General features: G+C 70.2%; 95 protein-coding genes, 2 tRNA genes and 1 pseudogene. 48 read left to right on the top strand and 50 right to left on the bottom strand.

Annotation, left to right across the window (positions count from 1 at the left end; genetic code table 11):
- On the bottom strand, nt 1–738 hold a 738-nt coding region (locus tag ABD140_RS29215), incomplete at its 3' end, for an OB-fold nucleic acid binding domain-containing protein (protein WP_344244244.1).
- Nucleotides 739–974: 236 nt separating this feature from the next.
- Here ABD140_RS29215 and ABD140_RS29210 point away from each other — a divergent pair.
- Nucleotides 975–1,247, top strand: a complete 273-nt coding sequence (locus ABD140_RS29210; RefSeq protein WP_344244243.1) for a hypothetical protein — start codon at nt 975–977, stop codon at nt 1,245–1,247.
- Between the two features lie 105 nt (nt 1,248–1,352).
- Here the strand turns inward: ABD140_RS29210 and ABD140_RS29205 are convergent, their stop codons facing one another.
- Nucleotides 1,353–2,927: a DAK2 domain-containing protein gene (locus ABD140_RS29205; RefSeq protein ID WP_344244242.1), complete on the bottom strand. Its 1,575-nt coding sequence runs from the start codon at nt 2,925–2,927 to the stop codon at nt 1,353–1,355.
- Nucleotides 2,928–3,153: 226 nt separating this feature from the next.
- Here ABD140_RS29205 and rpmB point away from each other — a divergent pair, with 226 nt between their 5' ends.
- On the top strand, nt 3,154–3,351 hold the full coding sequence (gene rpmB / locus ABD140_RS29200) for a 50S ribosomal protein L28 (RefSeq protein ID WP_344244241.1): 198 nt from the start codon (nt 3,154–3,156) through the stop codon (nt 3,349–3,351).
- Between the two features lie 108 nt (nt 3,352–3,459).
- Here the strand turns inward: rpmB and ABD140_RS29195 are convergent, their stop codons facing one another.
- The 4 genes from ABD140_RS29195 to ABD140_RS29180 all read right to left on the bottom strand — a co-directional run bounded on the left by ABD140_RS29195 (nt 3,460) and on the right by ABD140_RS29180 (nt 6,548).
- Nucleotides 3,460–3,876 (bottom strand): hypothetical protein, encoded by a 417-nt coding sequence (locus ABD140_RS29195; protein WP_344244240.1) that lies wholly within the window; start codon nt 3,874–3,876, stop codon nt 3,460–3,462.
- A 161-nt stretch (nt 3,877–4,037) separates the two neighbouring features.
- Nucleotides 4,038–4,835 (bottom strand): bifunctional hydroxymethylpyrimidine kinase/phosphomethylpyrimidine kinase, encoded by a 798-nt coding sequence (gene thiD, locus ABD140_RS29190; RefSeq protein WP_344244239.1) that lies wholly within the window; start codon nt 4,833–4,835, stop codon nt 4,038–4,040.
- A 31-nt stretch (nt 4,836–4,866) separates the two neighbouring features.
- Nucleotides 4,867–5,532: a hypothetical protein gene (locus ABD140_RS29185; RefSeq protein ID WP_344244238.1), complete on the bottom strand. Its 666-nt coding sequence runs from the start codon at nt 5,530–5,532 to the stop codon at nt 4,867–4,869.
- Nucleotides 5,533–5,639: 107 nt separating this feature from the next.
- Nucleotides 5,640–6,548, bottom strand: a complete 909-nt coding sequence (locus tag ABD140_RS29180; protein WP_344244246.1) for a thiamine-phosphate kinase — start codon at nt 6,546–6,548, stop codon at nt 5,640–5,642.
- Nucleotides 6,549–6,634: 86 nt separating this feature from the next.
- Here ABD140_RS29180 and ABD140_RS29175 point away from each other — a divergent pair, with 86 nt between their 5' ends.
- The 3 genes from ABD140_RS29175 (at nt 6,635) to ABD140_RS29165 (ending at nt 9,261) form a co-directional block, all read left to right on the top strand.
- Nucleotides 6,635–6,868 carry an Lrp/AsnC family transcriptional regulator gene (locus tag ABD140_RS29175; protein ID WP_344244237.1) on the top strand — a complete coding sequence of 78 codons (234 nt, stop codon included), beginning with the start codon at nt 6,635–6,637 and terminating at the stop codon, nt 6,866–6,868.
- The gene (locus ABD140_RS29170) at nt 6,865–7,350 is read left to right on the top strand and encodes a DUF3515 domain-containing protein (protein ID WP_344244236.1); all 486 of its coding nucleotides are present in this window, start codon (nt 6,865–6,867) and stop codon (nt 7,348–7,350) included. The genes ABD140_RS29175 and ABD140_RS29170 overlap by 4 nt, the downstream gene beginning before the upstream one ends.
- A gap of 102 nt (nt 7,351–7,452) precedes the next feature.
- The gene (locus ABD140_RS29165; RefSeq protein WP_344244235.1) at nt 7,453–9,261 is read left to right on the top strand and encodes a beta-propeller domain-containing protein; all 1,809 of its coding nucleotides are present in this window, start codon (nt 7,453–7,455) and stop codon (nt 9,259–9,261) included.
- A gap of 50 nt (nt 9,262–9,311) precedes the next feature.
- On the opposite strand, the gene ABD140_RS29160 is transcribed toward ABD140_RS29165, so the two are convergent.
- Genes ABD140_RS29160 through ABD140_RS29150 form a run of 3 tightly spaced genes read right to left on the bottom strand, consistent with a single transcriptional unit; the run spans nt 9,312 to nt 12,164 of the window.
- On the bottom strand, nt 9,312–10,364 hold the full coding sequence (locus ABD140_RS29160) for a D-alanine--D-alanine ligase family protein (RefSeq protein WP_344244234.1): 1,053 nt from the start codon (nt 10,362–10,364) through the stop codon (nt 9,312–9,314).
- Nucleotides 10,365–10,414: 50 nt separating this feature from the next.
- Nucleotides 10,415–11,422: an NAD(P)H-dependent glycerol-3-phosphate dehydrogenase gene (locus ABD140_RS29155; protein ID WP_344244233.1), complete on the bottom strand. Its 1,008-nt coding sequence runs from the start codon at nt 11,420–11,422 to the stop codon at nt 10,415–10,417.
- 22 nt (nt 11,423–11,444) lie between these two features.
- Complete coding sequence (locus ABD140_RS29150; protein WP_344244232.1) at nt 11,445–12,164, bottom strand: lysophospholipid acyltransferase family protein; 720 nt, start codon at nt 12,162–12,164, stop codon at nt 11,445–11,447.
- Between the two features lie 70 nt (nt 12,165–12,234).
- On the opposite strand from ABD140_RS29150, the gene cofC reads away from it, so the two are divergent.
- Complete coding sequence (cofC, locus tag ABD140_RS29145; protein WP_344244231.1) at nt 12,235–12,876, top strand: 2-phospho-L-lactate guanylyltransferase; 642 nt, start codon at nt 12,235–12,237, stop codon at nt 12,874–12,876.
- A 95-nt stretch (nt 12,877–12,971) separates the two neighbouring features.
- Nucleotides 12,972–13,181 carry a cold-shock protein gene (locus ABD140_RS29140; RefSeq protein WP_344244230.1) on the top strand — a complete coding sequence of 70 codons (210 nt, stop codon included), beginning with the start codon at nt 12,972–12,974 and terminating at the stop codon, nt 13,179–13,181.
- An 88-nt stretch (nt 13,182–13,269) separates the two neighbouring features.
- On the opposite strand, the gene ABD140_RS29135 is transcribed toward ABD140_RS29140, so the two are convergent.
- The 4 genes from ABD140_RS29135 to leuC form a co-directional block, all read right to left on the bottom strand.
- Nucleotides 13,270–13,548, bottom strand: coding sequence for an HU family DNA-binding protein (locus ABD140_RS29135; protein WP_344244229.1), 279 nt, complete (start codon nt 13,546–13,548; stop codon nt 13,270–13,272).
- 170 nt (nt 13,549–13,718) lie between these two features.
- Nucleotides 13,719–13,958: an SCO5555 family protein gene (locus tag ABD140_RS29130; protein WP_344244228.1), complete on the bottom strand. Its 240-nt coding sequence runs from the start codon at nt 13,956–13,958 to the stop codon at nt 13,719–13,721.
- A gap of 175 nt (nt 13,959–14,133) precedes the next feature.
- A complete protein-coding gene (gene leuD, locus ABD140_RS29125) occupies nt 14,134–14,721 on the bottom strand; it encodes a 3-isopropylmalate dehydratase small subunit (protein WP_344244227.1) in 588 nt (195 codons plus the stop codon).
- A 12-nt stretch (nt 14,722–14,733) separates the two neighbouring features.
- Entirely contained in the window at nt 14,734–16,131 is a 1,398-nt protein-coding gene (gene leuC / locus ABD140_RS29120) for a 3-isopropylmalate dehydratase large subunit (protein WP_344244226.1), read from the bottom strand.
- 99 nt (nt 16,132–16,230) lie between these two features.
- On the opposite strand from leuC, the gene ABD140_RS29115 reads away from it, so the two are divergent.
- The 4 genes from ABD140_RS29115 (at nt 16,231) to ABD140_RS29100 (ending at nt 20,564) form a co-directional block, all read left to right on the top strand.
- Complete coding sequence (locus ABD140_RS29115; protein WP_344244225.1) at nt 16,231–16,953, top strand: IclR family transcriptional regulator; 723 nt, start codon at nt 16,231–16,233, stop codon at nt 16,951–16,953.
- Nucleotides 16,954–17,089: 136 nt separating this feature from the next.
- On the top strand, nt 17,090–18,457 hold the full coding sequence (locus ABD140_RS29110; protein WP_344244224.1) for a cytochrome ubiquinol oxidase subunit I: 1,368 nt from the start codon (nt 17,090–17,092) through the stop codon (nt 18,455–18,457).
- A gap of 2 nt (nt 18,458–18,459) precedes the next feature.
- On the top strand, nt 18,460–19,491 hold the full coding sequence (locus ABD140_RS29105; RefSeq protein ID WP_344244223.1) for a cytochrome d ubiquinol oxidase subunit II: 1,032 nt from the start codon (nt 18,460–18,462) through the stop codon (nt 19,489–19,491).
- A gap of 113 nt (nt 19,492–19,604) precedes the next feature.
- A complete protein-coding gene (locus tag ABD140_RS29100; RefSeq protein ID WP_344244222.1) occupies nt 19,605–20,564 on the top strand; it encodes an alpha/beta hydrolase in 960 nt (319 codons plus the stop codon).
- Here ABD140_RS29100 and ABD140_RS29095 read toward each other — a convergent pair.
- The 5 genes from ABD140_RS29095 to pdxR all read right to left on the bottom strand — a co-directional run bounded on the left by ABD140_RS29095 (nt 20,561) and on the right by pdxR (nt 27,111).
- The gene (locus ABD140_RS29095) at nt 20,561–21,328 is read right to left on the bottom strand and encodes a class I SAM-dependent methyltransferase (RefSeq protein ID WP_344244221.1); all 768 of its coding nucleotides are present in this window, start codon (nt 21,326–21,328) and stop codon (nt 20,561–20,563) included. The genes ABD140_RS29100 and ABD140_RS29095 overlap by 4 nt on opposite strands.
- A 47-nt stretch (nt 21,329–21,375) precedes the next feature.
- Nucleotides 21,376–23,109 carry an AMP-dependent synthetase/ligase gene (locus tag ABD140_RS29090; protein ID WP_344244220.1) on the bottom strand — a complete coding sequence of 578 codons (1,734 nt, stop codon included), beginning with the start codon at nt 23,107–23,109 and terminating at the stop codon, nt 21,376–21,378.
- A gap of 29 nt (nt 23,110–23,138) precedes the next feature.
- Nucleotides 23,139–24,749 (bottom strand): AMP-binding protein, encoded by a 1,611-nt coding sequence (locus tag ABD140_RS29085; protein WP_344244219.1) that lies wholly within the window; start codon nt 24,747–24,749, stop codon nt 23,139–23,141.
- Between the two features lie 69 nt (nt 24,750–24,818).
- The gene (locus ABD140_RS29080; RefSeq protein ID WP_344244218.1) at nt 24,819–25,679 is read right to left on the bottom strand and encodes an EamA family transporter; all 861 of its coding nucleotides are present in this window, start codon (nt 25,677–25,679) and stop codon (nt 24,819–24,821) included.
- 40 nt (nt 25,680–25,719) lie between these two features.
- The gene (pdxR, locus tag ABD140_RS29075) at nt 25,720–27,111 is read right to left on the bottom strand and encodes a MocR-like pyridoxine biosynthesis transcription factor PdxR (RefSeq protein WP_425544164.1); all 1,392 of its coding nucleotides are present in this window, start codon (nt 27,109–27,111) and stop codon (nt 25,720–25,722) included.
- Nucleotides 27,112–27,179: 68 nt separating this feature from the next.
- On the opposite strand from pdxR, the gene ABD140_RS29070 reads away from it, so the two are divergent.
- Nucleotides 27,180–27,830 (top strand): pyridoxamine 5'-phosphate oxidase family protein, encoded by a 651-nt coding sequence (locus ABD140_RS29070; protein WP_344244216.1) that lies wholly within the window; start codon nt 27,180–27,182, stop codon nt 27,828–27,830.
- Between the two features lie 5 nt (nt 27,831–27,835).
- Nucleotides 27,836–30,760, top strand: a complete 2,925-nt coding sequence (locus ABD140_RS29065) for an AsmA family protein (RefSeq protein WP_344244215.1) — start codon at nt 27,836–27,838, stop codon at nt 30,758–30,760.
- A 13-nt stretch (nt 30,761–30,773) separates the two neighbouring features.
- On the opposite strand, the gene ABD140_RS29060 is transcribed toward ABD140_RS29065, so the two are convergent.
- The 3 genes from ABD140_RS29060 to ABD140_RS29050 form a co-directional block, all read right to left on the bottom strand.
- Nucleotides 30,774–33,035 carry a HelD family protein gene (locus ABD140_RS29060; protein ID WP_344244214.1) on the bottom strand — a complete coding sequence of 754 codons (2,262 nt, stop codon included), beginning with the start codon at nt 33,033–33,035 and terminating at the stop codon, nt 30,774–30,776.
- 124 nt (nt 33,036–33,159) lie between these two features.
- Nucleotides 33,160–34,254, bottom strand: a complete 1,095-nt coding sequence (locus tag ABD140_RS29055) for an enolase C-terminal domain-like protein (protein ID WP_344244213.1) — start codon at nt 34,252–34,254, stop codon at nt 33,160–33,162.
- Nucleotides 34,251–37,373: an FAD-binding and (Fe-S)-binding domain-containing protein gene (locus ABD140_RS29050; RefSeq protein WP_344244212.1), complete on the bottom strand. Its 3,123-nt coding sequence runs from the start codon at nt 37,371–37,373 to the stop codon at nt 34,251–34,253. The genes ABD140_RS29055 and ABD140_RS29050 overlap by 4 nt, the downstream gene beginning before the upstream one ends.
- 165 nt (nt 37,374–37,538) lie before the next feature.
- On the opposite strand from ABD140_RS29050, the gene ABD140_RS29045 reads away from it, so the two are divergent.
- Both ABD140_RS29045 and ABD140_RS29040 read left to right on the top strand, forming a co-directional pair.
- On the top strand, nt 37,539–39,281 hold the full coding sequence (locus ABD140_RS29045; RefSeq protein ID WP_344244211.1) for a thiamine pyrophosphate-dependent enzyme: 1,743 nt from the start codon (nt 37,539–37,541) through the stop codon (nt 39,279–39,281).
- Nucleotides 39,282–39,507: 226 nt separating this feature from the next.
- Nucleotides 39,508–40,158 (top strand): hypothetical protein, encoded by a 651-nt coding sequence (locus ABD140_RS29040; RefSeq protein ID WP_344244210.1) that lies wholly within the window; start codon nt 39,508–39,510, stop codon nt 40,156–40,158.
- A gap of 101 nt (nt 40,159–40,259) precedes the next feature.
- On the opposite strand, the gene ABD140_RS29035 is transcribed toward ABD140_RS29040, so the two are convergent.
- Both ABD140_RS29035 and ABD140_RS29030 read right to left on the bottom strand, forming a co-directional pair.
- Nucleotides 40,260–41,318 carry a DUF6042 family protein gene (locus ABD140_RS29035; protein ID WP_344244209.1) on the bottom strand — a complete coding sequence of 353 codons (1,059 nt, stop codon included), beginning with the start codon at nt 41,316–41,318 and terminating at the stop codon, nt 40,260–40,262.
- 65 nt (nt 41,319–41,383) lie between these two features.
- Nucleotides 41,384–41,755, bottom strand: a complete 372-nt coding sequence (locus ABD140_RS29030; RefSeq protein WP_344244208.1) for a hypothetical protein — start codon at nt 41,753–41,755, stop codon at nt 41,384–41,386.
- 330 nt (nt 41,756–42,085) lie between these two features.
- On the opposite strand from ABD140_RS29030, the gene ABD140_RS29025 reads away from it, so the two are divergent.
- Nucleotides 42,086–42,736, top strand: a complete 651-nt coding sequence (locus tag ABD140_RS29025) for a hypothetical protein (protein ID WP_344244207.1) — start codon at nt 42,086–42,088, stop codon at nt 42,734–42,736.
- A 63-nt stretch (nt 42,737–42,799) separates the two neighbouring features.
- On the opposite strand, the gene ABD140_RS29020 is transcribed toward ABD140_RS29025, so the two are convergent.
- Nucleotides 42,800–43,939 (bottom strand): hypothetical protein, encoded by a 1,140-nt coding sequence (locus ABD140_RS29020; RefSeq protein ID WP_344244206.1) that lies wholly within the window; start codon nt 43,937–43,939, stop codon nt 42,800–42,802.
- Between the two features lie 199 nt (nt 43,940–44,138).
- On the opposite strand from ABD140_RS29020, the gene ABD140_RS29015 reads away from it, so the two are divergent.
- The 7 genes from ABD140_RS29015 (at nt 44,139) to ABD140_RS28985 (ending at nt 55,604) form a co-directional block, all read left to right on the top strand.
- Complete coding sequence (locus ABD140_RS29015) at nt 44,139–44,561, top strand: hypothetical protein (RefSeq protein ID WP_344244205.1); 423 nt, start codon at nt 44,139–44,141, stop codon at nt 44,559–44,561.
- Nucleotides 44,558–44,881: a winged helix-turn-helix domain-containing protein gene (locus tag ABD140_RS29010; protein WP_344244204.1), complete on the top strand. Its 324-nt coding sequence runs from the start codon at nt 44,558–44,560 to the stop codon at nt 44,879–44,881. Before ABD140_RS29015 ends, ABD140_RS29010 begins: the two co-directional genes overlap by 4 nt.
- A gap of 151 nt (nt 44,882–45,032) precedes the next feature.
- On the top strand, nt 45,033–45,851 hold the full coding sequence (locus ABD140_RS29005; protein WP_344244203.1) for an SAM-dependent methyltransferase: 819 nt from the start codon (nt 45,033–45,035) through the stop codon (nt 45,849–45,851).
- A gap of 227 nt (nt 45,852–46,078) precedes the next feature.
- Nucleotides 46,079–47,095 carry a serine/threonine-protein kinase gene (locus ABD140_RS29000; RefSeq protein ID WP_344244202.1) on the top strand — a complete coding sequence of 339 codons (1,017 nt, stop codon included), beginning with the start codon at nt 46,079–46,081 and terminating at the stop codon, nt 47,093–47,095.
- A gap of 38 nt (nt 47,096–47,133) precedes the next feature.
- On the top strand, nt 47,134–49,890 hold the full coding sequence (locus ABD140_RS28995) for a DEAD/DEAH box helicase (protein WP_344244201.1): 2,757 nt from the start codon (nt 47,134–47,136) through the stop codon (nt 49,888–49,890).
- Entirely contained in the window at nt 49,887–54,872 is a 4,986-nt protein-coding gene (locus ABD140_RS28990) for a class I SAM-dependent DNA methyltransferase (RefSeq protein WP_344244200.1), read from the top strand. The genes ABD140_RS28995 and ABD140_RS28990 overlap by 4 nt, the downstream gene beginning before the upstream one ends.
- A gap of 135 nt (nt 54,873–55,007) precedes the next feature.
- Entirely contained in the window at nt 55,008–55,604 is a 597-nt protein-coding gene (locus tag ABD140_RS28985; protein WP_344244199.1) for an SMI1/KNR4 family protein, read from the top strand.
- Nucleotides 55,605–55,643: 39 nt separating this feature from the next.
- Here ABD140_RS28985 and ABD140_RS28980 read toward each other — a convergent pair whose 3' ends face one another.
- Complete coding sequence (locus ABD140_RS28980) at nt 55,644–55,895, bottom strand: DUF397 domain-containing protein (protein ID WP_344244198.1); 252 nt, start codon at nt 55,893–55,895, stop codon at nt 55,644–55,646.
- Between the two features lie 26 nt (nt 55,896–55,921).
- Nucleotides 55,922–56,740, bottom strand: a complete 819-nt coding sequence (locus ABD140_RS28975) for a helix-turn-helix domain-containing protein (protein ID WP_344244197.1) — start codon at nt 56,738–56,740, stop codon at nt 55,922–55,924.
- Between the two features lie 206 nt (nt 56,741–56,946).
- Between ABD140_RS28975 and ABD140_RS28970 the strand changes: the two genes are divergently transcribed.
- From ABD140_RS28970 to fxlM, 3 genes and pseudogenes are all read left to right on the top strand, one after another.
- Nucleotides 56,947–57,663, top strand: a complete 717-nt coding sequence (locus tag ABD140_RS28970; RefSeq protein ID WP_344244196.1) for an ATP-binding protein — start codon at nt 56,947–56,949, stop codon at nt 57,661–57,663.
- 121 nt (nt 57,664–57,784) lie between these two features.
- A complete protein-coding gene (locus ABD140_RS28965; RefSeq protein WP_344244195.1) occupies nt 57,785–58,354 on the top strand; it encodes a hypothetical protein in 570 nt (189 codons plus the stop codon).
- Nucleotides 58,355–58,496: 142 nt separating this feature from the next.
- A pseudogene (gene fxlM / locus ABD140_RS28960) lies at nt 58,497–59,702 on the top strand (methyltransferase, FxLD system); the annotation flags it as partial.
- A gap of 342 nt (nt 59,703–60,044) precedes the next feature.
- Here fxlM and ABD140_RS28955 read toward each other — a convergent pair.
- The 7 genes from ABD140_RS28955 to ABD140_RS28925 all read right to left on the bottom strand — a co-directional run bounded on the left by ABD140_RS28955 (nt 60,045) and on the right by ABD140_RS28925 (nt 66,187).
- A complete protein-coding gene (locus tag ABD140_RS28955) occupies nt 60,045–61,223 on the bottom strand; it encodes a hypothetical protein (protein WP_344244194.1) in 1,179 nt (392 codons plus the stop codon).
- Between the two features lie 14 nt (nt 61,224–61,237).
- Nucleotides 61,238–62,182 (bottom strand): hypothetical protein, encoded by a 945-nt coding sequence (locus tag ABD140_RS28950; protein ID WP_344244193.1) that lies wholly within the window; start codon nt 62,180–62,182, stop codon nt 61,238–61,240.
- 271 nt (nt 62,183–62,453) lie between these two features.
- A complete protein-coding gene (locus ABD140_RS28945) occupies nt 62,454–64,094 on the bottom strand; it encodes a B12-binding domain-containing radical SAM protein (protein ID WP_344244192.1) in 1,641 nt (546 codons plus the stop codon).
- Complete coding sequence (locus ABD140_RS28940) at nt 64,091–64,561, bottom strand: transposase (protein WP_425544163.1); 471 nt, start codon at nt 64,559–64,561, stop codon at nt 64,091–64,093. Before ABD140_RS28940 ends, ABD140_RS28945 begins: the two co-directional genes overlap by 4 nt.
- Nucleotides 64,558–64,809, bottom strand: a complete 252-nt coding sequence (locus ABD140_RS28935) for a hypothetical protein (RefSeq protein ID WP_344244191.1) — start codon at nt 64,807–64,809, stop codon at nt 64,558–64,560. The genes ABD140_RS28940 and ABD140_RS28935 overlap by 4 nt, the downstream gene beginning before the upstream one ends.
- A gap of 269 nt (nt 64,810–65,078) precedes the next feature.
- Nucleotides 65,079–65,519, bottom strand: coding sequence for a PIN-like domain-containing protein (locus tag ABD140_RS28930; protein ID WP_344244190.1), 441 nt, complete (start codon nt 65,517–65,519; stop codon nt 65,079–65,081).
- On the bottom strand, nt 65,516–66,187 hold the full coding sequence (locus ABD140_RS28925) for a DUF433 domain-containing protein (protein WP_344244189.1): 672 nt from the start codon (nt 66,185–66,187) through the stop codon (nt 65,516–65,518). The genes ABD140_RS28930 and ABD140_RS28925 overlap by 4 nt, the downstream gene beginning before the upstream one ends.
- A gap of 380 nt (nt 66,188–66,567) precedes the next feature.
- Here ABD140_RS28925 and ABD140_RS28920 point away from each other — a divergent pair, with 380 nt between their 5' ends.
- The 8 genes from ABD140_RS28920 to ABD140_RS28885 all read left to right on the top strand — a co-directional run bounded on the left by ABD140_RS28920 (nt 66,568) and on the right by ABD140_RS28885 (nt 74,837).
- Entirely contained in the window at nt 66,568–67,221 is a 654-nt protein-coding gene (locus ABD140_RS28920; protein WP_344244188.1) for an ATP-binding protein, read from the top strand.
- 250 nt (nt 67,222–67,471) lie between these two features.
- The gene (locus ABD140_RS28915) at nt 67,472–68,683 is read left to right on the top strand and encodes an AAA family ATPase (RefSeq protein WP_344244187.1); all 1,212 of its coding nucleotides are present in this window, start codon (nt 67,472–67,474) and stop codon (nt 68,681–68,683) included.
- Nucleotides 68,680–69,363 carry a hypothetical protein gene (locus tag ABD140_RS28910; protein WP_344244186.1) on the top strand — a complete coding sequence of 228 codons (684 nt, stop codon included), beginning with the start codon at nt 68,680–68,682 and terminating at the stop codon, nt 69,361–69,363. The genes ABD140_RS28915 and ABD140_RS28910 overlap by 4 nt, the downstream gene beginning before the upstream one ends.
- A 269-nt stretch (nt 69,364–69,632) precedes the next feature.
- Nucleotides 69,633–71,312, top strand: a complete 1,680-nt coding sequence (locus ABD140_RS28905; protein WP_344244185.1) for a serine/threonine protein kinase — start codon at nt 69,633–69,635, stop codon at nt 71,310–71,312.
- A gap of 33 nt (nt 71,313–71,345) precedes the next feature.
- Nucleotides 71,346–72,515: an FHA domain-containing protein gene (locus ABD140_RS28900; protein ID WP_344244184.1), complete on the top strand. Its 1,170-nt coding sequence runs from the start codon at nt 71,346–71,348 to the stop codon at nt 72,513–72,515.
- Between the two features lie 57 nt (nt 72,516–72,572).
- A complete protein-coding gene (locus tag ABD140_RS28895; protein WP_344244183.1) occupies nt 72,573–72,860 on the top strand; it encodes a hypothetical protein in 288 nt (95 codons plus the stop codon).
- A 193-nt stretch (nt 72,861–73,053) separates the two neighbouring features.
- Nucleotides 73,054–74,313, top strand: a complete 1,260-nt coding sequence (locus ABD140_RS28890; RefSeq protein ID WP_344244182.1) for a hypothetical protein — start codon at nt 73,054–73,056, stop codon at nt 74,311–74,313.
- Nucleotides 74,314–74,531: 218 nt separating this feature from the next.
- A complete protein-coding gene (locus tag ABD140_RS28885) occupies nt 74,532–74,837 on the top strand; it encodes a hypothetical protein (RefSeq protein ID WP_344244181.1) in 306 nt (101 codons plus the stop codon).
- Nucleotides 74,838–74,898: 61 nt separating this feature from the next.
- On the opposite strand, the gene ABD140_RS28880 is transcribed toward ABD140_RS28885, so the two are convergent.
- On the bottom strand, nt 74,899–75,234 hold the full coding sequence (locus ABD140_RS28880) for a hypothetical protein (RefSeq protein ID WP_344244180.1): 336 nt from the start codon (nt 75,232–75,234) through the stop codon (nt 74,899–74,901).
- 392 nt (nt 75,235–75,626) lie between these two features.
- Complete coding sequence (locus tag ABD140_RS28875) at nt 75,627–75,761, bottom strand: hypothetical protein (RefSeq protein ID WP_344244179.1); 135 nt, start codon at nt 75,759–75,761, stop codon at nt 75,627–75,629.
- Nucleotides 75,762–75,970: 209 nt separating this feature from the next.
- Here ABD140_RS28875 and ABD140_RS28870 point away from each other — a divergent pair, with 209 nt between their 5' ends.
- The 5 genes from ABD140_RS28870 to ABD140_RS28850 all read left to right on the top strand — a co-directional run bounded on the left by ABD140_RS28870 (nt 75,971) and on the right by ABD140_RS28850 (nt 87,535).
- A complete protein-coding gene (locus tag ABD140_RS28870) occupies nt 75,971–76,456 on the top strand; it encodes a hypothetical protein (protein ID WP_344244178.1) in 486 nt (161 codons plus the stop codon).
- Between the two features lie 94 nt (nt 76,457–76,550).
- On the top strand, nt 76,551–77,921 hold the full coding sequence (locus ABD140_RS28865) for a serine/threonine-protein kinase (RefSeq protein ID WP_344244245.1): 1,371 nt from the start codon (nt 76,551–76,553) through the stop codon (nt 77,919–77,921).
- A gap of 112 nt (nt 77,922–78,033) precedes the next feature.
- On the top strand, nt 78,034–84,486 hold the full coding sequence (locus tag ABD140_RS28860; protein ID WP_344244177.1) for a DEAD/DEAH box helicase: 6,453 nt from the start codon (nt 78,034–78,036) through the stop codon (nt 84,484–84,486).
- Nucleotides 84,483–86,684 carry a UvrD-helicase domain-containing protein gene (locus ABD140_RS28855; protein WP_344244176.1) on the top strand — a complete coding sequence of 734 codons (2,202 nt, stop codon included), beginning with the start codon at nt 84,483–84,485 and terminating at the stop codon, nt 86,682–86,684. The genes ABD140_RS28860 and ABD140_RS28855 overlap by 4 nt, the downstream gene beginning before the upstream one ends.
- A gap of 11 nt (nt 86,685–86,695) precedes the next feature.
- Nucleotides 86,696–87,535, top strand: a complete 840-nt coding sequence (locus ABD140_RS28850) for a serine/threonine-protein kinase (protein WP_344244175.1) — start codon at nt 86,696–86,698, stop codon at nt 87,533–87,535.
- Nucleotides 87,536–87,573: 38 nt separating this feature from the next.
- On the opposite strand, the gene ABD140_RS28845 is transcribed toward ABD140_RS28850, so the two are convergent.
- The 3 genes from ABD140_RS28845 to ABD140_RS28835 form a co-directional block, all read right to left on the bottom strand.
- Nucleotides 87,574–88,566 (bottom strand): NADPH:quinone reductase, encoded by a 993-nt coding sequence (locus ABD140_RS28845; protein WP_344244174.1) that lies wholly within the window; start codon nt 88,564–88,566, stop codon nt 87,574–87,576.
- A gap of 121 nt (nt 88,567–88,687) precedes the next feature.
- Nucleotides 88,688–88,858 (bottom strand): hypothetical protein, encoded by a 171-nt coding sequence (locus ABD140_RS28840; protein WP_344244173.1) that lies wholly within the window; start codon nt 88,856–88,858, stop codon nt 88,688–88,690.
- Nucleotides 88,859–88,924: 66 nt separating this feature from the next.
- A complete protein-coding gene (locus ABD140_RS28835; RefSeq protein WP_344244172.1) occupies nt 88,925–90,076 on the bottom strand; it encodes an RNA-guided endonuclease InsQ/TnpB family protein in 1,152 nt (383 codons plus the stop codon).
- A gap of 182 nt (nt 90,077–90,258) precedes the next feature.
- Here ABD140_RS28835 and ABD140_RS28830 point away from each other — a divergent pair, with 182 nt between their 5' ends.
- The gene (locus ABD140_RS28830; protein WP_344244171.1) at nt 90,259–90,438 is read left to right on the top strand and encodes a transposase; all 180 of its coding nucleotides are present in this window, start codon (nt 90,259–90,261) and stop codon (nt 90,436–90,438) included.
- Nucleotides 90,439–90,543: 105 nt separating this feature from the next.
- Nucleotides 90,544–91,641 (top strand): IS630 family transposase, encoded by a 1,098-nt coding sequence (locus tag ABD140_RS28825; protein ID WP_344244170.1) that lies wholly within the window; start codon nt 90,544–90,546, stop codon nt 91,639–91,641.
- Between the two features lie 219 nt (nt 91,642–91,860).
- Here the strand turns inward: ABD140_RS28825 and ABD140_RS28820 are convergent, their stop codons facing one another.
- From ABD140_RS28820 to ABD140_RS28810, 3 genes are all read right to left on the bottom strand, one after another.
- The gene (locus tag ABD140_RS28820) at nt 91,861–92,010 is read right to left on the bottom strand and encodes a hypothetical protein (protein WP_344244169.1); all 150 of its coding nucleotides are present in this window, start codon (nt 92,008–92,010) and stop codon (nt 91,861–91,863) included.
- A gap of 140 nt (nt 92,011–92,150) precedes the next feature.
- Nucleotides 92,151–92,801, bottom strand: a complete 651-nt coding sequence (locus ABD140_RS28815) for a hypothetical protein (protein ID WP_344244168.1) — start codon at nt 92,799–92,801, stop codon at nt 92,151–92,153.
- Nucleotides 92,802–92,828: 27 nt separating this feature from the next.
- Nucleotides 92,829–93,506, bottom strand: a complete 678-nt coding sequence (locus tag ABD140_RS28810) for a hypothetical protein (RefSeq protein ID WP_344244167.1) — start codon at nt 93,504–93,506, stop codon at nt 92,829–92,831.
- A 203-nt stretch (nt 93,507–93,709) separates the two neighbouring features.
- Here ABD140_RS28810 and ABD140_RS28805 point away from each other — a divergent pair, with 203 nt between their 5' ends.
- Both ABD140_RS28805 and ABD140_RS28800 read left to right on the top strand, forming a co-directional pair.
- Nucleotides 93,710–94,480: an SDR family NAD(P)-dependent oxidoreductase gene (locus tag ABD140_RS28805; RefSeq protein ID WP_344244166.1), complete on the top strand. Its 771-nt coding sequence runs from the start codon at nt 93,710–93,712 to the stop codon at nt 94,478–94,480.
- 32 nt (nt 94,481–94,512) lie between these two features.
- The gene (locus ABD140_RS28800) at nt 94,513–95,385 is read left to right on the top strand and encodes an enoyl-CoA hydratase/isomerase family protein (protein WP_344244165.1); all 873 of its coding nucleotides are present in this window, start codon (nt 94,513–94,515) and stop codon (nt 95,383–95,385) included.
- Here the strand turns inward: ABD140_RS28800 and ABD140_RS28795 are convergent.
- A complete protein-coding gene (locus ABD140_RS28795) occupies nt 95,370–95,816 on the bottom strand; it encodes a MerR family transcriptional regulator (protein ID WP_344244164.1) in 447 nt (148 codons plus the stop codon). The two genes, ABD140_RS28800 and ABD140_RS28795, sit on opposite strands and share 16 nt — an antisense overlap.
- Before the next feature lie 84 nt (nt 95,817–95,900).
- Here ABD140_RS28795 and ABD140_RS28790 point away from each other — a divergent pair, with 84 nt between their 5' ends.
- Genes ABD140_RS28790 through ABD140_RS28780 form a run of 3 tightly spaced genes read left to right on the top strand, consistent with a single transcriptional unit; the run spans nt 95,901 to nt 99,418 of the window.
- Entirely contained in the window at nt 95,901–96,950 is a 1,050-nt protein-coding gene (locus tag ABD140_RS28790; RefSeq protein WP_344244163.1) for an aldo/keto reductase, read from the top strand.
- A gap of 44 nt (nt 96,951–96,994) precedes the next feature.
- Nucleotides 96,995–98,773, top strand: a complete 1,779-nt coding sequence (locus tag ABD140_RS28785; protein ID WP_344244162.1) for an N-acyl-D-amino-acid deacylase family protein — start codon at nt 96,995–96,997, stop codon at nt 98,771–98,773.
- Nucleotides 98,774–99,418: a TetR/AcrR family transcriptional regulator gene (locus ABD140_RS28780; RefSeq protein WP_344244161.1), complete on the top strand. Its 645-nt coding sequence runs from the start codon at nt 98,774–98,776 to the stop codon at nt 99,416–99,418.
- 14 nt (nt 99,419–99,432) lie between these two features.
- Here the strand turns inward: ABD140_RS28780 and ABD140_RS28775 are convergent, their stop codons facing one another.
- Complete coding sequence (locus tag ABD140_RS28775) at nt 99,433–99,618, bottom strand: hypothetical protein (RefSeq protein ID WP_344244160.1); 186 nt, start codon at nt 99,616–99,618, stop codon at nt 99,433–99,435.
- A gap of 18 nt (nt 99,619–99,636) precedes the next feature.
- Here ABD140_RS28775 and ABD140_RS28770 point away from each other — a divergent pair, with 18 nt between their 5' ends.
- On the top strand, nt 99,637–100,335 hold the full coding sequence (locus tag ABD140_RS28770; protein ID WP_344244159.1) for a hypothetical protein: 699 nt from the start codon (nt 99,637–99,639) through the stop codon (nt 100,333–100,335).
- A 16-nt stretch (nt 100,336–100,351) separates the two neighbouring features.
- Here the strand turns inward: ABD140_RS28770 and ABD140_RS28765 are convergent, their stop codons facing one another.
- Both ABD140_RS28765 and ABD140_RS28760 read right to left on the bottom strand, forming a co-directional pair.
- Nucleotides 100,352–101,383, bottom strand: coding sequence for a CNNM domain-containing protein (locus tag ABD140_RS28765; RefSeq protein WP_344244158.1), 1,032 nt, complete (start codon nt 101,381–101,383; stop codon nt 100,352–100,354).
- Nucleotides 101,383–102,765: a hemolysin family protein gene (locus ABD140_RS28760; protein ID WP_344244157.1), complete on the bottom strand. Its 1,383-nt coding sequence runs from the start codon at nt 102,763–102,765 to the stop codon at nt 101,383–101,385. The genes ABD140_RS28765 and ABD140_RS28760 overlap by 1 nt, the downstream gene beginning before the upstream one ends.
- Nucleotides 102,766–102,971: 206 nt before the next feature.
- Between ABD140_RS28760 and nhaA the strand changes: the two genes are divergently transcribed.
- Nucleotides 102,972–104,825, top strand: coding sequence for a Na+/H+ antiporter NhaA (gene nhaA / locus ABD140_RS28755; RefSeq protein WP_344244156.1), 1,854 nt, complete (start codon nt 102,972–102,974; stop codon nt 104,823–104,825).
- Between the two features lie 58 nt (nt 104,826–104,883).
- Here nhaA and ABD140_RS28750 read toward each other — a convergent pair whose 3' ends face one another.
- The 5 genes from ABD140_RS28750 to ABD140_RS28730 all read right to left on the bottom strand — a co-directional run bounded on the left by ABD140_RS28750 (nt 104,884) and on the right by ABD140_RS28730 (nt 107,009).
- Nucleotides 104,884–105,690, bottom strand: a complete 807-nt coding sequence (locus ABD140_RS28750; protein ID WP_344244155.1) for a mycofactocin-coupled SDR family oxidoreductase — start codon at nt 105,688–105,690, stop codon at nt 104,884–104,886.
- 131 nt (nt 105,691–105,821) lie between these two features.
- Nucleotides 105,822–105,894, bottom strand: a tRNA-Glu gene (locus ABD140_RS28745).
- A 24-nt stretch (nt 105,895–105,918) separates the two neighbouring features.
- A tRNA-Glu gene (locus ABD140_RS28740) sits at nt 105,919–105,991 on the bottom strand.
- A 184-nt stretch (nt 105,992–106,175) separates the two neighbouring features.
- Nucleotides 106,176–106,739, bottom strand: a complete 564-nt coding sequence (locus tag ABD140_RS28735) for a hypothetical protein (protein ID WP_344244154.1) — start codon at nt 106,737–106,739, stop codon at nt 106,176–106,178.
- A gap of 3 nt (nt 106,740–106,742) precedes the next feature.
- Complete coding sequence (locus ABD140_RS28730; protein WP_344244153.1) at nt 106,743–107,009, bottom strand: hypothetical protein; 267 nt, start codon at nt 107,007–107,009, stop codon at nt 106,743–106,745.
- Between the last annotated feature and the right edge of the window lie 212 nt (nt 107,010–107,221).

Raw genomic sequence — 107,221 nt, 5'->3', positions numbered from 1 at the left:
GGGCGCCGCCCCCCCCCCCCCCCCCCGCCGCGCCAGCGCGAGCTGGACGTAGAAGGCCTCGTCCCACTTCAGGCGGCGCCGGGCCGCGGCGAGCTCCTCCTCGTCGCGGGGGCGGTGGATGCGCTCCAGCGCCTCGGCCAGCGGGATCAGGTGGTGCCGAGCCAGCACCTCGGGCGGCATGGGGTCGGGCACCTGCAGGTCGGGGAGGTCCAGGACGTAGTCCACCGTCCGTTTGATCTTCCAGGAGGCGATCTCCTTGGCCGCCGGGTAGATCGGGATCGGCCTGGTGGCGTACTCCTCAACCGCCTCGGCGGACGCCCGTTCGGGGATGACCTCGAAGTCGGGGTGGTTGAGCTGGACCTTGCCGCGGAAGCTCCCGACCCTGCCCGCGATCATCGCCAGGGTGCCCTGCTGCAGCTCCTTGTCGGCGCGGTGGACGCCGGTGCCGAAGAAGCTCAGCTGGAGGGTGTTGCCGGTGGCGTCCTGGACGGTCACCTCGAACAGCTGGTAGGGCCTGCGCTGGAGCTTGCGCAGCTCCCGCCGGATGACCCGGCCGACGATCGTGACGTCCTCGCCCTCGGCCAGCGAGGCGAGGTCGGTCAGCTCGCCGTGCCTGACGTAGCGGCGCGGATAGTGGCGCAGCAGGTCGCCCACGGTGCGCATGCCCCACTTGGACTCCAGGACCTTGGCGGGGTTCTTGGTCACCGTCGTCACGAGACCGCTGTTGAGACTCACCACGAGCCCATTACAGCCGATCCCGCCGACATCCGGCCCGCGCGCGGGCGGACGCGGCACGGCGGGGGTGAGGCGTCCCACGTGCGCGGGCGCCAACTTCCGGTCCGAACCGCCCATCAGAACACCATGTGGCCCGGCAGAATGGTAAAGATCACTCGGGTCACTTGCTTATTTCGGTAAAACCGGGCAATCCTTAAGTAAGTGCCCGGAAACCCCCCACAATGAAGTGGAGATCTTCCATGGTCACCCTGACCTCTACCGACTGCCTGCGCGAGCTCGCCGACCGGCTGACCGACCGCGGTCTGCGCGTCCGGATCGACCAGCCCATCGGCCGGCCGCGGGCACTGCACGTCAGCAACCCCGGCGTCTCCGGCTCCGCCGAGACCGTCTTCCTCGAGGACCGGGCCCTGTGGTGGTCCTGGGGCGACCTGCTGGCCGCGGAGAGCAACCTCGACGCCGCCGCCGCGGGCATCTGCCGGCTCCTGGGCGCGCCCGCGCCCTCCTGGAACTAGAACCCTCCCGGCCGGCCTCCGTCCGGCCGCCCCGAGGCCCCGGCCGCGGTGAACCTTCCTCATCCCCCTGAGGCTCACCGCGCCCGGGGCCTCCCCCTTCTCCGCCTACTCCACGCCGAACAGCACCGGGTAGAGCACCTGGCCCCCGTCGTAGACCGTCAGCTCCACGTCGGGACGCCGGGCCCGCAGCTCCTCGGCCACCTCGGCGACGAGGCCGGAGGGCACGCCCGTCCCGGTGATCAGCGTCACCAGCTCCCCGCCGCCCGACAGCATGCGGCCCAGCAGCTCCCGGGCGACCACGCCCGGCTCCGCGCCGATCAGCACCACATCGCCCTCCAGCAGCCCCAGCACATCGCCGGGCTGGCAGATGCCCACGCTGGTCATCGCCTCCTCCACGGCGATCTGGAGGCTCCCGAAGCGGGTGGCGCGGGCGGTGCCCGCCATCGCGATGACGTCCTCGTCGAAGGGCCGCCGCGGATCGTGCACGGCCAGCGCGGCGAGCCCCTGCACCGACGCCCGCGTCGGGATCACCGCGATCTTGACGCCGCTGTCGCGGGCCCGCGTCGCCGCCGCCTCGGCCAGTCCCAGCACCTCCGGCTCGTTGGGCAGCACCGCCACCTCGTCGCCGGCCAGCAGGATCGCCTCCACCAGGACGGCCAGCTGCGGCAGCCCGCCCGACGGGCGCCGCACCACCGCCGCCCCCGCCTCCTCGAACAGGGCGGCCAGGCCGTCAGCCGCGGTCACGGCCACCACGCCGCGGCCGGTGTGCGGGGCGCGCGGGGCCGGCGCGGTGCCCAGGTGGGTCACCCGGATGCGGTAGGCGCGGCCCGCCTCCAGGCCCGCTTCGATCGCCGCGCCCGCGTCGTCCACGTGGACGTGCACGTTCCACAGCCCGTCGCCGCCGACCACCACCAGCGAGTCGCCGAGCCCGTCCAGGGCGGCGCGCAGCTCCGGGATCCGCTCGTCCTCGGTCTCCAGCAGGTAGATGACCTCGTAGCCGTGGTCCTTCTCCTCGGGGCGCACGATGACGGCGCTCCGGCTCTCGTCCCGGGCGGGCACCTCGTAGCGTTCGGGGAACTCCTCGGTCGCCACCGCGGCGAGGGCGTCCAGCAGCACGCACAGGCCGGCTCCGCCCGCGTCCACCACGCCGCGCTCGGCCAGCACGTCCAGCTGGCCCGTCGTCTCCCGCAGCGCCCTGCGCGCCCCTCGCGCCGCCGACTCGGCCACCTCCGCCACCGACCGGCCGCCCGCCGCCTCCGAGGCCGCCCGCAGGACGGTGAGCATGGTGCCCTCCACCGGGTGCGCCACCGCGGCCCTGGCCAGCTCCGTCGCGTACGCCAGCGCCTCCTCCAGCAGGAGGCCGTCGGTGCGGCTCCCGGCCCCCAGGATCTCCGCGAGGCTGCGCAGGATCTGGCTGAGGATCACCCCGGAGTTGCCCCGCGCGCCCATCAGCGCGCCCCTGCTCAGCGCCCGCCACACCTGCGGCAGCGGCGCCTCCGGCGGCAGCCCGGCCGCGCCCTCGGCCGCCGCCAGGACGGTCAGGTGCAGATTGGTGCCGGTGTCGCCGTCGGGCACGGGGAAGACGTTCAGCGCGTCGATCTCCCGCCTGGTCCGGCCCAGGGCCTCGGCGGACAGCTCCACCCAGCGCCGGACCGCCGACGCGTCCAGAATGTCGAGCACCAGCACCTCCTAGGCTTCAGAGCGTATTCCGCAGTGGGGCGTCTTGTTCGTCACCTGGTGCGCGGATCCTCCGGAGACCTCCGCCTCCGATTCGCCTCCCGGGCCCCGGTGGGCTAACCTTGTGAGGCGTCCCCCGCGTGGGGACCTTTTCATGTCTTTCCGTGTGACCGCCCCGGCGCCGCCGTGTGCCCCGGGCCGTCCGTTTTCTCGACTGTTTGGAGTTACCGTGGCTGCCAACTGCGAAGTGTGCGGCAAGGGCCCCGGCTTCGGTATGAGCGTGTCCCACTCGCACCGTCGCACCCCGCGCCGTTGGAACCCCAACATCCAGCGCGTCCGCGCGGTCGTCAGCGGCACCACCAAGCGCGTGAACGTCTGCACGTCCTGCCTCAAGGCCGGCAAGATCCAGCGCCCCCTGGCCCGCTAGGACGCAACGCCCCTCGCAAGACCCGGTCGCCGCACGGCGCACCGGGTCTTCGCCGTCCGCCCGGCCCTCACCCGGCCGTCGCTCAGCCGGCCCTCACCCGGCCGTCGCTCAGCCGGCCCTCTCCGGCCCGCCGTCCTCTTCCGGCCCGTCCGCCTCCTCCGGCTCCGCGCCGCACCCGTGCGCCAGCAGCCACGCCAGGAAGCTCCGCCGGCCCTCGGCGGTGCCCTCGGCGAGCTCGACGCTCCCGGTGCCCGCCCGCACCCGCGCCGTCCGCCCCTCGCCCGCCGCCAGCCAGCGGCACAGCCCCTCGGCCAGGACCGCGGCGGTGGACCCGGAGAACAGCGAGACGGCCAGCGCGCCGCTGGCCATGGCCTTCCCGGGACCGTCCGGCGGAGGCAGCAGTGTCACGAAGTCCACCGCGAGCCCGTGCTCCCACAGCTCCCGGCGCAGCCTCCGGGCCAGCTCGTCGCCGCGGAACGGATCCGTGTCCGGCTCGGACACCTCGATCAGGGCCACCTGCGCCATCGCCCACCCCCTCTCACCCGAGTTCTTACTGCACGTCAATGAGAAGGACGCCGAGAATCGGGGGAATGGGTGCCGTTCTGAGATCTCAGTTTGAGATATTCAGCCGAACTTCCACCAGGGGTTTCGACATTACCGAGAAAAACGCCACAAGAGCGAAATGATCAAAGGGTCCGCATGCGCCAGCCGTGGTCGACCGGGCCGATCCCGGCGCCCAGCGGGAACCCGGCGGCCAGCGCCCCGGTGACGTACTCCTTGGCCGCCGCCACCGCCTCGGGAACGGTGTCGCCCAGCGCCAGCCGCGAGGCGATCGCCGAGGCCAGCGTGCAGCCCGTGCCGTGGGTGTGCCGGTTGTCGTGGCGCGGCGCGGTGAAGGTGTGCATCTCCTCGCCGTCGTAGAGCAGGTCCACCGGGGCGTCCGGAAGGTGCCCGCCCTTGACCAGCACCCAGCGGGGCCCGAAGGCCTTGACCGCCTCGGCGGCGCGCCGCTGGTCGCGCTCGGACTCCACCTTCACCCCGGTGAGGAGCTCGACCTCCCACAGGTTGGGCGTGACGACCTCGGCCACCGGCAGCAGGACCTGGCGCACCGCGTCGACGGCCTCCTCGGCCAGCAGCCGGTCGCCGTGCTTGCTGACGCCCACCGGGTCGACCACCACCGGCGCCCCGTGGCGCGCGAGCCGGGCGGCGACCACCTCCACCAGCGCGGTGGAGGCGAGCATGCCCGTCTTGACGGCCTGCGCCCCGATGTCGGACAGCACCGAGTCCAGCTGCGCCTCGACCGCCTCGGGCGGCAGCTCCCAGTACCCCTGGACGCCCAGCGAGTTCTGCGCGGTCACCGCGCACAGGACGCTCATGCCGTGCACGCCCAGGGCGAGCATGGTCTTGAGGTCCGCCTGGATGCCGGCGCCGCCGCCGGAGTCGGAACCGGCGACGGTCAGCACGCGGGGAGGGGCGATGGCCATGGTCAGACCCTATCGAACCGGGAGAGAAGCCTCAGGCGCAGTCGTATCCGTTGACCTTGCAGAGCGCCGGCTTGGACCAGGCGCCCTCGGCGGAGAAGGTCACCTTCGCCTTCTGGCGGCCTTCGAGCACGCTGAACCCGGTGAACCAGGTGGTGCCGCCGTTCTTCGCGGTCGTGTGCAGCGCGGCGCCTTCGGCCGAGACGATGACGGCGTTGGGGATGCGGAAGGACACCTTCCAGCCCTTGGCCGTCCGCGAGTCGTTGTGGACGACGGCCACCGCGGTGAAGCCGCCGGGGGTCGTCTCGTCGAGCTTGATCTCCACCCGCAGCGGCCGCTGCGAGACCGTGCGGGTGGACTGCTGGGGCAGCGACGCCTGCGACGGGCTCGCCGGAGCCGGGGAGCCGGTGTCCCCCGGCGGCTGCGCGCTCTTCTCCTCGCCCATGTCGGCGACCCCCTCGCAGCCCGCGCACGCCGCGGAGTCCTGCCCCGAAGGGGCGCCCGCGGGGAAGTTCAGCGAGATCTGCCGGGTGCTGAAGGCGGCCGCGATGACGCCGACCGCGGCGACCCCCGCCAGGAGGGGCATCAGCGGGGTGCGGCCCAGCCAGGCCATGCGCGCGGGTGCGGCGACCGGGGGCGCTCCGTCCGGAGGGGCCTCTTGTCCACTTGCCCTGTCCCAGAACTTGGTGTGTCGTCCCATCCCATCCTCTTCGTTCCTGGGATGTATACCAAAGCCCGACCAAGTCCGCCTACCGGATGAGCAACTCAAGCCCATTAAAAGACTCTTATTAACAAAGAAGCTGTCATTTAGCGACCAAAGTGGTCCCAGCCACCGCGCTCCACCCGACCGCCGTCCACGGTCACCCCCGCGCCCTCGACCACCTCGCCGACCACCCGCCACTCCGGCGGCAGCGGCCGGTCCGCGGGGAAAGTCCCGGCGAACGCGTGGTCCTCCCCGCCGGTCAGCGCGTCCCGCAGCGCCACCCCCTCGTCGAGCGGCACCAGCGCCGACGCCAGGGCGATCCCCACCCCGCCGCCCCGCGCCAGGTGCCCCAGGTCCTGCACGAGCCCGTCCGAGACGTCCAGAAGCGCCGTGGCGCCGAGGGCGCGCGCCTCCTCCCCCGCCGCGTAGGGCGGCTCAGGACGCCGGTGGGCGGCGACGAAGCGCTCGGGCACCTCCACCGCACCGCTCAGCCCCGCCAGGCCCGTGGCGGCCCAACCGAGCCTGCCGCGCACCGCCACCACGTCGCCGGGCCGGGCGCCCGTCCGGGTCAGCGGCGGCCGCCCGCCGAGGTCGCCCAGCGCGGTGACGGCCACCGTGATGGCCTCCGCGCCCACCGTGTCCCCGCCGACGATCGAGGCGCCCACCAGCGCGCACTCGTCCCGCAGCCCGTCGCCGAGCGCCTCGGCCCAGGCCACCTCCAGGGACGGCGGGGCGCCGAAGCCCACCAGCAGCGCCGTCGGCCGCGCGCCCATCGCCACGACGTCGGCGAGGTTCTGCGCCGCGGCCTTGCGTCCCACGTCGTAGGCGCTCGACCAGTCGGTGCGGAAGTGGCGGCCCTCCACCAGGAGGTCCATGGTGGCCGCGTAGCGCCCGTCCGGGGCCCGCACCACCGCCGCGTCGTCGCCCGGCCCCAGCTCCACCAGCGGCCCCTGCGGAAAGCGCCCGGTGAGCCGGGCGATCAACCCGAACTCGCCGGCCTCTGCGATCTCGATGGCGTCCCTCCCCTGAACTTCTCCGCCGGGTCAGGGTACGGTGACGATCAGTCGGCTTTTCTCCCACCCCTACCGGGAAGACCGCGATGGTGCAGGCCTATATCTTGATCCAGACCGAGGTCGGCAGGGCCGCCGAGGTGGCCGTGGCACTCGGCGCCCTCTCCGGGGTCGTCCAGTCCGACGACGTCACCGGACCCTACGACGTGATCGTGAAGGCGGCGGCCCCCAACATGGACGACCTGGGCAGACTCGTCGCCGCCGAGATCCAGACGGTGCCCGGCATCACCCGTACCCTGACCTGCCCTATCGTGCACCTGTGACACGATCGCCGCACCGAGGCGCCCTGCTCGGCCCCGTCCTCGCCGCGATCCTGGCGGTCTCCGCCTGCTCCGGCGGCCCCGTCCAGGTGACGGCCCCCTCGCCCGATCCCGCCGCCGCGCAGGCCTGCCGGGACCTGGAGCTCCCCGCGGAGGTCGACGGGCTGGAGCGCCGCGAGACCGACCCCGACACGCCCTACGTCGCGGTCTGGGGCAGCCCCCCGCTCGCGCTGCGCTGCGGGGTGCCCCGCCCGGTCGACCCGGACTCCGGCCTCATCGAACGCGTCGTGGCCATAGACGGCCTCGAATGGCTCCCCGAGGAGGCCGAGCGGCCGCGCGTGTGGACGTTGGTGGGCCGCGCCGCCTACGTCGAGGTGACGATCCCCGCCGAGTACGCCCCGGCGGGCTCTCCCCCCGGCGAGATCCTCACCGAGTTCACCCCCGCCCTGAAGAGGCTGCCCGAGAAGCCCGAGGGCGAGTACTGAGCCGGCCTCTTTTCCGCACATACCGGTCGACTCACGGTCCGAGACCGTCTTTTCCCGTGCAACGCCACGTGGCGCCGGTCACGTCCTGGGATCATGCGACCCATGCGACGTGCCCTCACCGCCGTGCTCGGCGCCTCGGTGCTCCTGGCCGGCTGCCAGAGCGCCCCGGACCGCTCCTCCCAGTCCGGGGAGGCGCCGCCGATGCGGCTGGTGTCCTACTCCGGCTGCGATGAGCTGCTGGAGTCGCTGCGCGCCTCCGCCGCCGCCCGGGTCGGCCCCTACGGTTTCGACTCGGGGATCCCCTACCTCCTCAACGACCTGCCCGCGGCGGCCGCCGGCCCGGTGCAGAAGAGCGCCACCGCCGCGAACGCGGCACCGCACTCGGGTACGAACGTGCACGAGGCCGGTGTGGACGAGCCCGACCTGGTGAAGACGGACGGCTCACGCGTCTACACCGTCGCCGAAGGCCGCCTCCAGATCATCGACGCGGCCTCCCGCAAGGTCGTGCACCGGCTGAAGCTGCCCGAGGAGTTCCAGGGCTCCGCCGACCTCCTCGTCAGCGGCGACCGCGCCCTGGTGATGCAGACCGGCTTCCCCTACACCGCGAAGCCCGCGGGCATCCTGCCCGCCCGCGGGTCGTCGATGTTGAACGTCCTGTACGTGGACCTGGCACGGCCGAGGATCCTCGGCCGGCTCAAGGCCGAGGGCACGCTGGTGGACGCGCGGCAGGTCGGCTCGGTGGCGCGGCTCGTCCTGCGCACCTCGCCCGACATCGACTTCCCCGACCTGGACTGGGGCCGTCCCGGCAGGCCGGAGCGCAAGGAGAAGCGGGCCGAGGAGCGCAACCGGGCGATCGTGCGCAAGGCGCCGCTGGAGGCCTTCCAGCCGCGCTACGACATCACGGTGGACGGGCGCAGGACGACGCACCGCGTGCCCTGCGAGCGGATCAGCCGCCCGCGGGACAGCGCCGACTCCCGAGAGATCAACATGCTCACCGTCCTCACCGTGGACCTCGCCCGGGGGTTCGGCGACGGAGCCCCCGTCTCCGCGGTCGCCGACGGGGACACCGTCTACGGCACCGGGCGGAGCCTTTACGTGACGGGTTCGTCCTGGGGCAGGCCGGTCACCCGGATCCACCGGTTCGCGATCGGCGACGGGGCGCCGCGCTACGCCGCCTCGGGCCAGGTGCGCGGCAGGCTGCTCAACCAGTACTCGATGTCCGAGCACGAGGGCCACCTGCGCGTCGCCGTCACCGACGACGACGCGCAGGTGGCGACCGTCCACGTGCTCAAGGCCGACGGCGGCCCGGCGCTGCGCGAGGTCGGCTCCCTGACGGGCCTGGGCCGGGGCGAGCAGATCTACGCGGTGCGGTTCGCCGGGACGCGCGGCTACGTGGTGACCTTCCGCCAGGTGGACCCGCTCTACGTCCTGGACCTCGCCCATCCCCGGCGCCCCCGATCCCTGGGCGAGCTGAAGATCACCGGTTACTCCGCCTACCTGCACCCCACCGCCGAGGGCCGCCTGCTGGGCGTGGGCCGCGAGGCCGACGCCAAGGGCCGCCCCCTGGGCGCGCAGATCTCCCTGTTCGACGTGACGGGCTCCCCGCGGCGGCTCTCCCGCCTCCACCTGCCCAAGGTCTACGACACCCAGGTCTCCTACGACCAGCACGCCTTCCTCCACTGGCCGCGGACCGGTCTGACCGTCCTGCCCGACACCGGCGGCAAGGCCCTCGTCCTGTCCGTCACCGACACCGCCATCACCCGCAAGGGCTCGGTGGGCCACCCGCGCGACGGCCAGATCCAGCGCTCCCTCGTCATCGGCGACGCCCTGTGGACGATCTCCCCCGAGGGCGCGAAGGTCAACGATGCCGCCACCCTCGCCCAGCGCTCCTGGATCCGCTGGAGCCGCTGACGCCCTGGAGCGCGGGGACCGGCCGGCGGACCTCCCCCTGGGGAGGTCCGTCAGCGCAGGCCGAGGGGGCGGTTCAGAGCGGTCTGGATCAGCCGGTCGACCAGGGCCGGGTAGTCCACTCCGGTGGCCGCCCACATCTGCGGGAAGGCCGAGGTCGGGGTGAAGCCCGGCATGGTGTTGATCTCGTTGAGCACCAGCTCGTGCTCGGGGGTGACGAAGAAGTCCACCCGGGCCAGGCCCTCGCAGTCCAGGGCGTCGAACGCGCGGACGGCGGTCTCCCGCAGCCGCTCGACCACCTCGGGCGGCAGGCCCGCCGGGATCTCCAGGCGGGAGGTGCCGTCGAGGTACTTGGTCTCGAAGTCGTAGAAGTCGTGCTGCCCGAGCATGACGATCTCGGCGGGCAGGCTCGCCTCGTTCGGGCCGTCCGCCACGCCCTGCAGCACGCCGCACTCCACCTCGACGCCCTCGACGCCGGCCTCGATGATCAGCTTGGGGTCGTGCTCGCGGGCCGCCTCGATCGCCGGGACGAGGTCCTCCTCGCGGGTGACCCGGGAGATGCCCATGCTGGACCCGGCGCGGGCGGGCTTGACGAACACCGGCCGGCCGAGCTGCTTGATCTCGTCCAGCTTGCGCTCGCGCTCCAGCCGCCACTCGCGGTCGGTGACGATCACGTACGGGCCCACCGGCAGCCCCCGCGCCTGCCAGATCAGCTTCATGAACGCCTTGTCCATGCCGGCGGCGCTGGCCAGGACCCCCGCGCCGACGTAGCGCACCCCGGCCAGCTCCAGCAGCCCCTGGATGGTGCCGTCCTCGCCGTACGGGCCGTGCAGCAGCGGCAGCACCACGTCCACCCCGTCGAGGGCGCGCTGCAGGTCGAGCTCCTCGGCGTCGCCGGGCACCTCGGGGAGCGTGCTCCCGGCGATGGCCAGGCTCCGCTCCGCGGGAACGCGCACCCACCGCCCGTCACGGGTGATGCCCACCGGCAGTACCTCGTAGCGGTCGCGGTCGATCGCGGCCATCACGCCGCCCGCGGTGACGCAGGAGATGGCGTGCTCTGAACTACGGCCGCCGAACACCACGGCCACTCTGATCTTCTCGGGCATGTTGCCTGACCCTACCGCCGGTCGGTGCGGGTCCTCTCCCTCCAGCAGGCCTATACCCCGTACCGCTCGGGTTTGGGCGAGCGCGACATGAGTTTGAGGGTGGCCTCCTCGATGGGCACACCGTCGTGCATGACCGCCGCCACCACCTCGGTGATGGGCATCTCCACGAAGTGCTTCTGGGCCAGCGTCAGCACCGGGCGCGAGGACTTCACGCCCTCGGCGGTCTGCTTGGTCACGGCGATGACCTCCTCCAGCGTCATGCCGCGGCCGAGGTTCTCGCCGAACGTGCGGTTGCGCGAGTAGGGCGAGCTGCAGGTGGCCACCAGGTCGCCCAGGCCGGCCAGGCCGGCGAAGGTCGGCTCCAGCGCGCCCAGCGCCACGCCCAGCCGGGTGATCTCGGCCAGGCCGCGGGTCATCAGCAGCGCCTTGGTGCTGTCGCCGAAGCCCAGGCCCGTGGCGATGCCCACGCACAGGGCGATGACGTTCTTGACCGCGCCCGCCAGTTCGCAGCCGACCACGTCGGTGCTGGTGTAGACCCGGAAGTAGGGGGTCATGCAGGCGGCCTGGAGCCGCTGGGCGGTCTCCTCGTCGCTGCACGCGGCCACGGCCGCGCCCGGCTCGCCGCGGGCGATCTCCATCGCGAGGTTGGGCCCGCAGACCACGCCGATGCGCTCGGGGCCGGCGCCCAGCACCTCGGCGATCACCTCGGACATGCGCAGGGTGGTGCCGGACTCGATGCCCTTCATCAGGCTGACCAGCACCGCGTCGGAGGGGATGTGCGGCGCCCAGGCCGCGAGGTTCTCCCGCAGGGTCTGGGCCGGCACGGCCAGGCAGACGAACTCCGCGCCCTCCAGCGCCTCGGCCAGATCGGTGGTCGCCCGCAGCCCCTCGGGCAGCGCCACCTCCGGCAGGTACTCGCCGTTGGCGTGCCGCTCGTTGACGTCGCGCACCACCTCGGCCCTGCGGCCCCACAGCACGACCTCGCAGCCGGCGTCCACCAGGACCTTCGCGAAGACCGTCCCCCAGGACCCCGCGCCCATCACCGCAACCCGTGTCACGTCTGTCTACGCTCCCTCGCACCTACGGTTCCGGACGGACTTGCCTGGGGTGGACATGCAGCTCCGGGGGTGGTCTCTGCCCGCGCAACTCACCCAGCAGCTCCGCGATCGCCCGCATGATGTCGTCCGACGCCGCTCTGAGCGTATCGGCGTCCAGGGGGCGCGCCGCATGGCCGGTCAGGTCCAGCGGCTCCCCGGCGAGCACCCGCATCGTCTTGCGGGGGAGCAGGCGCAGCCGGGAGCTGCCGTATCGCAGCAGGTCCTGCGCCCCCCAGTGGGCGACGGGGACGACCGGCGCCCCGCTGCTCAGGGCCAGCCGCGCCGCTCCGGTCCTGGCTGCCATCGGCCACAGGTCCGGGTCGCGGGTGCAGGTGCCCTCCGGATAGAAGACCAGGCACTCCCCCGCCGCCAGCGCCTCGCGCGCCTCCTCGTAGGCGAGCGAGGCCTCGCCGGTGGCGCGGGCGACGGGGATCTGCCCGATCAGCCTCAGCAGCCGCCCGGCGAGCGGGATCCGGAACAGCACGTCCTTGGCGAGGAAGACGGGGAAGCGCCCCGCCTCGTAGACGTAGTGGCCCAGGGCCAGGGGGTCGGCCTCCGACAGGTGGTTGGCCACCAGGATCACGCCGCCGGACGCCGGGATGCGGTGCCGGCCGCGCCAGTCGCGGCGCAGCAGCAGGAACAGCGGCGGTCTCAGGAGGGCGATGGTGAACAGGCGCCACCCTCGGGAGGATCGGTAGGTCATTGAGGGAGGACACCCCCTTACGGCGGTCTGGCGGACGAACGGGGACCGCAACACAATAATCTCGCCTCTGATGTCAAAGAACCTCTGGTCGATGATCGTTCCGGTGAAGCGGCTGTCCCTGGGCAAGTCCCGGCTGGCGTCCGCCGCCGGGGCGTACCGGGGCGAGCTCGCCCTGGCCATCGCGACGGACACCGTCGGCGCCGCGCTGCGCTGCGCCGCGGTGGGCGACGTGGTGGTCGTGACCGAGGACCCGCTGGCCGCGGAGCGGCTCGGCGGGCTGGGCGCGCTGGTCGTCCCGGAAGGGCCGGTGCCCGGGTTGAACGAGGCGCTGCGGCAGGGCGCCCGGTACGCCGCGCCGCGGGGCCTGGGGCTCGCCGCGCTGCAGGCCGACCTCCCCGCGCTGCGGCCCGGAGAGCTGGAGGCCGTGCTGGCCGGGGCCGAGCTCCTGCCCCGCGCCTTCCTCCCCGACCGCGCCGGGACCGGCACGGTGCTCTACAGCGCCCGCCCCGGCGAGGTGTTCGCCCCCGCCTTCGGAGGCGCCTCGCGGGACCGCCACCTGGCGCTGGGCGTGCCGGAGATCTCCGCCGGGCCGGTGCCCAGCGTCCGCACGGACGTCGACACCCTGGCCGACCTGAAGGCCGCGCTGGAGCTGGGCGTCGGGCCGCACACCGCGGCGGTGGCCGAGAAGATCCTGGCGGCGCATACCCGCTGAGCCCGCCGGGTAGCCTGCCGGGCGTGCGGGGCACCGTGAAAGGGTGACCCCTCGTAGTCGGTTGTCGTAGTCGGTTGCGACCCCTCGTAGGAGCGATGAGGACCATGCAGGGCACCGTGAAGGACTTCGACCCCGTCGAGCGCTCGGGCAGCGTGCTGCTCGACGACGGCAGCGAGCTGCCGTTCGACGCCGCCGCCTTCGACGCCGGCGGGCTGCGGCTGCTGCGGTTCGGCCAGCGGGTCAACCTCGCCTGGGACGGCGGGCGCGTCACCGCGCTCACCCTCTCGACGCTCCCCCTGCCCTAGGACCGCCCGCCCGGGGCCTCCCGGCCGCCTCCCGGCAAAGAGAGCGCCCGCACGCGGAACGTGCGGGCGCTCTTCCGGCGGGCGGGTGCTACTTGCCCGCCACCAGGTTCTTGAAGTCGGCCCCGGCCTTGAACTTGGGCACCGAGGTCGCAGGGACGTCGATGGTCTTGCCGGTCGCGGGATTGCGCGCGGTACGCGCGGGGCGATCCGCCTTCTCGAACGAACCGAATCCCGTGATGGCCACCTTCTCGCCCTTGGCCACCGTCGCCTGGATCGTGTCGAGGACCGCGTCCACGGCTTCGGCGGCCTCCTTCTTGCTGCCGCTCAGCCGTTCGGCGATCGCGTCGACCAGCTCACGCTTGTTCATAGGGTTTGCTCCTCCGGTTACCCCGTTGCGCCCCCGAAACTAAGGGCATCCCGGCAGCCGCACAATCACCCCGTGGCGAGTTTTCCCATGTCATGGCCGAAACCATCGTAAGAAAAGGGTGGTTCTATTGGGATTCGTTGGGATTCGCCCGGCGGGCACGCGGGTCGCGCTCACTCCGGCACGATGCCCCGGTCCATCTCGTCGAGGAAGACCGCCAGCCGCCGCGCCGCCAGTTCCTGGTCCCGCTTGGCCAGGTCGGTGATCGCCAGCAGGTGGCGGTGCAGCCGCATCCGCGACGGGCGCGGCAGCAGCGCGATCCGCTCGTGCGCCGCCCGCAGCCGGGCGGCGAGCAGCGTCAGCTCGGGGTCCTCCCATGCCGGCCCCGACGGCCGGACCTCGCTCGCGCCCATGCCGCCATTGTCGCAGTGGGGCGATCACCGGCCGTGCGCCGCCCCCTGCGCAACGGCCCGGAGAACACGGCGCGCACCCCGCGGAAAGGTGCTTCCGCGGGGTGCGCGCTCGTGGGGTCGGCCCGGCCCGGCTCGTGGCCCGGAGGACCGTTCTCGGCCCTGGTGCGGGCCGGGTCTACTGGGTGACCGGCAGCCAGGACGCCCGGCGGCCCTCGAAGGCCTCGATGTCCTCGGCGTGCCGCAGGGTCAGGCCGATGTCGTCCAGACCCTCCATCAGCCGCCAGCGGGTGTAGTCGTCCAGGTCGAAGGAGGCGGTGAGGCCGCCGGAGCGCACCTCGCGCTTCTCCAGGTCGACGGTGATCTCGGTGGCCGGGTCCTTCTCCACCGCGTCCTGCAGCGCGCCGACGGTCTCCTCGTCCAAGATGACCGGCAGCAGGCCCATCTTCGTGGAGTTGTTGCGGAAGATGTCGCCGAACCGGGAGGCGATGACCACCCGGAAGCCGTACTGCTGCAGCGCCCAGACGGCGTGCTCGCGGGAGGAGCCGGTGCCGAAGTCGGGGCCGGAGACCAGGATCGTGGCGCCCTCGTACACCGGGTTGTTCAGCACGAACTCCGGGTCCTCGCGCCAGGCGGAGAACAGGCCCTTCTCGAAGCCGGTCCGGGAGACCTGCTTCAGCCACACCGCGGGGATGATCTGGTCGGTGTCGACGTTGCTGCGCCGCAGCGGCACCGCGCGACCCGTGTGAACCGTGAACTTTTCCATCAGAAGTCCTCCTTACAGGTCGGCGGGGGCGGCCAGACGGCCCTTGACGGCGGTGGCGGCGGCGACGGCGGGCGACACCAGGTGGGTGCGGCCGCCGGGCCCCTGCCGGCCCTCGAAGTTGCGGTTGGAGGTCGACGCGCTGCGCTCGCCCGGGGTCAGCTTGTCGGGGTTCATCGCCAGGCACATCGAGCAGCCGGCCTCGCGCCACTCCGCGCCCGCCTCGGTGAAGACCTTGTCCAGGCCCTCGGCCTCGGCGTCCTTCTTCACCTGGACCGAGCCGGGGACGATCAGCGCGCGCACGCCGTCGGCGACCTTGCGGCCCTTGAGCACCTCGGCGACGGCCCGCAGGTCCTCCAGGCGGCCGTTGGTGCAGGAGCCGACGAAGACCGTGTCGACCTTGACCTCGCGCAGCGGGGTGCCGGCCTCCAGGCCCATGTACTCCAGGGCGCGCTCGGCGGCCTGCTTCTGGATCGGGTCGGCGAAGTCGTCGGGCGAGGGGACGTCCGAGCCCAGCGGGAGGCCCTGGCCGGGGTTGGTGCCCCAGGTGACGAACGGGGTCAGGGCGGAGGCGTCGATGACGACCTCCTTGTCGAAGACCGCGTCGTCGTCGGTGCGCAGGGTCTTCCAGTACTCGACGGCCGTGTCCCAGTCCGCGCCCTGGGGCGCGTTCGGGCGGCCCTCGAGGTAGGCGAAGGTGGTCTCGTCGGGGGCGATCATGCCGGCGCGGGCGCCCGCCTCGATGGACATGTTGCAGACCGTCATGCGGCCCTCCATCGACAGGGCGCGGATCGCCTCGCCGCGGTACTCGATGATGTAGCCCTGGCCGCCGCCGGTGCCGATCTCGGCGATGATCGCCAGGACCAGGTCCTTGGCGGTGACGCCCGGCGGCAGCGCGCCCTCGACGGTGACGGCCATCATCTTCGGCTTGACCTGCGGCAGCGTCTGGGTGGCCAGCACGTGCTCGACCTCGGAGGTGCCGATGCCGTGGGCGAGCGCGCCGAACGCGCCGTGGGTGGAAGTGTGGGAGTCGCCGCACACCACGGTCATGCCGGGCTGGGTCAGGCCCAGCTGCGGGCCGATGACGTGCACGATGCCCTGGCCGGCGTCGCCCATGGGGTGCAGGCGCAGGCCGAACTCGGCGGCGTTCTTGCGCAGCGTCTCCACCTGGGTGCGCGAGACCTGGTCGGCGATCGGCAGGTGGATGTCCTGGGTGGGGACGTTGTGGTCCTCGGTGGCGATGGTGAGGTCCGGGCGGCGGACCTCGCGGCCGCTCATGCGCAGGCCGTCGAACGCCTGGGGCGAGGTGACCTCGTGGACCAGGTGCAGGTCGATGTAGAGAAGGTCCGGCTCGCCCTCCACGCGACGCACGACGTGTGCGTCGTAAACCTTCTCGGCCAGTGTACGGCCCATCGTTCTCCCACCTCTCCATCGAGTTCCGGCTGAGTCTCCAGCCACCCTTCCAGGTCACCCCGAGTTGCGTCTCAAGTATCGAGACGGCAATATCGAGGTATGGACAACTCTAGCGGAGTCGGCGTACTGGATAAAGCAGTTCTGGTCCTCAACGCCCTGGAGGCCGGCCCCGCGTCGCTCGCCCAGCTCGTCAGCGCCACCGGCCTGGCCCGCCCCACCGCCCACCGGCTGGCCGTCGCGCTGGAGCACCACCGCATCGTCCACCGCGACACCCAGGGCCGGTTCATCCTCGGCCCGCGCCTGGCGGAGCTGGCCGTGGCGGCGGGCGAGGACCGGCTGCTGGCCATCGCCCAGCCCGTCCTCACCCAGCTGCGCGACCTCACCGGCGAGTCGGCCCAGCTCTACCGCAGGCAGGGCGACGTGCGGGTGTGCGTCGCCGCCGCGGAACGCTCCAGCGGCCTGCGCGACACCGTGCCCGTGGGGGCGGCGCTGCCCATGACCGCCGGTTCGGCCGCGCAGATCCTGCTCGCCTGGGAGGAGCCCGACCGCCTGCACCGGGGGCTGCGCGGCGCCAAGTTCACCGCCGCCTCCCTGGCCTCGGTGCGCCGCCGCAACTGGGCGCAGTCGGTGGGCGAGCGGGAGCCGGGGGTCGGCTCGGTCTCGGCCCCGGTGCGCGGCAGCGGCGGGCGGGTCATCGCCGCCATCTCCGTCTCCGGCCCCCTGGAGCGGCTCAGCCGCTCCCCCGGCCGGGTGCACGCCGCCCCGGTCGTCGCCGCCGCCGAGCGGATCAGCGAGGCGATGCGCCGCGGCGCCCAGGCCTGAGGACCGCGGCGCCCGGTCCGGGGCGCGGCCGCACGGCGGGTAGGCGCGGCCGCACGGCGAGACGGGCAAGGTAAGGGAAGGATCGAGGATTCCCCCCGGCGCGTGTCAGCACGCGCCCAGCGGCAATGCAGCCCCTGTGCTCCTTCTCCACGGCCTGCCGGCCGTCACCGCCGCCGACCTCGGTGCGGCCCGCATGCAGATGGCCCTCTCCCTGGGCTGGCACATCGTCGTCGCCTGCCTCGGCGTGGGCATGCCCGCCATCACCCTGCTCGCCGAGTGGCGCGGCCACCGCACCGGGGACGTGCACCACCGGCTGCTCGCCCGCCGCTGGGGCAGGGCGATGGGCGTGCTCTTCGCCGTCGGCGCGGTCTCGGGGACCATCCTCTCGTTCGAGATGGGACTGCTGTGGCCCGGGCTGATGGGCGTCTACGGGCAGGTCATCGGGCTGCCGTTCGCCCTGGAGGGCATCGCGTTCTTCATCGAGGCCATCTTCCTGGGCGTCTACCTGTACGCCTGGGACCGGCTCTCCCCGGGCAAGCACCTGCTCACGGGCATCCCCATCGTGGTGGCCGGGGTCGCCAGCGCCTTCTTCGTCGTCACCGCCAACGCCTGGATGCAGCACCCCACCGGGTTCGAGCTGCGGGACGGGCGCGTCACGGCGGTCAGCCCGTGGGCGGCGATGTTCAACCCCGCCACTCCCCCGCAGACCGTCCACATGATCCTCGCCGCGTTCATGGTCGCCGGGTTCGGCATCGCCGGGGTCTACGCGGTGGCGATGCTGCGCGGGCGGCGCGACCGCTACCACCGGCTGGGCTTCCTCATCCCCTTCACCGTCGCCGCGGTCGTCACCCCCGTGCAGATCGGCGTGGGCGACTGGGCCGCCCACCTCGTCGCCGAGAGCCAGCCGGCCAAGCTCGCCGCCATGGAGGGCGTCTTCGAGACCGCCAGGGGCGTCCCGCTGCACCTGGGCGGGGTCGCCGTCGACGACGAGCTGCGCTACTCGCTGGAGATCCCGTACGGACTGTCGCTGCTGGCGCACTGGGACCCCGACGCCGAGATCACCGGGCTGAACGCGTTCCCTCCCGCCGACCGGCCCCCGGTCAACGTGGTGCACTGGGCCTTCCAGATCATGGTGGGGCTCGGTTTCGCGCTGCTGCTCCTGTCGGCCTGGCTCGCCCTGTCCTGGTGGCGCCGCCGCGACCTGCCCGCCACGCCGTGGTTCCTGCGCGCCGCCGCGCTGTCCGGCGTCGCCGCCGTCCTGGCGCTGGAGGCGGGCTGGGTCGTCACCGAGGTCGGCCGGCAGCCCTGGATCGTCTACGGGATCATGCGCACCTCCGAGGCCGTCAACCCCGCGCCCGGACTGCTCTGGGGGTTCGTCCTCGTCACCGCCGTCTACGCCGTGCTGACCGCGGCGACCGTGTACGTGCTGCGGCGCATGGCCCGCGACAGGCCCGTGCCCCTGGCCCCGCAGGAGCGCGACGTCGCAGAGTTCAAGGTGATCTGACCATGCCGCTGGCCGAGATCCTGCTGGTCGTGCTGTGGGTGGGGCTGACCGCCTACGTGCTGTTCGGGGGCGCCGACTTCGGCGGCGGCGTGTGGGACCTGGTGGCCGGGACCGCCGAGCGGGGCCGGCCGCAGCGCGACGCGATCGAGCACTCCATCGGCCCCGTCTGGGAGACCAACCACGTCTGGCTGATCTTCGTCATCGTCATGGCCTGGACGGGCGTGCCCCCGGTGTTCGCCGCGATCGCCTCGACCCTCTACATCCCGCTGACCCTGGCGGCGCTGGGCATCATCGCCCGCGGCGCCGCGTTCGCCTTCCGCAAGGCCAGCACCCTGCCCTGGCAGCAGCGCCTGTTCGGCGCCACGTTCGCGTTCTCCTCGGTGTTCACCCCGTTCTTCCTGGGCACGGTCGCCGGGGCCATCGCCTCCGGACGGGTGCCGCCCGGCATCGCCGCGGGCCACCTGGTCACCAGCTGGTTCAACCCCACCTCGCTCATCAGCGGCGCCCTGGCCGTGGGGACCGCCGCCTACCTGGCCGCCGTCTACCTGACCCGCGACGCGCAGCGGGACGGAGACGAGGAGCTGGCCGAGCTCTTCCGCCGCCGCGCCCTGCTCGCCGGCGCCGCCACCGGGCTGCTGTCGGCCGCGGGCCTGCTCGTGCTGCGCGCCGACGCGCCCGGACTGTTCACCGAGCTGACCTCCGGCAGGGCCCTGCCCCTGCTGATCCTGTCGGTCGCGGCCGGTGTGGCCTCGCTCCCGCTGCTGTGGTGGCGCGCCTACCGCGCCGTGCGCGTCACCGCCGCGCTCGCCGTCACCGGCCTGCTGTGGGGCTGGGCGCTGGGCCAGTACCCGCGGCTGCTGCCGGGCGTCACCCTGCGGGACGCCGCCGCGACCGACGCCGTCCTGGCCGCCGCCCTCGGCTCCCTGGCCGTGGGCGCCCTGCTCCTCCTGCCCTCCCTGTGGTGGCTGTACGCCACCTTCCAGAAAGCGCCTCCGGCACCCGCTGACCGGGGACCCGTCGGGGAGGGGCCGTGAGCCGGGTGCGGTGGGGGATGCCGGTGTGACGGCCGGAACATTGACTCTCCGTCCAACAGGTGGGACGCTCCAGCACGGTGAAAGGCGGCGAGCGCCTGCTGAGCGGAGGGTCCATGACACCCGTCATCGAGATGCGCGAGGGGATCAGCCGGCGGGCGCGGTTGTTCGTGCTCTTCCTGCGGATGACGCTCCGGCCGCTGATGCACCGCATGCCCTTCACGCCCCGGGTCCTGCGCTACCTGTACCTCGTCGACGTGCTGGCGTTCTTCTTCATCTCGCCGCGCGGGACCAGGAAGCAGAAGGTGGACTTCGACGGGTTCAAGGCCGAGCTGGTCTGCGGGCCCGGCGTCGGGCGCTCCGAGCGGATCATCCTGTACTTCCACGGCGGCGGGTTCGTGGTCGCCGGGCTCAACACCCACCGGCGGATGGTCTCCCGCATCTCCGCGGCGGCCGGGGCGCCCGCGCTGTCGGTGGCCTACCGCCAGCTTCCCGAGGCCAACCTCGCCGGCAGCGTCGCCGACTGCGTCACCGCCTACCGCCACCTCCTGGACCGGGGCTACCGGCCGGAGCAGATCATCGTCGCCGGCGACTCCGCCGGGGGGTTCCTCTCCCTGGCCGCCCCGCTGAAGGCGATCCAGGAGGGACTGCCCGCCCCCGGCGGCATCGTCGCGATCTCCCCGCTGACGGACCTGGACGACGCCGCCAAGCTCGCGCACGAGAACCTGCGGCGGGACGCCTTCATCCCCGGGGACCGGCTGGGCCTGCTGCGCGAGCTGGTCCTGCGCGACATGGTGCCCGACCCGCTGCACTCCCCCGTCAACGGCGCCCTGGCCGACCTCCCGCCCGTCCTCATCCACGTGGGCACGACCGAGGTCCTGCGGGCGGACGCCGAGCTGATGGCCGAGCGCCTGAGCGCCGCGGGCGTCCCGGCGACGCTGACGCTCTGGGACCGCCAGCCCCACGTCTTCCAGATCTTCGCCGACCTGTGCCCCGAGGGGCTGGAGTCCATCGCCGAGATCGGCGCCTTCATCCGGGCCCTGCCCCTGGCCCGCCGCAGTACCGAAGTGGCCTAGAGGGTGATGCGGATCTTGCTCTGCTTGTGCGGGTTCTTCTCCCAGTCGTACATGAACCTGGCCTGCAGGCCGTGCTTGGCCGCCAGGTCGACCAGGGTCTCGGTGCGGTAGTAGAAGTCCTCGCGCAGCACCTGGTGCTCGGCCAGCTCGGTGCGGTCGAAGGTGAAGTCGAAGTAGCCCTCGGGGCGCAGGATGCGGCCGACGTGCGCGAAGCACTCCTCGACGATCTCCAGCGGGGTGTGGGAGAAGACGCTGTGCGCGTGGACGACGTCGAAGTGCGCGTCGGGCAGCCAGCCGAAGGTGAGGTCCTTGACCAGGCGGAGGCTGGGCAGCTTGTCCTGGAGCTCGTAGCGGATGACGGTGTCGTTGGCGGCGAGCAGGATGTCGGGCGAGATGTCGAGGCCGTAGTAGTTGCCGGCGTCCAGGTGCTCGATGATGCGCCAGCCGGCGCGCAGGTTGCCGCAGCCGACCTCCAGCACCCGGTGGTGCGGCGCCAGGCCGTGCGAGACGAGGTACTCGAACTGCAGGAGGCCGTTGCGCAGCCAGCTCTCCTCGGTCGGGCTGCCGACCGCTTTGTACGGGCTCTTCTCGGTGACGTCCGACCGCATGACCTCGCGGTAGTAGGCCACATGGTCCGGTGCGCCCGCGCGCAGCATGAGGTCGCGGGCGTACCGGCTCACGTAGGGGCGGATCCGGTCGGGATTCCGGATCGCGTACTGGATCTGGTACAGCAGGCTGGAACGCTGCCGACGCGTATAGGTCATGCAGGAATTCGTACACCCTGCGTGACGTCAGCGCCACTCAGCGTCCACTATGCGTAGAGGGCCTCGATCTCCGCGGCGTACTTCTCGGCGATCGGCCGGCGGCGCAGCTTCATGGTCGGGGTCAGCTCGTGGCCGCCCGGCTCCCAGTAGGACGGCAGGATCGCGAACTTCTTGATCTGCTCGACCCGGGAGAGCTTGGCGTTGGCGGCGTCCACGCCCGCCTGGACCTCCGCCGCCACCCGCTCGTCGGCGGCCAGGACGGCCGGGTCTGCCTCCAGCCCGTGCCTGAGGGCGAGCCCGGCGGCGGCGTCGGGGTCCAGCGAGAACAGCGCGACGTTGTAGGGCCTGGCCTCGCCGATGACGACGATGCCGCCCAGCAGCGGGGAGTGCGCCCGGACGGTGTTCTCGATGTTGCTCGGCGACATGTTCTTGCCCGCCGCGTTGATCATGATCTCTTTCTTGCGGTCGACGATGGTGACGTACCCGTCCCCGTCGATCGTGGCGATGTCGCCGGTGTGCAGCCAGCCGTCGGCGTCGATGGTCTCGGCGGTCTTCTGCGGGTCGTTGCGGTAGCCCTTCATCACCCACGGGCCGCGCACGAGCAGCTCGCCGTCCTCGCCGAGCCTCACCTCCATGCCGGGCAGCGGCGGGCCGACCGTGCCGACCTTGGCCCTGCCGACGGGGTTGCAGGTGGCCACGGAGGTCACCTCGGTCATGCCCCAGCCCTCGACGATGTTCAGGCCCATCGCGAGGAAGAACTCCAGCGTCTCCTTCGGGATGGCCGCCGCGCCGGAGAAGGCGTAGCGCATCCGGTCCAGGCCGAGCAGGGCGCGGATGTTGGCGAAGACGACCTCGTCGACGAACTCGTACTCCTTCAGGAGCTGCTCGGGCACCTCCTCGCCCGCCTGCTCCAGCGCCACCTTGCGCAGCCCCACCTCGAAGGCGCCCTCGACGGCCTTGCGCTTGTCCTCGTCCGCGCCGGCCAGCATCGCCTGGATGCCGTTCTTCATCTTCTCCCACACGCGCGGGACCGCGACCCAGACGTCGGGGTGCACCTCGGTGAGCGCGCCGAGGATCCCGGTCATGTCCGCGACGCAGGTCACGACCGTGCCCTGCCACATGTGCATCCAGTGGCTGCCCATGCGGTCCACGGCGTGCGCGGCCGGCAGGTAGGAGGTGACGTTGTCGCCCCGGCGGACGGGGTAGCCCTTCTGGAAGGCCTCGATGTTGGCCAGCACCGTGCGGTGGGTGACCTCGACGCCCTTGGGCGGGCCGGTGGTGCCGGAGGTGTAGATGAGGGTGACGACGTTCTCGGGGTCGACCGACCTCCAGGCGGCCTCGAAGTCGAACGCGTCGTCGGTCTCCAGTGCGCCGAGGTCGGCCACGTCGATCAGGTGGTCGACCGAGGCCGCGCCGCCCTCGGTGATCCTGCCGATGAACTGCTTCTCGGCCACCACGACCTTCGGCCCGGCGTGGCCGATGATGTAGGCGATCTGCTCGGGCGAGCTGGTGTTGTAGATGGAGAACGGGATCGCGCCCAGGTGCAGGGCGGCGCTGTCCACGAAGTGGAACTCCGGCCGGTTGGTCAGCATCATCGCGACCCGGTCGCCGGCCCGCACTCCCAGTCTGCGCAGGGCGCGAGCGATCCGTTCGACCTCGGCGGCGTACTGGGTCCACGTATGGACGGCGGCGTCGCCGGGGGTGCGCAGCGCCACCGCGTCCGGCAGCGCCTCCGCGGTCAGGTGGAACGCCTCGACCAGGGTCCTGGGGGTAGGGGACATGCTCGCTCCTGCGGTTGGAGTGTTCTCTGCTACTGGATGAGAGAGCGCGCGGCGGCGTAGTCGGCCTTGCCGTTGGGAAGGCGCAGGCCGTCCTCGGTCCGGATGAAGCCCTTGGGCACCTTGTAGCGCGCCAGGCGGGCGGCGCAGGCGTCTTTGAGCTGCTCGTCGCTCAGCTCCTCCGCGAGCCGGACGACGGCGACGATCTCGGTGCCCCAGCGCTCGCTGGGGCGGCCCAGCACCAGCGCCTCGGCCACGCCGGGGATGGCGCGCACGACCGCCTCGACCTCCTCGGCGAAGACCTTCTCGCCGCCGGTGTTGATGGTCATGGAGTCGCGGCCGTGCATCTCGACGAACCCGTCGGCGCGCAGCCGCGCCCGGTCGCCGGGGACGACGCAGCGGTAGTCGCCGATGCGCACGAACGTCGCGGCGGTCTTCTTCGGGTCGCCCAGGTAGCCCAGCGGGATGGATCCGCCCTTGGCCAGCCAGCCCAGCTCGTCCTCGCCCGGCTCCAGCTTCCGGGTGCGGTCCTCGCTGAGCACGGCGGCGCCGGGGGCGGGCAGGAAAGGGGTGTCGGCGCCGCCGGTGCGGGTGATCTGGAAGCCGCTCTCGGACGAGCCGACGATGTCGATGATGCGGGTGCCCGGCAGCAGCTCGGCCAGCCGCGCCTTGGTCACGGGGTTGATCGCGGCGCCGGAGTTGACGATCTGGCGCAGCCGGGGCAGCTCCCGGGGCCTGCTCTCCAGCTCGGCCACCAGCGGGCGGACGAAGGCGTCGCCGATGACCGGCATCCGGGAGACCTCCTCCCGCTCCAGGAGGTCCACGGCGCTCGCGATGTCGAGCCGGTCGACGACGTCGGGCAGCAGCACGGTCGCGCCGCCCAGCCAGCCGCCGAGCGAGACCCAGGTGCCCGATCCGTGCATCATCGGCGGCAGCACCAGCACCTTGGCGGTCTTGCGCGCCTCGGCGGCCTCGACGGCCTCGGCCACCGACGCGTACGGCTCCCCGTCCCGGCGGCGCAGGCCCAGCGGCCCGTCGACCAGGTCGGCGATGCGCCACAGCACGCCCTTGGGCATGCCGGTCGTGCCGCCGGTGTAGAGGATGTGCAGGTCGTCGCCGTCCGGGACGACGTCCAGGGGCTCGGTGGAGGCGGCGGCGAGCGCCTCCTCGTAGTCCAGCGCGCCCGGCAGCAGGTCGTTGCCGGAATCGTCGGCGACCTGCAGCAGCAGAGGCCGCGTGCTCAGCCGCGGCAGGACCTCGGCCAGGGTCGGCGCGTACGTGGCGTGGTAGAGGATCGCCTTCGGCCTGGCGTCGGCGAACAGGTACTCCAGCTCGTCGCCGACGTAGCGGTAGTTGACGTTGAAGGGCGCCACGCGCGCCCGGTGCGCCCCGACCAGGCCCTCCAGGTAGGCCTGGCTGTTGTGCAGGTAGAGGGCGAGGTGGTCGTGGTGGGACTCCCAGGCCTCACCCGGCTCGCCGTCGCGGCCGAGGCCGTGGTCGTGCAGGACGCGGGCGAGCGCCCGCACCCTGCCGGAGATCTCGCCGAACGACCATCTGCGGCCCCGCCAGACGAGCGCGTCCCGCTCGGGGACCGCCGCGGCGATCGCTTCGAAGACAGTGGCCAGGTCAAGCTGCGAGGTCATCCCGGGGTCCTCCTAGTCGCGCCTAGGCGACAGTAAACCATTACTTACATCCCAGGCGATACGCGAGGTTCATCCTCCTGTGACCAACGCCACCCCTGTCAAGGCCATGAGCAGGCCGAATCTCTGCGCGAGCCGCAGCCGCTCGCCGTGCAGGAGCCACGCCAGCAGCACGGTGACGGCCGGGTACAGGGACGTCAGCACCCCGACGATGCTGAGCATCCCGGCGTTGACCGCCTTGAAGTAGGCGACGTTGGCGATGACGTCGAGCGTGCCCGCGCCCAGCGCCAGCGCCCAGGTCGTCCGCCCGCGCAGTCTCGCGGGCCGCGTGCCGGACCGGGAGAGCACCAGGAACGCCGCCGCGCCCAGGACGACCGTCAGCACCCCGGCCCGGGACAGGACCAGCGGCCACAGCCCGCCGCCCTCGCCCGCGTGGCTGAGCAGCACGAAGAAGACGCCGAAGCACGTGCCCGAGATCAGCGCCAGGGACAGCCCGCCGCCCCACCCCCACGGCGAGGCGCCCTCCCCACCCGATTCCATGCTGACCAGCCCGATCGCCGCGACGCACAGCAGCACGCCGAACAGCACGGTGCCGCCGAAGCGCTCGCCGTCCAGCAGCCCGGCCGCGACGGGGACGACCGCGCCGGCCAGCGCCGAGACCGGGGCGACCACGCTCATCGGGCCGATCGCCAGGGCACGGTAGAGGGCGAGGAAGCCCGCGCCGCTGGCCAGGCCGGAGGCCAGGCCCCAGCCGAGGCCCGCCGCGTCCGGCGCGGCGCCGTCCACCAGCGCGGCCGCCGCCAGGCAGGAAAACCCCAGGGGGATGCTGACCAGCAGCACCGACAGGGCGGTGGCGCGGCGGGAGGCGGCCCCGCCCAGGAAGTCGCCCACCCCGTAGAAGAGCGCCGCCGTCAGCGCCAGGACGGTCACCATGGGAGAGAGAGGATGTAAGGAACAAAAAGCATGACGGGCATTATTCACGGAGCAGATCGGCGAGGATCTCGCAACCGCGCCGCAGCCCGGACAGGGGCACCGAGCCGTAGCCCAGCACCAGCCCCTGCCCGGACGGCTCCCCGTGGAAGTAGCGGGTGAGGTCCTCCAGCAGCACGCCGCGCGCCCTGGCCGCCGCCCTGACCCCGGCGGTGCGGGCGGGGTCGAGCGGGATGAGGACGTGCAGGCCCGCGGTGTCGCCGACCGCCCACCGCCCCAGGTGCTCCATGACCAGCGCCCGGCGGCGCGCGTACTCCAGCCGCATCCGGCGCAGGTGCCGGTCCAGGTCGCCGTTCTCCAGCAGGACGGCCGTCGCGTACTGGACGGTCCCGCCGGTGCGGTCGACCAGGGCGCGGCGCAGCGCGGCCAGCCGGGTCGCCAGCTCGGGCGTCGCGACGATCCAGCCGATGCCGAGGTCGGGCGTCAGCGTCTTGGCCAGCGTCCCCAGCAGGATGACGCGTTCGGGGTCCAGGCCGTGCAGCGCCGGGAGCGGCGCCACGTCGTAGCGGAACTCGGCGTCGTAGTCGTCCTCCACGATCCACGTCCCCGTGGCGCGCGCCCAGGCCAGCAGCCGCTCCCGCCGTGCGATCGGCAGCCGTCCGCCCAGCGGGTACTGGTGCGCGGGCGTGGTGTAGAGCAGCCGCAGCCCGTCGGGGAGCCGGTCGACGTCGACGCCCTCGTGGTCGACGGGACAGGGCACGACCTCGGCGCCCCGCGCCTGGAGGATGGTGCGGGCCCGGGAGTACCCGGGCTCCTCCACGCCCGCCCGGACGCCCGCGGCCAGCAGCGCGGCGACGAGGTCGAGGCCGTTGCCGGTGCCGCGGGTGATCACGAGGTTCTCCGGGCGCACCGCCACGCCCCGCGCCCGGCGCAGGTGGCCGGCGAGGACCTCGCGCAGCCACGGCAGGCCGCGCGGGTCGGGGCTGTCGACCGGCGGGTGCTCGGCGGCCGCCCGGCGCCAGGCCCGCTTCCAGGCGGCGCGGTCCACGTCGTGCACCCAGGGCGTGCCCGGCCGCAGGTCCAGCAGGCCCGCCGCGCTCGCCTCGGCCCGGGAGACGCGGGGTTCCACCGGAGGCTCCCGGCGCGAGGGACGCCGTGGCGCGGGCGCGGGGTGCTCGACCTGGACGACGAACGTGCCGGAGCCGTGCCTGCCCTCCAGCCAGCCCTCGGCGTAGAGCTGCTGGTAGGCCTCGGTGACGACGGTGCGGCTGAGGCCGAGTTCGGCGGCGAGCGCGCGGCTGGAGGGCAGCCGCTCGCCCGGGGTCAGCACCCCGGCGCGCATCAGCTCGCGCAGCCCCCGCGAGAGCTGGACGTTCAGCGCCTCGGGTGCGCCGCGGTCGAGGTGAAGGGGCAGGTCGGCGCGGGGGCGGGGCAAAGTGGTCTTCTCTTTCTCGGGGGAAGTGGCCATGGTCGCGATGCCACTTTCCCGCCACTGTAGGGGCCATGCTCTCCACCACCGAACGCACCCGGGTCCGCCGGGGCAAGGCACGCGCCAGGACCGGGCGGGAAGACCTGTACGCCGTGCTCGACGCCGGGCTGGTCTGCCACCTCGGCGTCGTCGTGGACGGCGCGCCGCGGGTCGTGCCCACCGCATACGCGCGCATCGGCGACACCCTCTACCTGCACGGATCCACCGGGGCGCGCTCCCTGCGCGTCGGGGGCGAGGTCTGCGTGACCGTCACCCTGCTGGACGGCATCGTCCTGGCCCGCTCGGCCATGCACCACTCGGTGAACTACCGCTCCGCGATGGTCTACGGCGCGCCCCGCCCCGTCACCGACCCGGACGAGCACCTGGCCGCGCTCCGCGCCATCACCGAGCAGCTCGCCCCCGGCCAGTGGGACGCGGTGCGGCGGCCCGACCGCAAGGAGCTCGCCGCCACGGCGGTCTTGGCCCTCTCCCTGGAGGAGGCCTCGGTGAAGATCCGCGACGCGCCCCCGAACGACGACGAGGCGGACTACGCGCTGCCGGTGTGGGCCGGGGTGCTGCCCGTCCGCACCGTCTTCGGCGAGCCGGAGCCCGACCCGCGGCTCGACCCGCCGCTCCCCGTTCCCGCCCATATCCATGGACGTTCTACGCGATCTTCTGCAAGATAGGCCATATGGGGCCGGATGATCTCACCGCAACCGAACGCCGGCTCTACGCCGCGGTGGCCGACGGGCGACCGGTCGACCTCCGCGAGGCCGAGGACCGCACCGTCCGCGCCGCCGCCCTCACCCTCCTGCTGCACGACCCGCCCCCGCCCGTCGGGGTGCCCGGACTGCGGCTGCGCGGCGCCCGCGTCACCGGCAGGCTGCGGCTGCGCGGCACCGTCATCGACCTCCCCCTGGTCTTCACCGAGTGCGAGTTCGACGAGCCGCCGCAGCTCATGGAGTCGCTCACCCGGACGCTGCGGTTCACCCGCTGCCGGATGCCCGGCCTCGGCCTGGCCCGGCTGCGGCTGGACGGCGTGCTGTCCCTCAAGGAGTCGGTGGTCGCCGGACGCGTCGACCTGGACCACGCCCAGATCGACGGCGAGCTCCACCTGTCCGGCGCCGTGCTGGAGTGCGACCCGGCGGGCGACGCCCTGCACGCCGAGGGGCTGCAGGTCACCGGCGTCGCCTGCTTCGACCGGGGGTTCACCGCGACGGGCAGCGTGCGCCTGCCCCACGCCCGGTTCGGCAGCATGCTGCGCCTCTCCGACGCGGTGATCGGCGTCGCCGGGCAGTGGGGGGCGCTGTACCTGGACAACGCCCACGTCGCCGGGAGCATCACGCTGCGCGCGGCCTCCGTCAACAACCCGGGCGGGGTGGCGATCGCGGCGGGCGGCCTGCAGGCCAACGGCGCGCTCTGGCTCAACCACGGGTTCGAGGCCGTCGGCGAGGTGCGGTTCATCGGCGCCGCCCTGCGCGCCCCCCTCACCCTCTCCGACGCGGTGCTCAAGGACGGCTCCCTCAACCTGGAGGCCTCCGTCCTGACCGGCCTGCACGCCCCCGGCATCGTCGTCGAAGGCGGGCAGATCCGGCTCGTCAACGCCCGCCTCACCGGCGACCTGGAGCTCTCCGGCGCCCGGCTGGAGGCCGCGCGGGACGGCGTCGCGCTGGCCGCCGACGGCATGACCGCGACGGCGGCCCGCCTCTCCCGCCTCCACGCCGACGGCCTCCTCTCCCTCGTCGACGCCCGCGTCACCGGCGACCTCGACCTGGGCGAGGCCCGGCTGGACACCGACGGCCGCGCCCTGGACGCCTCCGGCCTCGTCGCGGGCAAGGTCCAGGCCCGCGATCTCCAGGCCCGCGGCCTCCTGGTCTTCGACAACGCCCAGCTCACGCGGGAACTGGAGCTGGTCGGCGCGTCGCTGGGCGCCGACGACGGGCTGTCCCTGTCCGCCGACGGCCTGACCGCCGGGGAGCTCGCCGCCGACGGGCTGACCGCCGCGGGGCGGGTGTCGCTGCTGGGCGGCCAGATCTCCGGTGACGTGCTGCTCTCCGAGGCGCGGATCGGCGCCGACGGCCAGGGGCGGGCCGTGGCCGCGGCCGGGCTGCAGGCGGTGCACTTCGTCGCCGACGAGGCCGTGTTCGCGGGCCGCGTCTCCCTGCGCGGCGCCCAGGTCGCCGGGGACTTCCGGCTGATCGGGACGCGGATCACCGGCGACCACGACGGGATGGCGCTGCTGTGCAACGGGCTCGCCGCCGGGCAGGTGCTGCTCAACCGGACGCACGCGCGGGGCCGGATCGCGCTGCGCAACGCGCAGATCACCGCCGACCTGTCCGCCGAGGACGCCGTCTTCGTCTCCGACGGCGAAGGCCGCGCGTTCAGCGGCGAGGGGCTGAGCGCCGTCAACGCCCGCATGGCGCGGTTGCGCGCCGAGGGGAAGGTCTCGCTGCGCGGCTCCCAGTTCTCCGGGGTCGTCGAACTCGCCGACGCCCACCTCACCGCGGCCGGAGCGGACCCGGCCCTCCTGGCCAGCTGGATGACCGCGGGCGGCCTGCTGCTGAGCGGGCTCGCCGCCGACGGGCGGATCGTGCTGCGCGGCACCCAGGTCACCGGGCAGACCTACCTCGACGGGGCGCGGCTGGCCGGAGACGGCGAGCACTCGATCGTCGCCGACGGCCTGCACACCCGCACCCTGCGGCTGCACGGCGCCCGCCTCACCGGGGAGTTCAACCTGCGCGGCGCCCGGATCACCGACCAGCTCTTCGCCCTGGAGAGCGAGTTCACCAACCCCGGCGGCGTCGCGCTGCGGCTGTCGCTCGCCGAGGTCGTCGGCGACGTGTTCCTGGAGCGGACCGTCTTCACCGGGGCGCTGCGCGCCGCCGAGGCCCGCATCGGCCGCACCCTCCAGCTCCGCGAGACCGTCCACGAGCAGCCGGACGGACGCGCGCTGCAGGCCAAGGGCCTGCAGGCGGGCCGCCTGGTGCTCCACCCCGCCCGCCTGACGGGCACCGTCCAGCTCAGCCACGCCCGCCTGGGCATCCTGGAGGACGACACGGCGCGCTGGCCGGAGGCGATCGAGCTGGACGGCCTGACCTACGAGGCGCTGGAGCCGCGCCTCGACCCGCAGGCCCGGCTGGACTGGCTGGCCCGCGACCCGCGCGGCTTCCAGCCCCAGCCGTACGAGCAGCTCGCCGCCCACTACACCGCGCTCGGCCAGCAGCACCACGCCCAGACCGTCCTGCTGGCCCGCGAACGCCGCCAGGGCCGCACCGCCTCCGGCGCGGGCCGGGTGTGGAGCGGCCTCCAGGACCTCACCGTCGGCTACGGCTACCAGCCGGCCCGCGCCGCCGCCTGGCTCGCCCTCCTCGTCGCGATCGGCTCCGTGGTGTTCGCGCTCTCCCCGCCCCGCCCCATCAAGGCCGACGAGCACCCGGCGTTCAACCCCGTCATGTACACCGTCGACCTCCTCCTGCCCATCGTGGACCTCGGCCAGGAGCGCGCCTTCAACCCCGTCGACCTCTACCAGTGGTTCTCCTACCTCCTGGTCGCCGCCGGCTGGATCCTGGCCACGACCATCGCCGCGGGCGCCGCCCGGACCATCGGCCGCCGCTGATCCCCGCCTCGGCTCAGCTTTCGAGCCGTGCCAGCTCCGGGGGAAGGTGCCCGGAGTGGACGACGGTGAGGCGTCTTGTGGCGCGGGTGATGGCCACGTAGAGGTCGTGGCCGCCGTTCGGTGACTCGGTGAGCATGCCGTCGGGGTCGACGAGGAGGACGGAGTCGAACTCCAGTCCCTTGGATTCGGTCGCCGTCAGGAGCACGACGGGGTGGTCGAGGGCTTCGGGTGTCACTTCCGACGGGGTTCCGGGGAGGACCGCGATCGCCTCCTCGCGGCGGGCGCGGGAGGTGATGACGGCCACGCGGCCTTCGCCGATCCTCTCCAGTTCGGCTTCGACGAGCGCGGGGAGGGCGTCCAGGGCCTCCATGCGGACGGACTGCGGCGGGTCGCCCTCCTCGCGGACCGAGCGGGGGGCCTCGGCGGCCGGGTCGACGCTCGCCAGGACGTCCTCGGCGACCGCCATGATCGCGCCGGGGGTGCGGTAGTTGACGAGCAGGCGCAGTTCGCGCCAGCGGTCCTCCACGAACGGCTCCAGCATCTCGCCCCAGTCGCGGGCGCCCGCCGCGCTGCCCGTCTGGGCGAGGTCGCCGACGACCGTCATGGACTTGGCCGGGACTCGGCGCATCACCGCGCGCCACGCCATGGCGGAGAGCTCCTGCGCCTCGTCCACGATGACGTGCCCGTACGCCCACTCGCGGTCGGCGAGCCGCTCGGCGGCCGTGACGGGGCCGCGGTCCTCGCGCTGGCGCTCGGCGAGCATCGCGGCGTCCACCTCCGTGATGCCGGAGATCTGCAGGACGCCCCGCGCGTAGCGCTCCTCCTCGCGGCGGCGCTGCTCCGCGCGGCGTTCCGCGGCCTTGTCCGCGCTGTCGTCCACGCCGAGGAGCTCGGCCGCCTCGTCGAGCAGCGGGACGTCCGCGACCGTCCAGGGGGCTCCCGGTTCCCTTCGCAGCTCGGGACGGCCGATGTGGTCGAGTGCCCCGGGGTCGGCGTACAGGTCGGTGAGGAAGCCCTCCGGGGTGAGTTCGGGCCAGAGGGAATCGATGAGGCCCCGCACCTGCGGGTCCTCCCAGAGGGTCTCCTTGGCCAGTTCCAGGTCGTGGTCCTCGCGCAGGCGGGAGGGTTCTTCGAGGAGCTCCCGCAGCTCCCTGCTCAGGCCGCCTTCGGCGAGGAGCTGCTGCAGCGGCTCGTCGGTCTCGCGCTCCATCCGGTCCAGCTGGTCTTCGGCGAGCGCCGCGAGGACGTCATGGACGAACACGCGCCGCTGGACGTTGTGCGGAGCGCGGACGTCACGGGCGTGTTCGCGTGCGCGCAGGGCGGCTTCACGGGTGAGCGTGGCGGGCATCCCGTCGGCTTCCAGCGTCACGTCGTCCTCGGGAACGCGCTGCCGCGCCTTGAGGGCCGCCTCCAGCCGTTCGGCCATCCGCCCGTCGCCCTTGGACGCCTCCACCTCCGGGGTGTCCGCGGTGGTGGCGTGCACTCCCGGGTACAGCGCCCCCAGCGTGCACAGCGCCACGTCCGTCTCCCCGAGGCCGGGCAGGACCCGTTCGATGTAGCGCAGGAACGTCGGATTGGGCCCCACGATGAGCACTCCGCGCCGACTCAGCGTCTCCCGGTAGGTGTAGAGCAGGAAGGCCGCCCGGTGCAGGGCCGCCACGGTCTTCCCCGTTCCCGGACCGCCCTGGACCACCAGGATCCCCTGGAACCCGGCCCGGACGACCTCGTCCTGCTCCGCCTGGATCGTGGCGACGACATCGCTCATCCGGCCCGTACGCCCCCGCCGGAGGCTGGAGAGCAGCGCCGCCTCCCCCACGAGGTTCGCCTTGTCCCCCGGCTTCATCGCCTCCAGGTCGAAGACCTCGTCGTCCAGCCCGACGACCTTCCTCCTCCGCGTGTGCAGATGCCTCCGCCGCACGAGTTCACCGGGATCGGCGGCCGTGGCGGTGTAGAACGGCCGCGCCGCGGGAGCGCGCCAGTCGATCAGCGCCGGCTCTCCCTCCTCGTCCCGCAGCCCCACCCGCCCGATGTAGAGCGTGTCGTCGTCCTTCCGGTCGATCCGCCCGAAGCACAGGCCGTGCTCCACCGCCGCGTACTGCGCCAGCCTCTTCTCCCGCTCGTGCACCGCGGTCTCCCGGTCCGCACGCTGCTGGAACCCCGCGCCGCCACCGGCCTCGGCCCGCTCCGAACCCGCCGTCCTGGCCCTGGCGGCGTCCAGCAGCCCGTAGAGCCACGTGACTTTTCTCTGCTCTTCCTCTACAGCGCTGATGGGCATGTGTGATAAACTCCTAGTGGAAGGATGTCTCTGCTTTCTCGCAGAGCGTCGGGTGACCACGGGTATGTCGTGCGTTCCCCGTCCGGCGTTACACCTTTCTCCTCTCTTTTTCAGCGGCCCTCCGTCATGCCGTCCGGTAGGGCGCCGCGTCGTCCCGTTTGAATTCCAGTCCCGTGCCGGGCCTGGCGCGGTCGGGGACCAGGACGCCGCCCACGGGTTCGAGCACGCCGTCGAAGAGCAAGCGCTCGATCCGCACATGGTCGTGGAAGTACTCGACGTGCCGGAGACGCCGGACCGCCGTCCCCGCGTGGGCGCTGAGCTGCGGCGCGCAGTGCGCGGACAGGTCGGTCCCGTACGCGTCGGCCAGGGCGCCGACCCGCTGGAAACCGGTCATCCCGCCGCAGCGCGTGACGTCCGCCTGAAGGCAGTCGACGGCACCCGCTTCGAGCAGCCGCCGGAAGTCCGGTATCCGGTAGCCGTACTCCCCCGCCGCGATCTCCAGCCCGGACGGCCCGGTGTCCCGGATCAGCCGCAGCCCCTCCAGGTCGTCGGAGCTCACTGGCTCCTCCAGCCACCGCACCCCGGCCTCGGCGAACCGCCGCGCCCACTCCAGCGCCTCCTTCCGCCGGTACGCGCCGTTCGCGTCGACGAACAGCTCCACCGCGTCGCCGATGGCGCGGCGGGCCACCTCCACACGGTGCCCGTCGCGTTCCGGGTCCCGGCCCACCTTCATCTTCACGCACGGGATCCCGGCAGCGGCCCACCCGCCGAGCTGCTCCGCCAGCCGTTCGTCCGAGTACGACGTGAAGCCGCCGCTTCCGTAGACCGGGACCGATCCGTGGACGGCGTCGAGAGCCACGGCCAGCGGGACGTCCAAGAGCCGCGCCTTCAAGTCCCACAACGCGCTGTCGACCGCCGAGACCGCCATCGCCCCGATGCCGGGCTGCCCGATGTTCCGCAGTTCCCGCCACATCGCCGCCCAAGCCGCGCCGACGTCCCAGGCCGGCATGCCGCGTACCGGCCTGGCGAGCGTCTCCTCGACCAGCCGGCTCACCGCGGCGGAACCGTAGGTGTATCCGAGGCCGCGGCATCCCGCGGCGGCCGCCTCCACCACGACGATCGTGGTGGAATCCCAGGCGAACGTCCCGTCGGATTCCGGACCGTCCGTGGGGAACGTGTAGGCGGCGCTGCGGATCTCCTCCACCGGCGCGTCCCTCACCGGCGCAGCCTCCGCAGCACCGAGGCCACGGCGGCGCCCACGGCCGTGGCGGTGGCGGCCAGGGCGATGGTCCGCGCCGTTCTCCCCGGGGGCTCGGGGCGGATTGCGGCGCGTACCGGCGGGTGTCCAGCCCGCTCGATGTTGTGCCGAGGCAGGGCCGCGTCCAGGAGTTCGGCCAGATGCACCCCCTCGTGTCCGCTGCCAGCGAGTTCGTGGATCTGGGTGCGGCAGCTGAAGCCGTCGGCCAGCACGACGGTCTCGGGATAGGAGTCGCGTATGCGCGGCAGCATGACGCGTTCGGCGCAGTCCTCGCTCACCTTCCGGTGGCCGCGCTCGAAGCCGAAGTTCCCGGCCAGTCCGCAGCAGCCGGACTCCAGCCGTTCCACCTGCACTCCGGCCTCCTCCAGCAGGGCGCGGTCGGCGTCCCAGCCCAGCACCGCGTGCTGGTGGCAGTGCACCTGCGCCAGCGCCTCGGACGCGCCGGGCGGCACCGCCGGAGGCCGGTAGCCGGGGCTGTGCCCGGTGAGGAGCTCGGCCAGCGTGACGGTCTGCTCGCGCAGGCGCCGGACGTCGTGGTCGCCGGGGAACAGCTCGGCGGCGTCGGAGCGGAAGACGGCGGTGCAGCTCGGTTCGAGGCCGACGACCAGCCCTCCCTCGTGCAGGTGCCCGGCCAGGGCGTGCACCGTGCGGCCCAGTACCTTCTTGGCCGTGGCGAGCTGGCCGGTGGAGATCCAGGTCAGGCCGCAGCACAGCGGCCCGTCCGGCAGTTCGACCCGCCACCCGGCCTCCTCCATCACCTCGACGGCGGCCCGGCCCACGTTGGGGTGGAAGCAGTCGGTGAAGGTGTCGGGCCACAGCAGGACGGTGCCGCGCTCCCCCTCGCCGCGCGGTCCCCTGCGGGCGTACCACTGGCGGAACGTCCCGTCCGCGAACAGCGGGAGCTCCCGGTTCTCCACTCCGGCGGCGGCCGCGGCCAGCCGGGAGAGCAGGGGCGTGTGGGTGATCGTGTTGACGGCGGGGCCGAGCCGAACGGCGCCGACGAGCCGGGCCAGCACCGGCAGCCATCCCAGCGTCAGGTCCGACAGCGGGCGGCGCCACTGGCGGCCCCGGTAGTGGTGGGCCAGGAACTCCGCCTTGTACGTGGCCATGTCGACGTTGGCGGGGCAGTCGGTCTTGCAGCCCTTGCAGGACAGGCACAGGTCCAGGGCGTGTTTGACCGCCTCGGAGCGCCATCCGTCCCCGATCGTGCCGTCCCGGTGGCCGCCGAGCATCTCGAACAGCAGCCGGGCGCGGCCCCGCGTGGAGTGCTCTTCCTCCTTCGTCACCTGGTAGGAGGGGCACATCACCGAGTCCTTGGCGTTGGTGTGCTGGCGGCATCGGCCGACGCCGACGCAGCGGTCGGCGGCCGCGGCGAACGATCCCCCGTCGTGCGGGTAGCGGAAGTACAGGTCCTGGGGGTCGTCCGGCTCCCAGGACGGGCCGAGGCGGAGGTTCTCGTCCAGCTTGTAGGGGGCGACGACCTTTCCGGGGTTCATCCGGTTCCACGGGTCGAAGATCGTCTTGACCTCGCCGAAGGCCTTCATCAGCTCGGGCCCGAACATCTTGGGCAGCAGTTCGCCGCGGCTCTGCCCGTCTCCGTGCTCTCCGGAGAAGGAGCCTCCGAACTCCACGACCAGGTCCGCAGCACGGTGCATGAACCTGCGGTAGGTCGCGACGCCTTCGGCCGTGTAGAGGTCGAACGGGATCCTGGTGTGCACGCAGCCCTGCCCGAAGTGCCCGTACAGGCTCGGGCCGGTGTCGCTCGCGTAGCCGAGCTCCCGGTAGAGCGCTTTGAGGCGGCGCAGGTAGTCGCCCAAGCGATCGGGTGAGACCGCCGAATCCTCCCAGCCTTCGAAGGTGTCGGGCCGTCCCGGCACGTGGGCGGTGGCGGCCAACCCGCTCTCCCGGACGTGCCACAGCTCGTCCTCCCGCGCGGGATCGTCGAGGAAGGCGACGCTGGGCGCGTGTTCGGTGCCCCGCAGCGCCCGGACGAGGTCGTTGCCGCGGCTCTCGGCCTCTTCCAGGGTGTCGCCGCCGAACTGCACCATCAGGAACGCGTGCCCGGGAGGCAGTTCACCCAGCGCCTTGGGGTTGAGGTGCTTGAGCTGTTCGTCGCGGATGAGCTTGGCGTCCAGGCCCTCCAGCGCGATCGGCTCGTGCGGCAGGACGGCCGGCACGGCGTCGGCGGCCTGTTCGACGCTGGGGAAGCCGAGCACCACCAGGGTGCGCTCCCGGATGACGGGCACCAGTTCGAGTTCGGCACGCAGCACCGTGACGAGGGTGGATTCGCTGCCCACGAGGAACCCGGCGACGTCGAAGCCGTGCTCGGGGAGCAGGGGGTCGAGGTTGTAGCCCGAGACGCGGCGCGGGATGTCGGGGTAGCGGCGGCGGATCTCACCGGCGTAGGCGTCCCGCAGGCGGCGCAGCCTCCGGTAGATCGCGGCGCGGAGGTCGCCTCGACGCTCGATCGCGGCGTACTCCTCGTCGCCGGTCTCCCCGCACCAGAACCGCGTGCCGTCGTAGGTCTGGACCTCCAGGCGGGCGATGTTGTCGACGACCTTGCCGGTGCGCTGGGCCGTCGCCCCGCAGGAGTTGTTGCCGATCATCCCGCCGATGGTGCAGTTCATATGGGTGGCAGGCTCGGGGCCGAAGCGCAGGCCGGCGGGGGCGAGCCGGCGGTTCAGCTCGTCCAGCACGATGCCCGACTGCACGACGCAGGTGCGGGCCCCGGCGTCGACGGCCTCCAGGGCGGTGCAGTACTTCGACCAGTCGATCACCACGGCGGTGTTGGTGCACTGGCCCGCCAGGCTGGTGCCGCCGCCGCGGGAGAGCACGGGGGCGCCGCAGTCGCGGGCGGCCAGGACCGCCTCCGCGGCCGCCTCGGGCGTGCGCGGCACCACGACGCCCAGCGGCACCTGCCGGAAGTTGGAGGCGTCGGTGGAGTAGGCGGCCCTGGTGCCGGAGTCGAAGCGGACCTCCCCGTCCACCCGTTCCCGGAGCGTCCGGGCCAGGTGTTCCAGGTCGGGCTCGGTGCGGCGGCGCGGGCGGGTGCCCGTGCGCGACGGTTCCACGGCGACCATCGGCGTCCTCCCTTACGGCAGAGCGGTCTTCAATCCCCTATCCGCCATTTCTCTGGACAATCGACCACATAAGTAATGGTTACTGACTTATGGGACAAATAGCGTGTTAGCCCACGAGGCCGGGGCATGGTGCACCTCATGGGACGAATCGCTTCGGAAGACCTGGTGGAACGTCTGATCGACTGGGGAGTCGACACCGTCTTCGGACTGCCGGGGGACGGCATCAACGGGATCATGGAGGGACTGCGCCGGCACCGCGACCGCATCCGGTTCCTGCTCGTCCGCCACGAGGAGGCCGCGGCGTTCATGGCCACCGCCCACGCCAAGGCCACCGGCAGGCTCGGCGTCTGCCTCGCCACCTCCGGGCCGGGGGCCATCCACCTGCTGAACGGCCTCTACGACGCCAAACTCGACCACGCGCCGGTGCTCGCGATCACCGGCATGCAGGAGACGTCCGTCCTGGGCACCGGCTACCAGCAGGAGGTGCACCTGGAGCACCTCTACGCGGACGTGGCCGAGTACAACCTGATCGTCGACAACCCAGTGCAGCTGCCGGGCGTCGTGGACATCGCCGTCCGCACCGCGCTGGCCCGCCGCGGCGTGGCCCACCTGAGCCTCCCCAACGACATCCAGGTCGCCGACGCGTCCGCCGACCCGTGGCAGCACGTGGCGCCCGCCCGCCCCCCTGCCAGTGCGCCGATCTACCTGTCCGCCCCGGGCGTGCCGCGCGCGGAGGACCTGGAACGGGCGGCGCGGGTCCTCAATGAGGGGCGGCGCGTCGCCCTGCTGGCCGGAGCCGGTGCGCTGCACGCCCGCGAGGAGGTGCTGGCCGTCGCCGACAAGCTGGGCGCCCCCGTCATCAAGACGCTCCCCGGCAAGGGCGTCATCCCCGACGACTCGCCGTTCGCCGTCGGCGGGATCGGGCTGCTGGGCACCCGGCCCGGCGAGGAGCTCATCGACGACTGCGACACCCTGTTCATGATCGGAACGAACTTCCCGTACACCAAGCACCTGCCCGAACCCGGCAAGGTACGGGTCGTCCAGCTCGAAGCCGACCCCATCCGCGCGGGCGTCCGCATGCCCACCGAGGTCCCCATGATCGGTGACGCCAAGGAGGGCCTCCAGGCGCTGCTGCCGCTGCTGCGGACCCGCGAAGACCGCTCGCACCTCACGAAGTACCAGCAGAAGATGGACGACTGGCGGGCGAAGATGACGTCACTGGAGGACGCCGACCGCGACCCCGTCGCCCCCCAGTACGTCGTGGGCGTCATCGACGAGCTCGCCGCGGACGACGCGATCCTCACCTGCGACAGCGGGACCATCGCCACCTGGGCCGCCCGCCACTGGACGATCCGCGGCGGCCGCGGCTTCTACCTGTCGGGCAACCTCGCGACGATGGCACCCGGCCTGCCCTACGCCATCGCCATGCAGCACGCCTTCCCCGGCCGCCAGATCATCGCGTACGTCGGCGACGGCGGCTTCTCCATGCTGATGGCCGAGTTCCTCACCGCCGTCCACAACGGCCTGCCGATCAAGGTCGTCATCAACAACAACAACTCCCTCGGCCAGATCCTGTGGGAGCAGATGGTCCTCGGCTACCCCGAGCACGGCGTCCGGTTCTCCACCCATCCCATCGCCGACTTCTCCGCCTGGGCGCGCTCCTGCGGCGGCTTCGGCGCCAAGGTCACCAAGGCCAAGGACGTGCGCAACACCCTCGTCCAGGCCCTCATGCACGACGGCCCCGCCCTCGTCGACATCGACGTCGACCCCGACGAGCCGCCCATGCCCGGCAAGGTCGAGTACCAGCAGGCCAAGAAGTTCACCCAGGCCTTCCTCAAGGGCCAGCCCCGCCGCGTCTCCATCGCCACGACCCTGTTCAAGGACAGGCTCCAGCAGTTCGGCGACTGACGCCCCGCGCCGGGGCGCCGGTGGCTGAATCCCCTCACCCGACCACTCCATATGGCACGGGTATATCGCGCCGACGCCATTCGATACCCGTTGGGTATGGTGCGAGGAGCCTTTTGACGCGGTGCCGGAAAATGTAAATACGGCCTTCCTTTCCCGCTCTTCGTGATCTAGGTTCCTCGTGAACCCGATCGTCGAAAGCCCGTGAAAACGGGAGAGGAGTGATCGAATGCGCAAGAAGACGCTGCCGCTGCTCGCCCTGTCCTCCATGCTCGCCCTGGGGGCGCAGGCCGCTCCCGCGCAGGCCGCGACCACGACCTGGACGGTCGCCAACCCGAACGCCGACGGCTCCTTCACCACCTCGGGCCCGCTGACGGCGAAGAACGCCGCCGGCCAGACCCTTTTCACCTGCGCGAACATCCCGCTCAAGGGCACGATGGCGAGCAGGTCCACCACTTACGGCCAGAGCCTCGGCAAGTTCACGGCCCACTACCAGATCACCTGCGCCGCCCCCGACGGAAAGGCGTGGTTCGGAGTGCTGGGCACCGGCATCGGACCCAGCTACTTCAAGGCCACCGCCTTCAACGCCGCGACGGGGACCACCACGGTCACGCACCTCGGAAACACGCCCGCCACCCCGGTCTACATCTTCAGCGAGCAGAACTCCAACCCCGACTGCGCCTTCTTCGTCATGTCCGTGGCCGGCACCTACTCCAACGCCACCTCCACCCTGAAGACCACATCCGCCCTGACCAGGATCGGCACCGCCGAGGGCCAGACCCCGCGCTGCCAGGGACGGCTGACCGAGGGCGAGACCATCACCTTCGACGGCGCCCTCAAGTTCAATCCCGCCATCAAGGTCACCGCCACCACCTCCTGACCCGCAGAGGGCTCCCGCAGGCGATCACCCCGGCCTGCCGCCGGAACCCACCGGAAAAACCTCACCCGCTATTCATGGACCATTGGGGAAACCCATCCGGTTCAGTTGCGTCCGGCAAGAAATAAAAGGGCGGAATTGCGGGTGAGGGTCACCGACGCGTCGGCATGGGTGTCGACGGACAGGCCCAGAGCGGGCGCGCGGGCCAGGGCGGCGTCGAGGTCGGCGCCGTCGACGAGGAGCCGTTCCCGGAGGGTCCGCTTCGAGACGCGCGGGTCGGGGCTCCAGACGGCCTGGAAGATCAGATCGCCGACCAGCGGGCCGAACCGCCGGTCGGCGGCCTGGGTCAGGCGGGACTGCTCGGCTGCCGACAGGCGGAAGACGTCTTGGACCCGAGGCGAGGGGGCGGCGAGGGTGAAAACACCGTCGGGATCACCGGTCAGGACCCCGGCGGCGAAGTAGAGCGGCAGCAGATCGCGCAGGGTCCGCGGTGCGGAGACGCCCAGCTGCCAGGCCATCTCGGCGTAGGTCAACGCCCCGGCGTCGGGGCCTGGCCGCTCGACAGGGCTCAGCGGCCGATCGAGCCAGCCTTCTGGACGATGATGGCGGAGGCCCCGACCGTCGACCTCGGCGAGGGCGGTCGAGCCGTTCTCCCGGACGGCGGCCGCCACCCACCAGATCAGGTCCCGGTCAGGGAAGCCGATCAGCTCGTCCCAGCCGTCGGGCTCCGGCGGCACGGCCGGGGTGGTGCGCTTGAGATGCCGGGGCGGCCGTGCGGTCTCAGCGACCCGCCAGAACCGCAGCGACCAGTCCAGCGGCCCGCCGACCCGCCGCGCGACCCGCACCCGGTACAGGCCGGGCCCGGCGAGGACGAACCCGTCGCCTTCGAGGCCCGGGATCAGATAGTCGAGCAGAACCCGGCCCGTCCTGGTGAGGAACGGAGTCTCGGCGACGTCGTCCCACGCATCGTCGTCAGCGGGCGGCTCGGCATCGTGCAGTTCGAGCGTGACGGCCTGCTCCGCCTCCCCAGCGCTGCTGGCCTGAAGCCACCCGGCACCCGCACACACCAACGTGCCGGCGACGGCATCGAACTCGCCCACCGGGCCGTCGTAGTCGGGATCGTCGAAGTCAGAGCCGTCGAACCCCTCCTCGTCCCCTTCCACTCACGTCTCACGAACCACCAGAGTCCCGTAATCGGGAAAGTACTCCTCATCCCGTTCCGCACGTATCAACACCACCGCCACACGATAACGACACCCCGAATCAGCACCCCGCGTCCCGCCCGGCACCGTCTGCGAACCGCGTCATGACCGGCCGCCCGGACCTCGGCGGGCTGACCGGTCCGCTGCACGACCTCGCCGCCCAGTGCCTCGCCAAAGATCCCCGCAAACGCCCGAAAGCGCCTCAGGTCCTCCTGAAGCTGATCGGCCACACCGAAGGACCGATCAACGCCCCGGAAGCCCTCACCAGAGGACTTGCCTTCACCAACGCCTCCGACACCGACGCCTGCACCGTTCTCCGATTCGGGGAAATCCTCCCCGACCGACATCGCTCGCATCTTGGAAGAGGCGATGTTCAAAGCCGGAACCGCCGCCTTCACCGTCGACCTCGGCGGATTTTGGCAAGGGGACGACGACGTCCTCGACGTCCTCCGGAAGGCTCTCTTTCATGGAGGACCCGGGCACCGACTACGACCTGACCACCCAAGCCGGCACCGGACACAAGAGTTTCCACTGAACCAGCGATTCCGCAAGGTGACGATTCCCTTCCTTCCGGGAATGGCCGACCGTACCTGCGGCAGTCCGGATCGTTCGGCTTGATCACCGTCTATAGGATCGCCGCATTCCCGCCCACCGAATGACGGATCCGAGGGCGGTAAGGAGGCATCCGTGAAGGATCATCGACGGTACGGCCTGCGAGAAGAGGGACGATGAACGCGGCGGGCCTGGTCAAGGCGATGGTGGGTGCTTTTGTCGTCGGGGTGGTCTTCGGGGGTGCGACCGCGGGAGCCAACGCTCTTTCCCATCGGTTCGCGGATCTGGAGAGTGCGAGCTACACGGTCGGCGGCTGGTCGTACGCGGAGGTCCTCGCCGTGGTGATGGACTCGGGGTGGGCGTGGGCGGGGCTGGCGGTCGCCGCGGGATGGCTGGTGACCCGGGCCGAGAACGGCGCTCCTGGGATGTTGGTTCGAGGGGCCGCGGCCGGGGCTCTCTCCCTGTTGGTGGCTGTGGCGGCCTACGCTTTTGGGGAGACGATCGACAGTGGCGGTGCTCTGTCCTCCTTCGTCGGGAACGAGCAGTTCGTGTGGTGGGTCGCCGGCCTCCTCTTCGGGGCGCCGCTGGGAGCCGTGGGCGCCTGCGCTCACCGGGCGGGGGTGGTCGGCCTCCTCGCGCGGCTGACTGTGCCTGTCGGTGCCGCCGTGCAGATGGTCCTGATCCCGCCGGGCAGGAACGAGGTGATCACGGCTATCGGGCAGGGAGTCGTGGGGGTCGCGGCCGCCGTGAGCATCGTCTTCGTCGTCATCCGCTTCCTCCGCTCGCCGCGGCGTTCGTCGGAAGCGGCCGGTGCCCCGGCGTCGTAGCGCGTTCCGTCCCGGCGAAGGCGTACCGGTCCTTCACGGGCCGGATGTGCTTTCCGCGTCCGGTCAGAGGGCGGTGGTGAGGAGATCGTCCGCTATGCGCAGCAGCACCTCGGGTGCCGGGTCGGGGAAGGCGAGGAGGGCGGCGATCAGGCAGACGGGCCAGGGGCCGCTGGAGAGGGCACGCGAGAGGTGGTCGTGGACCGGGGCGGGGAGCCGCCTCAGGACCTCGATCTCGAAACCCGGGAAGCCGATGGACGGGAGGAGCGCGAGGGCTCGCGGGACGAAGTCCTCGGAAGGCGCGAGCCTCGCCAGTTCCGTCCAGGCGAGGGCCTGCTGGTAAGGGTCCTCGACGGCGGGGGCGGTGAGCTCGGCCTCCCGGAGGGCCTCGCGGGCCGTCCGGTCGTCTCCTGCGATCCGCGCGGAGCGGGCCACCTCCAGCGAGCACAGGAAACGCATGTAGGGGTCGGGGGCGTCCGCGAGCAGGGTGCGGGCCTCTTCCAGCAGGAGGACGGCCAGGTCGCGGTCGCCCGCCGCGACGGCCGTCTCCGCCAGTTCGGTCAGCAGCAGGGCCAGGTCGTCGGGATGGCCGACGTTGATCGCCGCTGACCGGTCGATGCGGGCGAACGCTTGCGCGGTGTCGCCGAGGGCGGTCGACGCCCTCGCCAGTTCGGCCAGGACCCGGGCGGCCCGGTCCGGGTCGACGACCGACGGGAGGATGCCTTCGGCGTAGTCGACGAGGGCGCGGGAGCGGCGGGGGTCGTGGGGCGCCAGAAGGGTCGCCAGTTCCGCGGCCGGCAAGGCTGCACGGTCATCGGCGGGCAGGCGCCAGAGGAGCGTTTCCGCCTCGTCGGCGAGCGGGGGGACGCCGTCCGGAGCGGTGCTCCTCATCAGTTTCAGGAACTCCGCCGTCCGCCGACCCTCGTCGGGGCTGGCGAGGACCAGTTCCCGGGCCTTGGCGCGGTCGCCGCCCTCGGCCGCGGCGTGTGCCAGTTCCGCCAGGACCAGGTCCCGGATCGGGAAGGAGCGGTCGGCCAGGGACAGGTCCCGCCCCCGGTCGAGGAGAGCGCGGCCCCTGACGGGATCCGCGGGCAGCACCGCGGCGGCCAGACACGCCAGCGCGCGTCCCTGGGTGAGGGTGTCGCGGGAGTCGCCGCGAGCGACGGCGCGGCGGAGCCACTCGGGCAGGTCCTCTTCCGCGATCACCACCCGATCCACCGCCTTCCGCCACGGCGAAAGTACCCACGCTCCCCCCTTCCGTCTACGGCGCCCTGGCGCGGGACGGCGCCGCACTCGCGAACCGGCCGGGCGGCCGCCCCCGACGACGATCGAGGACGAGGGCGGTTGCCGAACCTTCCCCACTGCTTTAGCATCACTAAAGTAGTTACAAGCGAAAGAAGCACATATGTACGACGAAAACGAAGCACGGACGGCGTTGGCGGAGGCGGAGCGGGTGCGCGGGGAGGCGCTGCGGTCGGGCCGGTGGTTCAGCGGATACCTCGCGGTGCTCGGCGCGGGGGCGATCGTGTGGATCACCCTGCTGGAGGCGGTGTGGCCGGACGGCGCCGCCCGCAACTACACGGCCGCCGCGGGAGCGCTGCTGTTCGGCCTGGCCGCCTGGTGGGCCGAGCGGCGCGGGGTCTTCCCCGCGAAGGCCACACGGCGGCTCGTGGTCTCCGCGGCCGTCTGGTTCACGCTGTACCTGGTGGTGATCGGCCCGATGGTCCGCTGGAAGATGGAGACCTCGCTGCCCGGCTGGCTCGCCGCGTCCGCGGTCATGGCGCTGCCGTTCTTCGCCGCCGCCGCCTGGACGGCCCGCCGCCCGTGACCGCCCACCCCCGCCACCAGCTGGACACCGTCGTCCACACCCCGGCGCGCTTCTCCATCATGGCGCTGCTCGCCTCGGTGGAACGAGCGGAGTTCCGTTTCGTCCGCGACACCGTCCAGATCAGCGACTCGGCCCTCTCCCAGCACCTCACCACCCTGGAGAAGGCCGGCTACATCACCATCCGCAAGGCCCAGACCGGCAGGCGCACCACCACCTGGCTGTCGTCCACCCCCTCCGGCAAGGACGCCTTCACCCGGCACCTGGCGACCCTCAACCAGATCGCCTCCCAACCCGCCCCACCCGGGGAGCCACCCGAGTAGTTCCACGAAGAGGAAGAGAAGTACGCAGAGCCCCCGGGCCTCTCGGCCTCGACCGGCCCCTGCCGGACACCGTTTACACCGCGCCCAATCACCCCGTACGTCCTCCTTGCAGGGCTATGATGATCTTCAAGTCGATCGTGGGGAGATGCTCATGTCCTTTTGGGAAGACGAGGGTTCCGCACCACACGAGCTGAACGTCCAAGTCGCCCATTCCGCCCGGATGTACGACTACTACCTGGGCGGTAAGGACAACTTCGCCGCCGACCGCGAAGCGGCCGAGAAGGTCCTCGCGAACTTCCCCGCGATGCGCACGACCGCCCGCGAGAACCGCGCCTTCCTGCGCCGCGCGGTCACCCACCTGGCGGCCGAAGCCGGAATCCGCCAGTTCCTCGACATCGGCACGGGCATTCCCTCGGTGGACAACACCCACGAGGTGGCACAGAGGGTCGCACCCGACTCCCGCGTCGTCTACGTCGACAACGACCCGATCGTCCTCACACACGCCCGCGCCCTCCTCGTCGGCGCCCCCGAGGGCTCCACCGACTACCTCGAAGCCGACCTGCGCGAACCCGACCGCATCCTCGAACAGGCCTGGACGACCCTCGACCCGTCCCGCCCGGTCGCCCTCATGCTCATCTCGATCCTGCAGTTCCTCCCCGACGACGAGAACCCCCGGGAACTCGTCCGCCGCCTGACCTCCTCCCTCCCCGAAGGCAGCCACCTGGTCGTCTCCCACGCCACCGCCGACTTCCTCCCCGACACCACCGGCACCCGAGGCACCCGCATCTACGACGCCGCCGGCATCCCCCTCCAACTACGCGCCCACGACGAGATCCTCGAATTCTTCACCGGCCACGACCTCATCGCCCCCGGCCTCGTCCCCGTCTCCGAATGGCGCGCGGAAACCGAACCCGGCCCCCGCCCTCCCCTCTCCCACGCCGCCCTCTACGGCGCCGTCGCCCGCCTCTGACACCGGCCCGCCCCGGGCCCCGAAGAGCCGGATACGACCCCACCCGCCACTATTCTTGACTCAGTTCACAAACACTGCTTCTCTGTATCGGGTCGCCATCAAACACTCTCGGGGCAGGTGAGTCACCCATGGCGGAAATGAGAGCTTCTGCCATGGACCTCGCGTCCCTTCCCCTATCCTTGCCTGGTCAGCATTCGGTCTCGGAGCCGTCCGCGAGGCAGGTGGGTGTGGAACCGCTGCACGAGAACGATCCCCGGCGAGCCGGAGAGATCGTGCTGCACGGCCGGCTGGGCGTCGGCGGCATGGGCCGTGTCTTCTTCGGTGTGACACCCGACCACGAGGCGGTGGCCGTCAAGGTCATCCGCGAGGACGTCTTCGGCCGCAAAGAGGTGCTGCTGCGCTTCCAGCGGGAGATCGACGCGCTGCGCAGCGTCCAGTCCCCGGCCGTGGCCGGGCTCCTCGACGCCGATCCCGCTCCTTCCTTCCCCTGGCTGGCGATCGAGTACGTCCGCGGCCCGTCCCTGCTCGAACTCGTCGAGAACGAGAAGGCGCGGCTGGACCCGGTCCAGACGGCCGCTCTCGGCGTGGTCCTCGCCGAGGCACTGGGTGCCATCCACGAGGCGGGCCTGCTGCACCGCGACCTCAAGCCCGGCAACATCCTGCTCGGCGCCACCGGCCCCAAGGTCATCGATCTCGGCCTGGTCACCTACGCCGACACCCCGGGCGAGCTGACGATGACCGGGGCGATGATGGGCACCCCGGTCTACATGGCGCCGGAGCAGGCCGCCGACACGAAGTCCGTCACGGCGGCCGCCGACGTGTACGCCCTCGGCGCGACCCTGCTGTTCGTGCTCACCGGCCACTACCCCTACAACGCGCCGAACCTGCCGATCCTGCGCGGCCGCATCATGAACCCGGATCTGCCGCCGAACCTGGACGGCGTCCCGCCGGTGTTCACACCGCTGCTGACCGCGTTGCTCGCCCAGGATCCGGCGGCCCGTCCCACGGTCGCCCAGGCCAGGGCGAGCCTGGTCGAGCTGGCCACCGCCGACGGCCTGCCGCTCCCGATCGTGCTGCGCCGCCTGGCCCTGGCTACCTACCGCGAGCGTCCCGGCGACCCGCCGGAGGTCGTCCCGCCGCCCCGGCCGAGACGCGAGCGCGTGCCGAGACCGGCCGCGCACCCCGCGGTGGCCGCGCTCGCCGCGAACCTGCGCGACGCCTACGCCGCCGACGCCGCCTTCTGACCCTTTCCTACGACCCCGCGCCGCCCCCGAGGAGAACCGTGACCGAGACGCCGACGCCCTATCCGCCCGGCGCCCGGATCGTCGCCAGGGACGCCGAGTGGATCGTCTCCCAGTGCGCCCCGGTGCGGGGCGGCTACAAGGTCACCGCGGTGGGCGCGTCGGAGTTCGTCCGGGACGAGACGTCGGTCTTCTTCACCGGTATCGAGCCTGTCGAACTGCTCCGCCCCGAGGAGACCGAGCTGGAGCTCGACCCCTCTCCCGGGTTCGCCACCAGCCGCCTTTACCTGGAGGCGGTGCTGCGCCGCACCCCGCTCCCCCAGACCGAGAAGGGCCTGGCCCTGCCCGGCCGCTTCCTGCTGGACTCCCTGCCCTACCAGCTGCGCCCCGCCGAACTGGCCCTCAAGGGCCTGCGCCCGCGCATCCTGCTGGCCGACGTGGTGGGCCTGGGCAAGACCCTGGAGATCGGCCTGATCCTGGCCGAGCTGATCCGCCGGGGCCGGGGCGAACGCATCCTGGTCGTCACGCCCCAGCAGGTGCTGGAGCAGTTCCAGCACGAGCTGTGGACGCGTTTCTCGATCCCGCTGATCCGGCTGGACTCCATCGGCCTGGAACGCATCCAGCAGGACATCCCCGCGGGCCGCAACCCGTTCCTGTACTACAAGCGCATCATCATCTCGGTCGACACCCTGAAGAACGAGGGCCGTTACGGCCAGCACCTGGACGAGATGGACTGGGACGCGGTCGTCATCGACGAGTCGCACAACCTGATCGGCGAGTCCAGCCTGCGCAACCGCCTCGCCAAGCGCCTGGCCCGCAAGGCGGACGCGCTGCTGCTGGCCAGCGCCACCCCGCACAACGGCAAGGCCGAGTCGTTCGCCGAGCTGATCCGGATGCTCGACCCCGCCGCGATCGTCGACAAGACGCGGTATTCGGCGAAGGAGATCGAGCACCTCTACATCCGCCGCACCAAGGTCAGTCCCGAGGTCCGCGACCAGATGGGCACGAGGTGGCCCGACCGCGGCCCGTCCGTCCCCGTGCCCTGCAAGGCATCCCCCGCCGAGGAGCGGATCTTCGAGGAGCTGACCGAGGTGTGGCTCGCGGGCGAGCAGCGCGAGGGAGGCCCCGTCGTGGACGGCAGGAACCGCCTGTTCCCGTACACGCTGCTGAAGTCGTTCCTCTCCTCGCACAAGGCCCTGGCCGCGACGGTCGGCAACCGTCTGAAGAACGCCACCGAGCCCCGTGAGGTCGAGGCCCTGGAGTCACTCAAGGCACTGGCCGCGAAGGTGTCCGATGAGGATTCGGCGAAACTCGACGCCCTCGTCGCCCAGCTGAAGCAGATCGGCGTCGCCGCCCGCAGCCAGACCCGCGTCGTGGTCTTCTCCGAGAGCGTCCCGACGCTGAAGTGGCTGAAGGAGGTCGTCCCGGCCCGTCTCGGCCTGCCCGACAACGCGGTGGCGATCATGCACGGCGGGTTCTCCGACACCGAGCAGCAGCGCATCGTCGAGGAGTTCTCCCTCGCCGACAGCAAGGTCCGCCTGCTGTTCACCGGCGACGTCGCCTCCGAGGGCGTCAACCTGCACCGCGAGTGTCACGACCTCATTCATTACGACGTCCCGTGGAGCCTCATCCGCATCGAGCAGCGCAACGGCCGTATCGACCGGTACGGGCAGAAGCACGCCCCGCAGTTCAAGGCGCTCATCCTCACGTCGGACGTGGAGGGCGCCAAGGACGACCGGACGGTGGCGTTGAAGCTGCTGGAGAAGGAGGAGACCGCGCACCGCGCGTTCGGCACGGCCGAGGCGGTCACCGGCGAGTACACTCCCGTGCAGGAGGAGCGACGCCTCATCCAGGACCTTCTGGACGGCAAGTCGGTGGACGAGTCCCTCGAGGACGCCGAGCCCGGCTTCCTCGCCGATCTCTTCGGCAGCGTGGGCGCGGACCCGGAGCGGCCCGAGCCGCTGCTCGCCGACGTGCCCGCGCTGTTCCCCGACACCCGCGCGTTCGCCGGCGAGGCCGTGCGGTCGCTCGGCCTGCTCCCGGATCTGGAGGACGACGGCGCGATGCTGTCGTTCGCTCCGCCCAAGGACCTCGTCCACCGCCTGTCGGTGCTGCCGAAGGCGTATCTGCGCACCCACAAGTTGGAAGAGCGGATGCGCGTCACATTCGACGGCGAGCTGGCCAAGGACAAGCTCGCCGAGGCCCGCCGCACCAAGACGATGTGGCCGGACATCGCCTACCTGTCGGATCTGCACCCGATGGTGGAGTGGCTGACGGACAAGGTCCTGGTCCGGCTCGGCCGCCAGAAGGCCCCGGTGATCGTCGCCGAGGGCGTGTCCGAGCCGGTGTTCCTGATCCAGGGCGTCTACTCCAACAGGCTGGGCCGTCCCACGGTCGTGGAGTGGATGGCCGTCAGCGGCGACCCGCCGGCCGTCCTGGACGCCTCGATGCTGGAGGTGCTGCGGGAGAACAAGGTCGGCCCCGGCATGCTCAACAAGGGCCTGGCACTGGATCTGGAGCCGTTGCAGCGGCGGCTCGTCCCGGCCGTCACCGCGGCCCGCGCCCACCTGGAGGGCCGCCGGGCGCGCTACGACGCCGAGATCAGCGGGCTGCTGGAGCCGTTCCGCTCGGGTGTGGCCCAGTGGGAGCAGCTCAGCCTGGACGGTGCCCGCACCCAGAACCAGACGCAGGAAGCGAAGAAGACCGCCGACGAGCAGCGGCGTCTGATCGACCAGATGGAGACCACCGGCGAGCCGCTGCTGCGGGTCCTCGCCGTCCTCGTGGGGGAGAACGCATGAGCTTCGACTCGATCGTCAACCGCGGCGACTACTTCTCCGCCCACTATCTCGCCGAGGTCCTGCCGAAGGACCTGAAGAAGAAGGACGGCGGCCTGCTGCCCCGCTGGGCCGAGGAGGAGAAGAACGACCGTCTCACCCCGCGCCGCGGCCTGTCCCGGCTCGGCAAGCGCTACTTCGACGCCCGCGCGTCCTTCGCCGAGTTCGACGCCCGGCTGCGCGATGAGGAAGCCCCGCGCCCGACGCCGGACGAACTGTCGACCTGGCGCAAGGAGCTGTCGGAGCTGCACGGCGACGTGCTGCGCGCGCTGGCGTTCGACGCCGCCCCGCGCGAGCTGACGGTGTGCCGCGCCGACAACGAGCACGTCGTGCAGGTCGCCTACGCCGACGATCACCTGGTGGCGATCGAGTGCGGTTGGACGCCGGAGGTCGACGCCGCGATCGGCGCGGAACTGCTCTACCCCGTCCAGCTCGACGCCCGCGAGCGCATCACGTCCGGGGTGAAGCTCGCCACCTGGCTGTTCACGTCCGATGCGCCGCCGCGCTACGTGCTGCTGCTGGCGGGCGGTGTGGTGGTGCTCGCCGACCGCGCCGCGTGGGGCGAGGGACGGTATCTGGGCGTCAGCCTGGACACCGCGCTGGGCCGCAACAACGCCGCCGAGATCGAGCTCATCGCCGCCCTGTTCGGCGCGGACTCGCTGCTACCGCCCGCCGAGGGCGGCTCGGAGCTGCTGTCGTCGCTGCTGAACGGCTCCCGCCAGCACGCCGTGGGTGTGTCGACGGAGCTGCGCGAGGGTCTGCGGCACTCGGTGGAACTGATCGCCAACGAGGTCCTCACCCGGATCCGCGAGCAGGACGCCGACCCTGCCCAGATCATGGAACCGGCGGCTCTCGCGCGGCAGCTCACCCGCGAGTCGCTGCGCTACCTGTACCGGGTGCTGTTCCTGCTGTACGCCGAGGCCCGTCCCGAACTGGGCATCCTGCCCGTCAAGGACGACGACTACATGCAGGGCTACAGCATGGCCCGCCTCGGCGACCTGGTCGTGCGCGATCTGCACGGCGAGGAGTCCCGGCACGGATTCCACCTGTACGAGTCGCTCGACCTGCTGTTCCGCATGGTCAACAAGGGGTATCCGGCACCTGGCACGGAGTCCGGCGGCGGCGAGGGACTGCGGTTCGAGGCGCTGCGCTCGGACCTGTTCGAGCCGGAGGCCATCACCCTCATCGGCGAGATCCTCCTGGACGAGGACGACCCGGACGCCCTCAGGGTCGATACTCGGCTGCGCAACGAGACGCTGTACAAGGTGCTGCGGCTGCTGATGCTCACCAAGGGGCGGCGTCGGGAGCGCGGCGGGTTCATCTCGTACGCGCAGCTCGGCATCAACCAGCTGGGGGCGGTGTACGAGGGGCTGATGTCGTACACGGGGTTCATCGCCACCGAGGAGCTGTACGAGGTCGCCAAGGGCGGGGATCCGAAGGACGGCTCGTGGATGATCCCGGCCTCGAAGGTGGATGAGTACCCGGAGGAGGTCTTCGTCCGGGAGGTCGCTCCTGATGGGCACAAGACGGAGAAGTACGCGAGCTACCCGAAGGGGTCGTTCGTGTACCGGCTCGCCGGCCGCGACCGGGAGACGAGCGCTTCGTACTACACGCCCGAGTCGCTGACGAAGGTGACGGTCGAGCTGACGCTGCGGCACCGGCTCGACCAGGACGGGACGACCACTACGGCGCGCGAGATCCTGGACTGGAAGATCTGTGAGCCTGCGCTGGGGTCTGGGGCGTTTCTTAATGAGGCGATCAACCAGGTGGCGGCCGAGTATCTGAAGCGGCGTCAGAAGGAACTCGGGCGGGAGATCGAGCCGGAGAAGTACGAGGCCGAGCTTCAGAAGGCCAAGGCGTACATCGCTCTGCACAACTCGTATGGGGTCGACCTCAACGAGACCGCGATCGAGCTGGCTGAGGTCTCGCTGTGGCTGAACGTTATGCACCCGGGGCTCCAGGCGCCCTGGTTCGGTCTGCACCTGCGGCGGGGCAACTCGCTGATCGGGGCCACTCGGGGGGTGTATGAGGCGGGGCAGCTCACGAAGGGCACCTGGCTGAAGGAGACACCCGAGAACGTTCCGCTCTCCGGTGACGGGCTTCCTTCGGGGAAGGTCTTCCAGTTCCTGCTGCCTGCCGCCGGCTGGGGCGCGGTCGCCTCCGCCAAGGAGGCGAAGGAGCTGGCTCCCGAGCAGGCCAAAGCCTTGGCTGCTTGGCGGAAGAAGATTACTTCCAAGGTCAGCGACAAGAAGTCCGGCGGCCGGAAGCGCTCTCAGCTTCAAAGGCTCCAAGCCCTCTCGGAGAACGCCGAGTACCTGTGGGGTCTGGTCGTCCAGCGGCTCACGCTGTCGGAGAAGGAAATCAGCCGCGAGATCGACGTCTGGGGTGCCGACTGGCTGGAACACCCTGAGGAAGCCATCTCCAAGGAGAAGGTCTACGGAGACCTTGTCGCCACCGGTACCCCCTACTGGCGGCTGAAGACGGTGATGGACGCTTGGAGCGCCCTCTGGTTCTGGCCCGTCGACAGCGTCTCCTTGCTGGATGGCACCGACGAACGCTACGCCCAGGCCACCCCGGTCATCGCCGTCACTGAGCAGCCGTCCCTCCCCGCACCTTCCCCGGCCGAGGAAAGCATCGGTTTCGGGCAGGTCTACATCACCGAGTCCCTGATTCCGGGTGTCAGCGAGCAGGGTGATCTCGCCGAATGGGCCACCGAGGCCAAGACCCAGGTCCCCAAGCCCCGCAACCAGGCTCCGTCAAAACCCAAGAACCAGGAACCGTCCCGCTCCATGACTCCCGTGGCTTCCCTGGACGACTGGCTTGACTTCGCCGAAGCTCTTCTCGGCAAGCTCCCTGTCCAGGGCGACACCCTCGTCAAACAGTTCGACACCCTTGCCGAACTCGAAACCCACGAGGACGTCCTCCCTGAGTTCATGGGCATGGTCCCCGATCACCGCCTCCCCGGCCTCTTCCCCTGGCTCAACCACGCCGAAGAAGTCACTAAGCAGCACGGCTTCTTCCACTGGGAACTCCAATTCGCCCAGATCTTCACCCAGGCTGGTTTTGATCTTCAAGTCGGGAACCCCCCGTGGGTTCGACCCGATTTCGACGAACCCTCAGTTCTCGCCGAAATTGACCCTTGGTTCAAGTTGACAGAGAAGCCCGCAGCAGAAGATATAGCAAAGCGCAAAAATCAAGCACTCTCCAAGAGCATTGATAATGAGAGATTCTACCTACAGCAACTTATCGCAGCCAACGCAACAGCCGAACTTCTGGGATCGATTACAACATTCCCGCTCCTCAGCGGCACCAGGCCTGACCTTTATCGGGCTTTCATGTGTCGATCCTGGCTCAATCTTCACCAAAGAGGGGTCGCTGGCCTAATTCATCCAGACACCCATTTTAGCGGCGTCAAGGAGGGGAAGCTTCGATCCTCCACCTACAAGCACTTGCGGCTCCATGCACACTTCTCCAACCGGTATCAGCTTTTCGAAATTGAGGGAACACGACAATTCGGAGTAAACATTTATGGCACTCCCAACGGGATCGAATTCACTCACCTAAGCTGGCTTTTTCTGCCTTCCACCCTCATGGATTCACTAAACCATGACGGGTCAGGCGAGCTTCCAGGAATAAAGCACAAGGGGCGATGGGAGGTCCGCCCCCACAAAGAACGCCTGATCAATGTTGATGTACAACTTCTCGCCGAATGGCAAGGGTTGACCAACTCATCCGATCTCCCCGTCGAAGAAACGCCTCTACTTTATCCGATAACCAACAACGAAGCTGGCGCCATCGCAGCTCTCGCCAGATATAAACAGCCTATTTCTGATCTACTTCCAAAGATCAGCATTGGCTACGATGAGGGCCTTGCAAAAAAGAAAGGTCTAATCAGATGGGGAACCAAGGAGGTTTCAGACTTCCGTGACGTAGTTCTCCAAGGACCTCACCTCGGCGTCGGAACTCCGCTTAGCAAGCAGCCTAGGATCCCATGCAAGACCAATCGCGATTGGGATTCCTGGGACACATCAGCGATTCCTGTCGATACAGTTCCTCGAACAAACTATGTTCGCAACTCACCACTCGATGAGTATATTGGCGAGCAGGATACCTGGGGCAGCCGCAAGTACACTGAATATTATCGTCTCGCCTGGCGTGACATGATTCCATTCGATACAGAGCGAAGTCTCTTTGCTGCGTTGATCCCACCCGGCCCAGCACACGTCAACGCCGTTCGCAGCATGGCTCTGTCCGATAACCGGACCACCGTTCTACAGGCCGGCTTCTGGGCAAGCCTTCCACTGGACTACCTGTTGCGTGTCACCGGCCGGGGACACCTCAGCATTGCTGAAGCCAACTGGATGCCAGCAGCACATCCCGATCACCCACTAACGTCACCTCTCATCTTGAGAGCGATGCGCCTCAACTGCCTCACCAAGGACTATTCGGATATCTGGTCCGAACTATACGAAGGCTCTTGGAATTCCGAGGATTGGGCTGTTAAATCTCCACATTCCGCCCACCTTGGCCAAGTCGCAAATGAATGGAATCACAACACTCCACTGCGAACAGAACAGGACCGTCGAGCAGCACTCGTCGAATTGGATGCACTGGTCGCTCTATGGCTTGGCATGACCGCCGATCAACTCATCGCGATCTATCGATCTCGGTACCCAGTCCTGTCAGACTACGAGGCACAGATCCGGTTTGACAGGAACGGACGAAAGATCGCAGGAAATCACAACACTTACGGCCATGGGCAGACCAAAAAACACTTCGAGCGATTGATGGCTCATCTCGACCCGGAGGTCAACGGGCCGGTTCCCGAAGGATATGCCGCACCCTTCTACAAGACGGATCGAGAGAACGAATATCGGCAGGCTTATGCGACGTTCGCAGAGCGGATGCGGGCGGCAGGTTGGCCGGTTCCGGGGGATGAGTCGTGAAGCTGATGCGGGCAGCCGAGGCCAAGCATCGCTTGGACCTCCATTATCCTCATGGTGCGCCGTCTCACCCGTGAAGTGGTCTCGTCCACGGCACCGCTGCCTCTCATGATCGCGCCACGTGGCATAGTCCCGTGCATGATGCTCGCTCCTGTTGAAAAATCTTGGACTCGCCTCGAACGCTGGCTCGAAGCGAATGCACCGGGGAACTTCGCGCGGCTCAACCCGCCGGCTGAGCCGTCCGTGATCGCTGCGGCCGAGGAAGCGCTTGGACGCGAGTTTCCTGAGGACCTGAGGCGGATTCTGTTGCTGCGCAACGGCACCAACGAACGTGACCAGTCAGGGAAGTACCATCACGGAGCAGGCTTTCTTCCCGAGTTCACCGCACTACTTCCCGCAAAGCGCATCGCAGAGATCCACGCGATGAGGGTTGAGATCATGCAGGGGCTCATGGAGGACGAGGAACAGTCCGAGGAGTGGGCGCTCGGCAACTGGTGGCATCCGGGCTGGCTTCCGATCGCCGACGCCTCAACGGGTGACGGACTGTTCATCGATCAGCGCTGCGGCGCTGATCACGGGTCCGTAGGGCATTTCGTTCATGACGACTCGGCCCGGCTGAACATCTGGCCTTCACTCGCCGCGATGCTGCACGACGTAGCCGATGCCGTTGAAGGTGTCCGTGACGTGCCATCCCTTCAACCGAGGGTTTGGGAAGGGCAGTTCCTCGAATGGTGATGAGCAGCTGATCGTCTTCTCTGCCCATCGTCATCGCGTTCAGTACAGGTCGTGCCGTCCGGCCTTCACCGAGGACACGAACGCCCGCCACTCGCTCGGGCCGAACCCGAGAACATGCCCGTCCGGGTTCTTGGAGTCTCGTGCCAACACCACCGAACGGGTCGGGGCTACCTCGACGCAACTACCCTGCTGGGTGCTGCTGCTGGTCTTGCGCCACACACTGACCTCAAGACAGTTTCCCTGCTCAGTGCTGTAGCTGCTCTTGCGCCACCAGACGCGGAGGAAATTCATAACAAACCCACACTTCTGATCGTTCGCTAGGCCATCTCCTCGGCCACTCTCAGCAGGAGAGCACGCGACTCGTCCGGGCTGAGCGCTCGGGAGCGTAGGTGATCGAAGAGGTCGACGTACTCTTCGACGTCGAGAGGATCCTCCAAATAGATACTTCCTCGGCGATATTGAACGTACACGACATCTGGGTCGAACGGCTCGGGGAACCGGAGCACGGTACAAGGCCCGTCCATGGCGGGGTGCGCGCCGACGTCGTAGGGAAGTACGACGATGTTCATGTGATTCAAGCGAGACATCTTGACCAAGTGCCGCAGCTGTTCGCCCATGATCGAGGGACCTCCGACCTGCCGGCGAAGCACCGCCTCGTTGAGGACCGCCCATGTTCTCGGAGCGTCATCGGAGACCTGACGCTCCTGGCGCTTCATCCGTAGCGCGATTCGGCGATCAAGCTCCTCGACCGGGGGCACGCGAAGCCCCGAGAGGAGCAACGCCCGAGCGTAGTCCTCAGTTTGCAGGAGTCCGGGAACAGCCTCTGATTCATAGGTGAGGATCTCAGAAGCTTCTTCTTCCAGGCCGACGTAGACATGGAACCACTCAGGGATCGAGTCGGAGTAGCGATTCCACCAGCCTCGCTTGCGAGCCTCACGGCACAGCGTCAGCAGGAGTTCGCACCTCTCGCCGGTGACCCCGTATGCCTCCAGCATCCGGGCGACGATCGGCACGGTTCCCGCTGTCTGCGCGCTCTCGATGCGTGTGATCGTGACCGGTGAGCAGCCCACGAAGTCGGATACCTGTTCGCGCGTCTTGCCGGATTCGCGACGAAGCTGCCGCAGTTCCTTGGCCAACCTGCGTCGGCGAACCGTAGGGCTCGTCCGTTTTGCCACTGCATCCACCCCATTCAAAGCGTTTGCCATTCACCTGTAACCAAATTAAATGCACTAGTCCATCCGAACTTGTTTACAGAGCGCCATGCTGCGTGCACACTCTGACCATAGCGACAGTCACGCTGCGTGTACGTGTGATTGCGGGATCTCGCCGTGGATTCGGCGGCTTGACGAAGGGCGGTACGACGATGCAGGCCGAACGGCCACCGCACGCGTTGCGGTTCTCTCTCCTGTCCGACCTCTGCTACGCCCTCGGGGAGCGCGGCTGCGGCTCGACGCTGATGGTCCCCTCGCGGGGCGGTGAGACCGTCCTGTACGTCTCCTGCCCCACCCGGCCATACGAGCGGCTCGGGGTCGCGGCCGTCGAACACCAGGGCCGCTGGCTCTTCGCGTTCGGGCCGCACACCGCCGACACCCTCGACATCCCCGGAACCGCCACCCGCATCACCCGCCTGGTCGGCGCTTCCCCTGCCCCGCGACCGCTGGGCGCCCTCGACCTGCCCGCCCACCCCGCCTCCGTCCGCGAGGCCCGCCGCTGGCTGCTCTCCCTCCTGTCCCCCGCCCCGGCCGCCGTCCAGAGCATCGCCGACGACGCCGTCCTCCTGCTTTCCGAGGTCCTCACCAACGCCGTCCGCCACGGTTCGGGCCCCACCGTCACGGTCTCCGCCGCCCTCCACCCCGACGCCCTGCGCGTCGAGGTCGTCAACTTCCCCGGACGCACCCTCCCCCACCACGCCCCCGACCCCGGCGGCGAGTCCGGCCGCGGCCTCCCCCTCCTCGACCGGCTCTCCCTCGACTGGAGCTACCACCGCCTCACCGACGGCCGCCTCACCGTCTGGTTCACCCTCGCCCTCGAACCCTCCGGTCCCCGACCTCTCCCCTGACCGGCCCCGTCGGCCACCCGCACGGACGATCCGCTCCTGCCGCCTCCGCCTCGACGCACCCGCCGCCCGACGAGGGACCCGCCCAGGAGAAGACCGGCGCCTACCCGAAAGCACACCCCACATGAACACCAGCCTCCTGGCCGCCGGCCTGTCCGCCCTGCTCCTCGCCCCGGTCTTCGCCGGCTCGGCCCTCCTCACCTTCCACCCGTCTCAGGCACCCCTCACCTCCGCCGAACACGAACCCTGGTACCTCGAAGGCGACCTGGGCCGCGACCGGCCCGGCCAGGCACTCGTCCTCACCGTCAGCGACACCACCCAGAGCCGAGTCCTGGACGCCTACCGCCAGAGCACCCCAACCGACACCCCGTCCCACCTCGGCCTCACCCCCGTCCACTACGGCAAGGTCTTCGGCCGCGCCGCCGCCACCGACACCTACTACCTCCTCGCCCGCCTCACCACCCGCGACGGCACCCCGTTCGACGACCGACCCCGCCTCTGGCGCAGAACCGGCCCCACCCCCTGGCGCTACCTGGGCGCCGACCCGGATCCCGACCGCATCCCCCGCCCCCTCCGCGACGCCTGGACCATCCGCGAACCGCCTTGCTCTTCCCCTGTCGCTGAGCCGCTCCACACCCGAGGTCCGGGGGCCGCCCCCGGACCGTCCGGGCCGAACAGTCCGGGCACCACCTGAACCCGGCCCTCTCCAGCCTCCACCGGGGCCCGAAGGCATCCGGACGCCGCCCCGCGGAGCGGCCTGAAGACGACATGAACCGAGCACGACACGAGGGGAAGACACCTTTGAGCACCGACACACGAACAGCGCCGAGCACCTCCGTCACGCGATGGTGGACCGGCTCGCCGCCGACCACGCGGCGAAGGGCCTCACGCTGCGTCCCGAAATCGAAACAGCGATGCGGACCGTCCCCCGCGAGCTGTACACGCCGGGCCTCACCGCGGAGGAGGCGTACGAGAACACCGCGGTCGTCACCAAGCGGCGCGGTGAGGAGAGCATCAGCTCGGTGTCGGCGCCCTTCCTCATCGCGGAGATGCTCGGCCAGGCGGCGGACGCGCTCGGCGGTCTGGCGGGCCGCGACGTGCTGGAGATCGGCAGCGGAGGCTACAACGCCTCACTGCTGCGCGAACTCGTCGGCCCGTCGGGAACGGTCACGACCGTCGACATCGACCCCGAGGTCACCGAACGGGCGGCCACCCGCCTGGAAGCGGCGGGATACCACGACGTCACCGTGCTGTGCGCGGACGCCGAACACCCGGTCACGCCGGACCGGCGCTACCACCTCATCATCGTCACGGCGGGGGCGTGGGACGTCCCGCCCGCGTGGCGTGACCAGCTCACCGGCGACGGGGTGCTCGTCGTGCCGCTGCGCACCGCCGGGATGACCCGGTCATGGGCGCTGCGGCGCTCCGGCGACCGGCTGATCAGCTGCAGCCGCCGCCAGTGCGGGTTCGTCCCCATGCAGGGCGACGGAGCCCACGACGTGCGGTACGTCGACCTCGCCGACGGCGTCCACCTGCGGCTGGACGAAGGGCAGCGGATCGGCCCCGCCGCCGTCGAGGGTGTCCTGGCGCAGCCCCGGCAGAAGGCGTGGGTCGGAGTGAGCCTGCCGCCCCGCACCGCCCTGGCCGACCTGGACCTGTGGCTGGCGACCCGCCTCGGCGACGGCTTCGCGGTGCTGTCCGCGCAGCAGGAAGCCGTCGACTCCGGCATCGTCGCGCCGTCCTGGCGGTTCGGCGCCCCCGCCGTCCTCGACGGCGGCACGCTCTCCTACCGGTCGGCCCTGCGCTGGACCGGCAGGAGGTTCGACCTCGGCGCGTACGCCCACGGGCCCGAAGCCGCCGCGGCGGCCGGACGGATGGCCGAGCACATGCGCGCGTGGGCGGAGGCGGACTGCCCGCCCTCCGCCCTGCACGTCCTGCCCGCGCACACACCCGACGGCGACCTGCCGGACGGAGCGGTCCTGGACAAGCGGCACAGCCGCCTCGTCCTGACCTTCACCATCGAAGAGAAGGAGACCCGCTGATGGAGCACGAACTGAACCTCCACCCGGTCGACTCCGAACCCACCGCGAGCGGCCACGCCACCGGCACGCGGGATCCGGCCGTGCTCCGCGCGGTCGCGGTGATGACGAACACGCTGGGGCATGCGCGCGGCGGAAGGTGGGTGCTGCCCTGTGCCCGCGCCGAGGACGACCGGATGCGGGACATCGAGATCGACCTGACCGCCCCGTCCGGTCGGCGGTGCAGACCGCCCGCTCCCCCATCGTGTTCGGTGAGCCGGCCGCCGTGCCGGCCGGGGAACGCCCGCGGGGCTCAGGTTTTGAGCCCCGCCTTCACGGGCGTGGTCGAGGGAACCCGACACCGTCTCACCGCCCGTCGCGTCGCCAGACGAGGACGAGGCCGGCCTTGGGAAGGATCCAGTCGTCCACGCCTACGGTGACGACGCGGGTGGTCTCAAGGCTGGGGGTGTAGTTGATCGAGGCGGGTCGGGTGGCGCCGAAGTAGTCCAGGGCGCGGATGCGTTTGATGTCCGGGACCGCCACGTTGACGGAGTACGTCGCGCCGAAGGTCGGCTTGGGCACCTCGAAGCTGAGCAGGTTGCCGTCGGCCAGGACCTTCGCGCTGAAGGAGTACTGGACGAGGATCGCCGACTCCCCCTCGAACTCGTCGGCCGGGATGTGGCAGACGAACTCCTGCTCCGTCTCGTTGCAGGTGAACTCGACCTCCCTGCCGCCGAAGGACGCGCTCAGCAGTTGGAAGCCGTTCGCCCAGTCGTCGTCGAACTCCCCCGTCGACGGGAGGCGCCAGGCCGCGCCGAGGTCCGGGGAACGGAGGGTCTTGTCATAGCTCCCCCCTCCCTGCCAGCCCGCCACCCGGAAGGCGAACCTCGTGCGGGTGATGTTGGTGGTGTGGTAGCTGAAGTGGAAGTAGACCACGTAGTAGTCGTGCTCCCGCCCGTCGGTGCCCGCTCGGACGAGCTCCAGGATCTCCGCGCGGACGACGAGGTTCCGCCAGGTCTCCCCCGACTCGAAGACCCCGGTGCGGAGCTTGCGCGCGATGACCTTGCCGAGTTCGGGGTCTCCGCTGCGCAGCCGGGCCGCGTTCTCGATGACCAGGTCCAGTTCCGCGGGAGCCAGCCGCAGGGACTCGATGTGGTCCGCAGCGGCCAGCGACTGCGCGACCGCCAGTTTCACCGCCGACTGCTGCTGGCCGAGCACGGCGCGCACGTTCTCCACGAACCTGTCCTCGGCGACCTGGTTGAGCAGCACCTGGAAGAGGGTGAGGGTGACGCCCACCTGGAAGATCGCCGTTCCCACGTCGTCGAGCTGGATCCGCGCCCAGAACCCCCTGCCCTCCTCGCTGATGACCAGCCGCCCGTTCTCCGCCACGACCCCGACCGAGTCGTTCGGGGCGATCAGCATGATCACGAGTCCGACGAGGGTCGCGACCAGGCCCAGGAGCAGACCCCGGCTCCGGTAGAGGTCGCCCAGGAGGCTGACCATGGTGCGGGTGGGGCCGGAGTACTCATCGGTATGTGCTGACACGACTCTCTCCGTCCTCAGGGCAGGCGATAGCGCATCACCTTGACCGGTCCGTTCTCCTCCAGCGCCCGGTACCGCGCGACGTTGGAGTAACCGATCCGCTCCCCGTCGCGGACGAACAGAGCGGACTGCGCTCCGAGGCTCTCCAGCGCCGGCCTGCCGATCTCCGGTGCGACGTTCGCCCGCTCGCACACCTCGTCGAGACTCCTCCCGGGCTCCGCGTGGAAGACGAGGAGGCACTCGACCGGGGAGAAGACGTGCGAGGAGAGGTAGCCGCAGCACAGGAAGTCCAGGAGCGCCCCGGTGTCGGGGTCCCAGTTCCCCCTGGGAAGGTCGAGTTCCCTGTACCGGCCCTGGACGACGAGTTCCTCGGCCCGGTGGATGGCGGCGCGGCCCTGCTTGATCAGCTCGATGAGGCCGGTGAGCCCGAATTCCCGATAGAGGAGATAGGCCTGCCTGGTGTGGTCCAGGTAGACCGACCAGAGTTTCGGCCTGTCCACTCCGTGCCGACCGTGGAGCAGGATGTTCCTGATGGTGGCGGGCTCCAGGACGGCGAGTGCTCCGAAGCAGGATCCGACGGCTTCGGCGAGCCCCTCCTCCAATCCCATGGCGAAGACCTCGGGGTCCCTCTTGCCGGTGACGGTGTGAATGACCTCGTGGGCGAAGAGAAGCTCGCTGTAGAACGGCCGCAGCCTGCTCCGGAGGAAGTAGACCCCGGGTTCGACGCCGAAGTTCTCCTCGTCCTCCCTGTCCGGAGCGAAGGCGGACCAGCCGAACTGGTGGAAGGGCGGCGGGAATTCGTCCATCACCCGCAGCGGTGCCTCTTCCACGGGCAGGCCCGCCTTGACGAGCCTTCCCTGGACGGCCGGTCCCGCAGCGGAGAGACGATCGCTGATGGAGCCGGCCGCCTCGATCTCACCGAACTCCGCCTCGGCCGCCGACGCCAGGTCCAGGGCGACCAACTCCCCGAGCGCCTCTTCCTCACTCCGGATCGGCGCCGAGGCGCGGAAATCGTCCGCCAGTTCCCGGATCCGTCGTCGTCCTGTTTCCGCGTCGCACGGGCGCGCAAGGTCCGCCCGCGTCCCCACGATGTCGACAAAGCGTTCAATGTTGCCGAATCTGCAGGGCCGACGATAAACGGCCGAATAAAGATATTCGGAAAGAGTGATCATACCTGAACCATCCGACGGCGTAACATCTTTCCCGGCAAGGCTAGCCTATCCGCCTCCGCTGTTACCCATGATCCACATGAGTTTCCCCTTCCATTTCCAAGAGTCGACCATAAAGAGCGGCGACACGTTCGGAGACCCTTGTGGATATTTCACTTTCAGCAACTAGAACGTCGTTCTGTGTGATCATTCCGAGGGAGTCCTCCGCCAGCCCCACCAGCGCGGCGGCGATGTCGTCCTTGAGGGACTTCAGGCCCCGCACCCTGGCGGCGTCCGGGACCCCGCGCGTCTCCTCCCGGAAGAGCGCGCGCAAACAGGAATCCTCCACGCCGGCGAAGGGGAGGAGTCCTCTCCGGTATATCCCGTACAGTTTCGCGACCACCGGATCCGCGAATTCGTAGTAAAGCCGATACTTTTCCTCTCTGAACCGCACACCACGGCGCTGGAAATAGGACAAAAGCGGAGAGCCCGGATAGACCTCCAACCGGTTCGCCACCCGCCGGTGGCTGCCCACCCTGTTCCTCCTCAGGAATTCGAGATTGACGCGAAGACCGTCGGTATCGGACAGGGGCTGGAACATGATGAATCCCAGGGAGAAATCGATGCCGACCCTCCGCAGCAGCGCGATGGCCGCCTCCGCCTCCTCGGGGGTCGTCCGCTTGGCGAACAGCGCCAGATCCCGCTCGTTGGCCGACTCCACCCCGATCAGCAGATGACGCAGACCCACCGCCTGAAGCACGGTCAGGATCTCCTCGTCGAGCTCGTTGATCCGGCACTCGACGGAGAACGTGATCTCGTAGGGCTGCGCCGCGAGCAGCTCCGCGAACCGCAGGGCGCGGTCCCTGCCCCGGCCGTCCCCGCCCAGGAAGTCGTCGTCCACGAAACTGACCGCCCTGATCCCGTGCCCGGCCACCAGCTCGGAGATCTCCGCCACGACCGACTCCGCCGAACGCGCACGCCAACGGGGCAGGCGGTGATAGCGGTTGCCGTAATTACCGGACTGGCAGAACGTGCAGTACGCCGCGCAGCCCCGGCTGGTCGCCGCCGTCGCGTGGCCGTCCCGGTAGTGGAGCGGATCGGGTTCCCGCCAGGGGAAGGGCAGGGAGTCGAGGTCCTCGACCGGTGGTCGGACCCTGCCGAGAGCGACTTTTCCCCGATCCCGTACGCACAACCCGGGAATCCGCAGGAGATCGCCGCCCGTGACGACCCGGTCCCACAACTCCCCAAGGGTCACATCACCCTCGTGCATACAGGCGGAGTCGAGCTCGGGGCACTCGTCCAGCACCCTTTCCCACAGGAACTCCAGCCCCTGCCCGCCGATGACGAGATGGGCGTCAGGCACGATCGAACGCACTTTACGGATGAGTTCCAACGCCTCAGGAATCTGACGGGTGAAGAGAACCCCCACCCCCACGACCTGACAGTCCGACGCGAACTCCGCGACCTCGCGGGGCAACGGGACGGGACACTCCTCAAAAAGCCGTACGTCGGCTCCCCGTTCCCGCAGAACAGCGGCCAGGGAACGCAGCCCCAGGCTTTCGGCAGCGAGGTACTCGGTCTTGTCGAACGCAGGTGAGAGAAGCAGCGCCCTGCCTGTCCTCGTCTTCAATGGTGCAGCCCCCTGCCCCTGAACCAGGCGCGAATTCCATCGTGGACTTCCCATGGAACCGGCCGCAAGACGGCAGGCCACATCCAGCCAGGTCACCTCGGCGAAATGTCGAGGTGACCTCTGGCCCACCCTCGTTCGAGGGGAAAGCCCTGCTTCAGGCCAAGGCAGGGCTCTTTGTGCATGGCCGAGAACTCACCGCGCGCGAGCCGCGGAACGACGCCCGTCAGGGCCACGGTCATCGCCGCACCGGCGGCGATCGCCGCCAGGTAGACGTCGGCGGTCTCGGTCCAGATGAAGGGGCGGGGGTTGCTGTTCCAGCCGTTGATCCAGGCGCGGATGTCGGCCTCCAGGGCCTGGACGCTCTTGTGGGCGCCGCGGCGGATCTTCTGGTCGGGCAGGAAACCGAACCAGCGTTCCACCTGGTTGATCCAGGAGGAGCCGGTGGGGGTGAAGTGCGTGTGGAAGCGGGGACGGGCAGCCAGCCACGCTTTGATGGCCGGGGTCTTGTGGATGCCGTGGCGGGCGTAGTCGTGGGTGCGCCGCTCGGGTATACCCGGCATCATCGGCACCACCGCTTTTTCGGCCGGATCTGGTGCGGCTTGAGATTGAAGTCCCGCCAGATCCGGCCGATCGTCGACTTCGACGACTCCGTCCGCTCAACCATCGAGGTCTGCGCCGCGAAACCACGGATACCGATGGCCTTGGCGAGCCGGTTCATCGACAGGCCGGAGCGGGTGCGCTGCCGCCTCAGCTCGATCGCGAAGTGGGCGCGCAGCGCGTCGGGGTCAGACTCGTAGGAGGCGTAGGACATCGGTGTCCTCCGGCGCGTGGTCGGTGAGGGATCAGACGAGTGACCGCCTGGCCATCGCTACTTCGCAGCCGAGAGTAACCCCATGCCATCAGGCTGTCAGGCGATTCGGTGACAGTGGGCGACGAGCGTCTGTACGCGCTGTCTTCGTCCGTTGCTGAGCCGGGGAGTCGGACCGCGGGAGCCGTCTGGAAGGGGTCGGGTACCGCCGAAGGTTCGAGGTCTCGGGGTTCGGGCGCGGGAGTGGCCGCGCCTGGCCGGCCGATTGCCGGTCAGGTCAGGTCGACCGGCCTGAACGAGGTTCTCGTCGCGATGTAGATGAACGGTCCCGGCTCGTTCAAGCACTGCTCTATCCGCCGCCACTGGGACATCACGATCTCGAGCTGCTTGAAGGTGCCGACCGCTTCGGCCCCGCCCAGGGAGACCATGCGGGCTCCGTGCTCGCGGACCGCCTGGATCTCGCGGGGCCTGGTCTGGATGTGCCGGTCCTTCGTGACGATCAGCCAGCCGCGTTCGGTCACGAGGGGGATCCAGACGTCGTCGTCGGTCTTCGTAGTGGTGACGGGAGACGGCGGTCGCTGCCGTTTGTGGACGATGCCACCGGGATCGCCCGGATAAGTGGCGTCCGGGCGGAGGCCGGCGATGATGTGGGCCAGACCGAGGATGTCCGCATCGAAGTAGAAGCGGACCTGGGCGGGTTTGACGCGACTCACGCGGCGCGGCGGGAGTTCTCGTAGGCGAGCGCCCAGTGCACGTCACTCGATGTCAGCTGGAAGGTCGCGGCGATCGTCTCGGTGTCTTCGCCGTCCTGGTCATGCTCCCAGATCACTTCGGTACTGACACCGTTCACCGAGGGCCGACCGAACCTGATCTTGGGGTTGACGCGGACCGTCGATTCCTGATTGGCGTCGGGCCGCCACTCCGCGGCGAGGTCGTCCTCCCACTCCACCCGGTCGAGGAACGCCTGTGACGCGGGCAGGAGCACCAGTTGGTCACTGGCCGCGGCAACGAGGCAGAACTCGGGGTCCAGGCCCGCTTCCCCCTGCGCCTCGTAGATGAGCTGCCTTCCGGAGACGAAAGGACGGCGATGGGCCAGCGGGTAGGGCACGCCGAAATCCTCCCGGAGCCTGTCCACGAACTTCCGCAGTTCCACCATGGGCACCCTGTGCTTGCGCCGGTACTCCCTCAGGAGCCCCGCCTCGATGAACTCGCCCCAGGTGACGATCCGATCCCCTCTGGGGGCCTCACGGATGATCGGTCTGTAGGACTTACCTCGGCGCTCCCCGCCCTCGAGCCAATAGTGCAGCGTGCTCGGAGGGACGCCGAGAAGCCGGGCCGCCTCAGCCTCCGAGTACATCTCGCGATCAAGGACCGTGGTCATATCAGCAGTGTCGCATCAGGTCAGATGGTCAACGTGAAGGCGGTCCGGAGGAGACACGACCATGGGAGCTCCTGGAACTTGGGGAGAATCATTGGAACACACGGACCGTGTCAGGTGCAGCGGTTTCCGTGACGGAAGTAGAGGCCACATCGACGATGCCGGTAGTACCTCTCCCCCGCGCCTCCGACGTGTGGTTGACGGGGGCGGGGGCGGCTGGCCGCCTGGTTGACGCCGCTTCGTAGCCGAGCGCGGCCGTCCGTCGGCAGGCTGTGCGGAAATTCGGCGTCCGGCCGGACGTCGCATCGGTTCTCGCGGACCTGGAGGAAGACGTGCGGGTCCGCTCAGGCGGTGAGGCCGACGGGGAGCAGAGGAGAAGCAGCGTGTCCGAGTCCTTCGATGACAGCCGGCGGCAGGCGCGCACGGACCCTGCCCTCGCGGGCTCCGACCCCGTTCTCGGATGCGGGCCGTCCGTTCCTTCGGGCACCGGGCGTGCGGAGCTCGAGGAGTGGGACGAAGCCGTGAAGGCCGTCGTCGCCTGCGAGGCCTGCCTCGGCGCCCCCTGCCCCGTTCACGCCGAACGGCTGGCCCTGGCCCGGAAGAGCTGTTCCGGCGCTCTGGGAGGACGGGCGTCCCGCTGCCGTCGTGTCTTCACCGGGACCCTGGACCAGATGGCGGAGGTCCGGCGGTTCGTCCAGCTCGTCGCGGACGGGCACGAGGCGATGCGCTCGGCGGAGCTCGTCGCCTGCGAACTGGGCGCCAACGCCGTCCTGCACACCCGCAGCGGGCAGCCCGGCGGATGGTTCGCCGTGGAGGTGCGGTTCGGGCCGGATGAGGTGACCGTCGCCGTCACCGACCAGGGCTCCGATCGGGAACCGACGGCACGGCCCGCCGACGCCGAGGAGGTCAGCGGACGCGGACTGTGGATGGTGGAGCTGCTGTCCCTGCGCTGGGGATGCGAGCCCGCGGGAGAGGGCCGGAGGATCTGGGCGGTGCTGCCCGCCTCCGACGACCACGAAGAACCCGGGAACGCGTGAGGCCCCTCACCCGTGAAGCCGACTTCCGCGCCGACGCACGCCCGAGTGGCCGGTACCGCAGCCGTTCGAGCCGAGCGGCGATAGTCCACCACGACCCGAGCCGTATTCCCCGCTTTCTCCGCGAAGCCTGGACCGGCCGCGACCGGGCGTCGATGGCCGCACGCGCAACCCCCTGCTGCAATGATCAGGACTGGTGAAAGCGCACCGCAGGCCGCGGCTTACGGCACGATGCTCGTGGAGGAGGTACAGCGTGGAGAAACGACTGATCGAACTGCACGTGGAGAACTTCCGCAGCTTGAAGAAGGTCACTCTGCCGTTGGGTCCCCTCAACGTGCTGGTCGGAGCCAACGGCGCCGGCAAGACGAACGTCCTCAAGGTCTTCGACTTCCTCTCCGACGTGATCAGAACGGACCTGGAGCCCGCCCTCCAGGAACGCGGCGGCTTCGACGAGGTGGTCTTCTGGGGAGGCGAGCGCCCCCCCGCCTCGATGAAGATCAGGCTCAAGGCCGCCTGGACCACCCACGCCAGCCGGAACGCCCCCGACGAGTACGAGCTCATGGTCACCCGGAGAGGCCGTTCCCTCTCCCGGAAAGAGACGTTCCAGTTCAAGAGGACCCAAGGCAGGGGACGCCGCATCACCATCACCGGCGAGCAGGCCGCCGTGATCGACCAGAACCGCCAGGAATCACAGGAGACGCTCTTCGGGATCCACCGCCTCAGCAGCGGACTCTCCACCCTGCCGAGGCTCTCGGACAACGAAGGCGGCACCGAGGTCTCGACCGTCGCCGAACGGCTGGCGTCACTCCGCGTCTTCGACGTGTCAGTGAGCCTCGCTCGTGAACCAAGCCGTATAAATCCGTCTTTCCTGGCACGGGTCAGACGACTTGCCAGGAGCGCGCTGCGAGACGACGCCTCCAACCTGGCGGGCTTCCTCTTCTTCCTGGTACAGGCCCATCCCGATGCCTTCGAGCAACTGCAGCGGGACGCGGCCGAGGTCCTCCCCCAACTGGAGACGATCGACTTCGACTTCCCGTCCGGAGCCGGCCGAGAAGTGATCGTCGTCCTGCGCGAACGAGGACTGCGTCGCCCGACCCCGCTGGCCGACGCCTCCTACGGCACCATCCGCCTTCTGGGACTCCTCGCCCTCCTCCACGACCCCACGCCACCAGCCCTCACCTGCATCGAGGAGATCGACCACGGCCTCCACCCCCAGGCCCTCTCCCTCCTCGTCGAAAGACTGCGAGAAGCCGGTGAGCGCACTCAGTTCCTCATCGCGACGCACTCCCCCGCCCTGGCCGACAGGCTGCGGCCGGAAGAACTCGTCGTCTGCCGACGTGAAGGCGACGGCTCCTCCTCGATTCCCGCGCTCTCCACCCGGCAGATCAACGACATCGTCGAAGCCAGCGAAGGCGAACCGCTGGGCGAACTGTGGTTCGCCGGCGCCCTCGGAGGTGATCTTTGAGCCGGAAGAGCGGCACCGGTGTCCCGGCCACCAAACGCCCCGTCATCGTGCTCGCCGGCGAGGACGCCAACGACCGCAGATGCCTGCGCATCCTCCTGGAAGCCCGCTGCCCCGACATGCGAGGCCGCCTCGTCGAGATCAACAGCCCCGTCCGGCTCCGTCAAGCCACTGGCGGCACCCTCGCCTCCCGCATCGACAAGCTGCGCAGACTCGTACAGGCACGAGCAGCGCGGGAGAGAGCGGAAATCGCCTGCGCCTTCATCCACGAAGACCTCGACGACGCGGACGGCCCCGGCTACCTCGAAACCCACACCCGGGTGGAGAAGGAGCTGCTGCGCAGCTTCCCCACCGCCCACTACGTCCTGGCCGTCGAAGAGATAGAAGCCTGGCTCCTTCTCTTCCCCGACGCCCTCGCCTCCCTGGTCTCCTCCTGGCAGGTCCCGACCAAGTACCGGGGCAAGGACACCGGCCGCCTGACCGACCCAAAGCACATCCTCATGAGCGAGGTGAGCCGGACGGGCCGCAGGTACAAAGAGTCCGACGCTCCCGACGTCCTGGAGAAGGCCGTCGCCCTCGACGGCTTCCCCGCTCCCCTCGGCACCAACCGCTCGTGGACCCGCCTGATGGAGGATGCGGCCACCTGCTGCTCCAGCCACATCTCAAAGGCGAAAAAGAAGTAGCGGTAGGGGAGAAGCGGCCAGCACGTCGAGCAGGTATCTGCCATGCGCGCGTGGCAGATACTGGACGCCGGTATCGCTACTGCTCTGGCAGTCCAAGGCCCGGCGGACGAAATCGAGCCTGTGACGTGCCTCACCGATCAACCCATCCGGACATTTATTGACCAATCCACATATTCAACACTTGAAGCAACAAAAGGGATCTATCTCAAGAAAACATTCTTTTAGAGAATTTCTTCCATAGTGGTCGACTCCTCTGCCATGATTCCGCCATGCGTTCCACGCTCCTGCCAGGCGATCCTGATTTCGTCGCCGGATACCCGTTGCATGCCCGACTGGGCACCGGAGGGATGGGCGATGTCTTCCTGTCCTGCACACCGAGCGGCAGGCCGATCGCCATCAAAGTGGTACGACCCGAGTTCGCCGGCGACCCCGAGTTCCGCCGCCGCTTCCGGCGGGAGATCACGGCCGCGCAACTGGTGAAGGGCATCTACACGGCGGCGGTCCTGGACAGTGATCCCGACGCGCCGGTCCCCTGGCTCGCGACGGCGTACGTCCCCGGCCCGTCCCTCCACCAAGCCGTCACGGAGCACGGCCCGCTTCCCCCGAACGGGGTGCTCCGGCTCATGGCAGGGGTGAGCGAGGCGCTGGAGGCCATCCACGAGGTCGGCCTGATCCACCGCGACCTGAAGCCCGCCAACGTCCTCCTCGCCCAGGACGGGCCCCGCGTCATCGATTTCGGAATCGCGCGTGCCGCGGAGGCGACGTCCGCGACCAGATCAGATGTGCTGATCGGCACCCCCATGTTCATGGCCCCTGAGCAGATCAACGGCCACCCGGTGACGCCCGCCACCGACGTCTTCGCGCTCGGCCAGCTGCTGGTGTTCGCCTCGACGGGACGAGCGGCCTTCGGTGAAGGCAACCGGGACGCCCTGTTCTTCAGGATCCTGCAGAACGAGCCCGACCTGGACGGGTGCCCTGAGGACCTGCGCGACATCATCACCCGCTGCCTGGCCAAGGACCCCGCCGATCGACCGGCGGTCGACGAGCTGATCCAACATACCCGTGACCTGCTTCCCGACCTCGCCCAGACGTCGGTCCCATGGTTGCCGCCCTCGGTGGTCACGTCGTTCAAGGACTACGAACCACCCGCCCTGACAGAACGGCCCGTCACGACCGGTTTCCAGGGAGCGTCGGCGAAGGTCACAGGGAGATCCGGTGTCTCCATGCCTCCGCCTACGGCCTCGCCGCGCCGTGCGTCTCCTCGCCCGCTCGGCGTTCCGGTCGTTCTCTCCGTTGCCCTCGCCGTGGCTCTGACGCTCGCAGGCGCCGTCTTTTTCGCCACACGGCCGGACGCGCAGGCAGCACCCGGTGGTTCCTTGAAGAGCACGAAGCCTCCGGCCGCGGGCCCAACCGCCGTCACCGAGACCGCACCGACACCCAGCATCACCGTCCTGACGCCCGACACCACCGTCCCGGTGCCTGTTGCCACCACGTCCGCTCCGACCGCCACGAAGCCTCCGGCACCGCTGCACAAGGACGCGCAGTTCACGGCCCCAGGAGGAGATTGCCATTACGCGGAAGAGTTCATGAACGGAATCTCTTTCACCGAGAAAGGTCCTGACATCGATGCCGTCGCCGGTGACTCGATGGACTATGACCTCTACTACCTGTGCAGGGACTCCGATGAGGAAACCTATCTGTGGGGCGGCTCAGGCAGCCAGTTCGCCACCGTGACCGGAGAGCCGAGCCTCGCCGCATGCCTTCAGGCGATGGACAGGTTCAACATCGCAAAGAAACGCCTGGACGAGACCAAGATCGCGGACACCTTCTGCATCAAGAACATCGACGGCACCCTAATGAGCTGGATAAAGATCGTACGGAGCACCGGGGGCGATTCCACCACCGGTCCCCAGATCACTTTCGCCGCCACCATCTGGCCCCTCAACTGAGACCACAGCTTCACACGAGAGGTGCACGCACAGATGATGGAAGATCATCTGACTCTGGACATCGAGGCCGCGGAGTTCATCGTGGACCTGTCCAACGTGGTGCGGAACACCTCACTGGGGGTCGGCGTCGCCCGGCTCAGCCGGTTTCAGGGACTGCTCGACGCACTGCGGCGATTCGCCAGGGACGACCAGGTCCTCGTTTACGCGGTCGCGGACCGGTCACTGCTGCACGGGGCGGGGCTCAGCGGCCAGGAAGAGGCGGTCCTGCAGCGGTGGGCGCGGGACGGCCTCATCGAGGTGCGTCCGGTGGCCGACGACCGCATCCTGGAGATCGCCCACCTGCGGGACCGGATGATCGTCACCGATGACGCCTACAAGGAGTACCACCGGTTCCACCCGTGGCTCGTCGGCGACTGCAATCGTTTCCTCAGCCCGTACCCCGACCCCCGGCGGCCCGGGGCGGTGGCCGTCCGGCGACGGGTCATCCCGAAGTTTCCGGAATGGGAGCTGTCCCTCGTCGAGGAGGAGCGCGAACTCAAGGACGCCGGACTGCGCGGCAGGAACGCCGAGCAACGCCGCCGCACCTTGCTGGGACGGCTGTGGGAGTGCCCGGTACGGGATTGCCCGCTGTTCGGAAGGCCGCTTCGCGCGATCCAGCCGGTGGCGCGGTTCACCGGGAGGGGCGCGGTCTGCCCCGACCACCGTCTGCCGCTGGCCGACCGGGGACGCGCTCCTCGGCGCGCCCAGGTCAAGGTGCTCGTCGACGGGGCCGTCGTCACCAGGTTCACCTTGGACGAGGGTCGGGCGGTCTCCGTCGGAAGAGCCCCGGTGCGGGCCGGTGTGGCGCTCATGAGCTGGCTGGGCGCCTACCCCCCGACGTCGATGAGCCGCACCCATGTGGAGCTCATGTGCGAGGCCGACCGGGTGGTGGTCCGGGATGTCAGCACCAACGGCACCGAGATCCGCAGAGACGGCGGGCTCACCCGGCTGTCCCCCCGCCGGTGGCACCCCTTCTCCCCCGGCCAGGAGGTCGTGCTGCACGAGAGCACCGTGCTGGTGCTGAGCGGCCGACGGCGGTACTTCAACGAAGCGGACGAGGCTCCTCCTCCGCCCCCCTCACACGTCGACCCGACGACGATCGAAGGCAAGAACGGACGGATCACCGGTTCCAGGCAGACCAGGCGACGCACAAGAAGACGGTGAACACCGAAGTCCTCAACGTCCTATGACACCGGCTCGGCGGCATGACAACATCCACCCATGGTCGAGGAGATCCGAGCCGAGCACCTGGGGATGGGCGACCTCGTCGAACTGCCGACGGTGTACGGCCCTGAGAGCATCCGTGTGACCGTCATCAAGCCCCGGGTCTCCGGAATCAAGTTCAAAGGCCTGAACGGCAACGGGACCACTTATTCGTGGGGCTTCGAGTACGGGCAACTCGTCAGACGTCTGGCGGCTGGCCCCGAGACCGACCGGCCGGCTTCGGGGTTCCGAGAATCGGAGCTTCCCCCCACGGGTCGGACGCCGCCCGCCGAGGACAGCCGGTAGCGGACCTGATCGTCGTAGAGGAGCCAAGGGTGGCGCAGGTGTAATCGATTCACGTACACATTCCACGTGTCCTGATATATCGTTGCATCGCTGAAAGAACGTGCCAGCGGGTGTCCGTCCAGGAAAAACACAGCCTGGGGGCAAGGGGCAGTCCCTCCGCCTTCACCTGCGAAGAGCCACTGAGGAGCCCACGATGGCCGGTGAGATCCAGCTGATCAGCGACGACGACGGACTGGCGGTCATCGGGGATCCGACGACTGTCGAGAAGTTCCTTGCTTCGGAGGGGCTGTGGTCGTCGTCGAAGGACCTCGGACAGCGGCTCAGGTCCGTCCTCGGCGCAGGGGCCGTGATGGCGCAGGCGGGTTCCGAGATCGCCGCCGGCTCGGGCCGCTGGTTGAAGCTGACCGAGGAGTCCGCGCAGCGTGTCCTGGAGTACGGGCTGAGGACGAGTGCGACGACAGGTCTCAGCACCGGCGTGCTGAAGGGAGACTGGGGCCAGATCGGAGGATTCGTCGAATTCGTCAGGGGGCCCGGAACAATGCTTCTGAACCCGGAGACGCTTTCCGGCGTTGCGGGGATCATGCAGCAGGCCGCGAAGCAGCAGTCCATGGCCGAGATCACCGCCTACCTCGCCAGGATCGACAGGAAGATCGACGACGTGCTCCGTGTCCAGCGGGACCAGGTGCTGGCGCGCCTGGACGGGGCGGACTTCATGATCGAGGACGCCATGACCGTCCGAGAGCACCAGGTGGGCCGGGTGGACGAGGTCACGTGGTCGACGGTGCAGGACACGCCGGGGAAGATCGGGGACACCCAGTCGTACGCGTTGCGCCAACTCGACGACCTCGCGAAGAAGGTCGAGCGCAAGAGCAAGATCGGCGATCTCGCCAAGGCGGCCAGGGAGATCGAGTCCGAGGTTCGGGTATGGCTCTTCGTTCTGGCTCGCTGCTTCTCCTTGCAGGACGCGTTCGACGTGCTCCGGTTGGACCGCGTGCTGGACACGTCTCCGGCTGATCTGGACGGGCACCGCCTCGGCCTGAGGGCTGCCCGGCAGAAGCGGCTGGACGCCATCTCACAGGCCACCGAGCAGCTGACGGCCCGCATGGACGCGGCCGCCCACAGGGCCAACACGAGACTTCTGTGGCACCCGACCGCGTCCCCGGCCGTGATGAACGCGCGCAACGATGTCGCGACCGGCGTCCATGATCTCCACGGGCTGCTCGGGATCGGGTCCGGCCGCGGCTCATGGAAGACGAGACGATGGGTGGACGCGGCCGCGGAGGCGAGGGACAAGGTGCTCGAGACGGGCGCGGAGGTCGGCGGCACCGCCATACAGCTCGGTAACGAGACCTTCGACCGGGCCAGATCGGTGACGGCCAAGCTCTCCAGCAGAATCGCCGAGCGAGCGGTCCGCCGGCGCGCGGACGACGAGGAGACCGACGCGAAAAGGTGAGTGTGGGGCGGCAGCACCGACAGCTGGTTCGCCAGGCTCCCCCATCGCTTCCTCGGAAGAGCGAGCGAAAGATCCCATGCCGCTACCCCTCCGCTTCCATGGGACTCGATTCATCGAAACGAGGGTTCCGACAATCATCAAGAGCTTGTCGGACTCGGGTGTTCTACTTGTCCGAGGCCCTTGGTGTGTTCTTCTCCCGGGCTCGAACGGAGTGGAGCATGTCAGGCGAGTACTACCGTCGAGGCCACATGGTTACCGGCAAGAACGGTCGCCGGTTCTACCGCAGCGGTCACTGGGTGAGAAGGAATTCCGGGGCGGCGGCGGGCGGGGGTGCGGTCGTGATCCTGATCATCGCTGTGATCCTGGTCCTGGGCTCTGGCGGCTCAGGCCCCGAAGAGCCGCGGGAGAAGCCCGTCGTACGCACGCCCGCCGTACCCGTCCCGGCCGTCCGAACGGTGACACCGGGGACGACGCTCGCACCGGATCCAGGAATCACCGACCTCCCGGATGTCGTCATCGAGTGACCGGGCAACGAGCACGACATCGACATCTATGCGATCCGGGTCGGGCTCTGGTTCGTCAGGATCAGTCACGCCTGGCCTCCTCTATGTACTCGTCCACGTCCTGGCCGCCGAGCCAGTCCGGAGCGATCCCGAGGAGATCGTCAACGGATGCCCTGCCTCGCTCTCCGAACTCCTCCAGCTCCTCGATTTCCATGCGTACCGCCTGACCGCGCCTGTTACGCGTCACCTTGCCTTTGGCGATGACTCGCTTGCGCCAGTAGAGGTCGTGTGCTTCTTCTGCCATGTCGGCGGACAGACAGCCTGTGACGGCCCTACGGGTCTCGGGGTCGTAAAGCCCTACGACGAGCAGCCCTTTGTGCATGCGGCGAGCGCTCATCGTGTCCAGCCAGCCGATCACCGACCCCAGCGAGGTGTACGCGCCCTGCACCGCCTGCTGAGCGTGGGCACGAACGGGCTCTGACACCGGAAAGAACTGCCCGGGACTTCCGTTGACCGTCGCGAGCGATACTTCTTGGACGCCTCGGCCGGGCTCCCCCAGGGTGAGGATTCTCTCCAGCGTGCGTTCCGTGTAGTACTCGGGACCTCCGGCTCACGCTGAAGGCGGTCCACCCCCGCCACCAGAGCGTCGATCGGCGCCAGGACGGAGCGTGCGTCCCTGTTCCGCGTCCGGTCGGCGGTGATACGGACTTCGATGTCGGCACCGCGGCTCGCGAGGTCGGAGATGACCCACTTGGGACGGCTGCCCCTCAGGTGGTAGGCACGATCGATCTCGCTCAGCGCCAGACGCAACTACTCCAGGTTCTCCTCCAGCCGAGCCAGCTCAACCCGCTCGGCTCCGGAGCGAATCCGCATCTCAAGAGCAGTCGTCATGCTGCCAAAGTAGCCATCGGAGCCACGCAACGCCACGACGTCGGACCCGTCCACCGAAGCCTCCTTCCCCATTACTCGGCCGAAGGAGAACCATTGGAGCATACGGAACGTGTTCGATGTGGGCGGTTCGCGTTACAGGAGTCATGAGACCGCGGCCGCAGACGACCACAAGAGGGGCCGCCCGGACACGAATAGCAAGCGTAATGAACGTGTAATTAATTCACAGGCACTTGTTGTGTAGGCATCATCTAACATGACGACCCGTGGAACGAGCCCATGACGCGGCCCCATCCAGGAAGACCACGATCGTGGAGGCAGGAATGATCTCCCCCGGGCACGGCCGGTTCCGCTTCTCCCCCCGGCGCATCGGGCTGTACGTCGCGAGTGCTCTCGGCGGAATCGCCATCGTCGCCGGCAGCGCCTACGCCTCGAACCTGGCGTTCCCGCTCGCCCCGGAAACCGAGAACCCCCGCCGGGTGTCGGGACCGGTGGTGGCGGACAAGACGTTCGTCCCGGCCGCCACCCGCACGGAGACGACCTGGGTCGACCAGGGCTGCAGCCAGTGGACGAGCCTGGGCAACTGCTTCATGCCCAGGAGAGTCCCCGTCCAGCAATACATCCCGGTCCCGGCACGGTACGTCATCGTCCTGCGGGACGCCCTGGGGAACAGGACCAAGGTCGAGGTGGCCGAGTCGGAGTACGCCTCATGCGCCGTCGGCGACGCCTGGAACGAGTGCAGAAACTCCTGATCAGCACGGACGCTCCGCATCAACACCCAGATACATCGACGCGAGAAAGGAGAATCTCTCCCATATCCGGATTTGCCTGACTACGGTGATCGGCATGAGGGCAGGGGATGTACTGGGAGACCAGTTTCTACTGGAGCGGCTCCTGGGCGAAGGCGGAATGGGCCTCGTCTGGGAAGGATTCGACCAGTGGTTGCAGCGGCCTGTGGCCATCAAGGTACTGCGGGCCGACCTGCTGGAAGACGGGAGGTCCGCCCAGGCACTGGCCCGCTTCCACCGCGAAGGGCAGGCCGCCGCCCGGTTGAACCACCACAACATCGCAGTCGTCCACGCTTCTGGAAAACACCGCGAGCAACGGGAGGACGGCACCGAGACGACCTATCCGTTCCTGGTGCTGGAGTACCTGGAAGGCAGAGATCTGGGGACGGTGTTGGAACAGGACCATCCCGGCGGCCTGCCGATCGCGGACGTCCTCGAATACGGAGCACAGGTCTGTGACGGCCTGGCCGTCGCACATGACGAAGGGATCGTGCACCGCGATATCAAGCCGGCCAATCTGATGCTGCCGCCCGACGGGACGGTCAAGATCTGCGACTTCGGGATCGCCCACCTTCAGGACGCCGCCTTCGAACTGACCGGCACCGGAGTCCAACCCGGCACCCCGGCCTACATGGCCCCCGAGCAGATCTGCGGTCGGCAGGTCGACCACCGGGCCGACCTGTACGCGCTCGGCGCCAGCCTTTACCTTCTCCTGACCGGCCGGACCGTCTTCCCCGCAGGCAACCTGCCCGCCCTCATCGCCATGCATATGAACACGCGACCCGACCCGCCCAGCGCCCACCGGGTCGGCATTCCCGCCCGCCTCGACGCCCTCGTCTTGAACCTGCTCGACAAAGAGCCTTCCCGACGACCCGCCTCGGCCGCCCAGGTAGCGGTACTGCTGCGCGACTGCGCGGCCCACGACCCCGGATGTCCGCCGACCGGCGCACCGCTGCCCCCTCCCACCCTCCAGATCCACTCGGCCCACCACCAGGCTGCGCGCCCCGCACCGTCCGCGAACACCGAAAAGCTGGTCCGCTTGCACACTGCTTGCTCGCAGCACCTCGGCGCGGCTCCTTCGGGGCTGGGCGAAGCAGGCCGTTATCTCGTCACTTTCGGTTTCTTGATCGCCTTCGTCCTCGGCGGCATCAACAGCGACTCCCCCAAATCCAGCGAGTTCTTCTACATATTCATATCCACTCTTTCTGTATTTGCAGTGGCGGCATTCCTGTTGGACGAAATGATCAAGAGCCGTTCGGCTCGAACGATTTCTTCGGTCCTAGACGAACTCCGCGACCACCCCGATCAGCTAAAGCTGCGAGAAGCGCAGGCGACCCATGGCGTCCGAGGTCTGCGAGAAGCATTGGAGACTCTGGGCGTCCGACCGGCCGAAACCGACCGGCATGCATCTTCGAACCGGCCGTGGTGATCTCAGTTCACCAAAGACAGGCACGTAAACGTCAGGGTCCAGCGTACTTGCCTCCGTCCGACCCACTAGGGTCTGAACCTGCCCCTGAAATACCGGTTCCAGGAGAGACATCGTGAAGCCCACGCTGGCGGCCGAGGAACTGCGCAAGAGCCTGACGGAGTACCTCAGTACGACCTTCGCGCTGGTCGAGCCTCCCGTGAGAGGAGCCCTGGAGCGCTTCCTCCTCCACGATGAGCAGGGCATCTTCCGCGGTCCCTATCTGCGGATCCGCACGCCGTTCCGGCCCGCCGAGGCCGGGTGGGACGGCTGCCTGCAGTGGGCGCCCGACGGCTGGAAGCCCTACCGGCACCAGGGCGAGGCGCTGCGCAGGCTCAGCAGCCTCGGCAAGGCTCCCGAGCCCACGCTGATCACCACGGGCACCGGCTCAGGGAAGACCGAGTCCTTCCTCGTCCCCGTGCTCGACCACTGCCGCCGCGAGAAGGCGTCCGGCAGGCGCGGCGTGAAGGCCGTCCTCCTGTATCCGATGAACGCGCTCGCCACCGACCAGGCCGGGCGGATCAACGCCTACCTCGAGCAGGAACCTCTGCGGAACGTCACGGCCGCGCTCTACATCGGCGACGCACCGGCGACCGGGTATGCGCGGGTGATGACGCAGCGGTCCGAGATCCGGCGGAACCCGCCGGACATCCTCATCACCAACTACAAGATGCTCGACCTGCTGCTGCAGCGCGGCGACGACCTTCCTCTCTGGAAGGACGCCGACCTGCGGTACATCGTCATCGACGAGTTCCACACCTACGACGGGGCGCAGGGCACCGACGTGGCGATGCTGCTGCGCAGACTCGCGTCCGCCACCGGCGGCTCCCGGCCGGGCAGTCCGATGGGCGGCATCTGCCCCGTCGCGACCAGCGCGACCCTCGGTGAGGGAAGCGGGGAAAGCGGCGGATCCATCCGGGAGATCGCCGAGCAGGTCTTCGGCGTGCCCTTCCCCGAGGACTCCGTCATCGGGGAAGACCGCCTCTCCCCCGAAGAGTTCGTCGACCTCGACGACACGCTGCCGCTGCCCTCGCCGCACGAGCTGATGGACTGCGGCGACCCGCTCAAAGACCCGGCCGCCCTGGACGCCCTCGCCGAGAAGATCACCGGCCGGTCCGGACTCACCCCGTCCGGGCTCGGCGGGCTGCTCAAGCGGCACATCCTCACCCAGGCCGTGCTGGAACTCCTCAGCGGCGGACCGAAGACTCCGGACGAGCTGCTGGAGCTGCTGCCCCGCCGCGGCGCCTACGGCTGGGGCTCGGTCGTCAAGCAGTCCCCGAAGAAGGCGTCGGCCGCGCTCGCCCGGTTCATCGCGCTGATCTCGCATGCCCGCGATCCCGAGAACCCCGACCGCCCGTTCCTGCTGGTCGAGACGCACGTCTGGGTGCGGGCCGTCTCCCGGCTGCTGCGGCTGGCCCACCGCACCCCGGCGTTCGCCTGGGTCGGCGAGCTGCCCGTACTGGGATCCGACTCCACGCTCAACGTGGTCGGGCGGAACCTGCTCCCCGCCGTCTACTGCCGTCACTGCGGCAGGTCCGGCTGGGCCGCCTACTCCCCCGACCGCAATCCCGCGGAACTCGTCACCCAGCCCGAGCGGATCTACCGGGCGTCCGTGAGCGAGAAGAAGCGGGTACGGCCGCTGATCCTCGCGACCAAGACCGAGTTCACCGAGAACGCCCGCAACCTGGTCGCTCTCGAAGGCGACCGCCTCCGGCCCGTCGATCCCGCCCGCGACGAGTACGGCGAAGGCGACGTCGTCTTCGTCCTGGCCGACACCAACAACGACGACGCGGGGAACAACGCGGCCAAGGCCGACCGGTGCCCGGCCTGCGACATGGACCAGGGCATCCGCTTCCTCGGCGCCGGACTCGCCTCCCTCGCCTCGGTGGCGATCACCCAGCTCTTCGCCGGCGACCAGCTCGAGGACGGGCAGCGCAAGACGCTGATGTTCAACGACTCGGTGCAGGACGCCGCGCACCGGGCCGGGTTCGTCGCCAGCCGCTCCTACCAGTTCTCGTTGCGGCGGCTGCTGGCCTCCCGGCTGGAGTCGGCGGAAGCGACACGGCTGAACGAGCTGATCGCCGACGTGGTCGCCGCGGCCTCCGACCCGGCGGTGCTGCCCGCCGTCGTCCCCCCGGACCTGCACGAGATCGAGGAGATCGACGCGATCCTCGCCGGGACCACCACCGGCGGACCCAGGGCGTGGAAGCTGATCGGTGAGCGCCTGGCGTTCGCCATCGTCATGGAGCTGGGGCTGCGCTCCCGGCAGGGCCGCACGCTGGAACTGACCCGCACCGCGTCCGCCGAGGTGGTGCTGCCCGACCCGGAGAAACTCACCGCCCTCGCCCGCGACGAACACCAGCGGGTCCCCGGCCTGGTCGAGCTCGCCTCCGAGGAACGCTACCTCGCCTTCCTGCGCGGGCTGCTGGAACGCCTGCGCACCCGGGGGGCGATCAAGCACCGGTGGCTGGACCCGTGGCTCGCCAACGCCGGCACCAACCGGTACAAGGCGATCTGGGGCAAGCGCCCCGAAGGCATGCCCGCCTTCCCCAAGGGCCTGGGAGCTCCCACGTTCCTGCTCGACCGGGCCAAGAACCGCTCGGAATTCGACCGCATCGACTCCTCGCAGAGCTGGGCCCAGGACTGGACCACCCGCTGCCTCGGCCTGCCGCGCGGCACGGCCGGAGGCTACCTCGCCCGGATGCTCTCCCATCTGGCGAGCGAAGGCGTTGTCTCCACGCGCACCGCGAGCGACGGCGCGACCCGCGTCTACGGACTGCAACCCGGCCATATCCAGGTCCGGCTGCTGGAACCCGACGAAGCCGAACGGGCCGGGGCCGGGTGCGACGCGTGCGCCTGGACGCAGACCGTGCACCCGTCCCTCGTCCATGAGTGGATCGGACAGCCCTGCCCCCGCTACCGCTGCTCCGGCCACCTCACTCCGCGCACCGGCCGCTCCTACCGCAACGACTTCTACCGCCGCCTCTACACCGAGCGGGAGGACGTCTTCAGCGTCGTCACCGCCGAGCACACCGGCGCGCTCACCCGCAAGCAGCGCGAGACCGTCGAGGAGCGCTTCCGCGAAGGCGACCGCTACAGCGACCCCAATGTCATGTCCTGCACCCCGACCCTGGAACTGGGCATCGACATCGGCGAGCTGTCGGCCGTGGTGCTGGCCTCCCTGCCTCCCGGCCCCGCCAACTACGTGCAGCGGGTCGGCCGCGCCGGGCGCCGCACCGGCAACGCGTTCCTCGTCACGATGGTCGGCCGCTCGCCCCGCGACCTGTACTTCCTGGACGAGCCCCGCGACATGATCGCCGGGGAGATCGTCCCGCCCGGCAGCTACCTGTCGGCCGTGGAGATCCTGCGCCGCCAGTACGCGGCCCACCTCATCGACAGGGCCGCCCGCGGCCTGCTCGGCGATGCGCCGCCGCTGCCTCGCGTCGCCTCCGCGCTGTTCGGCGGCACCGGATGGCTCGCGGTCTTCACCACCGCCGCCCTCGCCGACGCGGACGCCCTCGTCACGGGTTTCCTCGACCTGTTCGGCACGCATGTCTCCGCCTCGGCCGCCGCCGAACTTCGAGGCTTCGCCGCTTCCGGGTTGAAGGAGAAGATCGAGAAGATCCAGCAGGACTGGGACGGCAGGCTCGCCGAGCTGCGCGAACGCCGCCGCCGGATCGAGGAGGCCGTCGAGGATCTCATCGAGTCCGACCCCGGGCAGCGGGCCGCCAAGAAGAGCCTGGAGGTCGAGAGCGGAGCCGTCGCCAGGCGCATCGGCGAGATCGGCCGGCAGAACGCCCAGAACGCACTCGTCGAGCTCGGCCTGCTGCCGAACTACTCCCTCCTCGACACCACCACCGCCTTGGAGGCCACCCTCACCTGGGAGGAAGCCGACCCGAAGGACGAGAACCGGCCGCTTTACCGCAGCGACATCCGTGAGTACCAGCGTCCGGCGTCCGTCGCGCTGACCGAACTCGCCCCCGGCAACTCCTTCTACATGCTCGGCTACGAGCACCAGATCACCGGTCTCGACGTCGGCACCGACGCCCGCCAGACGGAGAAGTGGCGGATCTGCCCGTCCTGCGGGTATGTGCGGACCCACCTCGCCGAGACCGACGCCTCGCCCTGTCCGCGCTGCGCCGACCCGGCCATCGGCGGCGTCCAGCATCTGCACCGGGTGCTGAAGCCCGCCCGCGTCACCTCGCACGACCGGCGCGACGACGCCAAGATCCGGGACGACCGCGACGACCGCAGGCGCATGTACTACGAGGGCGCGGTCGCCGTCGACATCGACCCCGCCGACTTCGCCCCCGGTTCCTGGCGGCACAGCCGCCACACCTTCGGCGTGGACTTCGCCCGCCGTGCCGTCGTCCGCACCTTCAACCTCGGACCCGCCAAGCAGGACCGCCCGGCGGCCGACAGGTTCGCCGGCTCCGACGTCCGGCTCAACCCGTTCCGCACGTGCCCGGTCTGCGGCGGCACCGCCCTGGAGAGCGGCCTGGCCGCCGCCCAGACCGCGCTGGCCCAGACCTCGTCCATCGACAAGTCCCGCCAGCACCACCGCGGCTGGTGCCGCCACCGGCGCTCCGCCGACGACGTCGAGCACCTGGAACTGATCCTCGCGCACGAGCTGCCGACCGAGGCGCTGCGGATCCTGCTGCCAGTCGCCACACTCATGATCGAGGAGCGGACCGTCTCGTTCCAGGCCGCACTGATGGCCGGGATCGCGGCCGGTTACGGCGGTGACCCCTCCCACCTCCGGGTCGTCACCGCGACCATGCCGGACGGCGAGACCGGACGCCGCCGCCGCTTCCTCGTCCTGCACGACGCGCTGCCCGGCGGCACCGGCTATCTGCACCGGCTCGCCGACCCCGAGGAGTTCCGCGGGGTCCTGTTCGCCGCCTACAAGCTGATGCACGACTGCCCCTGCGCGGCCGACCCCAACAAGCGGGCCTGCCACCGCTGCCTGCTCTCCCACGTGCCCGCCCCGCTCTACGACCGGGCCGACCGGGCCGAAGCACTCGGCATGTTCGAGGAACTCCTCGAGGGCTGGACGACCGAGGAGGTCTCCACCACCCACGCGATCTCCCTGTGGGACCTGATCGAGAGTGAACTGGAGGCACGGTTCCTCGGCGGGCTGGAGGCCTGGGCGCGCCGCCCCGACACACCCGGCACGCTCGCCCGTGGCGACGTCATCGCCGGACGCCGCACCGCGGACCTGCGGATCGAGGCCGACGACTCGATCGTGCACTGGCAGGTCACCCTGCAGAACACCATCCGCAAGACCCGGCCCGACGTCCTGTTCCGCAGGCTCGACGGCCCGCCGCTGGAGGTCGCCGTCTATCTGGACGGCTACTCCTACCACGCCTCTCCGGCCGTCAACCGGCTCGCCTACGACGCCCACAAGCGCATGCAGCTGCGCGCCCACGGACGGGTCGTCTACCAGCTGACCTGGGACGACCTGGAGGACTGGGAGAAACGCGGCCACGCGCCCGACGTCTCCGGCGATCCCAAGCGACCGCCCTACGGCAACACCGCACAGATGGCCGCGCGCAAGGCGTACAAGGGACGAGCTCCCGGCCGGGAACCCGACGAACTGGTGCGCACCGTGTGGACCAACCCCGTCGACTCCCTGCTGGCCTTCCTCCGCGAACCCGATCCGGAGCTCTGGCTGCACCGCGCCGAAGCCGCCGTCAACGGGCTCGCCCAGATCGGTGACAAGGTGATCTGCTCCGCGGGCGCGGGCGGCATCGCCATGGCGGCTCTGCGCGGGGAACCGCTGCCGCCGCCAGGCCAGGGCAGGACCGTCGTCGCCCGGACACACGACGCTTACGGCTGCCCGCTGGTCGTCGTGGTCGACCAGCGGTCCGATATCTCCTTCTCCGCGTTCGCCCTGATCGACGACCGGGCCGAGACCGTCGCCGCCGACGAGCCGTCCCACAAGCAGCGCTGGGCGGCCTGGCTGTACTGGGGGAATCTGCTGCAGTTCCTCGGCCACGGTTCCGGCGACGGCGTCCAGCTGGCCCTGACCCGGCTGGACGAGTTCGATCCGTCCTTCCTGGTCGTGGAGGGCGGCGCCGGAGTGCGGACCTCCCTCGGCCTCGTCCCGCTGGACGCCGACCTGCTCGACGGGCAGGCACCGGCCTCCGTCCCGCCCTCGCCGAGCATCCCGGCGCCCGTCCCGGCACCGCGGACGCCGCCCGTCCCTCCCGAGGGCGGCGTCGACTCCGGCTGGACGGAGGTCTTCGACCTGCTCGATCCCGACGAGCCGTTCCTCGCCGATTTCGCACAGCGGCTCGCCGCCCTGGGCGTGCCCGCGCCCGCTCACGAAGAGGTCGGCTACGAGCTGGGCGAGCAGGCCTGGCAGGCGGAGATCGCCTGGCCCGCGGTGAAGATCGCGATCGTGCTGGCCGGGGACGGCGACGAGGAGAAGAAGCGGAACGCCGCCTACGAGGCGGCAGGATGGTCCGTGCGTGAGGTGCAGGGCTGGACGGCCGAGGAGCTGGCCGACCGGATCAAAGGAGCGTGAACGTGCAGGGCGGGGCGACACTGCGGCTGCTGGACAAGGCCGACAAAGAGATCCTCAAGCTGCCCCGAGAGGTCAAGGGGGCGATCTACGAGTTCCAGCACAGGTTCCGCAAGGACCCGCACTCCCCGGCGCTGCACTTCAAGCAGTTGAAGGGCCACGCGCAGCTCTACTCCGCGCGGGTCCACAAGGACTACCGCGCGCTGCTGCTGCACGCCGGCGGCTCGGAGTACATCCTGGTCGCGGTCAAGGACCGCAAGGACGTCTACGAGAACCTCGATCGGATCAAATACCAGATCAACCCGGTCTCCGGCGGTATCGAGTTCATCGACCTGGTGAGCTTCGAGGAGAACATCGAGGCGACGAGGTCCGACAAGGCCGCCGAACCGGCGCCTGTGCCCGTTGCGCCCCCTTCCAGCCTGTTCACCGCCTTCACCCGCGAACAGCTGCTGGATCTCGGCGTGAGCGAGGCACTGCTCGGCCTGATCTGGAAGATCAACACAGAGGAGGAGCTGCTCGTCCTCACCGACCACGCCCCTCAGCTCACCGGGGACGTCCTGCTCGCCCTCCACGACGGCAGGAGCGTCGAGGAGGTCCTCGACCAGATCACCACTCCGGTCGCCGCCGAGGACGAGGTCGACACCACCGACTACGCCACCGCGCTGGCCCGTCCCGCCACCCAGGTCACCACCGAGGACACCGACCTGCGCGAGGTCCTGGAGGACGACTTCTGGCGCTGGAAGATCTTCCTGCACCCCACCCAGCTGAAGATCGCCGAGCACCGCCCCTACTCGGGCCCCGCCCGGGTGACCGGCGGCCCCGGCACCGGCAAGACCATCGTCGCGCTGCACCGCGTCCGGCACCTGGTGGAGCGGCTGCGGTCCGGTGAGAGCAAGGACGTCCTGCTCACCACCTTCAACAAGAACCTCGCTGCCGACCTGCGCCGGCGGCTGCTCGACCTGGCCGGGCCCGACGTCGCCAAACGCGTCGAGATCGTCAACATCGACAAGCTCGCCACCCAGATCGTCGCCCAGGCCGCGGACGGCGACAGGCGCCGCTGGATCGACGACGCCCGCGCCGTCCAGGAATGGCAGGCCATGCTGGACGAGCTGGACGAGCGGCGCTGGGACGCGGAGTTCCTGCACGCCGAGTGGTCCCACGTCATCCTCGGCATGGCCATCGCCACCCGAGCCGACTACTTCCGCGCCCGCCGCGCGGGCCGGGGCCGCAACATCAGCCGCGCCGACCGGGCCGCGATCTGGCAGCTCGTCGAGCGGTATGTGAAGCGGCTCGACACGATGGGGGTGTGGACCTACCGTCAGGTCGCCGAACGCGCCGCCCGGCTGGAGCTGGACCGCAAGCTGAAGCGGGAGGCCTTCGAGGCCGCGCAGGTCAGCTCCGAGAAACTGCACCGCGAGTCCGGCATCTCACACCACCCCCGCTACAAGCACATCGTCGTCGACGAAGCCCAAGACCTCAGTGCCGCGCACTGGAAGATGCTCCGCGCGATGATCCCCGAAGGCCCCGACGACCTGTTCATCGCCGGCGACAGCCACCAGCGGATCTACGGCAACCAGGTGTCGCTCGGCAGCCTCGGCATCAACATCCGGGGCCGCTCCCACAAGCTGACGCTCAGCTACCGCACCACCCGGGAGATCCTGCGCGCCGCCCAGGGCGTGCTCGGCGACGGCGAGTGGGACGACCTCGACGACGGCCGCGACGACCTGACCGGCTACCGCTCCGTCCTGCACGGTGCCCGCCCCGCGCTGCAGGGGTATGCGACCTGGGACGCCGAACTCGACGGGATCGTCGAGCAGATCCGCGAGTGGGACGACATCGCCCCCGCCGCGATCGCGGTGTGCGTGCCGGAACGGCACATGGTCGCCGAGGTCGAGAACCGGCTCGGCCGAGCCAGGATCATGGCCGCCTCCATCGGGCCCGACGGGCCGAAGGTGCACGAGGCCGTCCATGTGGGAACGATGCACCGGTTCAAGGGCCTGGAATACCAGCGGATGATCATTGCCGGGGTGTCGGAGGGGCTCGTTCCCGCGGCGCGCATCGAGCAGTACGCCGACAGCGACCCGTTGCGCTACCGGCGCGAGGAGAAGCAGGCCCGCTCGCTGCTGTTCGTCGCCGTCACCCGCGCCCGCGACACCGTGCGCATCACCTGGCACGGCGAGCCGAGCCGCTTCCTGCCGTGAGGAACCCGCCCATGAGAACGATCGCCGATCGGTACCGCCTGGTCGGCCCGCTCGGCCGCGGTGGCATGGGACAGGTCTGGGAAGGTTCCGACCTGCGCCTCAACCGGCGGATCGCGGTGAAGCTCATCCACAGGGCGGATCTGGCGAACGCGCAGGAGGCGGTACGCCGCTTCCACCGCGAGGCCCGCATCACCGCCCGGATGAGCCACCCCGGCGTGCCCGCCGTCTACGACTTCGGCAACGCCGATGACGAGTTGTTCGTCGCGATGGAGTACATCGAGGGCCAGACCGTCTCCGACCTGATCGCCGAGGAGTCGCCGCTGCCGGTCCCCTGGGCGGCCTACCTCGCCGCACAGGCCTGCTCGGTGCTGGCCGCCGCCCACGCGGGCGGCCTCGTCCACCGCGACATCAAACCGAGCAATCTGCTGCTCACCCGGCACGGCGCCGTCAAGGTCATCGACTTCGGCGCGGCCGCCGCCCCCGGCCTCCCCCAGTTCTCCCGGATAACCCAGACCGGACAGGTTCCCGGAACCGCCCGCTACGTCGCCCCCGAGCTCTACGAAGGCGTCTCCGCGGGCCCTTCCTCCGACCTGTACGCGGTCGGCCGCCTTCTAGAGGAGCTCCTGGGAGAGGAGCGGTACGACGTCCCCAGCGCCCTCGTCTCTCTCGTAGACGCCTTGCTTCTTGAAGACCCTCAAGACCGTCCCTCCGACGCGACCGGGGTCTTCACCGCGCTGCACGCCTTCATCGGCCCGCTTCCGCACCTCCCCGGAGCCCTGGCCTCCGACCTCCGCACGGACCCGACCCACCTCTACACCACGACCCAGGCCAAGGCGTTCCCCAGCCGCTGACCGAACGTGGTGAGGCCCATCGGGCGGCGGTCTTCACGTCAAGGGGCGGACGGGGTGGGTGTTTGGAGGAGGAATCTGTGGCCGGAGCCCTCACCGGATTCGAGGCGGTGGTGGGCTTCGGCGGCCTCGCTCAGGGGGAGGGTGGTGCGGTGGCGGGGGCGGAGGAGGCCGGTGGCGGTGAGGTGGGCGACGTGGTGGGCGGCTTCGGCGAGTTCGGTGGTGGTGGCGTGGGAGATGGCGAAGCCGGTGATGGAGCGGTCCTGCTGGTAGAGGGCGGCCACGGGGAGGACGGGGCGGGCCGTCATGCCGGAGAGGACGATGATGCGGCCGCGGCGGGCCAGGAGGTTCACCGCCTGTTCCAGGTCGTTGCGGCCCGAGGCGTCGAGGATGAGGTCGGCTCCGTCACCGCAGGCGGCGGCGATCCGCGCCGGGACGTCGGGGGCGCGGTAGTCGACGGTGCGGACGGCGCCGAGGTCGCGGCAGTAGGCGGCGTCGGCGCCGCTCGCCACCGCGACGACCCGGGCTCCGGCGTTCGCGGCCATGACGACCATGGCGCCGCCGACGTTTCCGGCGGCGCCATGGACGACGACGGTCTCGCCCGGGCGGAGGCGGCCGTGGGTGAAGAGGGCGAGGTGGGCGGTCGCGGCGGGGTGGGCCATGGCGAGCAGGTCGAGCGGGTCGGTGTCGTCGGGGAGGCGGTAGAGCCGGTCGGCGGGGACGACGGCGCGCTCGGCGGAGGGGCCCTGACGGCCCTCGTGCCCCATGCTGAGGCTCCACACGCGGTCGCCCGGCGCGAAACCGGGGGTTCCGGGGCCCGCCTCGGCCACGGTGCCGACGAGGTCGCGGCCGATGACGAAGGGGAACGTCAGCGGGGTGCGCCAGGCGCCGGAGCGGACGAACGTGTCGACGGGGTCGACGGCGACGGCGTCCACGTCGACGAGGACGTCCGTGGGACCCGGGCGGGGGTCGGGCAGCTCCCCGTAGCGGATGACGGAGGGAGGACCGTACTCCTCGATGTAAGCGGCGCGCATGGTTCCGCATTGTCGGGTGCCGCCCGTCCCCCCGCCTACGGGGCCCGGCGCGGCTTGCTGGAGTTTTATCAGTTCACCGGAGGCCGGTGGTGCGGAGGCGGTGCGCCTCCGCACGGGCGGGTCAACTCGTCGCGGTGATCTTGATCGCGGGTGTGAACTTGTACTCGGTGGTGAACGTGATGGTCTCGCCCTGGCTGAGCAGGCCCTCGCAGGAGGTGCCCGAAGCGTCGCCGCCCAGCACGACCTCCGCCTTCGTGGTCTTCAAGGTGGAGGTGGCGTTCGTGTAGGCCATTCCCGTCAGCTTCTCGGCTCTGAAGGGCCGAGCTCGCAGCTCTTCACCACGCCTGGCGGGTGTGGTTCAGGCCGCGTCGTCGGCAGCGTGACTCACTGCCCAGACCGCCTCACCGCGCTGGGCGATGGTGCAGCCTGCGTTCACATCGGCGTGCTCAGCGAAGCCACACGACGTGCAAAGAAAGGTGGATTGATCAGGCCGGTTCTTCCGGCTGATGTGGTGGCAGCGGCTGCACTCCTGCGAGGTGTGGCGGGGATCGACGAACACCACCGCCACCCCCGCCCACGCGGCCTTGTAGGAAACGAAGGCGCCCAGTTGCGCGAACGACCAGGAATGCAGCGTGACCCGCTGGGGCTTGCGGAGCCGTACCCTGTCGCGGATACCGCCCAGATCTTCCAGGGCGATACCGCGGCAGGTGCGTTGAGCCTCGGCCACGATCTTCTTGGCGACGCGGTGATTGGTGTCGGCCGCAAAACGCGCCTCCCGGCCCGACAGCCTGCGCAGCAACCGTTTGGCGGACTTGGTGCCCTTCTTCTGCAGCTTGGCGCGCAGCCGCCGGTGCCGGTGGCGGACCTGGTTGAGGTGCTTGCCTGCATACCGGTCGCCGTCGCTGGTGGTGGCGATGTTCACGATGCCCAGATCCACACCCAGGAACCCGGCCGGATCGAGCAGGCCGGGCTCAGGGACGTCGCAGGTGGCGTACAGGTACCAGCTCCCGCCCCGGGACACCAGATCGGACTCCCCGCGCCGATGCTCGGTGAGCATCTTCCACTGAGCGGGCGAGCACTGGAACGCGATGCCCTTCACGCGACCGCAGACGGTCCAGATCGAGACGGTACGGGCATCTGGCTGCCAGGACAGGCACCGGTCGTCGAACGGCTGGGCGGCGTCCTTACGGAAGCGGACCGGCCTGGACTCCACCGCCTTGCGCCGTTTGGAGCCCTCAGGGCCATAGTTCCCGGCCTTCAAGTTCGCCTTCAAAGCGGCATAAGCCCCGGCGACTTTGCAGATCACTTGGAGGGCGGGCTGGGCGGACAGACCCATCGCCTTCACCTCCCCGTACACCAACCGCTGAAGTGACTGCTTGCTCGTCGTACCGGTCTCGAACGCACGTCGGGAGGCATGGTCGGCGGCCCGGTTACAGGCATGCAGCGTCTCCCGGAGAACCACCGCAGTGGCCTCATCCGGGAGCAACTTCACCTGCACCACCAGCCTCACGACCCTAACGTAACGCCACCTTTGCAGCACTGAGAGTGTTTCTCGTATCTCGGCATGCACAAAGGGGGGGATGAAGCGCCGTCTCCGACCTGCATGTCCATTTGTTTTGTCTTTGTCGCCAAGTACCGGCGTGGTGTCCTCACAGACGCCCTGCCCACCCACTGCGCGGCCCCTGTGCGGTCATGCGGGACGCGTGCGCCCAACCCGGCGGAGAACTCCGCGAGTCGAGCGGCGAGGACGACCACGTGCACCTCCTGGTGCGCTATCCGCCCAAGCTCCCCATCTCGACCCTCGTCAACCGACGATGCGGGGTATCGGCGCACCACCTGCGCTCCGCAAGGAGCAGTTCCCCCCGGCCCTGAACGGCCCGGATTCCTTGCTAGTGGCTTGTCTCCCAACGTTGCTGGGATTTGATCTCGGCAGGCGGGCCCGGCAGCCTGGTCCCGGAGTCGTTCTGGGAGGTGGTCGTGGCACGCAGACCCGAGGTGTTCGTCCGTGCGTTGACGATGGAGGAAGGCCGCAAGCTGCAGGGCATCACCCGGCGGGCCAAGGACCCGGTCAAGCTGCGGCGGGCGATCGTGGTCCTGATGTCCGCGCAAGGACAGCCGACGTCGGCGATCAAGTCGTTGATGCAGGTCAGCGACGACTACGTCCGCTCGGTGGTGCACGCGTTCAACGATCGGGGGTTCGACGCACTGGACCCAAAATGGAGCGGGGGCCGTCCGCGCAGGATCGGTGAGTGGGTGCGTGAGCGCATCTGCCTGATCGCCCGGACGACCCCCTCCGAATGGGGCATCACCGCGTTCTCGACCTGGAGCCTGGCCAAGCTGGCGGCCCACCTGGAGAAGATCGGCCTGGTGACCTCGCTCAGCCGCCAGCACCTGGCCCGCATCCTGAAGGCCGGCGGGGTGTCGTGGCAGACCACGACCACGTGGAAGAGCTCGAATGATCCGGACTTCATCGTCAAGATGCAGCGGATCCTGGCCCTCTACGACACCCCGCCCAAGGACGGTCGGGTGATCTGCGTGGACGAGTTCGGGCCGCTGAACCTGCAGCCCCGCAAGGGCAAGGCCTGGCGGCCGACGGGGCATCCGGCCCGGCTGCGGGTGACCTATCACCGCAACGACGGGGTCCGGCACCTGCTCGGCGCCCTGGACCTGGCCACCGGCAGGCTCTACTACCGCATCCGGCACCGCAAGCGGTGGCGCGAGTTCTTGTCCTTCCTCAAGAGCCTGCGCGAGCGTTGGCCCGGCGAGCGCTTGTATGTGGTCTGCGACAACTACTCGCCGCACAAACGCGCCGAGGTCAAGGCATGGGCTGCGGCCAACGATGTCGAGCTGGTGTTCCTGCCCACCTACGGCTCCTGGCTGAACTGGATCGAATCCGAGTTCGCCGCTCTGCGCTACTTCGCCCTCAACGGCACCGACCACCGCAGCCATGACGAGCAGAACACCGCGATCGGCGCCTACATCCGCTGGCGCAACCAGCACGCCCGACCGAAAGTCAGCTTCGCGGCCAGCTCACCGATCCGCTCCTGGACCAGTTACCCGGCCAAGGTTGCGTGACGCGCCACTAGACCTTGTTGAAATAGTGGAAAGCATAGGACCCACCCAGGATCCCGATCCATTCAACGCCGTCGCCGTCCACGCACGAATTCGCCTTGGCTCACGTGGAGGAGCCCAGGACGGGGCCGGCGTCGCTGGGGATGGACCTGCTGCACATCTCACTCGTGGCGTTGATGCTCTGGCAGGTGAAGAGCGTCCTCCCGGCGCTGTTCTTCACCGTCAGCAGGCCGGATACCGTGCTGGAGAGAGTTGGTCGGCGTTGGGGTTGGCGACCGTCCAGGTCGTGGTGGCGGCCAGTGCCGGGGCGGCCTGGCCGCCCAGCGCCAGAACCGGGGTCCGGGCCAGGACCGAAATGGTCCTCCCGCACATTCTCATCCCTCTCCCGTCCGCCGTCACGGGCTTTCGACGAAAAATTCGCTTCCGCCGTCAAACTAGATCACGAAGAGCCGAAAAGAAAGTGTTCTTTTTCCGAGGGTCGTCGAACACCCGCGACATATCAGAAAGTATCGTCATTTCTCGGCCGACATACCCGTTCCCTTACCCGGGAGCACCGACCGGGCCAGGGACCGCTGGGCGGGGTCGCGGATCGCGGGAAGGAGGCGTTCGGCCTCGGCCAGGAGGGCGCCCGCCTGCCGCTCGTCCCCGATGATCCGTGCCGTTTCGGCCAGTTCCAGGGTGGTCAGGAAGCGCTGGTAGAGGTCGGTGGCGGCGGCGAGCAGGTCCCGGGCCTCGGTGAGGAGGTCATCGGCCCGGGTCCGGTCGCCGATCGCCGCGGCGGCCTCCACCAGCTCCGACAGCAGCAGGGCGCGGTCCTCCGGGAAACCGCGGACGCGTGCCGCGGCGAGGTCGATGCGGATGCGCGCCTGCTCCGGGGAGCCCAGGAACGCCAGCGCCTTCGCCAGTTCCGCCAGGACCCAGGCCGGCCGTTCCGGGTCGCGGGCCGAGGGAAGCAGGCGTTCGGCGTGGTCGAGCAGGCCTTCCGCGTACTCGACCAGCGCACGGGTCCGGGCGGTGTCGAAAGGGGCCAGGAGGACGGCCAGGCTCGCCGCCGACTGCGCGGCCTCCTGCGGGTCGGGAAGGTCCCACAGGAGCGCCTCCGCCCGGTCGGCGAGCCCGGTGACGTCGCCGGAGCCCCGCATCAGCTGCAGCAGCTCCGTCATCCGCCGCTGCTCGTCGGAGATCCCCACTCAGCGCGCCGCCGGGCGGGACAGGGCGAGGCCGATGCCGGCGATCAGGACCCAGACCGGGCCGATGTACCCGGCCGTGTACTGGAAGGGCGAGATCCCGGCGATGAGGGTGAGGCCGCCGATCACGGCGCTCGTCCAGCCGAGCCAGCGCGGGACCGCGCGGTGTTTGAGGGACGCGGCGGCGACGGCCACGCCCGTGATGCCCGTGCCGACCCACAGCCACGGGATCGTGCCGACCCAGTGGGCCGCGATCAGGGCGAGTTCCGGGGCGAGGTTGCCCGCGGGGGCGATCAGCCCGAAGTACAGCTCGGTGTCCAGGCCGCTGCCGAGCAGGGTCGCCGTCGCCGTCAGGACCAGGCCGAAGGCCGCCACGGCCGGCAGCAGGCTGTCCTGGGGCAGCGCGGTGCGCAGCCGCCGCCACAGCCCCGCCGCGAAGACCGGCAGCAGCACCGTCACGACCATCAGGGCCGTGTGCAGGACCAGGAGCGAGTCCGTCTGCGTGAGGAGCGCGTGGGCGACCTTGTCCGCGTCGCCGGCCGTCTCCTTGTCGTAGGCCGCGGTGATGCCGCTGCTCGCCTGCACGGCGACCACTCCGGCGAGCCCGGCGGCCGCCCCCGCCCAGGCCCACAGGGAGCCCGGCTTCGTCGTTCTGCTCTGCGCCACCCCGGCACCGTTCATGGTTTCCCCTCTTCTCGCGACGCCCCCGACGCTCCCCACGGTGCCGTCCGCCGTGTCCCGCCTGCCAGTGACGGACCGCCCCACCGGGCCGGGACGACGTCCCGGCCCGAATATTGACAGTCAGTGCCCATTTACTAGAGGGTCCTGAAATGCAGGTGGCCGGGCACTTTCCGCGTCCCCGGCCGGAGAACTGAGGAGGGCACATGGACGCCGAGCGCTTGCGGTCGCTGTTCGATCTGACGGGCCGGGTCGCCGTCGTCACCGGGGGTACCCGGGGCATCGGGCGGGCGATCGCCGAGGGGTTCGCCGCGGCGGGGGCGAGCGTCGTGGTGGCCAGCCGCAAGCCCGACGCCTGCGCCGAGACCGAGGCCCACCTGAAGGCGATGGGCGGGTCCGCGCTGGGCGTCCCCACGCACCTGGGCGACCTCGACTCCCTCGACGCCCTGGTGTCGCGCACCGTGGAGACCTTCGGCGGGATCGACGTCCTGGTCAACAACGCCGCCAACGCGCTGGCCCTGCCGCTGGACTCGCTGACCCCCGAGGCGTTCGCCAAGTCCCAGGACGTCAACGTCCGCGGCCCCGTCTTCCTCGTGCAGCGCGCCCTCGGCCACCTCACCGAGAGCCCGCACGCCTCGGTCATCAACGTCGTCTCCGCCGGGGCGTTCATGTTCTCGCCGTACGTGTCGATGTACGCGGCGGCGAAGGCCTCGATGGTGGCCTACACGCGCTCCATGGCCGCGGAGTTCGCGCCGCGCGGCATCCGCGTCAACGCCTTGGCGCCCGGCTCCGTCGACACCGACATGGTCCGCAACAACCCGCCCGAGTTCCAGGAGCACATGGCCCAGGCCAGCCTCCAGAAGCGCATCGCGGACCCGGACGAGATGGTCGGCCCGGCGCTGTTCCTCGCCTCCGACGCCGCCAGCTTCGTCACCGGCCAGGTCCTGCTCGCCGACGGCGGGCTCGTCTCCCGCTAGCCCGACCCGGCCGTACGCCAAGGAGAACGCACATGCTGACCAACTCTGACGCCTACCTGCGGGACACCCCCGCCTCGGGCAGGACCGTACGGGTGGAGGAGCCTTCGCCGGGTGTCCGCCTCCTCACCCTCGACCGGCCGGAGCGGCTCAACGCGATGTCCGGCGAGCTCATCAAGGACCTGCACGCCGCGCTCGACGCCGTCGCCCTGGACGACTCCTGCCGGGTCGTGGTTCTCACCGGCGCCGGACGCGCGTTCTGCGCCGGCCTGGACCTGCACGATCCGCCGCGCCGCGACGCCTCCGAGCCGGTCTCGGAGGAGGAGATCGCCTGGCGCAAGAGCCCCCAGGCGGGCATGCACGTCCAGCAGGCCATCGCCTCGCTCGTCCCCAAGCTGCGCAACCTGCGCCAGCCCGTCATCTCCGCCGTCAACGGCCCGGCCTCCGGCGGCGGCTTCGCCCTCGCCCTGGCCAGCGACGTCCGCGTCGCCTCCACCACGGCGAAGTTCAACGCCGCCTTCGTCCGCATCGGCCTGTCCGGCTGCGACATCGGCGTCAGCTGGCTGCTCCCCCGCCTCATCGGCGCGGGCCTCTCCCACGAACTCCTGCTCACCGGCCGCTTCGTCGAAGCCGAGGAAGCCCTGCGCATCGGCCTGGTCAGCCGCGTCGTGGACGAGGGCAAGACCGTGGAGGCCGCCCTGGAGACCGCCGCCCTCATCAGCGCCAACAGCCCCATGGGCGTGTGGATGACCAAGGAGGTCGCCTGGAGCCAGCTGGAGATCCCCAGCCTCCAGGCCGGCATCGACCTGGAGAACCGCACCCAGATCCTCACCTCCTACACCCGCGACATGTCCGAGCAGATCACCTCCTTCCTGGAACGCCGCCCCGCGAACTACACCGACTCCTGACGGGCGTCCCGCGCGCCGGCCGGCCGGGGTCCGCACCCGTGGCCGGGGGCGGACCGGTCGATGATGTCCTCGTACACCCCGACCTTGTGGTCGACCAGGTCCAGGCACTCGGTGAGCCTGCGGATCCGGGCGACCACGTCCCGGCGGTGCCGGTGCAGCAGCGCGAGGCGCTCCTCCTCGTTGCCCTCTCCCTGCCGGATGAGCTCCATGTACTCGCGGAGCACGGGCAGCGGCATGTCCGAGGCGCGGAGGATGGTGCACAGGGTCAGCCAGCCCACGTCGTCCTCGCTGTAGACGCGGCGCCCCCCGGCGTCGCGCCGCACGGGGTTGACCATGACGCCTTCGCGTTCGTAGAAGCGCAGCGTGTGGACGCTCAGACCGGTGCGGTCGGCGACCTGTCCGATGCTCAGGCTCGGTGCGTTATCGGGCATGCCCTCCAAGATAGGACTTGATCTAGAGTCGACTCGAAGTCCTAGGGTGCGGCGCACAGTCGGTCTTTTCAAAGGAGCACGACCATGCGCTACCGCGTCCTCGGCGGCACCGGCATCGAGGTGAGCGCCCACTGCCTGGGCACCATGATGCTGGGCGCCGTCGGCAACCCCGACCACGACGAGGGCGTCCGCATCGTCCACGCCGCCCTCGACCGGGGCGTCAATTTCATCGACACCGCGGACATGTACTCCGCGGGCGAGTCCGAGGAGATCGTGGGGAGGGCGCTCCAGGGCCGGCGCGACGACGTCGTGCTCGCCACCAAGGTGCACTTCCAGATGGGCGAGGGACTCAACCGCAGCGGCAACTCCCGGCGCTGGATCGTCAAGGAGGTCGAGGAGAGCCTGCGGCGGCTGCGGACCGACTGGATCGACCTCTACCAGGTCCACCGCCCCGACCACAGGACCGACATCGAGGAGACCCTCTCGGCGCTGGACGACCTCGTGCGACAGGGGAAGATCCGCGCCTTCGGCTGCTCGACCTTCCCGGCGGACGAGATCGTCGAGGCCCACCACGTGGCCGGACGCCGCGGCCTGGCGCGCTTCCGGACCGAGCAGCCGCCCTACTCGCTCATGGCCAGGGGCATCGAGGCGTCCCTGCTCCCGGTGTGCCAGAGGCTCGGGATGGGGGTGCTGACCTGGAGTCCGCTCGCCTCGGGCTTCCTGACCGGCAGGCACCGCAGGGACCGGCGCATCGACCTGTCCACCGGCCGCGCCGCGCTCAACCCGGCGCGGTTCGACCCCTCGATCCCCGAGAACGCCCGCAAGCTCGACGCCGTGGAGGAGCTCGTCGCGCTCGCGGAGGACATCGGCTGCTCGCTGCCGCACCTGGCCGTCGCCTTCCCCGCGGCGCATCCCGCCGTCACCTCCGTGATCATCGGGCCGCGCACCATGGACCAGCTCGAGGACCTGCTGAAGGGCGCCTCACTCGTCCTCGACGACGCGGTCCTGGACCGGATCGACGAGATCGTGCCCCCGGGGACCGACCTGTACCGGCCCGACGGCGCCTGGCTCCCGCCGTCCTTGAAGGAGGCGGCGCGGCGGAGGCGCCCCCTGGCGGAGCGCGCCGCGGGATGACACCGGGCCTTGACACATAGAGACCGATCGGTTTCTATCTTGGCATGGGTTATGACGTCATCATTCGCGGCGCGCGCTGGTTCGACGGGACGGGCGGGCCCTCGGCCGTCCGGAACCTGGGGTTGAAGGACGGGCGGGTGGCCGCCGTCTCGGCGGCCGAGCTCGACGCCGAGGGGGCCGAGGTCGTCGAGGCCGCCGGCAAGTGGGTGATGCCGGGGTTCCTCGACATCCACACCCACTACGACGCGGAGGTCCTCTCCGAGCCGGGCCTCGGCGAGTCGGTGCGGCACGGGGTGACGACGGTGGTCTTCGGATCCTGTTCGCTCAGCACCGTCCACGTCGGCCCGCTCGACGCCGCCGACCTCTTCAGCCGGGTGGAGGCCGTGCCGCGCGAGCACGTCCTGGCCACGCTGGAGGAGAAGAAGACCTGGACCGGCGCCCGCGAGTACATCGCGGCGCTCGAAGACCTGCCCCTGGGGCCCAACGTCGCCACGTTCCTCGGCCACTCCGACCTGCGGGCCGCGGTGATGGGGCTGGGCCGGTCCACCGACGGCGGGGCGCGGCCGTCCGACGCCGAGATCCGGAAGATGGAACTGCTCCTGGTGGACGCCCTGCGCGCCGGCATGCTCGGCATGTCGGAGATGCGCAACCCCTGGGACAAGCTCGACGGCGAGCGCTACCGCTCCCGCACCCTGCCCTCCACCCACGCCGGCCGGGCCGAGCGCCGCCGCCTGTACCGGATCCTGCGCAGCTCCGGCCGCGTCCTGCAGTCCGTGCCGAACCTCTCCTTCCCCGTCGCGCTGATCCCCGCGCTGTGGTCGGCGATCGGCTGGACCGAGGGCAGGCGGCTGCGCACCAGCTACCTCACCGCCGCCGACGTCAAGGCCAACCCGCTGATCATGCACATCATGGGCCCCGTCGCCCGGCTGGTGAACCGGCTCGGCGCCGACTTCCGCTGGCAGCACCTGCCCGTCCCGTTCCAGGTGTACGCCGACGGCATCGACCTCGTCGTCTTCGAGGAGCTCGGCGCGGGCGCCGCCGCCCTGCACCTGAAGGACCAGGTCGAACGCAACGCGCTGCTCCGGGACGAGGGGTACCGCCGCCGGTTCCGCCGCGAGTACGAGAACAAGTTCTCGCCCCGCGTGTGGCACCGCGACTTCTACGACGCCCACATCGTCGACTGCCCCGACGAGAGCGTCATCGGCAGGTCGTTCGGCCAGGTCGGCGACGAGCGCGGCGTCCACCCCGTCGACGCCTTCCTCGACCTCGTCGTCGAGCACGGCACGAAGGTCCGCTGGCACACCACGATCTCCAACCACCGGCCCAAGGCCCTCAACAAGCTCAGCGCCCTGCCCGAGGTCCAGATGGGCTTCTCCGACGCCGGAGCCCACCTGCGCAACATGGCCTTCTACAACTTCCCGCTGCGCCTCCTGCGCCGCGCCCGCGACGAAGGCTTCATGACGATCGAGCGCGCCGTGCACCGCCTCACCGGCGAACTCGCCTCCTGGTACGGCCTCGACGCCGGCCACCTGCGCGAGGGCGACCGCGCCGACCTCGTCATCGTCGACCCCGCCCGCCTGGACTCCACCCTCGACGAGATCAAGGAGGCCCCCGTCGAGGCGTTCGGCGGCATGATGCGCATGGTCAACCGCAACGACGCCACCGTCACCGCCACCTACGTCGCGGGCAACCGCGTCTTCGCCGAGGGCGAGTACTCCCCCGGCCTCGGCCGCCGCCGCACCGGCCGCTACCTCCGCGTCGGCGAGCCCGCGGGCACCGTGGACCCGCGCACCCTGGGAAACGCGGACGCTACTCTCACCTAGGTGAGCACGGAACAGCCGACCGCCCCCAGACGCCGGACCCAGCGCGAGCGCAAGGAGGCGACCGTCGCCCGCCTCGTCGACGCGACGATCGCCTCCATCGCGCAGGCCGGTTACGCGGGCACCTCCATAGGGGAGGTCTGCGCGCGGTCGGGGGTCTCCAAGGGCGGGCTGTTCCGGCACTTCGACTCCCGGCTCGCGCTCGTCATCGCCGCCGCCGAGGAGGTCGCCCGCCGCCACCTGGCCCTCGCCCGCGAGCGCCTGGCCGCCGCGCCTCCCGGCGACCTGCGCGCCGCCCTGGTCCTCATGCGCGAACGCCACCGCGACGACGAGAACGCCGTCTGGTTCGAGCTCATGGTCGCCGCCCGCGCCGACGCCGACCTGCGCGACCGGCTCGTCCCCGTGGCCCGCGACTTCTTCGCGGGCATCACCGGGATGGCCCGCGAGCTCCCCGCCCTGGCCCCGCTCCCCGACGAGGCGCTGCACCTGATCGTCTCCACCGTCCGCAACCTCTTCGACGGCGAGGCCATCTCCCGCACCGTCGCCCCCGAGCCGGAGGTGGAGGAGGCCCGCCTGGACTTCCTGGTCGACTACGCCGGCTTCCTCCTCTCCCGCCACGCCGCGGCCCCGCGGAGCGGGCGGCGCTGACCGCCTGAGACCGCTCAGCGTCCCGGTTCCGCCGACCGGTCCTCCGCCTCGGCGAGGCGCTCGTGGAGGCGTCCCCGGATCTCGTCAGGGGTGTAGGCGCGGCGGCGGCGTTCGGAGCGGACGATGACCGCGCCGGTGGCGGCGACTCCCGCCAGTCCGGCCAAGCCGAGCAGTTTCCACCAGTTCATACGCTTCAGCATCCGCTTAGGCTACGAGACATGACGGCGATCGGCCTGGAGAGAGCACTCGAAATCACCCGGACAGGGGACATCTGGGTCTTCCGCGGCAGGTCACCTGCCGACCGGGCGATCCAGACACTGACCAACAGCCCCGTCAACCACGTCGGCATGGCGCTGGTCATCGACGACCTGCCGCCCCTGATGTGGCACGCCGAGCTGGGCAGGTCCCTGCCCGACCTGTGGTCGGGGACCCGGCACCGCGGCGTCCAGCTGCACGACATGCACGACGCGGTCTGCCAGTGGGCGGCCCGCTACGGCCAGCGCGCCTGGCTGCGCCAGCTCGACCGCCCCGTCACCCGCGAGATGGAGGACGCCGCCCTGCGCATGATCGCGCGCCTGGACGGCACGCCCTTCCCCTCGACCGCCCGCCTGGCCACCCGCTGGTTCAAGGGCAGGATCCCCCTCCTCAAGGAGCAGCGGGCACTGGAGAGCGCCTACTGCGCCGAGGTCGTCGCCCTCACCTACGGCGCCATGGGCCTCCTGCCCCGGCAGAGGCGCCCCAACTGGTACGACCCGGGCCGCTTCTGGAGCGGGGACTCCCTCGACCTCGCCGACGGCTACGCCCTGGGCGACGAGATCCTGGTGGACGTCCCCCTCGCGCCCCGGCCCGCGCCCCCGCCCGCGCGCGGCCGCCTCGCCGCCCTGGTCGACGCGGCGAAGCGCCGCCGGGCCCGCTGACGGGCCCGGACGGCGGTCAGCGGACGGCGAGCGGAGTCCGGCCGCCTTCGCTGCGGGGGAACAGGTGGCGGAGGATGTCGATGATGGTGACGACGCCGACCACCTCGCCGTTCTCGGTGACCAGGGCCAGCTGGGTGCTGGTCTCGCGCATCCGGGTGAGGGCGGTGTAGACGGGGGTGTCGGCCGCCATCCGGTGGGCCGGGCGGGTCAGGTGGGCGATGCCCGCGGTCTCCGGTTCGGTGAGGGTGTCGCGGACGTGGACGACGCCCCAGTCGGCGCCCGGCTCGGTCACCAGGATGCGCAGGTGGCCCGAGGCGCGGCTGGCGGCCTGGACGTCGGCGACGGTGGCCCCGCGGGGCACGGAGGTGGTCCTGGCCTCCCGCTTCACCAGGTCGCCCAGCCGCAGGTCCTGCAGGGCCAGGGCGCCCGAGAGCTGGACGGAGTAGCGGGCGTCGAGCGCGCCGACGTTGGCCGAGTGCTCCACCAGGTGCCGCAGCGCCTCCGGGTCCTGCCCGGCGGCGACCTGGTCGGCCGCCTCGACGCCGACCTTGCGCAGGCACCGGTTGGCGCCCTCGTTGAGCGCGCGCAGCAGCGGCCTGGTCAGCCACATGAAGCCGCGCATCGGCAGCGCCAGGAGCGTCGCCGACTTCTCCGGGTGCGCGATCGCCCACGACTTGGGCGCCATCTCCCCGACGACCAGGTGCAGGAACGTCACGATGACCAGGGCGAGCACGAAGCCCGCCGCGTCGGCCGGCCAGGCGGCCAGGCCCCAGGAGGTGAACAGGGGCGTGAGCCAGTGGTGCACCGCGGGCTTGGTGATCGCGCCGAGCGCCAGGGTGCACACGGTGATGCCCAGCTGCGACCCGGCCAGCAGCACGGTCAGCTCCGAGGAGCTGCGCAGCGCCGCCCGCGCCGACCTGCTGGTGTGCGCGGCGTCCTCCAGCCGGTGCCGCTTGGCCGCGATCAGCGCGAACTCCACGGCGACGAAGAAGGCGCTCAGCACGATGATCGCCACCGTCACCACCGCGACGGTCAACGGGTTCTCCATCAGTGCTCCTCCTCCCCGCGCAGGGCGTCCTCATCGACCTCGCGGCCGACCTCCAGCCGGATGGACGACGGCACGTGGTTGTCGACCTCCAGCACCTCGACGCGGACGAAGCGGCGCGGCGGCTCGTCGCTGTGCGCCAGGTCCGCGGGATCCGCGGGCAGTTCGATCTCCAGTTCGGTGCCGGGCTCGGGCAGCGCCCCGTAGGAGGCGATGACCAGCCCGGCGACGGTCTCGTAGTCGCCTTCGGGCAGCCGGTGGTCCAGGGTCCGCTCGACCTCGTCGATGTGGAAGGTGCCCGGGATGATCCAGGCCTCCCCGTCGGCGGTGGCCGTGGGCTCCTCCTCGTCGGCGTCGTGCTCGTCGGTGATCTCGCCGACCAGCTCCTCGGCGAGGTCCTCCAGGGTGAGGATCCCGGCGAAGCCGCCGAACTCGTCGACGACGCAGGCGAGCTGCACCCGGTGCTCGATCAGCTCGTCCAGCACCGCGGGCAGGGTCATCAGGGTCGGCACGACGACCGGCGGCCGCATGATCGTCGACACCGGAAGGGCCGGGTCGGCGGCGGCCAGCACCTCGTCGAGGTCGACCACGCCGGCGATGCGCTCCTCGTCGTCCAGCACGGGGTAGCGGGAGTGCCCGGCGCTCATCTCGCGGCGCACCTCGCCGATCGGCGTGTCGTGGTCGACGGTGCCGACCTGGGAGCGCGGGATCATGGCGTGCTCCACGTCGCGGTGCGGGAAGTCCAGGATGCGGTCGAGCAGGATCGACAGGTCCGGCGGCAGGTCGCCGCTGCGGCGCGAGTCGGCGACGATGTGCGCCAGGTCCCGCTCGGTGGCCGAGTGCTCCACGTCGTGGACGGGCTCGATGCGCAGCATCCGCAGCAGGAGGTTGGACGACTGGTCGAACACCCAGATCAGCCAGCCGAACAGCCTCAGGTAGATCAGGGTGGAGCGCGCCAGGCCGCGGGCCACGGGCTCGGGCCGGGCGATCGCGAGGTTCTTGGGGAACAGCTCGCCGAACAGCATCTGCACCAGCGTGGAGAACGCCAGCGCCAGCACGGTGCCGATGGCGATGCCGGTGCCCGCGGGCACGCCGACGCCGCCGAGGATGTCCCCGAACGCCTCGCCGATCAGCGGTTCGGCGACGTAGCCGACGAGCAGCCCGGTGACGGTGATGCCCAGCTGCGCCCCCGACAGCATGAAGGAGGTGCGCCGCGTCACCTTCAGCGCGCGGGAGGCGGAGCCGTCGCCGGCGTCCGCGCGGGCGTGCAGCCGGGAGCGGTCCACGGCCATGTAGGCGAATTCCTGGGCCACGAAGTAGCCCGTCAGCGCGGTGATCGCGAGCACCACGGCCACGCCCAGCAGAAGGGAGAGCGCGGTGATCACCGGTTCCCCTTCCACGGGTCACGGGCGGGGGTGCCGGTAGGGCCGGTAGGTAGGTCGCAGTCCATGTGTCTCTCTGGTCGGTCAGGTCTGGGGTCAACGCCGGATGACCTGGTCGGGTTCCCGATGAATACTACTTTTGTAATTTGAGCCGTTCACGGCTCCCTCCCGTGATCTTCCCCGCCGAGCCGGGTAAATCCCCCGGTGCCATGGTGACGAGAGACGAGACGAGGGCCGGCAGAGGCGCGCTGCTGGAACAGCTGTCCGAACCCCTGCGCCGCTTCCTGTCCACCGAGGCGGGCAGCGCCGGCCTCCTGCTCGCCTCCGTGATCTTCGCCCTGCTGTGGGCTAATTCACCCTGGTCGCACCTGTACGAGTCCCTCTGGGCGCTGGAGGCGTCCCTGTCCTTCGGCGACGCCACGCTGGCCATGGACCTCGAACACTGGGTCAACGACGGGCTGATGGCGGTGTTCTTCTTCGTCGTCGGCCTGGAGGTCCGGCACGAGTTCTCCGTCGGGGAGCTGTCCGATCCGCGCCGCGTCGCCGTCCCCATGCTCGCGGCGTTCGGCGGCATCGTCGTCCCCACCCTGATCTACCTGGCTTTCAACCGCTCGGGCGAGGCGGCCGGGGGCTGGGGCGTGGTCATCGGCACCGACACCGCGTTCATGCTGGGCGCGCTGGCCCTGGTCGGCCCCCGGTTCTCCACCCAGTTGCGGATCTTCCTGCTGGTCTTCAGCGTCATCGACGACATCGTGGCGGTGAGCGTGATCGGCCTGGTCTACTCCGACGAGCTGCACGCCCCGGCCCTGGTCGCCATGGCCGTCATGTGCGTGGTGCTCTGGTCGCTCAGCCGCCTGGGGGTGTGGCGCAGCCCCCCGTACGTCCTGGCGGGGGTGGGGCTGTGGCTGGCCACCTACGAGGCGGGCCTGCACGGCTCGATCGCCGGCATGCTGGGCGGGCTGCTCATCGCCGCGCACGAGCCGGCCCGCGACGCCGTCGAGCGGGCGGCCCGCTCCTTCCGCGCCTTCTGGCAGTCGCCCCGGGTCGAGGTGGGGCGCTCGGCGCACCGGGACCTGCAGCAGGCCGTGTCGATCAACGAGCGGATGCAGCTGCGGCTGCACCCCTGGTCCGGCTACGTGGTCGTCCCGGTGTTCGCGCTGGCCAACGCCGGCGTCGACCTGCGCGGCGGCGTCCTGGGCGAGGCGCTGGCCTCCCCGCTCACCTGGGGCGTGGTCTGCGCCCTGGTCCTGGGCAAGCTGGCCGGCGTGGGCGGCACCTCCCTGCTGTCCTTCCGGCTCGGCGCCGGCAGGCCCCCGCAGGGCGTCGGCAAGGGCCACATCCTGGGCGGCGCGGCCCTGTCCGGCATCGGGTTCACCGTCTCCCTCCTGATCGCCGGGCTCGCCTTCGACGACCGGGTCCTGCAGGACGAGGTGGTCGTCGGCGTCCTCCTCGCCGCGATCCTCGCCACGGCGCTCGGCTGGCTCCTCTTCCAGGTCTCCGCCCGGTTCCTCGGCGAGGGCGACGCCGACCTCCCGCGCCTCCTCGACCCGCCCGTCGACCCGGAGACCGACCAGATCAGGGGCCGCGTCGACGCGCCCCTGACCCTGGTGGAGTACGGCGACTTCGAATGCCCCTTCTGCGCCAAGGCCACGGGCGTCACCCGCGACCTGCGCAAGCGCTTCGGGTCCGAGCTGCGGTACGTCTTCCGGCACCTTCCCCTGGCCGACGTGCACCCGCACGCCGAGCTCGCCGCCCGCGCGGCCGTCGCCGCCGGATACCAGGACCGCTTCTGGGAGATGCACGACCTGATGTTCGCCCACCAGGACGAGCTGGAATTCGAGGACCTCGCGGGCTACGCCGCCGAGCTCGGCCTGGACATCGAGCGCTTCCTGCGGGACCTGGACGACGAGCGCGCCGGCGCCCGCGTCCGCGCCGACATCTCCAGCGCGGAGGCGAGCGGCGCCCGCGGCACCCCCACCTTCTTCGTCGGCGGCCTCCGCCACACCGGAGCCTTCGACGCCCACTCCCTGGCCCGCGCCCTGGAGGAGTCCCGCCCCTCCTGAAGAACGTGCGGCCCCGCCGGGGAGTGGCGGGGCCGTGTTCTACGTGCCTCGTGCCGCGTCAGCGGTTGAGCGCGCCGAGGTCGACCTTCATCTCCGCGCCGGTGATGTACTTGGCCTCGTCGGAGGCGAGGAAGGCCACCATGTTCGCGATGTCCTCGGGCTCGACCATCTGGTAGGGCAGCGTCGGCATGAAGACGGGGCCGAGCAGCGGGGACTTCTCGATGAACTGGGTCATCGAGCCGTCGGACATGCCCGACCGCACGCCGTGCGGGTGGATGGTGTTGACCCGGATGTCGAACTCGCCCAGCTCGTTGGCCAGGACCTTGGCCAGGCCGACGACGCCGTGCTTGGAGCTGGCGTAGTGGGCGAGGAAGGGCAGCCCCTTCAGGCCCGCGACCGAGCTGATGAGGATGACCGAGCCGCCCTGGCCCTGCTCGATGAGGGTCGGCACGGCCGCCTTGACCGTCTTCCAGGCGCCGGTGAGGTTGACGTCGATGGTGTCCTGCCACTGCTCCTCGGTGAGCTCCCAGGTGCGGCCGTAGTTCACGATGCCCGCGTTGGCCACCACGATGTCCAGCCTGCCGAACAGCTCGACGCCCTCCTTGACCACGGCCTCCAGCGCGGCCAGGTCGCGCACGTCGGCCTTGCGGGCCAGGATCCGGCGCCCCTGGGCCTCCACGAGCTTGACGGTCTCGTCCAGCTCGTCCTGCGTGGCGGGCTCGTAGCGCACGTACGCGCTCGCCGCCTCGGCGAGGTCCACCGCGATGATGTCCGCGCCCTCGGACGCGAGCCGTACGGCCTCCGCCCTGCCCTGACCGCGTGCGGCTCCGGTGATGAACGCGACCTTGCCCGTCAGACGACCCATGGCTCCTACCTCCTGCTCGTTCGGCAGGAGCCATGGTGGCACTAGGTGCCATAAATCACAAGAGCGGGACGGGCACCCTCTGAAATGGCGAAAGCCCCCTCCCGATCAACGGGAGAGGGCTTTCGTTCCGGTACCTCCGAGCGGATTCGAACCGCCGCTACCGCCTTGAGAGGGCGGCGTCCTGGGCCACTAGACGACGGAGGCAAGCTATGGAGTTGTGAAGAACAGTACCTCCGAGCGGATTCGAACCGCCGCTACCGCCTTGAGAGGGCGGCGTCCTGGGCCACTAGACGACGGAGGCAGGACACGTCTCTCCCCGGATGGAATCAGGGGAACTTCGTCAGCGCACCGGGCCGTATCTTCCTCGGCCGGGCTCTCCAACGGGCTTAACCTTACCGGGTTCCAGGGACAACGCAAAACGGATTCGGCCTCCCCGTGCCGATCGACCCGTCCCCCCGCCGTGGACGGGGTCCCGGGCAGGGCGGTCAGCCCTCGGGGAACTGGGCGATCTCGAAAGGACGCGACGGGTCCGGCCAGTCGCGCGCAAAGAGCGGACACCTCAGGCGGTGGGAGAGGACGTCGGCCAGGAAGTCGGTGACACCGCCCATGTAGCGCCAGTGAGCCACATAGTCGCAGACGACCACCGTCCACTTGTCCGGATCCGGGTCGGTCAGCCAGCACAGGACCTGGTATTCCGTCCTCCCCCAGGGGAACAGCCCTCCAGGCTCGGGGTAGCAAGGGTAGCGCCGGTCCGTCACACGGGTCTCACCCGTGGCGGGGTCGAACTCCTCGACTCGGCGCGGCCCTCCGAACCGCGCCTGCTCCTGGAGAAGGAATTCCCAGTTCTCGACGAGCCCGCGCGCGGCGGGCCGCAGCGGATGGAGCAGCATCAGGTACTCGTCGATCCACAGGGAGGGGTAAGCGTCCATCAACTCCCGGTAGGGCGCCGGGAACTCCAGCCCGAGCCTCCGGTGGACGTCGTCCCAATCGATCGGCTCAGCCCGTTCGGACGGCCCGAACCGCTCACGGAACCACGCGAGGTCGGCCATGGTTCACATCCTTTCGGTCTCGGAAGCGACGCTGCTCCCCGGATGGTTCGGACGTCGTTCACGCCTCTTCTGATCCTGGAGCGCCTTCTGCAACGTCTGCTCGATGCGTTTCTGCAGCACACTGTTGAAGAAGCCGAACTGAGTGATGAAGTTCTCCTCTTTCGTATTGGCGCCGCCGAGGACCGCCCCGTAGAGGCGGCCTCGGCGGAAGACCCGATAATTGTTCGACACGCAGCCCTGGATCAGGATGTAGCGGGCGTTCGCACTCATGTCCCGGATCTGGGCGCACTGGTCGTGGGACGAACGAGGTCCCATCGCGTGAAACTTTGATCCGGCTGAGATTCTTGTGCGCATTGGCCGGCAGTTCAAGGGCCTGGGTACCGGCTCCGTCCCCGTCGTACCGATTGAGCCTCTTTCATCCTCGGCGAAGGGCTTTGATCACGGCATGATCGCGAGTTGAGGATTCGCCCCCGGACACAGAG

The organism is Actinocorallia libanotica, assembly GCF_039525175.1.
In the GTDB taxonomy this organism is placed as follows: Bacteria; Actinomycetota; Actinomycetes; order Streptosporangiales; family Streptosporangiaceae; genus Actinocorallia; species Actinocorallia libanotica.
The sequence above is the reverse complement of the archived record's forward strand: the minus strand, read 5'-3'. Positions and strand labels throughout refer to the sequence as shown.

What these genes read in the sequence shown, in the direction of transcription:
- ABD140_RS29210 (WP_344244243.1), top strand. Translation starts at nt 975, where the DNA reads ATGGTCACCCTGACCTCTACCGACTGCCTGCGCGAGCTCGCCGACCGG.
- ABD140_RS29195 (WP_344244240.1), bottom strand. Translation starts at nt 3,876, where the DNA reads ATGGCGCAGGTGGCCCTGATCGAGGTGTCCGAGCCGGACACGGATCCG.
- thiD (WP_344244239.1), bottom strand. Translation starts at nt 4,835, where the DNA reads ATGGCCATCGCCCCTCCCCGCGTGCTGACCGTCGCCGGTTCCGACTCC.
- ABD140_RS29185 (WP_344244238.1), bottom strand. Translation starts at nt 5,532, where the DNA reads ATGGGACGACACACCAAGTTCTGGGACAGGGCAAGTGGACAAGAGGCC.
- ABD140_RS29175 (WP_344244237.1), top strand. Translation starts at nt 6,635, where the DNA reads ATGGTGCAGGCCTATATCTTGATCCAGACCGAGGTCGGCAGGGCCGCC.
- ABD140_RS29165 (WP_344244235.1), top strand. Translation starts at nt 7,453, where the DNA reads ATGCGACGTGCCCTCACCGCCGTGCTCGGCGCCTCGGTGCTCCTGGCC.
- ABD140_RS29160 (WP_344244234.1), bottom strand. Translation starts at nt 10,364, where the DNA reads ATGCCCGAGAAGATCAGAGTGGCCGTGGTGTTCGGCGGCCGTAGTTCA.
- ABD140_RS29150 (WP_344244232.1), bottom strand. Translation starts at nt 12,164, where the DNA reads ATGACCTACCGATCCTCCCGAGGGTGGCGCCTGTTCACCATCGCCCTC.
- cofC (WP_344244231.1), top strand. Translation starts at nt 12,235, where the DNA reads ATGTCAAAGAACCTCTGGTCGATGATCGTTCCGGTGAAGCGGCTGTCC.
- ABD140_RS29140 (WP_344244230.1), top strand. Translation starts at nt 12,972, where the DNA reads ATGAGGACCATGCAGGGCACCGTGAAGGACTTCGACCCCGTCGAGCGC.
- ABD140_RS29135 (WP_344244229.1), bottom strand. Translation starts at nt 13,548, where the DNA reads ATGAACAAGCGTGAGCTGGTCGACGCGATCGCCGAACGGCTGAGCGGC.
- ABD140_RS29130 (WP_344244228.1), bottom strand. Translation starts at nt 13,958, where the DNA reads ATGGGCGCGAGCGAGGTCCGGCCGTCGGGGCCGGCATGGGAGGACCCC.
- leuD (WP_344244227.1), bottom strand. Translation starts at nt 14,721, where the DNA reads ATGGAAAAGTTCACGGTTCACACGGGTCGCGCGGTGCCGCTGCGGCGC.
- leuC (WP_344244226.1), bottom strand. Translation starts at nt 16,131, where the DNA reads ATGGGCCGTACACTGGCCGAGAAGGTTTACGACGCACACGTCGTGCGT.
- ABD140_RS29115 (WP_344244225.1), top strand. Translation starts at nt 16,231, where the DNA reads ATGGACAACTCTAGCGGAGTCGGCGTACTGGATAAAGCAGTTCTGGTC.
- ABD140_RS29105 (WP_344244223.1), top strand. Translation starts at nt 18,460, where the DNA reads ATGCCGCTGGCCGAGATCCTGCTGGTCGTGCTGTGGGTGGGGCTGACC.
- ABD140_RS29100 (WP_344244222.1), top strand. Translation starts at nt 19,605, where the DNA reads ATGACACCCGTCATCGAGATGCGCGAGGGGATCAGCCGGCGGGCGCGG.
- ABD140_RS29095 (WP_344244221.1), bottom strand. Translation starts at nt 21,328, where the DNA reads ATGACCTATACGCGTCGGCAGCGTTCCAGCCTGCTGTACCAGATCCAG.
- ABD140_RS29090 (WP_344244220.1), bottom strand. Translation starts at nt 23,109, where the DNA reads ATGTCCCCTACCCCCAGGACCCTGGTCGAGGCGTTCCACCTGACCGCG.
- ABD140_RS29085 (WP_344244219.1), bottom strand. Translation starts at nt 24,749, where the DNA reads ATGACCTCGCAGCTTGACCTGGCCACTGTCTTCGAAGCGATCGCCGCG.
- ABD140_RS29080 (WP_344244218.1), bottom strand. Translation starts at nt 25,679, where the DNA reads ATGGTGACCGTCCTGGCGCTGACGGCGGCGCTCTTCTACGGGGTGGGC.
- ABD140_RS29070 (WP_344244216.1), top strand. Translation starts at nt 27,180, where the DNA reads ATGCTCTCCACCACCGAACGCACCCGGGTCCGCCGGGGCAAGGCACGC.
- ABD140_RS29065 (WP_344244215.1), top strand. Translation starts at nt 27,836, where the DNA reads ATGGGGCCGGATGATCTCACCGCAACCGAACGCCGGCTCTACGCCGCG.
- ABD140_RS29060 (WP_344244214.1), bottom strand. Translation starts at nt 33,035, where the DNA reads ATGCCCATCAGCGCTGTAGAGGAAGAGCAGAGAAAAGTCACGTGGCTC.
- ABD140_RS29050 (WP_344244212.1), bottom strand. Translation starts at nt 37,373, where the DNA reads ATGGTCGCCGTGGAACCGTCGCGCACGGGCACCCGCCCGCGCCGCCGC.
- ABD140_RS29040 (WP_344244210.1), top strand. Translation starts at nt 39,508, where the DNA reads ATGCGCAAGAAGACGCTGCCGCTGCTCGCCCTGTCCTCCATGCTCGCC.
- ABD140_RS29025 (WP_344244207.1), top strand. Translation starts at nt 42,086, where the DNA reads ATGAACGCGGCGGGCCTGGTCAAGGCGATGGTGGGTGCTTTTGTCGTC.
- ABD140_RS29015 (WP_344244205.1), top strand. Translation starts at nt 44,139, where the DNA reads ATGTACGACGAAAACGAAGCACGGACGGCGTTGGCGGAGGCGGAGCGG.
- ABD140_RS29005 (WP_344244203.1), top strand. Translation starts at nt 45,033, where the DNA reads ATGTCCTTTTGGGAAGACGAGGGTTCCGCACCACACGAGCTGAACGTC.
- ABD140_RS28990 (WP_344244200.1), top strand. Translation starts at nt 49,887, where the DNA reads ATGAGCTTCGACTCGATCGTCAACCGCGGCGACTACTTCTCCGCCCAC.
- ABD140_RS28985 (WP_344244199.1), top strand. Translation starts at nt 55,008, where the DNA reads ATGATGCTCGCTCCTGTTGAAAAATCTTGGACTCGCCTCGAACGCTGG.
- ABD140_RS28980 (WP_344244198.1), bottom strand. Translation starts at nt 55,895, where the DNA reads ATGAATTTCCTCCGCGTCTGGTGGCGCAAGAGCAGCTACAGCACTGAG.
- ABD140_RS28965 (WP_344244195.1), top strand. Translation starts at nt 57,785, where the DNA reads ATGAACACCAGCCTCCTGGCCGCCGGCCTGTCCGCCCTGCTCCTCGCC.
- ABD140_RS28940 (WP_425544163.1), bottom strand. Translation starts at nt 64,561, where the DNA reads ATGATGCCGGGTATACCCGAGCGGCGCACCCACGACTACGCCCGCCAC.
- ABD140_RS28935 (WP_344244191.1), bottom strand. Translation starts at nt 64,809, where the DNA reads ATGTCCTACGCCTCCTACGAGTCTGACCCCGACGCGCTGCGCGCCCAC.
- ABD140_RS28925 (WP_344244189.1), bottom strand. Translation starts at nt 66,187, where the DNA reads ATGACCACGGTCCTTGATCGCGAGATGTACTCGGAGGCTGAGGCGGCC.
- ABD140_RS28905 (WP_344244185.1), top strand. Translation starts at nt 69,633, where the DNA reads ATGCGTTCCACGCTCCTGCCAGGCGATCCTGATTTCGTCGCCGGATAC.
- ABD140_RS28900 (WP_344244184.1), top strand. Translation starts at nt 71,346, where the DNA reads ATGATGGAAGATCATCTGACTCTGGACATCGAGGCCGCGGAGTTCATC.
- ABD140_RS28895 (WP_344244183.1), top strand. Translation starts at nt 72,573, where the DNA reads ATGGTCGAGGAGATCCGAGCCGAGCACCTGGGGATGGGCGACCTCGTC.
- ABD140_RS28890 (WP_344244182.1), top strand. Translation starts at nt 73,054, where the DNA reads ATGGCCGGTGAGATCCAGCTGATCAGCGACGACGACGGACTGGCGGTC.
- ABD140_RS28885 (WP_344244181.1), top strand. Translation starts at nt 74,532, where the DNA reads ATGTCAGGCGAGTACTACCGTCGAGGCCACATGGTTACCGGCAAGAAC.
- ABD140_RS28865 (WP_344244245.1), top strand. Translation starts at nt 76,551, where the DNA reads ATGAGGGCAGGGGATGTACTGGGAGACCAGTTTCTACTGGAGCGGCTC.
- ABD140_RS28850 (WP_344244175.1), top strand. Translation starts at nt 86,696, where the DNA reads ATGAGAACGATCGCCGATCGGTACCGCCTGGTCGGCCCGCTCGGCCGC.
- ABD140_RS28845 (WP_344244174.1), bottom strand. Translation starts at nt 88,566, where the DNA reads ATGCGCGCCGCTTACATCGAGGAGTACGGTCCTCCCTCCGTCATCCGC.
- ABD140_RS28840 (WP_344244173.1), bottom strand. Translation starts at nt 88,858, where the DNA reads ATGGCCTACACGAACGCCACCTCCACCTTGAAGACCACGAAGGCGGAG.
- ABD140_RS28830 (WP_344244171.1), top strand. Translation starts at nt 90,259, where the DNA reads ATGCGGGACGCGTGCGCCCAACCCGGCGGAGAACTCCGCGAGTCGAGC.
- ABD140_RS28820 (WP_344244169.1), bottom strand. Translation starts at nt 92,010, where the DNA reads ATGTGCGGGAGGACCATTTCGGTCCTGGCCCGGACCCCGGTTCTGGCG.
- ABD140_RS28815 (WP_344244168.1), bottom strand. Translation starts at nt 92,801, where the DNA reads ATGACGGAGCTGCTGCAGCTGATGCGGGGCTCCGGCGACGTCACCGGG.
- ABD140_RS28810 (WP_344244167.1), bottom strand. Translation starts at nt 93,506, where the DNA reads ATGAACGGTGCCGGGGTGGCGCAGAGCAGAACGACGAAGCCGGGCTCC.
- ABD140_RS28805 (WP_344244166.1), top strand. Translation starts at nt 93,710, where the DNA reads ATGGACGCCGAGCGCTTGCGGTCGCTGTTCGATCTGACGGGCCGGGTC.
- ABD140_RS28800 (WP_344244165.1), top strand. Translation starts at nt 94,513, where the DNA reads ATGCTGACCAACTCTGACGCCTACCTGCGGGACACCCCCGCCTCGGGC.
- ABD140_RS28795 (WP_344244164.1), bottom strand. Translation starts at nt 95,816, where the DNA reads ATGCCCGATAACGCACCGAGCCTGAGCATCGGACAGGTCGCCGACCGC.
- ABD140_RS28790 (WP_344244163.1), top strand. Translation starts at nt 95,901, where the DNA reads ATGCGCTACCGCGTCCTCGGCGGCACCGGCATCGAGGTGAGCGCCCAC.
- ABD140_RS28785 (WP_344244162.1), top strand. Translation starts at nt 96,995, where the DNA reads ATGGGTTATGACGTCATCATTCGCGGCGCGCGCTGGTTCGACGGGACG.
- ABD140_RS28775 (WP_344244160.1), bottom strand. Translation starts at nt 99,618, where the DNA reads ATGCTGAAGCGTATGAACTGGTGGAAACTGCTCGGCTTGGCCGGACTG.
- ABD140_RS28770 (WP_344244159.1), top strand. Translation starts at nt 99,637, where the DNA reads ATGACGGCGATCGGCCTGGAGAGAGCACTCGAAATCACCCGGACAGGG.
- ABD140_RS28765 (WP_344244158.1), bottom strand. Translation starts at nt 101,383, where the DNA reads ATGGAGAACCCGTTGACCGTCGCGGTGGTGACGGTGGCGATCATCGTG.
- nhaA (WP_344244156.1), top strand. Translation starts at nt 102,972, where the DNA reads ATGGTGACGAGAGACGAGACGAGGGCCGGCAGAGGCGCGCTGCTGGAA.
- ABD140_RS28750 (WP_344244155.1), bottom strand. Translation starts at nt 105,690, where the DNA reads ATGGGTCGTCTGACGGGCAAGGTCGCGTTCATCACCGGAGCCGCACGC.
- ABD140_RS28735 (WP_344244154.1), bottom strand. Translation starts at nt 106,739, where the DNA reads ATGGCCGACCTCGCGTGGTTCCGTGAGCGGTTCGGGCCGTCCGAACGG.
- ABD140_RS28730 (WP_344244153.1), bottom strand. Translation starts at nt 107,009, where the DNA reads ATGAGTGCGAACGCCCGCTACATCCTGATCCAGGGCTGCGTGTCGAAC.